Here is an 81,729-nt window from a genome sequence, read left to right on the forward strand (position 1 = left end):
GAAGTCCCACAAGCACCACAGCAAGAAGCACGCTGCCAAGAAAGAAGCTTCCGCCGCTCAAAAGGCTCAAGCCGCCAAGGCCGACGCTTCCGCTCCGAAGGCCAAGAAGGCTCACAAGCACGCTGCCAAGAAAGAAGCTTCCGCTCAGAAGGCTCAAGCCGCTAAGGCCGACGCTTCCGCTCCGGTAGCCAAGAAGTCCCACAAGCACCACAGCAAGAAGCACGCTGCCAAGAAAGAAGCTTCCGCCGCTCAAAAGGCTCAAGCCGCCAAAGCCGACGCTTCCGCTCCGGCCAAGAAGGCTCACAAGCCGGCTGCCAAGAAAGCCGCTGCTTCCGCTGCCAAGTAATCATGGCGCGAATGCCGCGGCTTCTCGCTTAGCGGCATAGCAAGATACGGGGCGCGCTGCGCCCCGTTTTTATTTCTGGTGCCCCGCGCGATGAAACTCCCCCGCCTTTTCCTCTGCCTCGTCCTGATCCCCGCGGTGTCGCATGCCGCGCCGCTGAGCCGCGAACACAAGATTCTGTTTTTCGGCAAAGACGACCGCGTGTTGACCAAGCCAAACAAGATGCCATGGCAGGCCGTCGGCCAGCTGGAAACCCGCTCGCAGAATATCTGCACCGGCACGCTGGTGGCGCCGGATGTGGTGTTGACCGCCGGGCACTGCTTCCTGGACGACAAGGGCCGGATGGATAAGGCGATCAGTTTCACCGTCGGCTTATGGGGCGACGAATACGAAGAGCAGAGCCGCATCACCGATGTCTACGTGGACAAGGCTTTTCTGAAAGGGCTGATCCGCCGCAAGGATGGCGTCTACATCCCGCCTGCCATCGCCCCGCGCGATTTCGCCTTCGTCCGCCTGGCCAAGGCGCTGGGCGTGCAGCAGGGCGCGATTCCGGTCTTCGCCGGCAACAGCGCGCAACTGAAGCAGCTGCTGGACGAACGCAAATGGACCATCACCCAGGGCGGCTATCCGGTGGACGACCAACGCCACCTGCGCGTCCACAATCACTGCCAGGCCACCGCGCTGCGGGCCGATGGGCGGCTGACCCATCGCTGCGACACGCTGGAAGGCAATAGCGGCTCGCCCATCTTCGCCATCGACGGCCGGGGCCGCGCCACCATCGTCGCCGTGCAAAGCTCGGCGCCGCCGGCCTCGCGCCGCAAGCTGGAAGACAATATGAGCGTGTCGGCGCCGGTTTTCAGCCAGGCCTTGCGCGATTTCATCGCCCGCAAGACGCCGCAGTCCGCCAAATGAACAAAGCCGCCCACAGGCGGCTTTTCTGATCAAACAGCCGACGCTCAGCCGGCCAGCGCGTCGCGCTGCAGCTGCAGCAACTCATTGATGCCCTTGCGCGCCAGCGCCAGCATCGCCGCCATTTCCTCCTCGCTGAACGGCTCGCCCTCGGCCGTGCCCTGCACTTCGACAAAGCGCCCGCTGCCGGTCATCACCACATTCATGTCGGTTTCGCAGCCGGAATCTTCCTGATAATCCAGGTCCAGCACCGGCCTGCCTTGAAACACCCCCACCGACACCGCGGCCACCTGGTCGCGCAGCGGATTGACCGCCAGCTTGCCGTTTTCCAGCAGGCCGCGAATCGCATCGGCCAAGGCGACATAAGCGCCGGTGATGCTGGCCGTGCGCGTGCCGCCGTCGGCCTGGATCACGTCGCAATCGATGACGATCTGACGCTCGCCCAGCTTGGCAAGATCAATCACCGCGCGCAGAGAGCGGCCGATCAGCCGCTGGATTTCCTGGGTGCGGCCGGACTGCTTGCCGGCGGCTGATTCGCGGCGCATGCGGCTGCCGGTGGAGCGCGGCAGCATGCCGTATTCCGCCGTCACCCAGCCCTGGCCCTTGCCTTTGAGGAATGACGGCACCGTCTCTTCCACGCTGGCGGTGCAGATGACTTTGGTGTCGCCAAACTCCACCAGCACCGAACCTTCGGCATGTTTGGTGTAGGAACGGGTCAGACGGACGACGCGCATGGCGTCGGCGCTACGTTGGGAGGGTCGCATGAAGCTGTCCGGTAAAATCGATATGAACGCAATTATAACCGCTCAAGCGCTCTTTCCCACTTGGCTGGCCAGAATCTCTCTATGCATGGTTTCCAGATTGGATTCCAGAATCAGCCGGCCGCCGATGCGCGGCGGATTCTTTTCCGTGTCCAGCGCATCGTCGCGCTCGCCCAGCTCCACCGCATCGTCCAGCACGGTCACGGCTATCGCCGACAGATTATCCCCGCCAGCGCCGGCGCGACGCTCCGCCACATTGATCAGCGCCGGCAGCACCTGATTGACGCCGCGGCCGGCGAAGACGCGCTCCAGCTCCGCGTCCTGCACCTGGGACCACAGGCCGTCCGTGCATAGCAGCACCGAACAGCCGGGGCCTATCGGTTGGCGCTCGCCGATATCGATGCTCGGATCGCTGGAGGCGCCCAGACAGTTGTAGATCTTGTTGCGATCCGGATGCGTCTTGGCCGCTTCCTCGGTCAACAGCCCCTGGTCGATCAAGCGCTGCACCTGGGAATGATCGCGCGAGCGCAGCCGCATGCCTTTTTGATCGATCAGATACAAGCGCGAATCTCCGACATGGCACCAGAACAACTGGTCCTGCTGCAGGATGGCCGCCACCACGGTGGTGCTGGGCACGTCCGGCAGCCGGTGGTCGGCGGCATACTCCAGAATCACCTGATGAACCGAACTGATGGCATTCACCAGAAAACGATTGGGATGGTTCAGCGTGGGCGACGCCTGCTGATAGAACAGCTCGCACAGCAGATCCACGGTGATCTGCGCCGCCACTTCGCCGCGCATATGGCCGCCCATGCCGTCCGCTACCACCAACAGCACCGACTCCGGGGTATGGGCAATGGCCAAACGGTCTTGGTTGTAACTGCGGCCGCCGATGCGGCTCTCCTGGAAGACCGATAATTTCATTCCGTTCCCTTTCCATGCCGGCCGCCAGTCAAGCCCTTGATCCAGCCGACCAGTCGATTGCCCTCGCCTGCCGTTTCGCGCAGCGGATCGCTATACGCCTCCTGCTGCAGGGATTTTTGCACCTCCAGCACCGTTGTCGGCCGGTCATCGGGACGCAGCGCCAAACAGCGGTCGCACAGCTCGGTCAACTCGCGCGAATACTGATGACGAAAGGCCTTGGCGGCCGGCACCAGCGTATCGCCGGCCAAGCGCGCCTTGGCGCCGGGCGGCACATCCCCCCCCATGCAGACATACAGGCAGGCGCCGATGGCATAGATATCGGTCCACGGGCCCAAGGGCTGGTCTTTGTCGTACTGTTCCGGCGCGGCGAAACCCGGCGTATACATGGCGGCGAAATGCTTGGCGGTGCGCGACAGCGTCTGCCGCGCGGCGCCGAAATCCAGCAGCAAGGGCACGCCGTTGCGGCGCAGATAGATATTGGCGGGTTTGATGTCCAGATGCAGCAGACGCTGGCTGTGCACCTCGCGCAAACCGGACAGCAGCGCGGCAAACCATTTGCGGACCTGCCGCTCCTGCATCTGGCCGCCCACCAGCTCCAGCTCACGCGCCAGCGAGCGGCCTTCGGCATACTCCATCACCATATACACCGTATGGTTGGCGCGAAAGAAGTTGCTGACGCGCACGACCGTGGGATGGGCGATGGCGGACAGCACCCGGCCTTCCTCGAAGAAGCATTTCAGCCCCAGATTGAAGGCATCTCGGTCCAGCTCAAGCGGAACGGTCACCTCGCCGTTGGGATTGCGCGCGGCCAGGTTGCGCGGCAGGTATTCCTTGATGGCGAACTTGCGATCGTCGTCGTCCAGCGCCAAATAGACAATGCTGAAGCCGCCTACGGACAGCTGGCGCACAATGGTGTACTCCGCCAGACGGTAGCCAGGCGGCAACGGGGTTTGCTTGCTGGATTGAGTCATGGGATCGCAGTTGATATAGTGTCCTCTGGCCCAGGATTGATCTTAGCAAAGCAATTCGGGCCCGGCCGTTGGAAATCTTTTCAATAATCAGGAGCCCCGCATGATATTGAGCATGACTGGCTTTGCCGCCGCCACCCGGGAATTCCCTGGTGGGATGTTGAGCCTAGAGGTTCGCGCCGTCAATCATCGCTATCTCGATGTGCAAATGCGTTTGCCGGAGGAGTTGCGCATCATCGAGCCGCAACTGCGCGAACAAATCGCCGCCCGCGTCACCCGCGGCAAACTGGAATGCCGCGTCGGCCTGAACCAAGTCGATAGCGCCGCCCCGACGCTGGAGCTGAACCAGGCTTTCCTGGGCCGGCTGCTGGAAGTCTCCCGTGAAGTGCAGCAACAATGCGCCGACAACAAAGGCTTGTCCGTCGGCGAGCTGCTGCGCTGGCCCGGCGTGCTGAAGAGCAACGAACTGGCGCCGGAAGTGCTGCACCAGCTGTGCCTGGATGCGCTGCAAACCGCGCTGGCCGACTTCAACGCCTCGCGCGGGCGCGAAGGCGAAAAACTGAAGGCGGTGCTGATCGAGCGCATCGAAGCCATGGAAGGCATCGTCGCCGCCATCAAGCCCAAGCTGCCGCAAATCCTGGAAGGCTATATGACCAAGCTGGCAGGCCGCCTGCAGGAAGCGCTGGGCAATGTCGATGACGACCGTCTGAAACAGGAGTTTGCGCTGTTCGCGCAAAAGATAGACGTAGACGAAGAGCTGTCGCGCCTGACCACCCACCTGACCGAAGTGCGCCGCATCCTCAAAACCGGCGGTCAATCCGGCAAGCGGCTGGACTTCCTGATGCAGGAGCTGAACCGCGAAGCCAACACCCTGGGCTCCAAGTCCGTCTCCACCGACACCACGCAGGCTTCTGTCGAACTGAAGGTGCTGATCGAGCAGATGCGGGAGCAGATACAAAACATCGAGTAAACTTTCACGCCGTGTCATGGCGTGTCAGCAAAACCACAAAAGCCCCGCCAGACGGTAATGCCGTTCATTTAACGGATCGAACCTGTTTGGTCGGGTAACGTGACGGTAACTTCTTCACGACGCGGGGGCATTCGCGCCCCCGCCGTTGTTTTGGAAGCAGCAATTCTCCAAGGCGCTCTCGTAGGCGCTGTAAGCGCACCGGCAAGGTGCCGGGACTACTGATCGCCATCCAGCTCCATTCATAGCGCAAATAATGCAGCGCCGTCGTGAAGCTTAGCTCTGTCGGCATGACGCCTGCTTCTCGCGCCATCTCGGCCATTTCCAGCCGGACTAGGTTGTAGGCTAGCAGCGCCCCCCATACTTCTTGTCGCACGGTCTCCGGTGTACCGCTGCGTAACGTCAGCTCGCTCCCAAGCAATTCCTGCTTTAGTTCGCGGTAACTAGTTTCGACTCGCCACCGTTCCAGATATTGCGCTTCGACTTCCTTGGCAGGCCATGCCTTGGCATCCAGTAACGACGTCAGCAAGATGCGCCGTTTCCCACCTCTAGATGCCGTTTCGATAACGCGGGCCACCCAGTGTGTCGGCAGGGCCGGATTGTGTTCGCGCGCTTGCGGGGAGACTTTCATCCGCACCCGATAATCGGTCGGATGTGGGTCCAGACGCTCCCATTTGCTGTTGCTCTTGGCCGGGATCAGCCAATGCCGACTCATGCCGGACTGCTGAACCTGCAGGAGCAAATCAGCACTGAGAAATCCCTTGTCGAAGATGGTCAACGAGTGGTCCGGAATCGATGGCAGCAAGTCACGGGCGTAGCGCATTTCATTCTTGTCGTACAGACCAAACACGGCATCCCGGACCAGATGGGTGTTCAGAGAGGTCAAGGTCAAGAGCCGCAGTTGGGGGTAGCTCGCCACAACACCAGAGGAATAGACCTGGGCACCGAAGTGCTGGCGATTTTCTGGGGTGTCAGGAGTTCGTAATGTGCTGCCATCAATAGCATACCGGGTGAGCCCGCGCCAAGTTTGTCTGTGCCGATGCCGTTCATCCCAAGCCACTGAGCTCAGCGCAAATAGCTGCGCCAGCGGCTCCTCTCCGAGCCGCTGTCGCGCTTGCGTTAAGGCGCTTTTGGCGATGCCCGGATTGATCTCGTCAGGCAGTGCCAAATCGAGGTGAGCCACGACCTCCGGAATGGATTGATGCCGGTACATGGCGAGCGCAATGACCAGCCAGACGGCTTGTTCTGCCGGCAATTTACGCCGTCGGACGCTGGCCTTGCCGGTGACAGCTAAGGCATGAGAGACCCCGTTGGGGTCAATCTGCTGAGAAAGTGCAGTGAAATCAGGGTATTTGTAGGACTTGCCAACCATCGGAACCGGGGTATGAGAATAAACTTAGCCGAGATATGAGCAAGATTCGCGCCATGAAAAATGCCGTTCACACTCTTAAGTGAACGGCATTACCCGCCAGACGGGGCTTTTTCAATTCATGCCGTGTCATGAAGAGTCAGCAAAACCACATAAGCCTCGCCTGTCGGCGAATTTACTCCCTTGCATCTCAATAAAACGCCGCCAGCCCAACCAGGCATGGCGGCATCTGGAAATTGCCTTGTAAGTAATTAATACTCTGGTATACGCAAGTCATGATCAATAAAGTACTTCTTCCAAAATGCGCTCCCTTCGAGCATTTCATCGAGCTTTTTCGACAGTATTTCTTTATCCTCATCCATTCCAAGATGAGATCGACATTCAATCACTTTATACATTGCTAACGCATGGTCATTTCTTAACTGCAGCACGTTATTGAACGTTTCAAGAGCTCGCTCATACCGTCCATATTTCATATCGGAATTTCTCAAGAAATTCATTTCTAGGTTTATGTCGTAGGCAATAGACTCAATTTGAGAAGGTGTAAAATCCTTTGTTTGCACTACGCACTTCTTATATCCAGCCATTCGAATGTCGCCTTTAATTTCGCCATTCTTGACTGCCTTGATATACATCTCACTCCCTGCCAATGGTGTCGCAACATTGATTCGATACCAGTTGGCGTCCAAGGTTTTTAGATATTCTCTGGTATCATCAATATCACTCAAGGTCTCGCCAGGCATGCCTATGATGATATTGCAGTCAGTATAAATACCCAGCTCGCGACAATCTTGCACTACTCGGTTAGTGATGGAAAGCTTCAGCGGCTTTTTCATAACCTCCTTCAGAACACGGGCGCTACCGGACTCGACCGCAAGCGTCAGCTGCCTCACGCCGGTCTTATAAAGCTCCTCCAACATGGGCCTATCCAAAGCGTACAAGGCCAAAGCATTTGGGAAAAAGCAGACAAGATTCAGCTTTTGCGCGATTTTCAGTACGCTAGCGGCCCACTCCTTATCCCATAAAAACATATCATCTTCAATGACCAAGGTATTAGGGGAATATTTATTGCACAGATCTGTTAATTCCCGCTCAATCCTCTCAATTGTAAAGGCTCTCATTTTACGCCCGTGTACCGTATGAGCGGCACAGAATGTACAATGAAACGGGCAGCCTCGACTCCCCATATACGTAATGTAATTAGTTCTATCGCCTATCGAGGTATAGGCTTTAATAGTTGGATTGAGATGATAATCCTTCAAGTCAATACAATCATAATCCAAATCAGGAATCTCATCCAAATTAGAAATAAAATTGTGTTGATAGACCCCACCCAAGACCAAGTTCTTCTTGGTAATCCACTGCATAGAGCTATCGCAATAAGATTTTTTATCCTTTGCAGCCATCAATTCGGAGATGGGTAGCTCCCCTTCTCCAAAGCAGAGAGCATCAAATGCATCTGCCGCATCGGAAAAAACCTCACGATACATTGTAGTAGGCAAATTGCCGCCGCAAATTCGAAATGCCTTTGGAAATATTCGCTTCGACGCCTCAGCCAAAGACAGTAAATTTTCATACCCCGTTATGAACAACGATGAAAAACCAATTACATCTGGATCAAACCCGGAGTCTCTAACTGACGTCAACACCCTGTCAAACCAATCATGGAATGAATCCGCATCAGGATCATCCCATGTTTTATGTACTTCCGTATTAAAATCGATTACTTTTACATCAGTATCGCACTTACTCTTCAACCAAGCGCTGATAGTCAACACCCCCAGCGGCACATCCGTAATCAATACACCATATTTTCTCCCATTGCGATGGGTCCAATATTTACTATTCGCAGATGGGTTGACGAATGCGTCAAAGGTAATATTTGGAGGAATAATCAACAAACAATTAGAAGACATTTTTACCTCGCTTATTTTCTATTCCACACGAATAGTGATCACATAACTAAATTGTCTCAGTCCAAAGCAACTCTGTAAGCCTTGTATGCACCCGATCCCTGTATTGCTATCGGCCACCATTGGCTTTGCTTAAGGCCAGCCGATGTCTCCCCCAGCCCTCAGCGCTTCGCGCTCTGGCAATGCTACTATCTCATCTGACCGGGCTGGCAAGCAGCAACTTCGATGGAAATCGACAAACTGATGGATGATTTAACACCATCGCAACAAAACTGTGGATGATTGGATCTTGTTGCTTTGCCAGACGGCACCTTCCGCAACCGCTTCCGTCTATCCAACACATGATGAGGCCATCAGCACCAAACTGGTGCTTGAAAGGATACACTTTCCAAGCAGCCCGCGTTGTCAACATAGGCTTTGGGTCGAAACGCGAAAATGCTATATATATATTTTGAAAAGCAGTATTTGGCCACCCATGTATTGAATTTATTCTGCGCCAACAATGCTTCCTCATGTAGATTCAGCCAACCCGCCAGGGGATGAACGAACAGGTCGCTCTTCGCACGCCCTTGCCATGCCAGTTGGCCCTGTGCTAGGAAGAATCTGTACTGTACGGATCTGGGTGCAATGGGTCTTGGCACGCTCTTGTAGGTAGAGTGCAAGCTCAGAGCACCAAAAGTATAGTCATCCAACAAGGCTTCAAAAACAGGCAGATTCGCGCGGAGCGCAAATCTTGGCTAAAGGAAAAGCTGCCCCCTTTGATGTACCCGAGCGCATCGCTCGTTAACGCTCTTGAAATTCTCTTCCAGACACACGGGCTGAGGCGGGCACGCCACGTAAACGCTCATACTCAGTCGATTTGTAAGCGAAATATGCCAGATATGCTTTATTCCCTACGCGAAATCACGGAAAATGAATCTTTAAGCTGATACCTGAAAGAAATGCACCATGACCAAAGCCGAACTGATTGCCCTGCTCGCCGACAAGTCCGGCCAGACCAAAGCCGACGTACTGCGCGTATTGGCCGCTTTTGACGAAGTGCTGCTGGACACCCTGGCCAACAATGGCGAGCTCAGCATCGTGGCCGGCAAGTTCAAGGTGAAGGAAAGCGCCGCCCGCACCGGCCGCAATCCGAAGACCGGCGAAACCATCCAGATTCCGGCCAAACGCAAGGTGGCGTTCGTCGCCAGCAAGCAATTGAAGGATCGTATCGGCTAAGCGCCCGATCCCGCCTCCATCATTGAAAACGGGCCGCGCAAACTGCGCGGCCCGTTTTGCATGCCCACAAGCTTAGTTTTGTTGCCAGATCAGCCTGGCAATCGCCGCCGAATCCAGCTCGCCATCGCCCTGCTCGACCAATTGGTCGATCAAACGCATTGTGCGCTCAGCCGCCGGCAGGCTGATGCCCTGCTCACGCGCGGTATCCAGCACAATGTGCATATCCTTGGCGTGCAGCTTGGCCTTGAAGCCGGGCGCGTAGTTGTCGTCTATCATGCGCTGGCCATGCACATCCAACACACGGCTTTGCGCGAAACCGCCCAGCAGCGCGGCCCGTACCGGCGCGGGATCGACATCGCAGGCGCGCGCCAGTTTGACGATTTCGGCCACCGCCGCCACCCCCACTGCGACTGCGATCTGGTTGCACGCCTTGGCCACCTGGCCGGCGCCGCTGGCGCCTATGTGGGTAATGGTCTGCCCCATGGCTTGCAAGGCTGGACGAGCCTTGTCCAAGGCCTCAGCTTTGCCGCCCACCATGATAGTCAGGGTGCCATTGATGGCCCCCACCTCGCCGCCGGACACCGGACAATCCAGGAAATCAATCCCCTTTTGCGCCAAGGCTGCAGCGATGCGGCGCGCGCCATTCGGCGCGATGGTGCTCATATCCACGCAAACCAGTCCCGGCTTGCCGCCATGGACTGCGCCGCGCTCACCCAGCAATACCTGCTCGACATCGGCCGTATCGGACACATTGGTGACCAGCACGTCGACCTGCGCGGCCAACTCCGCTGGACTGGATGCCCATTCCGCGCCGGCATCCAGCAAAGCCTGGGCACTCTCGCGCTTGCGCGCCCAGACGTGGACCGGATGGCCCGCCTTCAACAGATTGAGGACACAGGGACGCCCCATGATGCCAAGACCGATATAACCAATTTGCATGCCATTCTCCCTGCGCGGAAACATAATCGGCTGAGCATAGGCGATTGCGCCGAACGGCGCTAGGGGCTTAACGGTTGCTGACTGGCGCGCGCCGGTCGTTGATCCAGTCTTCGAATTCGGTTTGCGCCGAACCCGCCTGCTTTTCCAAGTAGTAGACGAATGCCAGGATTTCAGCGACGGCTCGATACAGTTCCGGAGGGATATGCTTGTCCAGATCAACCTGCATCAACAGCGAAACCAGCTCGGGCGAATCGTGGACGAAAACGCCGGCATCCTGCGCGCATTCGATGATGCGTTGCGCCATCTGACCATATCCCTTGGCCACCACCAGCGGCGAACGATGGCCATCCTGATATGACAGCGCCACCGCGGAGCGGCGCTTGTCGTCATTCTGCTGCCGATTCATTCTGACTCACCGCCAGGCCAGCCAAGGTCAGGCCGGCGGCCTCCATGCCATCGCGCAAACGCGCGGCATGCTGCCTGATCAGCTGGCTCGTATCCTCGTCTTCGGCCTTGAAAGACACTTGTACCGACTGTCCAACCAAGCGCACCCTCACCCCCATGCCGCCCAGCGCCGGCAAAGCCAGCGATAGACTGGTATTCCACACTGGAATGTCCTCCTGCCCATCCCCCTGGCGCTCGTTTTCCATGGGTTCCTGCTGGATTTGCATCTCCATCAACTGGCCAGGCCAGGCCAGGCCCTGAAACTGCACGGTACGCTGTTCCAAGCCATCCAATTGCCGCTGCACCAAGTGGCCCAGTTCCTGCAATTGCGGCTTGACCGCATTGTTATTCTTTTGCCCCTCATCCAAGGCCTGCATGGTCAGCGTCAACTTAGCCTGCGGCTCCTGTTTCAACTGCTCCAGAGGATGCAAGCCATTGCTGAAATCCTTGAGATGGGACTCATAGAACAGGCCGCTCTGTTTGACGTTCAACTGCAGCTGCTTGGCCAGTTGCTCCGGCGGATGCTCGCCGGCATCCAGCTGCAAGGGCAAATGCTTTGCCGTTGCGCCGGCTTCCGCAGCATTCGCACCCTCTTTCGGCGTGCTGAGCAAGGTAGTCAGGTAACGGGATGCAGTGCTGAGCTTGACGGCGACCGAGCTGTCCTGCGGCGGCGGCGTTTCCTTGCCGCCATCCTGCAATTGGAAGGTCAGCGTCGGAGACAGCGACACCACTTTCAGATTCAGGGTATCGCTGGGCAAATGGGTGCCTTGGGGCAGGTTCAACGTGAACAGCGCGTTCTTGATCAGAACGGCCAACTGATTATTGCCTAGTTGGTCTGCCACCTTGGCCGTCAGCAATTCGCCCACCATCAAGGATGGCGGGCTATCCGGCTGGCTGAGCGCCTCCAGCAGCCGGCTGGTATCCACCGAGGTGCGCAGCTGGTTAAGCGTCTGCGCCGCGCCTTGCGAGGCGGTGGAAACAGCGTTCGGTAACGATGGGATCATGAGGTGGGGCTATTACGGTAAAGCGATACGATCAGCTCGGCTTCACTGCGTGAAATACCACAGCGAGAAGCCACCTCGGAGGCGGTCAAACCCTGGCGTATCATTTCTATGGCTTGATTGTAAGGACTCAATCCGGCATCGCCGGTCGCCTGGTGCTCCAGCTTGGACTGCAAGCGCGCCACATCCCGCTGCAGGGCGCTGATTTGCTGCTGTTGCTGGTCCAGATACAGCGAGGTGAGGCTGTCCCGCTTGCTTTCCAGCCGCTGCAATCGGCCGAACAGGTAAACAATGGCCACCGCCAGCACAAGCCACAGCGCAACCATCAGGTACGGGAAGAAGGCGCCGGTCATGGAGAATCCCCTTGGGTGAGCATCCACATTGACTTTAAGTGTATGGCGAAAAATAGCGCAACCCAAGTCAAAACCGGCTCATTCCTCATCCAAGACGTCGCCCCGCCAAGCGGGCCGACATATAGCAACGCAATATCATGATTTGTACTGACGATTGAGCTTGGAACTCTGGCTCAAAGCCCTCAACTCATGCTTGACCTGATCCGCCCAGGAGGCGATCTGCGTCTGCACCTCAAGACGCAAGACCAACACGCGCTTCAAGGCGTCGCGCTGTTCAGGGCTGAGTTTGTCTCGCTCGCCGGCCTCCAGCCGTTGCAATAGCTGGTGAGTATAGCCTTCATGCAAGGTGAACAATTCAACAAAACGCGGCCGCTCGCGTTGATTGGCCGCTTCCAGCAACTGTTTCGTCAAAGGCTCCAGCTGGTCTATTAAATTAGCCAAGCCCTTAGGGGTGGAAGCGAATTGCGCGGGCATGCCTGTCATCACGCTCCAGAACTGGAATTGGCCTCGGCCTGCGTGGCAGCATTGGCGCGGTCAACCTGTTGCCAGGCAGGCAGAATCGTTTCCATCAAGCCTTTGACTTCGGCCAGGATTTCCTTGTCGTTCTTCAGGCTGGCTTTGGCCAGGCGCATCTTCATGTAAATGTAAAGGTCATTCAGATTGACCGCGGCTTCGGAGCCTTGTTCCAGGTCCAGCGCGATGCGAAGCCCTTCCAAAATGTCGACGGCCTTGTTGATCATCCGAGCCTTTTCATCGAAACGGCCCGCATCAATCGCGATGCTGGCGGAGCTCAACGCCTTGATCACGCCTTCGTAAAGCATCACCACGATGCCAATCGGACTCGCGCCGTATATCGCCGCTTTCAGCGCGTCGTTGGCATAGGCCTGATTGAACTGCTTGAGCATTCGTGAATTCAGCATGAGTCACCATCAATTCTGGGGCATCAGGCAGCCTACGCCGCCTTCTGCGATTCTACTTGGAAATCAGGTTGAACAGGCTATTCGAACCTGCCTGCATCTCAGCCAACGTTTTGTTCAGCCCTGTATACTGCTGCAACAACTGACGTTGCTTGTTGTCCAGCCTCGCTTGCAGCGAGCTTTGCAGCTGAGACTCCTGATCCACGCGGCTCTTGATCGAGGCCTTGCTGGTTTCGATCAGGCCGGTCGGGCCCAGCATGCTGTTGATAGCCTGATTGAAGCGCTGGGCAAAGCCCGTATTGTCGGCATTGCCAAACAAGTTGGCAACGGCTTGCTTGTCCTTTTTCAGCGCATCATTGAATGCGTTCTGATCAACTTTCAGCGTGCCATCTTTCTGCAGAGCAATGCCGACTTGCGACAGGAAGGCGTAGGAATTAAGCGGGTCCGCGCCATTCACGCCGACCGATAGCACTTGTTGCAGCTGACCCTGAATATCCAGTATCGAGGCATTGCCCTTCAGAGCGCCTTTACGCGCATCCTTTACATCGTTGACGATCTGGTTGTAAGCATCAACAAACGATTGCAGGTTCTTATTGATGCCGGCGTTGTCTGACGCAAGCGAGACCGTGAAACTGCCCGGCTTGTACAAGTCGATTTCCACGCCGGCCACAGCCGATGATATGCGATTGCTGCCCGCGCTCACCGCCACGCCATTGACGGTCAGGCTGGCGTTCTGGGCATTTTGCGACTCTTTGGCCGCGGCGTCGCTCTGAGTCAGCCCCGCCAGCGTAGAACCGGCCGTATTGCCGGAATCATGGTCGCTGCCGCCGATGGTGAACTGGTTGTCGGTGCCGGAACTGGCCGCGGTCAGCACCAGTTTGAACTGCTTGTTGTTCTCCACCAAGCTGGCATTCACGCCGATGCTGGCCGCGTTGATCTTGTCATTGATGGTTTGCAAGGACACCGGATCACCGGGCTTGTCGCGCAGTTTGATGGTCTGCGTTTTGCCATTGATCTGGAACGTCAGCTGGTCCGGCGCGTTATTGATTGCGGCCTTGCTGTCGGTGATGGTCAGCCCGCCCGCCTGATCAAAAACCAACTGTCGGTTGCTCGCCAGATTCTGCACTGATATCTGGAAAGTGCCGGCATTGCCGCCACTGGTCGTGGATACGGCGGCCATCGAAGCATCGCTGACCGATGCTTTGAAAACCTGCAGGAAACGGCCGGACGACAGCGAAGTCATCGCCGTCTGCAGCGCAGACAAGGACGAACTCAGTCTGCCAACGGTACTCAACTGAGTATTGTACTGGTCAGTCTTTCCCAAACTGGCATTTAGCGGCTGTCTTTCAATCATCATCAGCTGGCTGACAATGCCCTGCACATCCAAAACGCCCACGGAACTGGTAATGGCTGCCATTTTTTTGTGTCCTTATGTTCGCACCGCATCGCATCAGGACAGTTGGATCAGGCTTTGTCCTTCAGCAAGAGTCCTTTGAAGTCACCGATCGCCTTGGCGATGCGCAGCGCTTCTTCAGACGGAATCTGACGAATCACCTTGTTGTTTTCCTTGTCGACGACTTTCACCACCGTTGCGCCGGTGTCCTTGTCGACTGAAAACTGCAAGGAGCTATTGTATAACGTTGCCGCATTATTCAACTGGTTCACCGATTCCTGCAGTTGCTTGGGATCGGTAAGCTGTTTTTTTTGCGCATCCGCAGAAGACTGTTGCTGCTGGCTCTGCCCAGCCGCTGCAACGGCCTGTGAGGAATCGGCCAAAACGGGCTGACTCTGATCACCCGTGGGTGCCTGGGCCAACTCCACCAACTGTTGACGTTGCACCGGCGCCGCCGGCGCAGGGGCGGCAGGCGATAAAATGGACGGGATTTGCATGATCATACTCCTCATGAACGCAGCTCCGGCTGCCCAACCGGAGCTGCACTCTGGCTATACCATCAGATTACGCTTTATTGCAGCAGCGTCAAAGCGGCTTGAGGTATGGTATTAGCTTGCTTCAGAATCGAGGCGCCGGCCTGTTGCAGAATCTGGTTTTTCGTCAGATTAGCCGTTTCATGAGCAAAGTCTACATCCACGATACGGCTGTTGGCTGCGGTCAGGTTTTGTACGTAGTTCTGCAGGTTGGCCACCACCGCGTCAAACCGGTTCTGCACCGCACCCCAGTTGGACCGTACAGTGGAGATTTCGGCGATGTCGCTGTCCAGCGTGGACAGCAGGGCCGACGCGCCGGACTGCGTGGTGATGTTGATGGTGCCCGTTGCCGTCAGCGAGGAGTTGTAGCTGCACAACACGCTGGCCGAAGTCAAATCCACGGACGAAATCGATACCTGGTTACTGCTGGCGCCGGACGAGCCGACTTGGAAGGTCAGCACCGCGCTACCAGACAACAACTGCGTGCCGTTGAACTGGGTCGTTTGCACGATACGCGAAATTTCCTGGGTCAACTGGTCCACTTCGCTTTGCAGCTGCGAACGGTTGGTATTGCTGACGGACGAGTTGGCAGACTGCACCGCGATTTCGCGGATACGCTGTATATTGTTGGCGATCTGACCCAACGCGCCTTCGGCGGTTTGACCGACCGAAGTGCCGTCGTTGGCGTTCTTGATCGCCTGGTTGTTACCACGGATGGCGGAAGTCAGGGTCTGCGAAATCGCCAGGCCAGCCGCGTCATCCTTGGCGCTGTTGACGCGCAGGCCGGAAGACAGGCGTTGCAGCGATTGCGACAGCGACATCTGCGAATTATTCAGGTTCAGCTGGGCTTGCAGCGACGTAATGTTGGTATTGACGGTAATGGCCATGATGACTCTCCTGGTGCTCTGTGTGTGGGCAAAGTGGCTTGCTTACATCACTTATCGACCAGGTCGAACCGAACTTTACGGTGAAAATGTGAATTTTCACACTTGACCTTCCATCAACACCACCAGCGTATCATCTCATCTGCTTTCCTCCAGCCTACACCTATTTTCTTGTCACTCCGCGGCGGCAAGCCGCCACGGAGTCCAAGCTATCAAGCTTTACTGCAGCAGCGTCAGCGCGGACTGAGGCAGCGAGTTAGCTTGCTTCAAGATAGAACTACCGGCTTGCTGCAGAATCTGATTCCTGGTCAGATTAGCGGTTTCAGAGGCGAAGTCCACATCCATGATCCGGCTCTTGGCAGCCGTCAAGTTTTGCGTGTAGTTCTGCAAGTTTGCCACCACCGCATCAAAACGGTTCTGCACCGCGCCCCAGTTCGAACGCACCGTGGATATCTGGGCGATATCCTTATCCAGAGCCGACAGGATGGCCGAAGCACCCGATTGAGTCGTGATATTGATCGTGCCAGTATTGGTCAGAGAGGAGTTAAAGCTGTTCAAGGAAGCAGATGTAGCCAGATCCACCGAGGAAATCGAAACCTGGTTGCTGGCATCGCCGGATGAGCCAATCTGGAACATCAGCACCGCACTGCCAGACAACAGCTGGGTGCCATTGAACTGAGTCGTCTGCACGGTACGCGAGATTTCCTGGGTCAGTTGATCCACTTCTGATTGCAGCTGCGAGCGGTTAGTGTTGCTGACCGAGCCGTTGGCGGACTGCACCGCGATTTCACGAATGCGCTGCAGGTTGTTGGCAATCTGGCCCAACGCGCCTTCCGCGGTCTGGCCGACGGAGATGCCGTCATTGGCATTGTTGATCGCTTGGTTATTGCCGCGGATGGCCGAGGTCAGCGTCTGTGAAATTGCCAGACCAGCAGCATCATCCTTGGCGCTGTTGATGCGCAAACCGGAAGACAAACGAGCCAAGGACTGAGACAACGAGGCCTGTGAGCCGTTGAGGTTATGCTGGGCTTGCAGCGACGTAATATTGGTATTGACGGTAATTGCCATTTCATTCCCCTTATCAGCCCAGTGGGCTCACCAAGATAATTGCCTGATGGTGAGTTGATCGGCTGCCCATGAGGAACTTTGACGAAACCGGTAAAATTACCAAAATAAAGCCATTTTCCCTTTAAAAATAAAAACCCTCGGGTTTGCACCCCGAGGGTTTTGACGCTTGCAAAAAATTAGCCGTGCAGAATCTGGAACCAGTCCTCGTAGTGATCCTCCAGCCAATAGTGCTGATTGAACCACGCTCGCAGCGTATCGCCTTCCTTCGCCAGCGCATCCAGATCATGGACGCGTGAACGTATCGCCTCGATCCAGGCGTCCGCCCGGTTCGGCACTCGGCATACCGGCGCATGATTGGTCTGGTACGGGTAAATGTCGGTGCATACCACCGGCCAGCCCAGCACGCCGTACTCCAGCAAGCGCAAGTTGCTCTTGGCCTCGTTGAACGGGTTCAGCTCCAGAGGCGCGACGGCGAGGTCAAGATTCAAGCTGGCAACTTTTTCCGCGTAGTCGGCGAAAGTCACCGCATGGTGCATCTCGGCCACATACGGGCGGAATTGCGGCAGGCACATGCCCATGAATATCCAGTCCACCTCCTGATAGGTGGCCAGGATCACTTCATGGATCAACTCCAGGTCGCCACGGTGCTGGCCGGCGCCTACCCAGCCGACGCGGGGTTTCTTGCCTGTGCGCCGCTCTGATTTCAAATCGCCCCAGATGGTTTTACGCAGCCGGTTTGGCACCACAGCGACATCGCCAACCATTTTCTGGATGAAGTCAGCCAAGGGTTGGGTCGACACCACGGCGGCGTCGCACAGCTTCAGTACGCGGCGCAGACGTTGTTTGGCATCCGGGTAATGGCGGGACCAATGGTCATACAAGCTGCTCTTTTCCGGCACGCCGCCCACCAAGTCGTCCAGGCCGAATACCACCCGCACTTCCGGCGTGTATTTACGATACGCATCCAAAGACTCGTAGATGTAATCACTGATGCCGGTATGCAGCAGGATGGTATCTGGCGACTGACGAGCCAGTTCCACCGCCGTGGGCAACCCGGCGGATGGTTGGTGAATCTCGCCATCCAGCTTGCCCATTTCCTGCAGCACGGATAAGGGCTGGCTCAAGCGATATTCGCCGCTGCCGCCGGGTACCGGAATGCCTAGCACCCGTTTGCGGCCAGGCAACTTTGGATCCCAAGCCACAATGCGGTCCGGGTCCAGCGCCACGCGCTTGGTACGCAGCGACAAGTGCCGGCTGAAGCCAGGATCGTTTCTCATCACCGGCATCCAACGCGCCAGCATCGCCTCCATCTCGTCCCGCTCACGCACCGCGGCGCGCAGAGCTGGACGCGGATCAGTGGTGACACGACCGATGCTCTTGGCGTGATGGTGGTACAAAACGACAAAGGGGTTGTAAACATTGCGCAAACCGGCTGCCTGTATCTTCAGACAAAAGTCGACGTCGTTAAAGCAGACTTGAAACGTCTCCGCATCCATGCCGCCCACCGCATCGTAAATCTGCTTTTCCACCAGCAGGCAAGCCGCCGTCACCGCGGAGTAATTCTGCATGGTCAGGCTGCGGTTCAAGTAACCGGCAAACAAATAATCCATGTCCTCGAACACATGATCCGCCACCGAATACATGCCGCCCGGCATGCCCAACACAATGCCGGCGTGCTGTACACGGCCAATCTCCGGATACAGCAGACGGGCGCCCACCGCTCCGACGCCCGGTTGCTGCGCCGTGGCCAACATCCGCTCCAGCCAATTGGCGAAGATCACTTCGGTATCGTTGTTCAGCAACAACAGATATTCGCCCCGCGCTTCAGTCGCGCCAAGATTGCATTGCGCCGAGAAATTGAATGGCGCGTCATAGCGGAGCACCCGAATCCGGCCCGGATAGTGCGCTTGCGCTTTTTCGTAATATTCGAAGGTTTCCGGATCTTCCGAGCCATTATCGACCAGCAACACTTCAAAATTCTGGTAGCCAGTAATGCCGAACAGACTGGCCAGACATGGCTCCAGACATTCCAGCTTGTCCTTGGTGGGAATGATGATCGACACCAGCGGCGTAGCCAACAACTTGTAGTCGAAATGGAAAGTGCCGGGCACCAGGCCTTCGGACACCGTTACCGGCAAGCCGCAACGTTGGCTATGGCTTTCCAGCGCCACGCGGCGCGAGGCGTTACCCAGATTGTCGAGCTTGGGATCCACCCAAGGCAGCGACACCAACACATCGTCGATGTGGCGAATGCCCTCCACTCCCCAGGCTTCGAACACGCGCAGTAAAGCATCATAGCAATGCGCGCGCGGATAAGGCTGGAATCCGCCGATCTTGGCGATGGCCTCGGTATTGAATGCCACCGCATAGCCGACGTAGTCCATCGAACGCAAGTACTCAGGCGAGAAGTCCGGCAGAAATGAGGGACGGAATCGCTTGCCCATCGGCGAGACGATATCGTGATCGCTGTAGATGGCGGCGCTCCCCGGATGCGCATGGATCTCCTCGCCGATTCTCGCCAGCGAATGAGGCTGCAAACGGGCCCCGGCGGGCAACAACATGATCCAATCTGACGGCACATCGGCAATGACGCCGTTGACGACTTGCGTTACCTGAGAGTCATCATCCAGATTATCCAGCTGCAGCCAGGCAAGTTGTGGATTGTTGCTGAAAATCGGGTCAGGTTGCGGCGCATCGGACACCACGATCAAACGCCACTGGCGATAAAGCACGCTCTCCATGGCGGTGAAGGTTTCCGATAGCCTGGCCAAACGATTCGATGGCGCCAGTACGATCAAATTGAACATCGGCACCTGCTTCCACGCCAGGCACATGCGCTCAGCCAGCTGTTCCGCGTGCACTTCCCGCAAAGCGCGGCGCTTGACCCATTTGCGATAGTCCTTCAAGCCATCGACGTCGCTCTCGGCCAAGGCATAGGTGACGATACGCCCAAGCTGCCGCAAGGGCTGCGGTTTCAGATGTGTGGGCAGCAGCTCGGCATAGCGGGCCAACAGCTCCTGCAGCCGCCCTTCCAGCAGACGGTTTTCCAGCACATGGCGGCGCGCGGCCGCGGCCTGGCTGACGCGCAGCTCGGCGTCGTCGATCAGCTTGCTGATCCCCGTCACCCAGCCATCTTCGGTATTTTCCACTACCGTTGCCAGGCCGCTGTCCTTCAGCGCCGCATAGGATGTCACATCAGACACCACAGAAGCCGCGCCAACCACCGAATACTCCAGCCATTTCAGGTCGGACTTGTAGTCGTTGAATTCGCTCTGCACCAGCGGCACCACGCCGATGTCGATCTTGAGCTTGGCCAGTTCCGGCAGATACTCGTTGTAGGTGACGAACTCCGGCACCTTGCGCACGTCCTTGATGCCGACGAAGCTGGAAGGCACATCGCCCCAGAAGACGAACTTCACCTGGCCGGCATACTCGTGATAAATCCGCTTCAGCGCGGCGGACACCATTTCCACGTCTTTGGCGTGGGTGCTGGTGCCGGCAAAGCCTATCGTCACATGGCCGCTGTGCGGCAAGGGTTCGACCAGGCGCTCGCTGGCAAGCAGGTTAGGAAACACAAACACCTTGTCGGTATAGCGCCTGACCTTTTCCGCCAACGCCTCGGTCGACACGGTGACCAGCGCGCACTGCGGCAGCAGCCACTCGATGCCCTCAAACGAAGGCTGGCACATGCCATACATGACATGCTCTTCCGGCATGTCCAGCAACCAGTCGTCAATCTCATAAATGATAGGCTTGCCGGACGCCACCATCTCTTCAAGCAAAGGGCGGAACTCATAGGAAGGAAACAAGCGCTGCACGATGAACATATCCATCGCAGCGACAAAGTCACTGTCTTCTTTGAAGGGATACACGCCTTCGTAACTGTGATCGGCCTGATTCTTGAAATGGTAGGACTCGAGCACCGGCGACATTAAACTCAGAGGATCTCCCAGCCTCAGCTTGTAGCAGGCGGCATCCTGCAGGTCTCGAGTCAGAACGCCGACGCGCGGCTTACGAGGTTTTAATGATTCCACGTTATTTTCCTGAGATTTCATGGCTGCTGCTCGCTTGGTCAGATCATGAATGCTACAAATCGGCGCCAGCCTATCAACTGGCCGACAACGGCATGCTTTAAACGGCACATAATTAGGACGGCTACGGATCGGCCAGCTGAAACCATACGCATTTTTCTCGACAACGGCCATGCCAGACAAACATAAGGTATGGAATCCTACGCCGGCCCCACTCGCCTGCAAACGGCATGTTGACAAGGCCATCCCGACCGGACATTCAAAATGCGATCGGTCCAGACTGCGCCACTATAGCAGTGTCACGTTCCAAAATGCCATGACGCAGTAAACTGTAAATAAAAACGGGCCTCGATCAACATAAAGGCCCAAAACTGTTCTACATAGCACTGTAAGGGTACTTCCAGAAACCTCACGCTGCGGCATGATTGGCCATGAGAACGGGACAGGCCAGTGAAAGCATGTTTAGCGCCGGCAAACTATCTAAGCCAGGCGACCCGTCCGAATCTCTTGGCCAGCATGTTTCCTCTCCTGCTGACGACCAACATTGACCATGCACAGCCCAGCCGCAATGCTGTGCTGACTTTCCGCGGACGGCTGTCACAGGCCGGACTCGACACAGCCGTGTTAGAGGAATTGAACTGCCTATTGCAAGCCGAGGCCTATCTCGACCGCGGTTGTCGGACTCTTGAATCTACCATGGTGCCGTTTCCAAACTGGATTTATGCCCCCTTGACAACGCTTTCAAGTCTGGGTGGCCATAGGCTCATCTTCAAGTGCTGCCACTGGCTGCAGTATGTCGGCCAGCAGGCCATAATGCTCGGCGGACCAGTCTGCCGGATTGATGCCTTCCAGCCCGAATATCCAGGCCCATCGTCCCCAAAATGGCGTCTTGATCGCTTCAAGATACTGAAGGTAATGCTGGTCAGCCAGAGCTGTCTGCCCCATTCCCCTATAGCACTTTGCCAAGCAGTAGTGCGCAAACGCATGATCGCTTTTCAAACGCAGCACATTCTTCAGTCCACGCTCAGCCCAAGCGTAGTTTCCACAGCGCAAATCGTAATTGTGCACAAAGTTGAGATCCAGATTCATGAAATACTGGTATTCCTGAATGAACTCCGCTGTGAAATCCTCGGTATTGATCACCGCGGTGCGGTAGTCCGACCCTAGGTCATTGATCTTGATATACCCCTTAGCCTTGGATATATCGTGAATCTCACTGCCAACGATGGGGCTCGCACAGGCGATGTTGAACCAATTGGAAGCAATTTCGCGCAAATTATGCCGCGCCTCCTCTAGGTCCTCCTTGGTTTCGCCCGGCATGCCAATCAAGATATTGGTATTGGTGTAGATGCCCAGCTCGCGGCAGTCCCGCGCCACCCGCTCCGAGATTTTCATCTTCAAGGGCTTGCGCATCTGTTTCTTCAGCACTTTCTCGCTGCCGCTTTCCACCGGCAGCACCAGATGGCGGACGCCTGCATCCCAGAAAGCCTTAAGCATAGGCATATCCAGCGCGTACAAGGTCAGGCCGTTCTGGTACACCGAGTTAAGATTCAAGGATTTGACGATGTCTAGGATCTTGTACACCCGATCGGAGTCGGCCATCAGGTGGTCATCCTGGAAAATCACTGTCTGCGCGCCGTATTTTTCGACCAGCCGAGTGAAATCCTCGCGCACCCGCTCCAGCGAGTGATAACGCATCGAACGGCCATGCGTACGGTGCGAAGCGCAAAAGGTGCATAGAAAAGGGCAGCCACGCGACGTCATCACATGAAAACCGCGGTTTTTGTCCAAATTGTGGTAGGACGCCACCACTTGGTTGATTTCATGCTTGTCGATATCGCATAGGTCATAGTCGAAGAACGGAATCTCGTCCAAGTCATCGATGAAGTCGTGCTTGGGCGCGAACAGCGCTTCTCCCATCACTTTCTGGCGGGTAATCCAGGAGTCCGATGCCGCCAGATAGGCCTCGGCATCGTCGGCTTGCAACAGATGCAGCATCGGCTTCTCGCCCTCGCCGAAACACAGCGCGTCGAAGAAGGTGCAGCCCATGTCGCGGTAAATCTGCTCGTAGCTGTTGGTGGGGATGTTGCCACCGCCAACGACCAGGCTATCCGGCCACACTTCCTTGGCCATGCGTCCGCAATCCATGAAATTGGGAAACGAGGGACTAAATAGCGACGAGACGCCGACAAAGTCAGGCATGAAATCTTGCGCCTGCATAAAGAAATGCCGGCACAAAGCCTCGAAGTTCTCGAAGGGTACGGCGTCCAGCGCATTGACCTCGGCGTTGAAGTCGATCAGTTTGACCTCGACGTCGACGAATTTCTTCAGATACGCCGAAATCGATAGCGGTCCCAGCGGCAAATCGGTGCGCGGGATGTTGTATGCCTTCCCGTCCGCCTTGGTCAACTGCACATTGTAATACTCGGGCTTGGTGAACGAATCCCAGGAAATGTGCATCGGCACGACCAGCAAAAGTTTCTTCATTCTACCCCTCCTCGAGTCATGAGCGGACACAGCGCAGGCAACCGTCGCCACGCCGCCATGCAACTTCGTATTTAGCTTGTCGATTGCGCGGAATAGCCGGCCACGCCGCGCCGCAACACTGATTCTTTATCGGCTGATTGCCTGCAACCATGAGGGCAAATGCTGGCTTAACAAACGATTCGCTTTCACCCAGCGACTCAAGGCGTCGCCTGCCTGGGATGCAGCCTCCGCATCGCGTGCGAAATCCAACACAGCGCGGCCCCAATCAGCCAGCTCGCGGCCCACTCGCGTAATCGGCTCATCGCCTTCGCGCAATTCGCCCATCGCTGTGGCGATCACAGGAATACCCAGGATGCCGAATTGCAGCATCCGCAAAACGCGAACAACGTCATCCCCCCCCTCCTCTATCTTAGGCAGAACCGCCAGATCCAGCCCCAGGCTAGCCAATTTTCGCGGGAAACCTTCACTATCCAGATCATAAGGATGGCATTCCGCCAAATAGGGCTTGATCACATCGGGACAATCGCCCAACACCACCCAGTCGACTTCTGCCACCGTCGCCAGCATCACGCCGCTAAGTAGCAACAAATCCTCTGCTTCGAGCGCTGTCCCGACCCAGCCCAGTCGGGGCCGGCGACCGGTGCGCCGCAAGGAAACCAGGCCCTCCCACTCGGCCTCGTCCAAAGCGACAGGAATCAGCCTCACATCCAACGCATCATCCTCGAATTTCCGTCTGAGCATCTCTGTGGGGACAAGAACTCTATCTATCTCACGCGCCAAGGCGTGCAGATACGCCATGCCATAACGCGCGCTCATCCCCAACCCGCTTTCCAGCCCGTCCACCAGCAACACCGACAGCAAATCCGGCTGGCTTTGCTTGCAGTTCCGCAGCCAATCCAGCTGCGCCGGTTCGAACCGAGCTGACATCAGCACGGTATCCGGCGCCAAGCGTTCGAATTCGACCTCGCGCGGCAGCCGCTGACCAGCAGATGCCTGCGTAAGCTGACACTGGCTTTCTTCTGCCAGTTTGCGCAGGGGGGCGGAGATTCTGCTGGCCACGCCCGCTGATGCACCCGGCAGCGCCAACACCCTATTGCGCTCATGAAACGCACCATTCCACCCTGCCGGAAAGGCATCGTCGATCTGGAAGGCTTGCCGACTGTCGAGGCTCAAATGCCGGTTGTAAGCCGGGTCGCGGCCCAGCCAGCCTTGCCAACGCAAAGGCAAGGCTGCGGCATTGCCCAGCTCTGCATCCCCGCCATGACGCAATGCAGAGGCGAAAGGCGTCCACAACGGCAACAAGCCCGCCGCGCGCAGTTTGAGGCTGAAATCCGCCGCCGCGCTGAGCTCATCGGGCCAGCTGGCATCCACGCCGCCAATCTGTTGATAAACGGCACGTTTCACCAGCAGGCAATCCAGCAAGACGGCACCAGGACTATGCTCGACCTGCATACGCAGCAAATAACCTGGCTCTTGCGCATCACAACCGTCAAAGAGCGTCGCCGCGCCCTCATCCGAACCCAGCAAGATCGGGCCGCGCCAGATGGTCTTGCCGTCGGGGCGCAACAAGCGCGGCGCGGCGCTGCCGACGCCGGGCCTATCCGCCAAACTCAACAGCGTAATCACCGCCTCCGGCTCTGCCAGCTCAATCCGACTATCGAGGAAAAGCAGGAAATCGCCCTTGGCCGCAGTCGCGCCCAACGCATAGCGCTCGCGGCGAGTGGCTTCGGCCCCGCAGGCTACTCGCGTGGCGAGGGCAGGAATCGCGTCCCGCGCCGTGATCGCCAGAATTTCCGCATCGACGCCATCCCAAGCCGCGGACAAGGCCTCGATACAGGCTGACAGATGGAAAAACTCGCCTTCGTCGGCGACGATGATGGATAGCCGCGCGCCCTGAGGCGCGGGGTAATGGATGCGGCGAACCCCATCAGCTTGGCTGAACTCCACGCGCCCAGGCACGCCCAGCCGGCCCAGATGCTCGATCAGAACCCTTTCCTGAGCCGTCGCCCCCCCGCTCTTCACGCCTAGCGGCAGATGCAACAAGACATCGTCGATATGGCCGATTGCCCCCGCGCCGCAGCGATCATGGATGCGTAACACGGCATCGAACCCATCCGCTCCCGCGCTGCCGGAAAACGCGCCCACCTCCAGCAAGGCGTCTCTGCGGAACCAAGCGCTAGGGCCGATATAGTCGCTGCCGCGCAGCCAATCGAGATTGAAATCCGGACGGAAAACCGGATCGATGAGCTTGCTACCCTGCGCCATCGTATCGCTGTCCGAATAGATCACCTGCCACTCCGGATGCATGGCGGAATAATCTGCCACCAACAGCAAAGCGTCGCCGGCCAGCTCCGCTCCCGGCGGCAGAATGGCCATCCAGTCGCAAGGCAAGGCGTCGAGCACGGCGGCGTAAGCCTGGCTGAGCTGCACCGGATCGCCGGCGTCGTCTATCCGCAACCAGCCCAACACTTCGGAATTCTGAAACGCCGCGCTGGGTTCGTCGAAATCAGCGACAAAGATTAGCTGCCATTCCTTGTACAGCTGCTGCGACAACGCATTGACGGTGTTGATCGCAACCGCCAAATCCTCCTCCGTCAACGGCATCATGATGATGAAGCGTGGCTGACCGGTCCAGCTTCTGGCCATCCGTTCGGCATGCAGTTGCGCATCGGCGGGCTTGAGCGCACGCCCCTTCAGCCAGCCCTCATAACGTAGCGTCTCCAGGGAGGCTTCAACAGGCTGGAGCTTGAACGAAGGCAACACCAAATCGCTGGTCATGCCATTGGGCAGCAGTTGGGACTGTTCGATAAAGCCTTCCAACTGCTCCAGCAGCTCAAGCTGGTACTGATGGTAAACCTGCTGATAATCGACTGTTTTACTATGCGCGGTGGCGATACCCTCAGGCGTATCCACAAAGGTCGCGCCGGGCAAGGCCAGGCCGAGCGCCACGCCAGCCCGCTCCTCTGGCTTTTTGGAATACACGGTTTCCTTGATCACTACCGGGCAGCCGCACAGCAGGGCCTCGGAAATGATGGCCGAATTGGCGAAGGTATACAGCACCTTGCCTTGTCTGAGCAGCGCGGCCAATTCCTCATGGCTCTGCGGCCAGTCGTAAGTGATGACTATCGAATCACGGAACAGCTCGGGGTAGTCCTGCTGCGCCTGCTTATAGCGACCGGGATACACCAGCACCTTATCCCGTTTTTCATCATGGGCATTGTCGTCATTGTTGAAAATGCTGGTATCGATGGAGGGGATAAAAATGAAGGATGGGTCGGGGTATTTTGCGCTATCGACATAATCCTGGTGCCAGAACACCAACATGTCCGACTCGGGATAATCTTTTGGACCTCCCAACAAGCCAGGGTGGTTGAGAATGTAACGGACCACCGCCGCGGCATTGAGCGGATTGCCGTGCACCACTTCCGGATACACCACGATAGGCGAGCGCTGGGTCGCCTTGTGTCTATCGACAATGTCCTGAGTCAGATAGGGCGTTCTGAGCTTGGGATCGGTCTCAGGCGAAAACACGTAAGCTTCTTCGCCCAGCTTGTTCAGATAATGGCACAGCAAATGCATGGCCCGGACGCCATTGGATACCCGGGTGAAGCCTGGCGCGCAGATGTAATAAGGCCGGTGCTTTTCGTTGTAGAATCTTTTTTCTATCTGCATATTGGCTTGCTTTCATTTTGTCCAACCCTGCCCAGGGCAGAAACGCAAAGCGTGGCGCGACGTCAAGCGGGCAAGGTCATGAAGAGATAAACGCATCGGCCGAGAATTCGATGGCATCGGCCAGCGAAGTCCACGGCGCCAAGCCCAACTCCACGCGCGCCCGGCTGATATCAGGCACATACAGATTGCGCGCGGGGTTGCCGACATTGGCGTCTGATCGGCCAAGAATCCTCACCTCCCCCTCGGGATGCAAGCGATCTCGCACCAAATGGGCGAGATCGGAGATGGAAACCGCCTCGTCCGAACCAACGTTGAACAGAGCTGCATCGCCCTTGCGCAGCAACAAAGCCATCAACCAGGCCGCCAGATCGCCCATATATAGATAAGAGCGCAATGGCGAACCATCCCCTTGAATGATGATAGGCTCTCGCCGCAGCGCGCACTGGATGAAATTGCCGATAGCATAATGGATACCCAGCGGCATGAAAGGGCCTACAAACGCGAAGCAACGGGCAACGCTCAGATGCCAGCCGTGCTGCGTGGCATAAGCTGCGCACAGAAATTCCGCCGCTCGCTTTGCCTGCCCCAGCGCCGTGACCGGGTCCATGGTGTCAGGGGCGACCAGATCCTCCTCCCGCAAAGGCATGCCGCGCGGCGAAGGTCCGTAGGCCGCGCCGGAGCTGGTAAACAGGAAATGCTCGGGCCTCGCCTGCGCTGCGAAGTCCAGCACCCTGCGGGTGCCGGTCACCAGCGTGTCGAACTTGCCCAAGGGCGTTTCGCCCTGGAAGGTCTCATGCGCCGAGGTAGTGGCCGCATGAAGGAAATGGCTGAAGTCGCCGCGTGGGAAATCGAAATTGCGCACATCGCCACGATGGAAGCGAATGGCCGGATCGGCGGCCAGATGCGGCGCGCGGCGCGCGAAGGCTTGCGGGTCGCGGCTGAGCGCCAGCACGCGGATGTCTGCGCTCAAACGGGCATTCGCATGGACGATGGTCTCCAGCAGCCAACGGCCGAACCAACCGGTGCCGCCGCTGATGAACAGCGAAGCGCCGCGCAGGCTCTCCCACACTTCAGGCTGTCGCTCGAGAACGGCATCCAGGTCCTGCTCCAGCGTTCTTTTCGGCGTCGTAGACAAGCTGTCTGGGCGCATCCGCTCTATTCCGCAAGTACCACCAGGGCGCTGGCCCAATACTCAGCCGCCATGTTCTGATGGACACGCCGGTTGAAAGTCAGGTCATAGCCATACGCCTCGAAATGATAGCCGCAACCTTCTTTTTCTGCGTCCAGCCCCGATAGCCAAAGCAAGGGCGGATAACCGTTCTTGCGCAGCAGCAGGTCGGGCGCGGCGAGGAAGGCGGCGCAGCTGTCATAGCCGCCGGCGAGCAAAAATGATTCCGGTAGCGTGGCGATCTGCTCGATGGCCGCCGGTATCGAATACTCCAGTAGACAGGGGAAGTAGACGCCCACCACTGGACCACGGCGCATCGCCTCGATCAAACGCTCATGACGAGCGCCCGCAGCCGGCGTCAGTTTGCCGGCCAGGCCTGCCTTGTGGTGGTTGGTGAAGCAATACTCCGGCAGCGCCTCGGCAAAGCCGCGCCCGACCGCCGGCAGATAGCGGTTTTCCAGCGCCTCGCCGATATCGTCGTGACTGGCTTGCGGCAGCAGGAAAGGCACAGCCGGACCGTTGAGGATGTGGCTCGCGTCAGGGTCGGCGGCCAACTGCGCGAGGATGCCGCGCGCGCGGCGCTCGAACTCGGCAGCGTCCACGCCCGCCGTTTCGCCCAGCTGGGCGACCGTGCGCCGATAAACGGCGGCGTAGTCTATGGCTGGCTGTTCGGCCAGAAAGTAGCGTCGCGTCTGGCGATGGCAGGCTGCCTGAGTGCCGTCATGCGGCAGGCAGCGGCCATGGGCGTCGAAACGCGGCGCGGTTTGAATCATGTCAGGTGCGTTCATCTAGGTTGCCTTTACCGTGTTCTGGTATGCGCGCCGCGCATCAATCGTACAACGTATCTTCGTCGGAGAAGCCCTGACCCCATGGCAGCGGCAGGAATTTGGCGCCAGCGGTCTTTTCCGTGTGGATCTTGATGAACTTCGGGTCTTCGCCGATCAGGCAGTCGGGCCGATGCGGCCCCAGCCACGGGTTGCGCATGCCGCGCGCCAGCACTTCCTTCAGCGGGGTTTCGCGCAGGTTGCCGATGGAAAAATCGATGTACGGGCACGGCGTCACTTCCATGGTGGACGTGACGGTGATGATGCCCTTGACCGTGATGCAACCCTTGTGCGAGCCGTAAGAAGGCGTCATGTGGGTGAAGACGTTGTACTCCTTCTCCATCTGCCGCAGGATATCGGCGTCTTCCTTGTCGATGACGAATTCCGGGTGCTCGGTGCACGAGCCGGTGGGCTTGGCGTACGATACATACAGACCGATATTGCGGGAGGTGGCGTACTCGCACATCTCGCGGAATTCCTCAGTCTTGGCGCGTCCCTTGACCAGCACCGTTGACAGAATCAGGTTGAGTCCGGCGTCCAGACAGGCATCCACCGCGCGCATCACCCGCTTGTAGGAGCCGGGCTTGTTGCGGAAGTTGTCATGGTCCTGCTCGACGAAGCTGTCCAGCGACATCTGGATCTTTTCCACGCCGATGGACTTCAGATGCTTGGCGCGTTCCAGGTCGAGAAACCAGCCGTTGCTGTCGACAATCACATAGTGCTTGTCGGGATCGATGGCAGCGACGACATCGTCCAGATCCTTCATCACCAGCGGTTCGCCGCCTGTAATCACGAAGCGCGCCAAGCCCAGTTCGTCGGCTTGGCGCGATAGATTGCGGATATCTTCGTAATCCATCTTGCTGCGGGTATCCACCACCTTGATCACGTTCTTCAGGTGGCGGTCCATATAGTATTCGGCCGAGCAGTGGGTGCATTTGAAATTGCACAGATAGCTCTTTTCCAGCCGGATGATGGGACTGATCTCCCCGCGCTCTTCCATTTCCGCAATACGCGCCAGCTTGGCCGCGATGTACGGCTTGCGCTGTGCGAGGTCATTGCGTTTTGCCTGCTCTGCCTGGCTCAAGGCTAGGTTCGCGGTTTCCAAGGGAGCATTCATGTGGGTGTCTCCAGGTCTTTCCATCCCGTTCTGGGCGCAAGCGCCCAAGGCGGGTGTTTCAGGTGTTCGAGTGTATCAGAGAGGCTATGCCAGATTAATTCTTCCTCTGGCTTTATATGTGAGCGTTTCTTACATGATCTTCGGCATTCCCGTGCGAAACTTGAGCCGAGGGCAGCGGGCTGCCTGTCTGTCGGCCATCAAGAAAAGGCCGATAGATCTCGTGTACCCGAATCAGATTATCCGGAGCGCTGCCATGCCAAGCCCAGTCGCCATTGCGGGGGGCGGCCGGGTCGAAGCGCCGCGCCTCGTCCAACGGCGTCAGCAAGCGGCACGCATGCAGCAGCGAAATGAAATGCCCACGCACATCGCGGCTGTAATTGACGATCTCGTGCTGGCACAGCGGACGCGAGTCGAAGCCAACCTCGGCGCCGAGCTCCTTGGCCGCCACCGCGGCGATGCGCTCGGCCGAGCTCTCCTTGAAGCGTATGATGCCGCCGGGAATATGCCAGCCCGGCCCGTAGAAACGATCATGCCGCCAGGTCAGCAGTGTGCGGCCCTGCTCGTCGCGGATCAGCAGGTCGACGTTGACCATGGGCGTCAGGCTGCTGACGAACAGGAAGACCTCTTCCGGCAGGCCTTCGCGCGCCGACCCCACCGCCTCGCGCAGGGTTTCGATCGCCTGCAGCACCGCCTCGTGGGAAACCGATGGTTGAAACGACATGATCAGGCCTCCGAAGGCGGGGTTCGCAACGCATCGCCGTCCAGCACGGCGATGGCGAAGCGCTCGCCGTGGCGGGCGCGGATCTGCCGTACCACCTCCGCGCTGTAGCTGGCCGCCAGCACGATGACGGCGTCCACCTCACCGTCGTCCAGCCGCGCCGGCGCCACGATGGGCAGGTGAGTCGCGGGTGTGTAACGGCCCTGCTTGAACGACGCGGAATCCAGCACGTAGCGGATGCGGCCGGCGATGCCCATCAGGCTGATCAGCGCCAGCGACTGATGGCCCGCGCCCCAGATCGCCACCCTGCCGGGCTCGAAGCGGTCCAGAAAGCCCTCGAACGACGCGCGCAGCGCGCCCTGGCAGGCGGCCAGCGCCGACAGGTCCTGCGGGCAGCGCTTCCTGACCGTGGCCGACAGCACGTAGTCGTGCCAGGCGGCGCGGCAATCCAGCACTTCGAAGCCGTTGGCCTCCAGCAGGCGCGCCAGCGTGCGCTCGGTGAAGTAGAACAGGTGGTCCGGGATGAACTCGGCGAACAGGCCTTTTGCTATGATCATGTCGAAATTCGGCACTTCCACCATGCCGACGGCGCCGTCGGCCAGATTGGCGGCGATCCCCTGCAGCGTCAGCTGCGCGGTCGGGATGTGCTCGAGGAAGTTCAGGATCATGAAGCCATCGAACGGACCCGCGGCCAGCCGAGAATCCGGGCCGCCAACAAAGCCCTGCTCCACCCTCAGCCCTGCCTGGCGGCAGGCGTCCACCGACGCCGGCAGATGCTCGATGCCGTAGGCGTCGGCGCCGGCCTCGGCCAGCAGCGACAGATACTCGCCGCGGCCGCAGCCGACTTCCAGCACCTTGCGGCCTGTCAGGCCATACTCGACCAGCCAGCCGCCGAATTGCTCCAGCCGGAAAGCGCGCATCTCCGGCGAGATGCCGGCGGCGCGGATCACGTCGCGCCAGTACGGCACCGGCTCGGCGTCCAGCTGGACCAGGCCGCAGCCGCGACATTGGCGCAGCGCCAGCCTGACGCCGTGGTCGGCGGGCAGCTGCTCGGCGGTCGGCAGCCCCTGGGCGGCGGCGGGCATGTCGTCCTGCACCAACAAGGGCTGATCAAACAGCGGCTGCGCGCAGATGCGGCAGTAGTCGATCGCAGCGGCCATCGCTCAGACGTCCCGTTTGGCGGCTTCCGACGCCGGCAGCAGCGGAATCAGCATTTCCGCGCGCAGCTGCTCCAGCGGCAGCAGCGGCGACATGTCTTCCAGCGGCATCGACAACATGGAGCCGTCCGGCTGCGGCAGCGCGGCGGCCTTGGGCTGCAGCGTTTCGTTCTCGTTCAGCCTCACGTCGCACAGGATCGGTCCCGGATGGGCCATCACCTTGGCCAAACCCTCGGCCAGCTCCTCGACGCGTTCGATGCGCACCGCCGGCAGGCCGTAAGCTTCGGCCAAATCCAACACATCTGGGATCAGCACGCCGGCTTCCGGCCCGGTGCCGACGTAGCGGCTGTCGAAATAATTGCGCTGGGTGTTGCGGATCGAGGCGTAGCCGTTGTTGTTCATGATGAACAGACGGATGGGTAGTCTCAGCGCCTTCAACGTCGCCAGTTCCTGCAGGTTCAGTTGCAGGCTGCCGTCACTCTCGATAGCGATCATCGGCTGGGAACCGTTGCCGAGGCAGGCGCCTATCGCCGCCGGCAGGCCGTAGCCCATCGAGCCGAGGCCCGAAGTCAGGAACACGCGCTGTCCCGGCTTGTTGCGGAACACGGTGTAGAACACCTCGACCGCGAGGCCGGAGCTGCCGGTGGAAATCAGCGTGTTTTCCGGCGCGGCGTCGGACAGCGCGTCGACGAAGTGATAGTGGCTGATCTGGCCGGAGGTCGGGAACGGCGCGCCGTCCTGCACCGGGTAGCGGCGCTTCCAGTCGGCGCAGCGGTCCAGCCATGGCTGCCACTTGGCCTTGGGCAGGCGCTCGCCGGCCACCAGCAGGCCCTCCAGGCAGGCTTTGGCGTCCATCGCCAGCGGCAGGTCGATCTCCATGTCCAGCTTGGCGATCTCGGCGGCGTCGACGTCCACCACCACCTTGCGCGCGGCGCGGGCGAAGCCCTTGGGGTTATAGGCGGTGAGGATGTTGTCGAGGCGGGTGCCGATGGCGATCAACAGATCGCAGTTCTGCACCGCGAAGTTGCCCGGGCGCAGCGCCACCACGCCGGGACGGCCGGCGCACAGCGGGCTGTCCCATGGCATCAGGTCCATCGCGTTCCAGGTAGCGGCCACCGGCACTTGCAGCTTCTCGCTCAACTGGCGCAGCGCGTCGGCTCCACCGGCGATGCGCACGCCGTGGCCGGCCAGGATCAGCGGCCGCTCGGCCTGCTTCAGCAGATCGGCGATGGCGGCGACATAATCTTGCGCGGCCGGCGCGACGTCCGCCTCCGGCTGCCAGCCGGGCAGGCTGGAAGGATCGATGGGCGCGGCCTGCACATCCAACGGAATGTCCAGCCACACCGGGCCGGGACGACCGCTGTGCGCCAGATAAAGTGCCTGCTCCAAGTGCCGGCGGATCGCCTGCGGGTCGGTGACGGTGACAGCGTACTTGGTGACCGGTTTGGCCATCGCCACCACGTCCACCTCCTGCACGCCCTTCTGGCGCAGGCCGCTGCCTTGCAGCAGGTCGGCGCGCTTCACCTGGCCGGAAATCACCAGCATGGGCAAAGATTCGATCCAGGCGCCGGCCACCGGCGTCAGGATATTGGTGGCGCCGGGGCCGGTAGTCACCATGGCCACGCCGGTGCGTTCGGCCAGCCGGCCGTAGGCCTCGGCGGCGATGCCGCAGGCCTGCTCGTGGTGGCAATGCACGGCCCGGATGTCGGGCTGTTTAGCCAGGGCGTCGTTCAGATGCATGGCGCCGCCACCGGGCAGCAGAAACACGTGGCGCACGCCGCGCGCTGCCAGGAAATCCATGACGTAGTCCGCTAGGCGGACGAGTTTTGCGCTCATGCTTACATCCAGTAGGTGAGGCGGGTCTTACGGTTCGGGTTGGCGCTGATCCGCTCGTCGGTGTAGTAGGAATCGTCGACGAAATGGGTGGACGAGATTTCCTCGAACACCACGCCATTGCGCGTATGGAAGCGGTGGCGCACGCCGCGCTGCACGGTGATCACGTCGCCGGCCTGCGCCAGGCGCTCCTCGTCGTCCAGCCAAATGGTCATTTCTCCATACAGCACAATGAAGGTTTCTTCCTTCTTGTGGTGGTACTGCTCCGGATGGGTCTGGCCCGGCAGCATCACGATCAGCTTCTTGCAGTACTCGCGGTTGACCACGGTCACCATGGTCAGGCCGTATTCGTGGAAATGCTCCATGCCGTAATGGTGGGAGATTTCCAGCTCGGAGCGGCCCGGCACCACGATCTTGCCGCGCTTGAACAGCGCCTTCACCGCCTCCACCGCCTTCTGCACCTTGTCGCGCAGGTTCACCGGCTCCAGATCGGCAGCCATGATGGGCGCGTTGGCGGCGATCGGCGTCTTGGCGGTGTAGCGGACATACTTGGACCATTCGTTGGCGGTCAGCTGTCCTTCCGCCGGCGGGAAGGCAAAGCTGACATTGTCGGCGGTCAGCGCCTCGCCGGCGGCCACGGGGCGAGTGGCGAACACGCCGCGGCGCAGCGAGCGCAGGCTGGCCTGCTCGATCTCCGACACCGCGTCGTCCTCGCCTTCGCCCAGCATCGCCAGCGCGCGCGCGGCGGCGGCCAACCAGCGGCGCACTTGCTCCGGATTGGCCGAGTAGTTGTTGATGCCGTACTGGTCGGTGGGCAGGCCCACATGCTTCTCGAACACCGTCGCGCCCAAGGCGACCGCCAGCATGATGGGTTCCATCAAGTCCGGGCCTTCGTGAGTGGAGTAGCCGATGCGCACGCCGGCGTACTGCTGGCGCAGCGCCTTGATCCGCGCCAGGTGCAGATGGTCGTCCGGCGTCGGGTACTCGGCCACGCAGTGCATGATGGTCAGATCCTTGCCGCGATGCAGCATGAAGCTGACCACCTTGTCGATGTCCTCGCGCCGCGCGCCGGCGGTGGACGCCACCACCGGCTTGTCGCTGCGAGCGATGCGCTCCAGCAGCGGCCAGTCGGTGAACGAACAGCTGGCGATCTTGATGATCTCGATGCCGTGCGCTTCGATCAGGTCCACCGACTCCTCGTCGAACGGCGTGCAGATCGCCTTGAAGCCGTTGGCCTTCATCTCGGCCACCAGCTTTTGCATCTGCTCTGGCTGCAGCCGGGTCTCCTCGAAGCGCTTCACGTACTTGACGTCGTCGCGGCCCTTGAAGCTGGAATGGATGAAGGTGTCCAGGTTGCGGTACTGCAGCTTGAAGCCGAAGTCGAAATCGAAGCCCTGGCAGGATTGGCGGATGGCGCGGATCAGCGCGACGCCGTGCTCGACGTTGCCCATGTGGTTGTTGGCCATCTCGAAGATGAATAGCGGCTTGTTCATGATGGGCCTCTCTAGTCGAAGTTGGCGCCGAGGAAGGTTTCCAGCTTCTCGACGGTGAAATCCAGCATGTCCCGGCTCAGCCCCGGATAGAGGCCGATCCAGAAGGTATCGTTCATGATGCGGTCGGTCACCGGCAGCGGCGTCGCGCAGCGGTAGTTCCGGCCCTGCATATAGGGCTGCCGGGTCAGGTTGCCGGCGAACAGCAGCCGGGTGCCGATGCGGTGCTGATCCAGGTAGTGCAGCAGGTCGACCCGGCTGAGCTGCGCCTCCGGCTTCAGCGTCAGCGGGAAGCCGAACCAGGACGGGTCGGAGCCCGGCGTCGCCTGCGGCAGCACCAGGAATTCGGCGCAGCTTTGCAGCCGCTCGCTCAAGTAGGCGAAGTTCTGCTTGCGCGCAGCGATGAAGCCTTCCAGCCGATCCAGCTGGGCCAAGCCGCAGGCCGCCTGCATGTCGCTGATCTTCAGGTTGTATCCCATGTGGGAATAGGTGTACTTGTGGTCGTAGCCGCAGGGCAGTTGGCCCTGCTGCCAGGAAAAGCGCTTGCCGCAGGTATTGTCCTTGCCCGGCGCGCAGTAGCAGTCGCGGCCCCAGTCGCGCACCGACTCCATGATCAAGCGCAGTTGCGGATCGCGGGTGAACACCGCGCCGCCCTCGCCCATGGTGATGTGGTGGGCCGGGTAGAAGCTGAGCGTGCCGATGTCGCCGAAGGTGCCAACCTTCTGGCCGTTGAAGGTGGAGCCCAGCGCGTCGCAGCAATCCTCCACCAGCCATAAGCCGTGCTGGCGGGCGAAGGCGGCCACCTTGTCCAGATCGAAGGGGTTGCCCAGGGTATGGGCGATCATGATGGCCTTGGTGCGCGGCGACAGCGCCGCTTCCAGTAGACTGGCGTCGATGTTGTAGGTCGGCAGCTGCACATCGACGAACACCGGCACCGCGCCGTTCTGGATGATGGGGTTGACCGTGGTGGGGAAGCCCGCCGCCACGGTGATCACTTCGTCGCCCGGCTGGATCGCGCGCTCGCCAAGCCTAGGCGAGGTCAGCGCGGTGAAGGCCACCAGGTTGGCCGACGAGCCGGAATTGACGGTCAGCACGTGCGGCAGGCCGATGAAGTCGCCCAGCCGGGCTTCGAAGGACGCGTTGAAGCGGCCGGTGGTCAGCCAGGCATCCAGCGCGGCGTCCACCATATTCGCCACTTCGGCCGCGCCGACCACCTTGCCGGACGGCGGCACGGCGGTCTGTCCCGGGATGAATTCGGCCTGGGCCAGGCGCGCTTCAGCGTATTGACGCACCAGGGCGAGAATGGCCTCTCGGCTTGTGTCAGTCATGTCTTGCTCTCTCTGCTCAGCCGCGCGTATAGGCTGAGATTTGCTTTAAGGTGAAGGCCTGCATGTCCTCGCCGCGTAGCCAGGCGCGATGCCAGACCAGTGTGGCCGACAAGGCCTGCTCCAGGCTCCAGCGCGGCGACCAGCCCAGCCGCTGGCGGGATTTGGCGCTGTCCAGCCGCAGGGTCTGCGCCTCGTGCGGATGGTCGCCGCCGTCGCGGTGCCAGCGGGCGTCGCCGCCCCATTGCCGGGCCAGCGTGTCGGCGATCCAGGACACCGGGCGATTGCTGTCGTCGACGGGGCCGAAATTCCAGGCCGACGCGGCGTCACTCTGCCCCTGCGCCAGGCACTCGGCCAGCCGTAGGTAACCGGCCAAGGATTCCAGCACGTGCTGCCAGGGACGGACGGCGTCGGGGCTGCGTATCGCCAGCGAGCGGTTCTCGGAGAAGGCTTGCAGCAGGTCGGGCACCAGCCGGTTGGCCGACCAGTCGCCGCCGCCTATCACATTGCCGGCGCGGGCGGTGGCGATGGGGGCCATGCCGGGATAGGAGCGCCGGTAAGCGGCGCACAGCAGCTCGGCGCAGGCCTTGCTGCTGCTGTACGGATCATGCCCGCCCAGCGCATCGCTCTCGCGGTAGGCCCACGGCCATTCATGGTTTTCGTAGCACTTGTCGGTGGTGACGGCCACGACAGCCTCGACGCCTGGACAATGACGCACCGCGTCCAGCAGGTTGGCGGTGCCCATCACATTGGTCGAGAAAGTGCCCAGCGGATCGGCGTAGCTGTGTCGCACCAAGGGCTGGGCCGCGAGATGGAATACGATGGAGGGTCGACAGGAACGGACCGCGTCGGCCAAAGCCGCCGCGTCGCGGATATCGGCCAGCGTCGTCGTGGTCCTGCGGCCGACTCCTGCGGCATCGAACAGCGCTGGCGACTGCTCCGGCTCCAGCGAGTAACCATGCACCTCGGTGCCCATTTCAGCCAGCCACAGGCTGAGCCAACCGCCCTTGAAGCCGGTATGCCCGGTCAGGAATACCTTGCGCCCGCGCCAAAAGGCCGGATTCACCACCGCTTCCACGGTGCCTCCCCGCTCTGCCACAACTCCTCGAGCAAGGTCTTGTCGCGCAGCGTGTCCATGGGCTGCCAGAAACCATTGTGCTCGTAGGCCGCCAGTTGCCCCCTCGCCGCCAGCGTTTCCAGCGGTTCGGATTCCCACACGCAGTCGTCGCTGTCTATCAGGTCCAGCACCGACGGCTTCAATACAAAGAAGCCGCCGTTGATCATGCCGCCGTCGCCGCGCGGCTTCTCCTTGAAAAACTCGACGCGCTCGTTGCGGATTTCCAGCGCGCCAAAGCGGCCAGGCGGATGCACTGCTGTGACGGTGGCTTCGACATTCTGACTGCGGTGGTAAGCGATGGCGGAGGTAATATCGATATCGCTGACGCCATCGCCATAGGTGAAGCAGAAGTCTTGTTCGTTCTCCAGATGCCGGCGCACCCGTCCTAGCCGGCCGCCGGTCTGCGTGCTTTCCCCCGTATCGACCAGGGTGACGCGCCAAGGCTCAGCGTGGCGCTCGTGGACAAACATCTGGTTATTGCTCAAATCCAGCGTGACGTCGGAGGTGTGGAGGAAATAGTTGGCGAAGTATTCCTTGATCACATACCCCTTGTACCCCAGGCAGATGATGAAATCATTGATGCCATGCGCGGAGTAGATTTTCAGGATATGCCATATGATAGGCTTGCCGCCGATCTCAATCATCGGTTTGGGACGAAGATGGGATTCTTCGCTGATGCGCGTACCAAGACCACCGGCCAAAATCACGGCTTTCATACATCGTCTCTCTTATTGCGCCTGGGGTATCTTAAATGAATTCAATAATCCATTCCAATGCCAAGCAGGCTCTTCGTCACTACGGCGCGCATCGTCCGCTTCCCGTCTTTAATACGTCAGCTCCACACCCACTCCGGGATTTTGCTCAAAACCTCAGCAGACAAAACCACTGGGGGCGCTGAAAACCTGTTGATTTCTTATCGGCGAAAAGCCGCCGGCACTTGAGAGATGGTTTAAAGTCTTTTCCCCGCGGCAACAATATCCGCCAAATGCATAACCGGGAAAACAAGCAGCCTGACAGAACCACCTACAACGGGCATGGTAAACCGACGGCTGGAGACACAGACAATCGGCGGGTTGCGCCATGAGCAAAACTGCCGAGCCTCGTCTCAATCTCCAAAAAAGGCCTGCAAGGTGTTCATCAGATCCTGCACGCTCTTGGCCGCCACCGCCGGATCGAACTCCACCTGCGCCTGGCGGCCCTTGCCTGCCGCCCAGTTGCTGACCAGGCATAGATGGGCATATGGCAGATCCAGCTCACGCGCCAACGCCGCTTCCGGCATGCCCGTCATGCCTACCATATCGGCGCCGCAACGCTCCAGCTTGAGTATCTCGGCGGCGGTTTCCAGCCGCGGCCCCTGAGTGCAGGCATAGACGCCGTCACGCACACCGCTGATGCCGGTGGCCTTGATCGCCTCAAGCAGTCGGCGGCGCAGGGCATGATCATATGGCGAGGTGAACTCGGTATGCACCACCGGCCGTTCCGGCCCCTCGAAATAGGTATGTTTGCGGCCCCAGGTGTAATCGATGATGTCGTGCGGCACCACTAAACGCCCCGGCGCCATGTCAGGCCGAATGCCGCCGACGGTGCCGATGGCGATGACGCCCTTGGCGCCCTGATTGTGCAAAGCCCAAAGATTGGCCCGGTAATTGATTTCGTGCGGCGCCAGCGAATGGCCATAGCCGTGGCGGGCGATGAACACCACGTTCTGTCCGGCCAGCTTGCCATAGGTCAAGGCGCACGATGGGTCGCCATACGGGGTGCGCACCACTTGGCGGTGCGTCACTTCCAGTATCGGCAGTTGGGCCAGTCCGCTTCCCCCGATGATTGCCAACATATCCGTCCCCCCTTTTTGTCATTTTGAGCGGTCCCACCATGGGCTGCGCCACCCGTCTATCGGACGGACCGACGCTATCCAGCCGCTTTTTCTGATTATGTCCGAATCCGCGTCACAAAGGACAACAAATCAGCAGGAAAATCCACCCTCTGATTGGCCCCGTCGCATGGGTCTGTGGCCCGGAATCCAGGCCAGAAAGCCGCTGGCAGAGCAGGGATAGCCGACGGTTGCCATGATCTTGCTCAATTAAACGATAATGGTTATCATTAACAAATGAACGCCACCCACGACAAAGCCCCCACTCGCAACGGCCCCGCTCCGGCGACGCCGCTGCTGCACAGCCGCCTGCTGTTTGGAGGCGGACGTGAAATCCTGATCGAGCATCAGGGCGAGCTGTACCGCTTGCAGCTCACCCGCAACGGCAAACTGATACTGATCAAATAGCAACCCGCAAGCCAGCCGACAGCCAGCCAGCGGAAACGACGAAAATATTGGAGTTTCCATGGCCCTGTTCCGTGCCACCCCTTTGATGCTGAGCCTGGCCGCCGCCTGGCCGGCTTTCGCGGAAGAGCTTCCGCAATCGCTGGAAACCGTCCAGGTGACGGCCCATCGCACCGAGAAGCCGCTGGCGGAAACCGCGCCCAACGCCAGCGTGATTTCGCGCCACAAGCTGGACGACAGGCTGATCCGCGACATCTCCGACGCCGCCAAGTACGAGCCGGGCGTGGAAGTCGCCTCCGATCCCAACCGCCGCGGCAACGCCGGCTGGACCATACGCGGCATCGACGGCAACCGCATCCTGATGCTGATCGACGGCGAACGCCTGCCGGAAGCCTATGCCGGCGGCGGCAACGGCAACGGCGCGATCTCCGGCCGCGACTTCGTCGAACTGGAAACGCTGCGCGCCATCGACATCGTCAAGGGCCCCACTTCCAGCCTGTACGGCTCGGATGCCATAGGCGGCGTCATCGGCTACCGCACCAAGGCTGTGGACGACTTTGTGCCGGAGGAAGCCGGCGTCGGCGGCAGCGTCAAAACGTTCGGCTCGACGGCCGACAACAGCTGGGGCGGCAGCGCTGCCGTGGGCGTCAAGGGCGAGCGCGCCGACGCAATGCTGATCTACACCCACCGCAACGGCCACGAGATCGACAATCAAGGCGGTAACGACAGCAGCAGCACCGCCCGCACCACGCCCAATCCGCAGAGCTGGCACAGCGACAACGTGCTGGCCAAGCTCGGCTACCAGCTGGCCCCGCAGCAAAGGCTGGAGCTGACGCTGGAGCATTTCCGCCGCGATACCGATACCAATCTGCTGAACACGCTGTACCCGGCCTCCATCGACCGCCGCTCCGGCCGCCTCAAGCCGGCGCTGCAAGCGCAAACCGCCGCCGACCGCATCCAGCGCGACCGCGTGTCGCTGGGTTGGGAAGGCAAGTCGCTGGGGCCGTTCGAGCGTCTGTCGGCCAAGGTATACCAACAGAAACTCGACAACGCCGACGACAGCCTGGAGCAATACGGCAACGGCAGCCGCATCGCCTCCAACTACGGCTTTGACCAGAAGATTCTGGGCCTGAGCCTGGAAGCGGAACAACGCTTCGCCGCGCTGTCGGCCGAGCATCAGCTGCTGTGGGGCGCCGACCTGTCGCGCACCGACACCAGCCGGCCGCGGATGAAGACGCAATACCTGGCCAACGGCTCGAGCAACAACGTCATCGGCGGCGAAACCTTCCCCAGCAAGACCTTCCCAGACAGCACGTCCGACCGCATCGGCCTGTTCATCCAGGACGAAATGAAGTTCGCCAATGGCATCGCCCTGTCGCCATCGCTGCGCTGGGACCACTACAAGATGACCACCCAGCCGGACCAGGCCTATGCCAATAGCGGCGGCCAGCAGGTGCCATCGTTCCAGGACGGCGCCTTCTCGCCCAAGCTGGGCCTGAGCATCCCGTTCGCCGAGCATTACACCGGCTTCGCCCAGCTGTCGTCCGGCTTCCGCGCGCCGCCGTTCGACGATGCGAATATGGCCTTCGTCAATCGCACTTATGGCTATCAGGTGATCGCCAATCCCAACCTGAAATCCGAAACCAGCCGCGGCGTTGAACTCGGCCTCAAGGGCAAGTGGGACAGTTTCGACTTCGGCCTGACCGCCTATGCCAACCGCTACCGCGATTTCATCGAGCAGCAAAGCCTGGGCATGCAGGGCGGCCTGCTGACCTTCCAGTATCAGAACATCGGCCGCGTCGACATCAAGGGCGCCGAAGCCCGCGCCGGCTGGCGCTTCGCCCCAGGCTGGCAGACCAACGCCGCCATCGCCTACGCCCATGGCGAGAACCTGGACGACAACACGCCGCTGGCCTCTGTTTCCCCGCTCTCCGCCGTGCTGGGCCTGCGCTACGACCAGGCGCACTTCGGCGGCGAAGCGCTGCTGCGCGCCGCCGTGCGCAATAGCCGCGTGCCAGCCGTGTCCTCGCTGCAGAACCCGTCAGCCCAGAGCCAAGCGTTCGAAGCGCCTGGTTACGCCACGCTGGATCTGACCGCTTACTGGAAGCCCGCCAAGCAGACCGTGGTGCGCGCCGGCGTGTTCAACGTCTTCGACCGCAAGTACTGGAAAGCCGCCGACGTGCGCGGCCTGGCCGCAGACGACGCCACGCTGGACCGCTACACCCAGCCGGGCCGCAATGTCGGCGCCAGCGTCGAATACCAGTTCTGACCCTTACCACACCATTCCAAGGAGAATTTCATGAGCCAGCTATGGGAACGCTACCAGTCGCTCAAAGCCAGCCAACCGCGCCTGCGCGCGCGCGACGCCGCCATCGCCCTGCAGGTCAGCGAATGCGAACTGGTGGCCGCCGACCCGGCCGCCACGCCGCTCAAACCCGAATGGCCGCAGATCCTGGGCGAACTGCACGCCCTGGGCCGCGTGATGGCGCTGACCCGCAATCACGCCTGCGTCCACGAGACCAAGGGCGACTACGCCAATGTGTCGTTTGAAGGCAAGGTGGGCCTGGCGCTGAACCCGGTGATCGACCTGCGCATGTTCCTGTTCCACTGGCGCCACGGCTTCGCCGTGGTGAGCGAAAGCCCGCGCGGCATCCAGCGCAGCCTGCAGTTCTTCGACCGCCACGGCGAAGCGGTGCACAAGGTCTATCTGACCGAAGACAGCGATGTCGCTGCCTTCGACGCGCTGGTGGCGCGCTTCGCCGCGCCGGCGGCCGAGCTGGCGCTGGAACCCGTCGCGCCGGCCGAGCCGGAGCAGGCCGACGAAGCCATAGACCAGGCCGCCTTCCAGGCCGAGTGGCTGGCGCTGAACGACGTGCATCACTTCCACGCTTTCCTGCGCCGCTGGCAGGTCTCGCGCCGCCAGGGCTTCCGTCTGGCGCCACCGGGCCAGGCCTGGCGCGTGCGGGAAGACGCGGTGGAACAGCTGCTGCGCCGCGCCGCCGCCACCGAAACGCCCATCATGGTGTTCGCCGGCAACCGCGGCATGATCCAGATCCATACCGGCGCCGTGCGCAATGTGCAGGTGGTGGGCGACTGGCTGAATGTGCTGGACCCGCACTTCAATCTGCATTTGCGCACCGACCTGATCGCCGAAGCCTGGATCACCCGCAAGCCGGGCGACACGGGCGTGGTGACATCGCTGGAGCTGTTCGACGAGGCCGGCGAATCGCTGGCCACCTTCTTCGGCGAACGCAAGCCGGGCCGCGCCGAGCGCGCCGAATGGGTGAAGCTCCTGGGCGAACTGCCGACGCTGGAGCAAGCCGATGTCGCGTAAATCCTGGTTTGCCGGCTTGTTGTTGGCCGCGTCCGCCCTGCATGCCCTGGCAGCGGAGCGGCTGGTGGTGGTGACGCCGGACATCGCCGAAATCGTCGTCGCGCTGGGCGCGGCCGGCCAGGTGGTGGGCCGCGACCGCAGCAGCAAGGAGCCGGAGCTGGCCCATGCCCAGGTGGTGGGTTTTTCGCGCGCGCTGAACGCCGAAACCATCGCCGGCCTGAAACCAACCCTGGTGCTGGGCAGCGCCGCCGCCCAGCCGCCGACGCTGTGGCCGCAGCTGAAACAGCTGAAGCTGCGCGCCGAGGAAGTCAGCCCGCGCGAGGATGGCCGAGACTTTGCCGAGGCCATCCGCAAGGTGGGCAAGCTGCTGGGCCGCGACGCCGCCGGCGACAAGCTGGCCGCCGACTGGCAGCGCGCGATGCAGCCGCGCACGGGCCGAGCCGTGCGCTACCTGGTCAGCTACGACGGCACGCTGGCGGCCGGCCGCGACACCGCGCCGGACACGCTGATCCGCGCCGCCGGCGGCGTCAACGCGGCGGCCGGCCTGTCGGGCTTCAAACCGCTGAACCGCGACGCCTGGCTGGCGCTGAAGCCAGACGTGATCATTCTGGGCAGCCATACCGCGGCGGCTTACGGCGGCAAGGAGACTTTCGCCAAGCGGCCGGAAATCGCCGCCACGCCGGCCGGCAAGCAGGGCCGCATCTATCAGCTGCCGCCGCAGCAAGGCATGCTGGTTGGCTTGGGCAGCCCGGCCGTGGTCGAACAAATGGTGAAAATGTGAACGCGTCCCACCTCTGGCTGTGGGCCGGTCTGATTGCCGCCAGCCTGGGCCTGCCCTGGCTGGCTTTGTCGAGTTCCGCTGGCCATTTGGCCTGGCCGGATCTGGCCGATCCGCTAGTCACCCAGTTGCGCCTGCCCCGCATCGCCGCCGCCCTGGGCGTCGGCGCGGCCCTGGCCGCCAGTGGCGCGGCCCTGCAGGCGTTGTTCCGCAATCCGCTGGCCGATCCCGGCCTGATCGGCACCTCAGGCGGCGCCGCTCTGGCGGTCATCGCCGTGCTGGCGCTGGGCTTGGCCGGCCTGTCGCTGCCGCTGGCGGCCTTCGGCGGCGGCCTGGCCGCCACCTGGCTGATCCTGCTGCTGGCGCGGCTGGCCAAGGGCGGCCTGGCCGGACTGTTGCTGATGGGGCTGGTGGTCGGCGCGTTTTGCGGCGCCGTCTCCAGCCTGATCCTGTTCCTGTCCGACGACCTGACGCTGCGCGCGGCCAGCAGTTGGCTGGCCGGCAATCTGGGCGCGGCCCAGCCCGACCGGCTGTGGCCTTGTCTGCTGATCGCCGGACTGGGCGTGGCCTTGCTGTGCGCGATAGGCCGCGATCTGGACTGCCTGCTGCTGGGCGAGGAAGCCGCCCGCTCCTTGGGCATCAACACCGTCCGCACCCGCCGTCTGGCCGCGGCCGGCGCCGCGCTGGCGACAGGCGGCGCGGTGGCGCTGTCCGGCGTCATTGGCTTTGTCGGCATGATGATTCCCAATGCGCTGGCCCTGCTGGTGGGCGGCTGCCGCCGCAAGCTGATCCTGCTGTCGGCCTGGGCTGGCGCGCTGTTTCTGCTGGCGGTGGACACGCTGGCGCGCAATATCGCCTGGCCGCTGGATATGCCCGTCGGCCTGATGGCGGCCTTCGCCGGCCCGCCTTTCTTCATCTGGCTATTCCGCCGCCAACAAGGGAGCGCCAACCATGCCTGAAGCCCTAAGCCTGAAAGTGCGCGAGCTAGGCTACACGGTCCCCGGCCGCGAACTGCTGCGCGACATCCGGCTCGACTTGCCTGCCGGCCGCGTCTGCGCCCTGCTCGGCCCGAACGGCGCCGGCAAAACCACGCTGTTGCGCCTGCTGGCCGGTTTGGCGGCGCCCACGCATGGCGCAGTGCGCTTGAACGGCCAATGCGTATCCCGGATGGACGCGCTGCAACGCGCGCGCCGCATCGCCTGGGTGCCGCAGCATCTGCCCGCCGATATTCCGTTGACGCTGAACGAATTCGTCGCGCTGGGCCGCATGCCCTATCTCGGCGCCTTCACCCGCCCTGCCGCGGCGGACCGTCAGGCCGTCGAGCAGGCGCTGGCGACGGTGGAGCTGGAAACGCGCGGCGGGGCGCGGCTGGATTCATTGTCCGGCGGCGAGCGGCAACGCGCGGCCATCGCCCGCGCGCTGGCGCAGCAAGCGCCGGTGATGCTGCTGGACGAACCGACCAACCATCTGGACCTGCGCCATCAGCACAAGCTGCAACTCTTGCTGCGCGAGCTGGCTGCGCAAGGCAAGACTGTGGTGCAGGTGCTGCACGATCTGGCGCTGGCCGCCGAATACGCGGACCGGGTGGCTCTGCTCGACAACGGCAGGCTGGTGGCGGAAGGCGAACCCCATGCGGCGCTGACGCCGGAGCGGCTGCTGGCGGTATACCGCTGGCCGGTGCGGCTGCAGCATCACGCGCCGCAACAGGCCGCCTGAAACGCAAGAAATCCGACGCCATCGCCGCCGAGTCATTATCCTTTCCAAGGCGAAGATAGGTTTCGATCATTGGCAGAAAGAAAGATGCCCCTCAGCATGAAAAAAGGCCGCCCCGGTTATCCGGAGCGGCCTGTTGCCTGAATGGCTCAGTATTACTTCAGGGCATGAATCGCCGGCAGATTGCGCCAGGCGCCGCGCACGTCCATGCCGTAGCCGAACACATAGCGGTCCGGCACGTCCAGGCCTACGAAATCGGCCTTCAGCGGCTTGGCCTTGCTGATCAGCTTGTTGGCGAACACGCCGCTATAGAATGCCTTGGCGCCCATGCCCATCACCTTGTCGCGGATCGCCGCCATGGTGTGGCCTTCGTCCAGGATGTCGTCCAGCACCAGCACCACGCGGTCGCGCACGTCTTCCTTGGGCGCCTGCTTCCACACCAGCTCGCCGCCGTGGGTCTTGTCGCCGTAACGCGATACATGGACGTAGTCGAAATCCAGCGGGAAGGCCAGACGCGGCAGCAACTGGCCGGTGAACACCACGGCGCCGCCCATCACCGACAATACCAGCGGGTATTCCTCGCCGAGTTTTTCGGTGATTTCCACCGCCATGCGGTCGACGGCGGCGCTGACTTCTTCGGCGCTGAACAGCACATCCGAGCTGTTGATCAGACCACGGGCTTCGGCAATATTAGGCATGATGACTCCTTAACAGAACAGGCGGCGCCGCCGTTGGCGGCGCAATGGAAAAACTGTCAGTCGATTTTCAGCTCGCGCAGGAAGGCGGCAAACTCGCCCGCCACCTCGTGATGCTTCAAACCATAGTTGACCGTGGCTTTCAGGTAACCCAGCTTGGAGCCGCAATCGTAGCGCGTGCCCTTGAACGGCAGCGCCAGCACGGCCTCGTCCTTCATCAAGGCGGCGATGCCGTCGGTCAGTTGGATCTCGCCGCCGGCCCCCGCGCCAGTATTGACCAGCTTGTCGAAAATGCGCGGCGTCAGAATGTAGCGCCCCACCACCGCCAGGTTGGACGGCGCCTGTTCCGGCTTCGGCTTCTCCACGATGTGCTCGACGCGCTGATGGCCGTGGGCGTCTGCCGCCGTCTTGACGATGCCGTAGGAGCCGGTGTCTTCCGGCGCCACGGTCTCCACGCCCAGTATGGACGAGTGGGTCTCATCAAACAGGCGCACCATCTGCTCCATCGCGCCCGGCGCCCCCTCGATCAAGTCGTCGGCCAGGATCACCGCGAACGGCTCGTCGCCGACCACAGGCCGCGCGCACAGCACGGCGTGGCCCAGGCCCAGCGCCTCGGTCTGGCGGATATAGATGCAGCTGACCGCGGGTGGGATGATTTCCTGCACCAGTTGCAGCAGCTTTTGCTTGTTCTTGTATTCGAGCTCGGTCTCCAGCTCGTAAGCCTTGTCGAAATGGTCTTCGATCGAACGCTTATTGCGGCCGGTGATGAAGATCAGCTCGGTCATGCCGGCGGCGATGGCCTCCTCCACCGCATACTGGATCAACGGCTTGTCGACGACGGGCAGCATTTCCTTGGGGCTGGCCTTGGTCGCCGGCAGAAAACGGGTGCCCAGACCGGCAACCGGAAACACGGCTTTGGTGATCTTTTTCATCTCGATTCCGCTATTTCAATTGGCGTTTTGCAATATAGACAGCGCCGCATTCTAGCCCTTCTTCGCTCGAGGTCAAAATGTCTGTTGAGCCGACAAGGCCTCGGCCAGCTCGCGGACCACCGGCAGCCAGTCACCCGGCGCCGTCTGTCGCCACAGCCGCACCGACGGGTACCACGGCGCGACGGCAGCGTCCGCAAGGAAGAACGGCGCGCTTTCGGCCCGCAGCAGCGCCCAGGTAGGCTTACCCATCGCCCCGGCCAGATGCAGGATGGCGGTATCGACGCAGACCACCAGATCCATCTGTTCCAGCAGCGCGGCGGTGTCGGCAAAATCGCCTATCGCCGGCTGCGTCACCAGCCCTTGCAATTCGGCGGGCAGCTCACCCGGCTGCAAGGCGACGAAATCGATGCCGGGCACCCGGCAAATTTCGGCAAACCAGGCTGGCGGCACCGACTTATGCTGACGCCACGCATCGGCAATGCCCACGCCCCAGCGGCCGCTCTCCCATACCACGCCGACTTTCAGCTTGCCATTGCCCGCCAGCGTTGGCTGCACGCCTTGCACCGGCTGCAGATAGGCAGCTGTCGGCAAATTGTCCAGCGTCACGCCCAGCACGCCGGGCAGCGACATCAAGGGCAGCTGGCAGTCATACGCCGGCGCCGCGTCGGGCGGCAGCAACTCGATGCCGTCAAATTGCGCGAACAGGCGGTGAAACGTCTGCGGGCAGGCCAGCAACAAGCGGGCGTCCGGATGCTCGGCGCGGATGCGCGGCAGAAAACGCGCCATCTGCAGGCTGTCGCCCAAGCCCTGCTCCGCCCACAGCAACAGCGTCCGCTGGCCCAAGGCGCGGCCATCCCAGCGCGCGCCCTCATGCCGCGGCGTAAGGATGCTGCGCCAACGGGCCTCGTACAAGGGCCAGGCCTCGGCGTAGCGGCCCGCCAGCAGCAAAGCGATAGACAGGCTGAACTGCAGATTGGCATCCTGCGGCGCCAGCGCCAAGCCGCCCTGCAGCACGGAAATGGCGTCGTCCAGCAGCAGCGCGCTGGTGCAGACGTTGCCGAGATTGTTGCAGCGGGCCGCGGTGACGCCGCCAAGCTCTATCGCCTTCAGGAAGCAGGCGATGGCGTCGTGATAGCGCAACTGGTGCTGCCGTACCACGCCCAGATTGCTCCAGGCATCCACGTGCGCAGGCTCCGCCGCCAGGGCTTCTTCCAGCAGCTGGCCGGCCAGTTGCAGTTCGCCCAGCTCCTTCAGCAGCACCGCCAGATTGCTCTTGATATTGGCCGACGCCGGGTTCAACGCCGACGCGGCCATATAGTCGTCCAAGGCGCGCGCGTTGTCGCCCAACTGCTGCCGCGCGTTCGCCCGGTTGGCCAGCGCCTGCCAGTCCTGCGGGTTTTGCGCCAGGCAACGATCGAACACCGCGATCGCGCCCTGCCAGTCCCCCGCCGCCGCGCGGCGGTTGCCTTCGTCGAAATCCGCCTTCACCACCGCCTTCAGCGCCATAGGGCCTCCGTCAGTTTCCGGCCAGCAAGGCTTGCAGGCCGGCTTCGTCCAGAATTGCGACGCCCAGCTCCTGCGCCTTGGCCAACTTGCTGCCCGCTTCCTCGCCGGCCACCACGTAATGCGTCTTCTTGGACACGCTGCCGGAGACCTTGCCGCCGGCAGCCTCGATCAAGGCCTTGGCTTGGTCGCGGCTCAGCGTGGGCAGAGTGCCGGTCAGCACCAGCGTCTTGCCGTCCAGCGGCAGCGCCGCCTGCTCGGCAGCGGCCGGCAGGCTGGACACGATCTCGTCCCGCAGGCCGGCCAAGCGGCCCAGCGCCGCGCGGCGGTCCGGCTCGTCCAGCCAGTCGGCCAGCGCGTTCACCACTTCGGCCGGCAAGTCCAGATCCAGCAGCGCGCGCCGTTCGCTTTGCGCCAGCCAGGCCAGGCTGCACTGCGCGGCCAGTTGCTGGCTGCGCACCTCGGTCAGCCGCGGAATGGCCAACCGCGCCAGCAGCGCCGCGTCGTCCAGCCGCTCGCGCAGCTTGGGCGACGGCGCATGCTCGTCGGCCGGTTTCACTTCGGCCAGCAAGGCGTCCAGCGCTTTTTCATTGTTGTCCTCGGCGAAAAAATCGGCCAGCGAATCGGCCACCACGCCGCCGATGTCCGGCAGCGCGGCGAACAGCGCCGCCGGGCAACGGCGGATCAGCGCCATGGTGCCCAGCCAGTCGGCCAGCGTCTTGGCGGTGGATTCGCCGACATGGCGGATGCCCAGCGCGAACAGGAGCCGCGCCAAGGGCGGGGTGCGGCTGGCGTCTATCGCCGCGATCAGGTTTTCCGCCCACTTGCTGGCCACCTTGCCGGCCTTGACCGTCTCCGGCGTCGCGCCCTCGTCCTCGTCGGCGCGGCGCTTCATTTCCAGCAAGTCGTCCAGCCTCAGTCGGTACAGGTCGGCCACGCTCTTGACGTAGCCGTACTCGACCAGCTTGTCGATATAGCGCTCGCCCAGGCCGTCGATGTCCATCATGCGGCGGCCGGCGAAGTGCTGGATCGCCTGGCTGCGCTGGGCGCGGCAGGACAGCCCGCCGGAGCAGCGCGCCACCGCCTCGCCTTCCTCGCGCACCACGTGGCTGCCGCACACCGGACAAGCCGTGGGCAGGCGGTAAGCCGGGTATTGCGGCTCCTCGCCCGCGCTGAACAGGTCGCCGCCGGCGGCCGGCCGTATCGGCCGGCGCTCCAGCACCACGGACACCACCTCGGGGATCACGTCGCCGGCGCGGCGCACGATCACCGTGTCGCCGACTCTCACATCCTTGCGCCGCACTTCGTCCTCGTTGTGCAGCGTGGCGTTGGTGACGGTGACGCCGCCGACGAAGACCGGCTTGAGCCGCGCCACCGGCGTGATGGCGCCGGTGCGGCCCACCTGCTCCTCGATGGCCTCGACCGTGGTTTTCGCCTCTTCAGCTTGAAACTTATGTGCAATAGCCCATCTAGGTGCACGAGAAACAAACCCAAGTGTTTCTTGGGAACTACGGGAATTTACCTTATACACAACGCCATCAATGTCATATGGTAAATCACCACGCAAAGTAAGCACTTTTTCATAGTATGCGATAAGGCCTGCCACTCCGGGCACGACTGGCCTTAGCTCCCCTTGAGCGATGGGGAAACCAAGCTCTTTCAACCATACCATTTCACCATAATGAGTCTCTGGCCAAATAGCTCCTTCAACCTGAGCAATCGAATACGCAAAGAATGACAATCGCCGCTTCGCAGTTACTTTTGAGTCTAATTGACGCAAGCTACCTGCAGCCGCATTACGCGGATTCGCAAATGGCTTATGCCCTAACGAGAGCTGAGTTTCATTGAGTTTTAAAAAATCATTCTTTTTCATCAAAACTTCGCCCCTAACTTCAAGGAGCGTAGGCAGCGCTTCCATAGCAAGAAAACCTTGTGGCTCCTGCCTTTTCAACCGCAACGGAATAGACCTTATCGTCCTGACATTATCAGTGACTACTTCACCAGATACTCCATCTCCACGAGTAACTGCCCGTATTAGCACCCCGTTCTCATAGATCAAAGAGATTGCCAAGCCATCAAACTTAGGCTCAGTTGCATATTCAACTTGATTAACGCCTAAACTCTTCCTAACCCGATCATCAAACTGATAAATCTCAGCATGACGGTCCAAAGAGTTATTTTCATTCATGTTCGAAAAAGCATTATTCAGTGACAGCATTGGCACTAAATGAGTAGCGCTCTCAAATGCATCCAGCGGCGCGCCGCCGACTCGCTTCGTCGGCGAATCGGCCACCGCCAGTTCCGGATGCGCCTCTTCCAGCGCCTGCAATTCGCGGAACAGGCGGTCGTATTCGGCGTCGGGCACGGTCGGCGCGTCCAGCACGTAGTATTCATGGCCGTAACGGTTCAGCAGCTCGCGCAGCTCGGCTGCGCGCAGTTCATGTGCGGTCATCGGAAACTCTCGAACGGCAAAAGGGCCGGCATGGCCGGCCCCGGGTATCGTCAAATCATCGTTCAGGCGAACAAGCGCAGCGCGGCCACGCTGCCCGGCGCGATGCCGCGGTCGTCCATGCTGCCGTAGATGTGCAGCAACTGATCGCGGATGCGGCCCAGGCCGGCATCGGTCAGCACCCGGCGGTTGTCGTCCACCAATTGGGCATCGAACTCGTGGGCCAGTTGGCGGGCAAAATAGACGGCGCGGTCGAACACCTCCACCCCGCCGGCCACTCGCGGCACGTCGAACAGCAGCGTCAGCGCCGGGAAAGTCTTGTCCAGCAGCGTGTGGAAGGTGAACGGCATCTGATCCGCCGCCACCAGCGAGTAAAGGGTATTGCCGGAGTCCGCCAGATAGTGGAAGGCGCCATCCGGCTCCAGCTGCAGCCCGGCGGCTTCGGCGAAGCTGCGCAGGCGCGCGCCTTCGATCGGCGCCTTGGGCACGATGTTGATGCCGATCAGCACGTCCACATCGGCGCAGAAGCGATCCAGTTCGCGCGCCGCCACCAGCTTTTGCTGGCGCTGCGGGAAACTGACCGCCGCGTCGTGGTCCTCGGCGAAGCGCGATACCTGCTGGCAGAACGCGGCCAATTCCTGTTCGGTCACCGCGCCGGAGCGGTCCACCATTTGCATGCTGATGTTGATCTGCTTGTAGCGGGTGCCCGGCAGCGCCTCGGCTACTTTCCATAGCCCGCGCTCGGTGCGACCGATCAGCTGGGTGCGCTTGCCGACGTTGAAGCGCGGCATGGCCGCCAGCTCGTGCGGCTCGTGGAACAGCACCTCGGCGATGAAGTCCAGCGACGGGTCCAGCATGGCCACCACCAGCGCCTGATGATCGGCGGAGTCCATCGCCAGCTCGGCGTCGTCCTCCTCGTCTATCACCGGCACCTCAGCCGCCGCGGCCACAGGCTCCATGCGCTGAGCGGCATGGCGAGGCGGCTCCGGCGCGATGGCGGCCGCTTCCGGCAACTGCGGCTCGAACGGTTCCGCGTCGTCGTCGCGGTCGTCGAAATCGGCATCGACCAGCACCGGCTCCATGCGGTCGCTGCGGCCGTCGCGCACATTATTCTTCGGCACGTCCAGCAACACGTCATCCTGCGGACGGGCGAAAGCCTGCTGCGTCCGCCTGCGGAAACGCCATTCCTGAAACATGTTGAAGCCGAAAACCAGGGCGATCACGCCGCCGCCCAATATCAACACACCAATCTGCAATTCGCTCATCAGCCAGTCCGCTATTAAGGCGAATAATTCGAAGCCGCACCCTGTCCCCATGGACGCTATCGCTGGTCGGCCTCCCGCTATTATCCTGTCGCCGCCATTGCTGCAAAAGCCGGCAGCCACCCGTCCAAGACGGGCATTCCACGCTCATTATAACGAAAGCCCGCCTCGGCGCACCATTTGGCAGTACATAAACGCTTGACAAACGCCCTTGTCAATCCGATGTCATGCCAAACGGCCCGCGATGGCGGCTGCGGAACCCGGCAGCCTGGTATCAACTCAAACCGAATGAACATGACATTTCTGACAGGAGAATTTATTCATAGCGCGTGCAAGAATAACTCTGCTATTGGACCGTACTAGCCTGTACAACATTGCTTAGAACAGCACGGGGACTCTTTACGATGAAAAAATCCGATCAAGCCAGTTTCCTGCCTGTCGTTCGCGAATTGTCGCGCACCTATCAGGCTTTTGAACAATTCGCCAGCTACAACATCCGCCGGCTTGGGCTGACGCCGCCGCAATTCGATGTCGTCACCACCCTGGGCAACAGCCAGGGCATGAACTGCAAGGAGCTATCCGATCACACCCTGATCACCAAAGGCACCCTGACCGGCGTGCTGGATCGTCTGGAAGACAAGGGCATCGTCGCCCGCAGCATGCAGCCCAACGACCGGCGCAGCGTGTTCGTGGCGCTGACGCCGTATGGCCAGGAACTGTTCAGCCAAGCCTTTCCGGCGCATCTGGACTATATGCACAACGCCTTCCAGCAATTTGGCGAACAAGACCTGTCCGGCTTCTGCAATGAGCTGGGCCGGCTGCGCGCCAGCTTCAGCCAGGCGCTGGAACAACAGGAGAGCGAGCCGGCCTGAGCCCGGCATCGCCATCGGGCCGGTTAGCCGCCGGCCTGAAAGCGTATCGGCACCGTCAAGGTAGACTCAATGGCGGCGCCGTTGCGCACAGCCGGCGCGAAACGCCAGCGCGATACCGTTTCCAGCGCCGACTGGTCCAAGCGGCGGAAACCGCTGCTGCGCGCCAGCTCCACTGCCAGCGCGCGGCCGTTTATCCCTACGCGCACCTTGAGCAACACCACGCCCTCCTCCCCCTGCAGACGCGATCGCTCCGGGTAGGAGGGCTGAGGATTTTCCAGATAAGCCGGCGCATACAGCGCCTCGCGGTCGCCCTCGGCGCCCGTCTTGCCGCTTGCGCCCGGCGATTTGGCCTGACCACCATCCTTTGCTTCGTCATGCCCAATCGCCCGAGACTCGCCAGGCGCCGCTATGGTCGAGGAGCGGCTCGATTGCGCAGGCGCGGATGGACTCGGCTTTGCCGCAGCGCTTTGAGTCGGCGCTGCAGGACGCATCGGTTTTTCCATGTCCGGAGAGGAAAGGGCCTGGGATGGCTGCGGACTGCGCTGCATCATGGAGGGCGGCTCCTGCGGAGCGCCGCCTCGGCGGCGCATCGCCGCTGCCGAATCGCCAGCGCGCCCAAGCCTGCCGGCGACGCCACCCTCCGCTTGCCCCGCCTCTACCCCGCGCAAGGCCACCACCAGCTGCACCGCCGGTCTATTCGGTTCGAACTGCCACGGCAGCCATAGCAGCCACAACAGCAAGCCATGCGCCAGCAGCGACAGCGGCAGGGCCCAACGCATCATCGCCTCAGCATCGCATTGCCGCGCGCGGACGGCTGTAATGCCACCATGCGATCACCATGCATAAGAGATAGAACAGGAAAAACATCGCGAACGCCGGCAAGAAACTGCCGAACCAATCCAAAGCCGAGCCGAAGGCCTTCGGAATGACGAAGCCGCCGAACGCCGCCATCACCGAGCTGACATTCATCGCCGACGCGCCGCGCCGGCCGCCGCGCAGATAGGCCTGCTGCAGGCTTTCGCCATGCTGTTGGGCATCGCGCCCGGCCAGGATCAGAAACACTTTGGGCGCCAGCTGATAAGACGAACCGTTGCCGACGCCTGCGGCAAAGAAAAGCAACTGGAACGTCGCCAGAAACAGCCAGAACGAACCGCCGCTGCCGGCGGACGGCATGCCCAGGTAAACGCCGATAGTGCCTGCCGCCATCAACAGATTGGCCGCGACGGTGGCGATGCCGCCGCCCACCTTGTCGCCCATCCAGCCGCCCAGCGGGCGCGACAAGGCGCACACCATGGGACCGACGAATAGATACGGGCTGGCGTCGATATGCGGGAACATCGCCCGCGCCAGCAAAGGAAACGCCGCGGAAAAACCCAGAAAAGTCCCGTAGCTGCCCATGTACAACAGGCAGATATACCAGGTGTGGGGGTCTTTCATCGCGTCCAATTGATCGTGCGGCGTGATGCGCAGCTTGGGCAGATCATGCGCGTACAGCAGGCAAGCCAGGGCGATCAGCACGATCAGGGGCAGCCAGATGTAGGCGGCGTTCTGCAGCCAGACGAAATGCACCTCGCCGCCGCGCCCCCACACTTGCGGCTCGCCGGCCGCGTATCCGAACAAGGGATAGAGAATGCACAGCGGAATCAGCAACTGCGCGACCGACACCCCTAGATTGCCGAGTCCTGCATTCAGCCCCATCGCCAGGCCCTTCTCGGACTTGGGAAAGAAGAAACTGGTATTCGACAGATGCGAGGCGCTGGCGCCGCCGCCTATGCCGCACAAGGCGGCCACCAGCAGCAACTGCCAGAACGGCGAGGCTATATCCTGCACCACCCGGCCGACGCCCCAAGCCGGCAGCAACAGGAACAGCGTGGACAGCCCCAGCCATAGTCCGCCGCCCACCCAGCTCCAGGCCCAGGAATAGATCAGGCGCATCAAGGCGCCCACCAGCGGCGGAATCGACACCAGCAGAAATTGCTGCTGGCCGGAAATCAGGAAACCCACCGCCGGCAGGTTGACCACCACCATGCTCCACATCATCCAGATGTTGAAGTTCAGGTGCAGCGAGAAAATGGACAGCCACAGATTGCGCCGAGCGATGCCGCGGCCGCGGCTCAGCCAGAAAATGACGTTTTCCGGCTCCCAACGTTTGATGCTTACGGTCATGAACGGATTCCACGATGGCGACACAACGCAGCCGGACAGTTACGACTCGTCCCAACAGCCGGCGGCGCAGTATGCCATCCTGCCGCCGGGCCGAACCTTGCGCCGCGTCAAGCCGACTATCAGGCTGTCTCGCGCATCTTCAGCGCCTCGACGATATCCACCGCCACGATGCGGCTGACGCCTTGCTCCTGCATCGTCACGCCCACCAGCTGCTCGGCCATCTCCATGGTCAGCCGGTTGTGTGAAATATAGAGGAACTGGGTGCGCTCGGACATCTGTTTGACCAAGTCGCAGAAGCGGCTGGTATTGGCATCGTCCAGCGGCGCGTCCACCTCGTCCAAGAGGCAGAACGGCGCCGGGTTCAGGCTGAACAGCGAGAACACCAGGCTCATCGCGGTCAGCGCCTTCTCGCCGCCGGACAACAGGTGAATCGTGCTGTTCTTCTTGCCCGGCGGCTGGGCGATGATCTGCACGCCGGCGTCCAGCAGGTCTTCGCCGGTCAAGACCAGCTCGGCGCGGCCGCCGCCGAACAGCGTGGGGAAAAACTCGCGCATCTTGGCGTTGACCGCGTCATAGGTGGCTTGCAGCATGTCGCGGGTTTCGCCGTCTATCTTGCCGATGGCCTCGACCAGCGTTTCCATCGCCTGGTTCAGGTCGTCGGACTGGTTCTGCAGGTATTCGCCGCGCTTCTTCGCCTCGTCCAGTTCCTGCAGCGCCGCCAGGTTGACCGCGCCCAGCCCCTCCAGCGCGCGCGCCAGGCGAGCGATCTCGGCGGCCAGGGCGTTTGGCTTGACGCCTTCGTTGAGGTCGGCCAGCAGCGCGGTTTCGTCGGCCTCGGCCTGAGCCAGCTCCTCGGCGAAACGCTCCATCGCCAAGCGGGCTTCCTGATGCTTGAGCAGCCAATCCGAGCGCGCCTCGCGCAAGGCTGGCAGCGCGGCATTGGCCTCGTGCTGACGCTGGCCGATCTCGCGCATCCGCTCGGTCAGCTGGTTCAGCCTGTCGCGCGCGGCGGACAGTTCGCCCTCGCGCGTTTCGCGCTCGGCCAGCGCCAGTTGCAGCGCCTCTTCCGGCACCGCCTCGTCTACCGTTTCCGATTCGCCGGCCAGCGCCTCCAGCCGCTCCTGCAATTGCTCGTCGCGGTCGGCGAGTTCGCGGCCTCGGCGCGACAACTCGGCCACTCTCTGCTCGGCGCTATGCAAGGCCAGCTTGATCTCGTGCAGCACGCGCTCCGCGTCGCGGGCCTTGTTGCGCGCCAGCTCCAGCCGGGTTTCCGCGTTCAGCCGCGCCAGCCGGACGTCCTCCAGCTGCAGCGCCAGCTCCTCCAGCGTCAGCGCCGCCTCCTCGCCCATCAGCTCGGCCTCGGCGATGCCCTCCGCCGCCAGCCGCCGCTCCTCGGCGATGCGGCCGCGCTCGGCCTCGATGGCTGAAAGACGCGCCGCGCCCTGGCGCGCCGCCTGGTCCAGCTTGACGTGCTCCAGCGTGGCGGCGTTAAGCTCGGCCTCCAGCCGGGTCAGCGAACCCTTCTGGCCGCGCACGGCCTCGGCCAGCATATTGCCCATGCTCAAGAGGCTGTCGCGCTTCTTCTGCAAGGCGTCGATTTCCGGCCGCAAAGCCTCGGCGCGGGCGGCGGCCTGATCCAATTGCTGCTTGCGCGCCATCAGGCCGTCGCCGCTGGCTTCGGCGTGGAAGCGCACGCTGACGGCATCCACGCGATGGCCTTCCGGCGTCAGCCAGCATTCGCCGGCCGCCAGCTCGCCGCGGCGCGCCAAAGCGGCGTCCAGCGTCTCGGCCAGATAGACGCCAGCCAGCCAGTCGCCCAAGGCCGCATCGAAAGGCGCTTGCGCCTTCGCTTCTGCCAGCAGCGACGGCCAGGCGCGCGCAGGCAGTCCGGCCGCAGCGGCGCGCTTGCCGTCCACCAGCGCCAGCGCGGCGGGCGGCGGCGTGCCGGGCAAGGCCGTGGCGCGGGCGGACAAACGCTCGCCCAGCACCGCTTCCAGCGCTTGTTGCCAGCGCGCGTCCAACTGCAGCGATTGCCATAGCTGCGGCGCGTCGGCCAAGCCATGCTTGTCCAGCCAGCCGGCCAATTGCTCGTCGGCCGCTTCGCGCTGCAGCAAGGCCGCCAGCGCGGCGGCCTCGGCCTCGGCGCGCGCCAATTCCGTGCGTTTGGCGGACAACTGCTGGTCCAGCTTTTCGCGCTCGGCGGCCAAATCCGCCTGCTTGGCCTCGTCCGCCACCAGCCTGGCGCGCACGGCGTCCAGCGCGGCCTTGGCCTTGTCGACCTCCTGTTTCGCCGCTTCCAGCGCGCCGTGCTCCGGCAGATTCAGGTCGGACAGTTCGCGCGTCAGCGCGGCGTCGCGCCCATCCAGCTGCTGCTGGCCGCGCTGCCAGTGTTCGATTTGCTGCCGCGACAAATCGCGTTCGCGCGTCAGATTGGCCTGCTGCGCGGTCAGCTGCGCTTGTTGCTGGTCCAGTTGGCGGAAAGCCGCCTCGGCGGTCGGCAGTTCGTCTGCGCCGTCCTCCAGCGCCATCTGCGCTTCTTCCTGCCGCAACTGCGCCTCTTCCAGCCGCGGCAGCCAGTCGTCCAATTCGGCCTCCACCTGCTGCCGGTTGTCCGCCAGTTGCTGGCGCTCGCTGCGCGCGGCGGCCAGATCGCGCTCCAGCCGCTGCCGGCTCTGCTCGCGGTGGCGCTGCGCCTCTTCCAGACGCGCCAGCTGGGCATTGGCCTCGAACAGCCGCTGCTGCGCCTCATGCACGGCGTCGCTGGCGGCGAAGTGCTGTTCGCGCACCGTTTCCTGCTCGGTTTCCAGGTGGGTGACCGCCGCTTCCAGCGCGGCTTCTTCGGTTTCGATGCGCGCCAGCTCGCCGCGGGCATGCGCCTCGTTGCGCGCCGCCTCCTCGCGCCGCGCCAGGGCCAGCAGGTTCTGCTTGTGGGTCAGCGCGCCGCGCATGTCGTGGTATTGCGCGGCCACTTCGGCTTGTTCGGACAGCCTCTCCACCTGGCGTTCCAGCTCCTGCCGCAGGTCGGCGATGCGCTCCAGGTTGGCGCGGGTGTCGGACAGGCGGTTTTCCGTTTCGCGGCGGCGCTCCTTGTACTTGGACACGCCGGCCGCCTCTTCCAGATAGGCGCGCAGCTCCTCCGGCCGCGCCTCGATGATGCGCGAAATCATGCCCTGCTCGATCACGGCGTAGCCGCGCGCGCCGACGCCGGTGCCGAGGAACAGATCGGTGATGTCGCGCCGCCGCACCTGCTGGCTATTGATGTAGTAGCTGGATTCGCCCTGGCGGGTCAGCACCCGCTTGATGGCCACTTCGGCGTACTGGCCCCAGGGACCGGTAAGCTGGCCGTCGGCGTTGTCGAACACCAGCTCGACCGAAGCGCGCGACACCGGCTTGCGGCTGGACGAACCGTTGAAGATCACGTCCTGCATGGATTCGCCGCGCAGCTGTTTGGCGGACGACTCGCCCAGCACCCAGCGCACGGCGTCGATCACGTTCGACTTGCCGCAGCCGTTGGGGCCGATGACCGCCACCAGTTGGCCCGGCACCGCGATGCTGGTGGGGTCGACGAATGACTTGAAACCGGCGAGCTTGATATGGGTCAGGCGCAAAACGTCCTCGCTGCGAAAGGGAGCAAACTGTTTATTTTATCAGGCTGCGACAGACTGCGGGTCGATGGACTATTTCGACCGAAAATTGTCGTGAAACGGGCTAGCCAGCGGCAAGGACACTTGTGCCATAATGCCCGTATGGAATCCTTATCGCTGTCCAATCACTTCCTGATCGCCATGCCCGGCATGGCGGATCCCCTGTTCGCCAAGTCTCTGGTCTATCTGTGCGAGCACGGTGAGCACGGCGCCATGGGGCTGATCATCAACAAGCCATCCGGCATCGCCATGGCCCAGTTGTTCGATCAGATCGATCTGCCGCTGGATGACGAAGACACCCGCACCGGCGTGGTGTACTTCGGCGGTCCGGTGCAGCCGGACCGCGGCTTCGTGCTGCATCAACCGGCCGGCAACTGGCAATCCAGCCTGATGGTGACCGACGATGTGGCGCTGACCACGTCCAAGGATGTGCTGACGGCGGTGTCTCAGGGCAAGAAGCCGGAGAGGCTGCTGATCTCGCTCGGCTACGCCGGCTGGTCGGCCGGCCAACTGGAGCAGGAAATCGCCGACAACGGCTGGCTGACGGTGCCGGCAGACCCGGCCATCGTGTTCGACCTGCCCTGCGAAGACCGCTACGACGCCGCCATGGCGCTGCTCGGCTTCGATCCCTCGCTGCTGTCCTCGGATGTCGGCCATGCCTGAGGGTTGCGCGCTGGCTTTCGATTTTGGCGAACGCCGCATCGGCGTCGCCGTCGGCGATACCCTGCTGGGCATCCCGCATCCCTTGGCCACCATTGACACGCCCGTCACCGACGAGCGCTTCGCCGCCATCGCCAAGCTGATCGCGGAATGGCAGCCCAAACAGCTGGTGGTGGGCCTGCCCATGCACCCGGATGGCGTCGAGCATGAGATGTCCGCGCTGTCGCGCCGCTTCGCCAACCGGCTGAAGGGACGCTTCGGCCTGCCGGTATGGCTGGTGGACGAGCGCTACACCTCGGTCATCGCCGAGCAGCTGCTGGAAGAGGCCGGCGTCAAGAAAGGCCGCAAGCAGAAACCGGCGCTGGACCAAGTGGCGGCGCAAGCCATCCTGGCCGGCTGGTTCGAGCAGCCCGGCACCGCCGTTTGATGCTGGCCAAGTTTCCGGCGCTGCTGTTGATCGCCATCGGCGTCGCCGGTTTTGGCTGGCTGTGGCGCCAGGCGCAGTTGGCCAATGCCGCGCAGGATTGGCCATCCACGATGGGCACCGTCGAACGCAGCGAGGTGGAATGGCGCGTGCGCCGCGGCGCCGACAACCACGATCAGCGCGAATACCGCGCCGCTGTCTCCTACCGTTATCAAGTCAACGGCCAAACCTACTCATCCAGCGCCATCCGCATCCCCGATATCGGCTTCGGCGGCAGCCAGACGCTGGCGGAAGACTTCGCGCGCCGTTACCCGGCGAGCGCTTCCATACCCGTTCGCTACAATCCGGCCAAGCCGGAACAGGCCTGCCTGGAAACCGGCGCGCACTGGAGCGTGCGGGCCGGACAACTGCTGATGCTGCTGTTAGCCGCGGCTGGCGTTTTTCTGCTGACCCGCAACTGAAAGCGCCTTTGGCAGTAGAGGCGGCGGACCGCGCCCAGCGCAACTGCGCCGCCCAAACGACAACAGGCCCGATTCCCGGGCCTGTTTGCTTTCCATCATGCCGACGGATCAGCGGCTGCCTTGCTTGCGGCCTTCCTTTTCCTTCAGCTTTTCTTCGCGCAGGATGGCGCGCTCGGCGGCGATCGCCTTGGCGCGCTTCTCCCACACCGCCCACTCGTCCGGGCGCTCCAGCGTGATGCGGCCGGTCTGGCCATCGCGAAAATCGGTCAGCACGATCTCGGCCGCTTTCTGCATATTGATGCGGCCGCCGGACAGCACCGCGCCGCGCCGCTTGCCGATCAGTTCCAGCGCCTGCCAGTCCTGCATGCCTTCCAGCGTTTCCTCATCCAGCTTGTAGCGGGCGGCCAGATCGGCGCGGTAATGGACCAGCAGGTATTTCAGCAGCTCCAGCGCCACTTCCTCCTCGTCCATCGCGTTGCGGCCGACCGCGCCGCTGGCGGCCAGATTGTAGCCGCCCTCTTCCACCTCGATCTTCGGCCATAGCATGCCGGGGGTGTCGTACAGCTCGAAATCGTCTTCCAGAATGATGCGCTGCTCGTTCTTGGTCACGCCCGGCATATTGCCGGTCTTGGCGATCTTGCGGCTGGACATGCTGTTGATCAGCGTGGACTTGCCGACATTGGGGATGCCGCAGATCAGCACGCGCAGCGGCTTTTCCAGGCCGCTGCGGGTCGGCGCCAGCGCGCGGCAGGCGGCGATCAGCCGCTGCGCCGGGGCGCGTTCGCCGGCATCCATGCCCAGCGCCTCGGTTTGCGTCTTGGCGCGGTACCAGGTCAGCCATTGTTCGGTGATGGCCGGATCGGCCAGATCCTGCTTGTTCAGGATCATCAGCCGCGGCTTGCCCTTGGCCATGCGCGCCAGCATGGGGTTGGCGCTGGAAGCCGGCAGACGCGCGTCCAGCAGCTCGATGACGACATCAATATCTTTGAGGCGCTCGGCGACATCCTTGCGCGCCTTGTTCATATGGCCGGGAAACCATTGGATTGCCATTGTTCAACGCTTTCTAATCGGGTCCAGCAGATAAGTCAGACCATTGTGGTCCAGTTCATGCATCAGTTGCAGCAGGCGGCCGATCTCGCCGGGCGGAAAGCCCTCGCGGGCGAACCAATTCAGGTAATTGCCCGGCAGCTCGCAAATCAGCGCGCCCTTGTGCTTGCCGAAGGGCATGGCGCGGGTGGTCAGGTTCAGCAGATCTTCGGCTTGCATGATGGCAGGTATAGATGGCGGTTGCGCATTGTGCCAAAGCCGGCGGCTTGCTGCCAGGCTTGACGTGGGACAAGCCGGCGGCGGGTTTCGCGGCGGCCCGGGCGTGAGCGGTTTAGCATGGCGTCACAGCAATCCGGGCCGGAAACTCGCCGGCCGCGTTTTACCGGTTCGCGCAGAGCCGTTTGCGGGCGCCACGGCGCCCGCCTTTTCATTGCAGCGGCAGCGGCTTGCGGTCGTTGAAATACAGAAAACCCTTCACCACGCGGTAGATGTACCACACCCACACCGCGAACAGCACCACGCCGCCGACCAACAGCCACAACGTGGCAAAGCCGATGACGTAGCCGAGCAGAGCCAGCCAGAAAGTGCGGATCTGCCACTCGAAATGGCTTTCATACAGCGTGCCGCGCACCTCGTCGCGCTTCACGTAGTTGATGATGACCGCGACGATGCCGGTCACGCCCACCAGCAGGCTCACCGCCTGCAGAATGTAGACGGTCAGCGTCAGATTGTTCAGCCTGCGTTCGTTCTCGTCGAGCAGTTCCAGCTCCATCGCATCTCCTTGGTGGTTAACGGGCAAACAAGGCGGCAAAGCGCGCCGCCACGGTGCGGCGAAACGCCAGGCTGGCCGGCACGGCCTGTTCGCCCTGCGCCGACGCCGGCGCGGCGCTCCAGCCCTGCAGCACGCCCTCGGTCCGGCCAGCCGGCAGCAACAACGGCAGCGTGGGCGTCCATTCCCAACCGGCGGCCTCGGCAAACTGCCGCGCGCGGAGGTTGGCTTCGTCCAGCAAGGACAGTTCGTCCAGGCCCACTGCCAGTTGCCGCCATTCCAGCAACAACATGCGCGCCGCCAGCCAATCGGCCGCCTCGGCGATGCGAGATGGCGTCCTGCCCCGCGGGAGGCCGCGGCGCAGCGCCAGATGCAGCGCCAATTGGCGGATTTCCGGCAGCAGCGACTCCAGCAGACACGCCGCTTGCGGCGGAAACTGAGGCGAGCCCGGACGATACGCCAGCCACTCGCCATCAGTCGCCAAGGCAACCGGATACCCTGTCAGCGGCGCGTGAGGCTGCTGGGCATGGGTGGCGAGAATGAGGGCGTCGCTGATTTCGTTCATGGCTCTGTCTCCTGGAGCGTGAAATCCGCCTGACCGGAGACCATGTGCTGCGTTGGAGCTTCAAACACAAATGCCGCCGGTGATCGGCGGCATGGTCGGGTAGTGCGCTCAGTCCTGATGACTGCCGAGCCTATCCCTGGCGCCGCCGGGAGGGGCGGTACCAATAATAGGCGTGGGCGAAAAATACATTTGGGGCGAGCATTCGACCATGCTGCCAACGATGGCGGCCGCCGTCAAGCCATTGTTTCGCAAGACTTGATCTGCAGCCATGCAAAAAGGCCGGGTTTTCCGACGGAAAGCCCGGCCTGGCGCGGCGACAAACCGCCCGATCACATATTCGGGTAGTTCGGCCCGCCGCCGCCTTCCGGCGTCACCCAATTGATGTTCTGGGTCGGATCCTTGATGTCGCAGGTCTTGCAGTGCACGCAGTTCTGCGCGTTGATCTGCAGCCGCGGCTTGCCCTCCTCCGCGCCCACGATCTCGTACACGCCGGCCGGGCAGTAGCGCTGCTCCGGCGCGTCGTACTTGGCCAGATTGATGGCGATCGGCACCGCCGCGTCCTTCAGCTTCAGGTGCGGCGGCTGGTCCTCGCTGTGATTGACATTGGCGATGAACACCGACGACAGGCGGTCGAAGGTCAACACGCCGTCCGGCTTGGGGTATTGAATGCGGTTGAACTCATAAGCCGGCCGCAGCGCCTCGTTGTCGGCGTGCTTGTGGCGCAGCGTCCACGGCGCGCGGCCGCGGAACAGGAAGGTGTCGATGGCCGAATAGATCATCGCCGGCCACAGCCCCCAGCGGAACGACGGCCGGATATTGCGCACCTTGTACAGCTCGTCATGGACCCAGCTTTGCTTGAACTTGGCGGAATAGCCCTTGGCTTCGCCGCCTTGCGCCTTTGCCTCGTCGCCCAGCAGCTCGTACACGGCTTCCGCCGCCAGCATGGCCGACTTCATCGCGGTATGGGTGCCCTTGATCTTGGGCACGTTGAGGAAGCCGGCGGTGTCGCCGACCAGCACGCCTCCGGGGAAGGTCAGCTTGGGCAGGCTCTGGATGCCGCCCTCGGTCAGCGCGCGCGCGCCATAGGACACGCGGCGGCCGCCCTCGAAGACTTTCTTGATCGCCGGATGGGTCTTGAAGCGCTGGAATTCCTCGAACGGCGACAGATACGGGTTCTGGTAATCCAGGCCCACCACGAAGCCGACCGCCACCAGATTGTCTTCCAAGTGGTACAGGAAGGAGCCGCCATAGGTGGCGGTATCCATCGGCCAACCCACGGTGTGGGTGATATGGCCGGGCTGATGGTTTTCCGGCAGCACTTCCCACAGCTCCTTGATGCCGATGCCGAAAGTTTGCGGATCGGAACCATCGGTCAGGTGGAAGCGCGACAGCAGCGTCTTGGTCAGCGAGCCGCGGCAGCCTTCGGCGAAGATGGTCTGCTTGGCCCACAGCTCCATGCCCGGCTCGCCGTCCAGATCGCCGTTCTTGCCGGTGCCGACGGCGCCGGTGGCCACGCCCTTGACCGATCCGTCCTCGTGGTACAGCACCTCGGCCGCGGCGAAGCCCGGGTAGATTTCCACCCCCAGGTTCTCCGCCTGCTGGCCCAGCCAGCGACAGAAGTTGCCCAGGCTGACGATATAGTTGCCCTTGTTGTGCATCTGCGGCGGCGTCGGCAGCTGGATGGACTCGGTTTCCGTCAGATAGAGGAAGCGGTCGGCTTGGGCCGGCGTGTTCAGCGGCGCGTCCAATTCTTTCCAGTTGGGCAGCAGCTCGGTCAGCGCGCCGGTTTCGATCACCGCGCCGGACAGGATGTGGGCGCCGATCTCGGAGCCTTTCTCCAGCAGACAGACGCTGATGTCGCGGCCTTGCTCGGCCGCCAGCTGTTTCAGACGGATCGCGGCGGACAGCCCGGCTGGGCCGCCGCCGACGATCACTACGTCGTATTCCATGTATTCGCGTTGCACCGTTTCTCCTTTGCGCCCGCTGGGACTTATTGATTTGATTGACATCATGCTATGAAGACGGCAAGACGTCAAAATCAAACAAGCGTTTAAACGGTGCCATTGTTGCGCAATGCGACAATGTCCGAATCCACGTAACCCAACGCGCGCAAGATCTGCTCAGTATGTTCGCCCAGATCGGGCGGGGCTAGATTGTACTCGACCGGCGTGCCGGATAGTTTGATCGGACACCCTACCATGGGAACTTGCCGCCCCTCGGCGTCGGTCATCGTCAGTTCCATGCCGCGCGCCTGCGTTTGCGGATCCTCAAACGCCTCGGCCACATCGTTGATCGGCCCGCACGGCACGCCGGCCTTGTCCAGCCGCTCCAGCCAGTAATCGCGCCCGTGATGACGGAAGGCCATCGCCAGCAGCGACACCAGATGCAAGCGGTTGGCGACGCGCTGCGGGTTGGTGACGAAGCGCGCGTCGCGCGCCCACTGCGGCTGGCCGATGATGCGGCATACATCGACGAACTGTTTGTCGTTGCCGCAGGCCAGGATGAAATGGCCGTCGGACGCGGAGAACACCTGATACGGCACGATATTGGCGTGGGCATTGCCCAGCCGCGGCGGCACCGTCCGTCCCACCAGCCAATTGGACGCCACATTGGCCAGCATGGCCAGCGAGCAGTCGAACAGCGCCATGTCGATATGCTGGCCCGCGCCGGTGCGCTCGCGGGCGATCAGCGCGGCCTGCACCGCGTTGGCGGCATACAGGCCGGTGAACAGATCGGACACCGCCACGCCCACCTTGTGCGGCTCGCCATCGGCCGGGCCGGTGATGCTCATCAGGCCGGACATGCCCTGCACGATGTAGTCGTAGCCGGCATAACTGGCATAAGGGCCGGTTTGGCCGAAGCCGGTGATCGAGCAATACACCAGCTTGGGATTGATCGCCTTCAAGCTGTCATAGTCCAGGCCGTACTTCTTCAAACCACCCACTTTGTAGTTTTCCAGCACCACATCGGCGTCCGCCGCCAGCCGGCGGATGATCTCCTGCCCGTCCGGCTGCGTGATGTCCACCGTCAGCGAACGCTTGCCGCGATTGGCGCACAGATAATAGGCTGCTCGCCCGTCCGGCAGGCTGGGCGGCGACCATTGCCGCGTGTCATCGCCGCTGCCCGGCTTTTCGATCTTGATTACCTCCGCGCCCAGGTCCGCCAGCAGTTGGCTGGCCCATGGCCCCGCCAGCACCCGGCTCAGATCCACCACCTTGATACCCGCCAACGCTCCAGCCATCGCGACTTCCTCCCCATTTCAGGATTTCGATGATGCCACCCGCTTGCGACCTATTTATGTCGCTCGGGCAATTCAGTGTAGCAAGCGCAGTTATTCCAGACAGTGTTTCTGACCCATTGCGCAATGCCCAGTAGAAAAAAAGCGGCCCGGCAAGCCGGGCCCACAAAGGACAGACAGGAATCAACGGCGCGGCCGGCCATCCGGCCGCGCCGGCTTATCAGGCAAATGCCTGAATACCGGTCTGGGCTCGGCCCAGAATCAGGGCATGCACATCGTGCGTGCCCTCATAAGTGTTGACCGCCTCCAGATTCATCACATGGCGGATCACATGGAATTCGTCGCAGATGCCGTTGCCGCCGTGCATGTCGCGGGCGACGCGGGCGATGTCGAGCGCCTTGCCGCAATTATTGCGCTTGATCAGCGAGATCATTTCCGGCGCGGCCCGGCCTTCGTCCATCAGCCTTCCCACGCGCAGCGCGGCCTGCAGGCCCAGCGCGATCTCGGTCTGCATATTGGCCAGCTTCAGCTGGATCAGCTGGTTGGCGGCCAGCGGCCGGCCGAACTGCTGGCGGTCCAATGTGTACTGGCGCGCGGCGTGCCAACAGAATTCGGCGGCGCCCATCGCGCCCCAGGCGATGCCGTAGCGCGCCTTGTTCAGGCAGCCGAACGGCCCCTTCAGGCCCTTGACGCCCGGCAGCAGCTGTTCGTCCGCCACCAGCACGTCGTCCATCACGATCTCGCCAGTGATCGATGCCCTGAGCGAGAACTTGCCGTGTATCTTGGGCGCGGACAGGCCCTTCATGTCCTTCTCCAGGATGAAGCCGCGGATTTCGCCTTCGTCATCCTTGGCCCACACCACGAACACATCGGCTTCAGGACTGTTGGTGATCCACATTTTGCTGCCGGACAGCAGATAGCCGCCATGCACCTTGCGGGCGCGGGTCTTCATGCTGGCCGGGTCGGAGCCGGAATCGGGCTCGGTCAGGCCGAAACACCCCAGCCACTCGCCGCTGGCGAGCTTGGGCAGATATTTGTCTTTCTGCGCGTCGGAGCCGTAAGCCCAGATCGGATGCATCACCAGCGACGACTGCACGCTCATCGCCGAACGGTAGCCGGAATCCACCCGCTCCACTTCGCGCGCCACCAGGCCGTAGGCCACATGCGACAGGCCGGCGCAGCCGTAACCCTCTATGGTGCAGCCCAGCAAGCCCAGCTCGCCCATCTCGTTGATGATTTCGCGGTCGAAGCGCTCCTCGCGGTTGGCCGTCAAGACGCGCGGCAGCAGCCGCTCCTGGCAATACTCGTGCGCGCTCTGCTGCACCAGTCTTTCCTCATCGCTCAACTGTTCCTGCAACAGCAGGGGATCTTCCCAACTGAACGCTGCGCGCTGCGTGGATGCTGCCATTTGACGTCTCCCACATGTTCCGCATTGCGGAATTAAATTTCACCATGCAAAATAGATTAAACACTCTGCCACGGGCTTGTAAAGCGATTTATCCGTCATGTGGCAAAACCGTTGCCATGATGAGGAACAAGATGCAACAGCAAGCAGACCGGCAATTCGTCACCGCCCTGGCGCGCGGACTGGAAGTGCTGGCGGCGTTTCGCCCCGGCGAAGGCGCGCTGTCCAATCAGGAGCTGGCGCGCCGCACCGGCCTGCCCAAGTCCACGGTATCGCGGCTCAGCTACACGCTGACGCGGCTGGGCTACCTGCAGCCGGAGGGCGATGGCGGACCGTATCGGCTAGGATTGGCGTTATTGGCGCTGGGGACGACGGCATTGGCCGGCTACGACTTGCGCTCGGCCGCCGCGCCTTTGATGCGCGAGTTCGCCTTGCACAACAATGTATCGATCAGCCTGGCGCTGCGCGACGGCAGCGACATGGTGTATCTGGAAACCTGCCGCAGCCAGGCGCGGGTATCGGTGCAGCTCAGCGCCGGCTCACGGGTGCCGCTGGCCACCACCGCCATCGGCCGCGCGTATTTCGCCGGCCTGCCCCAACACGAGCGGCAGGCGGTGCTGCCGCTGCTGGCCGAAAGATACGGGGCCGGCTGGCCGCTGCTGGAGACGCGGCTGCGCCAGGCCTGCGCCGACTACCAGGCCTTGGGTTATTCGGCGTCATTTGGAGAATACGAACCGGACGTGATGGCGGTGGGGGTGCATTTGCCGGCCCTGCTGCCGGGTCAGCCGGCCATGGCGCTGAATGCCAGCGGCCCCGCCTTCGCCTTCGACGAAGCCGCCATGCGGCAACGGGTGGCCCCGGCGCTGCTGGCGTTGCGCCAGCGTCTGTCCCCGGTTCAGGCGTAGAAAAACATCGGCCCGCAGCGGGCGGGCCGTCGGCATGGCGTAAGCGGGATCATTCAGGCGGACTGGATGTAATGGACCAGATGATTGATCACCTGCTCCTGCTCTTCTATGGTGGCCCGCACCAAGTCGCCGATGGACAGGATGCCCAGCACCGTTTGGTCTTCCATCACCGGCAGGTGGCGGATGCGTTTTTCCGTCATCAACGCCATGCACTGGTCCAGCGTTTGCTGCGGCGTGACGTAGACCACGCGGCTGGTCATGATGTCGCGCACCTTGGTGCCGGCAGAGGTGCGGCCTTGCAGTACGATGCGCCGGGCGTAATCGCGCTCGGAAAAAATGCCGACGATGTCGCCGGACTCCATCACCAGCACCGCGCCGATATCGCTTTCGGCCATCACCTGCAGCGCCTGGAACACGGTGCTGTCCGGATTGACGTACACCAGCGACCGACTCGGTTTGCTGTCCAGCAGTTGTCTTACGGTTTGCATGCTGCCTCCCCTTGTGCGCTGTGGAGCCATGGCGCGCCGCATGACGGCATGCGCCGTGGCATGCCGTCAATATAGCTCACTGTGGGTCGCCGCGACAAAACGCCATCAGGCGCGGATCATCGTGCCCACGCCGGCGGCGGTGAGGATTTCCAACAGCAAGGCGTGCTTGACGCGGCCATCGATGATGTGGACGGTGTTGACGCCGCTCCTGGCGGCATCCAGCGCCGAGCTGATTTTGGGCAGCATGCCGCCGGAGATGGTGCCGTCGGCGAACAGCTCGTCGATGCGCTGCGCGGTCAGGCCGGTCAGCAAATGGCCGCTCTTGTCCAGCACGCCCGGCGTATTGGTCATCAGCACCAGCTTTTCCGCTTTCAAGGTTTCGGCCAGCTTGCCGGCCACCAGGTCGGCATTGATGTTGTAGGCTTCGCCGTCCATGCCGACGCCGATGGGCGCCACCACCGGGATGAAGTCCTGGCTGTCCAGCAGCGACACCAGCGATGGATCGATGGACTCGATCTCGCCCACCTGGCCGATATCGATCGCCTCCTCGCCCTCCGCCTTCAGGAACAGCTTGCGGGCGCGGATGAAATGGCCATCCTTGCCGGTGACGCCGACGGCCTTGCCGCCGTGCTTGTTGATCAGCGACACGATTTCCTTGTTGACCAGGCCGCCCAGCACCATTTCCACCACTTCCATGGTTTCGGCGTCGGTGACGCGCATGCCCTGGATGAACTCGCCCTGCTTGCCGACGCGCGCCAGCAGATCATTGATCTGCGGGCCGCCGCCATGCACCACCACAGGATTCATGCCGACCAGCTTCAGCAGCACCACGTCCTTGGCGAAGCCTTCTTTCAACGCGTCGTCCGTCATGGCGTTGCCGCCGTACTTGATCACGATGGTCTTGCCGGCGAACTGACGGATGTACGGCAGGGCCTCGGCCAGGATGTTCGCCTTGTCGGCTGCGTCGATTGCCACTTTCTCTCTCCTTGTAGCGGGGCGTGTTTCTCCAGCAGTTAACGGCTGACTGGCGATTTGGATTACGGTGTTGCATTTTAATCACGTCAATTGCTGAATTGTAATTTATTAATTTACAGACAATCCGGTTCGCGCCTACAGTGCCGCCATTACTGAACCAAAATTCAGAAAGAAGACAATGGGAGAATCCGGCAACAGCCGCTGGCAGCGCAAGAAGGACGCGCGGCCCAGCGAAATCCTCGATGCCGCGCTGACGCTATTCGTCGACAAGGGCTACCGCGCCACCAAGATGGAAGACATCGCCCAGGCCGCGGGGGTGACCAAGGGCACGCCGTATCTGTACTTCCAGAACAAGGAAGACATCTTCAAGGCGGTGGTGCGCGAAACCATCGTCGCCCGGATGCAGGCGATGAGCGCGCAGCTGGAGCAATTGCAGGACGCCAGCGGCAGCCAGCTGCTGCACGCGGCGCTGGAAGACTGGTGGACCCATATCGGCGCCACCCGCTCGGCCGGGCTGTGCAAGCTGATGGCCGCGGAGGCCACCAATTTCCCTGAGCTGGCCCAGTTCTATTACGAAGAAGTCATCAAACCGGCCCGCCAGCTGCTGGGCTACATCGTGCAGCGCGGCATAGATAGAGGCGAGTTCCGGCCCGCGAATCTCGAACACGTCATCGACATGCTGACGGCGCCGATGCTGATGACGATGATTATGAGCCACTCCTTCGGCCTAGTGCCGGGCTGTTGCGAGAACATCACCCGCGATCCATTGGCCTTCCTGCAGGGCGCGCTGCGGCTCACTTTGCATGGCCTGCAATACCCCGTTTCCCAGGACTTGCCATCATGAAGAAATCCATCACCATCAGCCTGGCGCTGCTCGGCGCGCTCGCGCTTTCCGCCTGCCAGGAAAAAGCCAGCGCGCCGGAAGACATCCGCCCGGTGCGCTACATCGTGGCCGGCGACGCCGCCGCCTTGAGCGGCAGCAGCTATGCCGGCGAAATCCGCGCCCGCAATGAAACCCAGCTGGCCTTCCGCGTGGCCGGCAAAGTGGTGGCCAAACTGGTCAACAGCGGCGAGCGCGTCAAAAAAGGCCAGCCGCTGGCGCGGCTGGATCCCAGCGACTACCAGCTCGATCTGGCGGCCAAGCAGGCGCAATTGGCCGCGGCCGAATCCGACCTCGCCCAGCAACAGCTGAATCTGAAACGCTACCGCGAACTGCTGGCCAAGCAATTCATCAGCCAGGCCCAGGTGGACGCGCAGAGCAACGGCGTCAACGCCGCCCAGGCCAAGGTCAATCAGGCGCGCGCCGCGCTGTCGGCCAGCCGCAACCAGACCATCTACGCCACGCTGACGGCCGACGCCGACGGCGTGGTCAGCCAGATGCAGGCCGAGCCGGGCCTGGTGGTGGCCGCCGGCCAGCCGGTGGCCAAGCTGTCGCAGGACGGCTCGCGCGAAGTGGCGATCCAGGTGCCGGAAAACGCGCTGGAAGCGGTGCGCAAGGCCGGCAGCTTCCGCGTGACGCTGTGGAAGGGAGGCGCGCCGCTGGAAGGCAAGCTGCGCGAACTGGCGGCCGACGCCGACCCGGTGACCCGCACCTATCCGGCGCGGATCGCCCTGTCCGGCGACAGCCACGGCCTGCAGCTGGGCATGACCGCCGACGTAGCCCTGCCGGCGCAGGCCAGCCATCAGCTGCGGCTGCCGCTGAGCGCGCTGCTGGACCTGCAAGGCAAGCATTACGTGTGGACGATAGACGACAAGACCCTGCGCGTGAGCCGCAAGCCGGTTGAGGTTGCGGCCATCGACAGCGACAACGCCGTGATCGCCTCCGGCGTGCGCGCCGGCGACAAGGTCGTCACCGCCGGCGTGCATCTCCTGCACGAGCAGCAGCGCATCAAGCTGCTGGACCGATGAGGACATGGCGATGAAAAAACTCAACCTGTCCGAATGGGCGCTGCGCCACCAGCCGCTGGTGCGCTACCTGATGGTGATCCTGATGCTGGCCGGCGCCTGGGCCTACACCCAGCTGGGCCAGAAGGAAGACCCGGAATTCACCTTCAAGGCCATGCTGGTGCAGGCCAACTGGCCCGGCGCCAGCACGGAGGAGATGGAGCAGCAGGTCACCGACAAGCTGGAGGAAAAACTGCAGGAAATGGGCGAGATCGACTACGTGCAAAGCTACACCAAGCCCGGCGAGACCGTGCTGGTGGTGTCGCTGCGCGAGGATGTGCCGCCCAAGAACGTGCCGCAGCTGTGGTATCAGGTGCGCAAGAAGCTGGGCGACATCGCCTACACCCTGCCCGCCGGCGCCCAGGGGCCGTTCTTCAATGACGAGTTCGGCGACACCTTCGGCAATATCTACGCCTTCAGCGGCGACGGCTTCAGCTACGAGGAGCTGCGCCGCTATGTCGAATCGGCCAAGCAGGAACTGCTGCGCGTGCCGGACGTGGCCAAGGTGCAAGTGCTGGGCCGGCAGGACCAGCAAATCCATGTCGATCTATCCAGCGCCAAGCTGGCCAGCCTGGGCCTGGACAGCCGGACCATCTGGCAGGCTTTGCAGCAACAGAACGCGATGACGCCGGCCGGCACCTACGAAACCGCCAGCGACCGCATCTGGGTGCGCCCCACCGGCAAGTTCGATTCGGTGGCGGCCGTCGCCGCCACGCCGGTCAGTGCCGGCGGCAAGACCTTCCGCCTGGGCGACATCGCCACCGTCTCGCGTGGCTACATCGACCCGCCGACCAGCAGCGTGCGCTTCAATGGCAAGCCGGTGCTGGCGCTGGCCATCAGCATGAAGAGCGGCGGCGACGTGCTGAAGCTGGGCGGCAACCTGGACCAGACCATCGCCCATATCAAGGGCAAGCTGCCGCTGGGTGTGGAAATCCACGCCGTGTCGGACCAGCCCAAAGTGGTGCACGACGCCGTCGGCGAATTCATGCGCTCGCTGGTGGAGGCGGTGGTGATCGTGCTGGCGGTCAGTTTCTTCAGCCTGGGCCTGCGCACCGGCGTGGTGGTGGCGCTGTCCATCCCGCTGGTGCTGGCGATGACCTTCCTCGCCATGTACTTCTTCAATATCGATCTGCAGCGGATCTCGCTGGGTTCGCTGATCATCGCGCTGGGCCTGTTGGTGGACGACGCCATCATCGCGGTGGAGATGATGGCGCTGAAACTGGAACAAGGCTGGAGCAAGTTCCAGGCCGCCACCTTCGCCTACACCAGCACCGCCTTCCCCATGCTGACCGGCACGCTGATCACCGCCGCCACCTTCCTGCCGGTGGGCCTGGCCAAGTCCATGGCCGGCGAGTACGTGTTCAGCCTGTTCGCGGTGGTGGGCATCGCCCTGGTGCTGTCGTGGATCGTCGCCGTGGTGTTCACGCCGTATCTGGGCTATATGCTGCTGCCGGCTCATCCGCATCACGACGGCGAGCATGACGTCTACCAGAAGCCGTTCTACCAACGCTTCCGCCGCACGGTGGAATGGTGCCTGGACCACCGCAAGACAGTGATCGCCGCCACGCTGGCCGCCTTCGTCGTCTCGCTGCTGGCCTTCAAGCTGTTTGTCGCCCAGCAGTTCTTCCCCTCATCGAACCGCCCGGAGCTGATGGTGGACATGTGGCTGCCGCGCGGCGCCAGCTACCAGGCCACACTGGCGCAGGTGCAGAAGATGGAGAAACTGGCCAAGGCCGATCCCAATGTCGTCAGCGTCACCAGCTATGTCGGCAGCGGCAGCCCGCGCTTCTATCTGCCGCTGGACCAACAGCAACAGCACATCAACTATGCCCAGCTGATGGTGATGACGCGCGACGAGCATTTGCGCGAGGAAGTCAAACAACGCCTGGAGAAGATTTTCGACAACGACTTCCCCTTGGTGCGCGGCCGCGTCACCCGGCTGGAAAATGGCCCGCCGGTGGGCTACCCGGTGCAATTCCGCGTGATGGGTCCGGACCATGAGCAAGTGCGCCAGATCGCCGACCGCGTGGAGGCGCTGGTGCGCAAGCACCCGGCCGCGTTGCGCGTCAACCAGAACTGGGGCGAACAGGTGAAGGCGCTGCGCATAGCCATCGACCAGGACAAGGCCGCCGCGCTCGGCCTCAGCTCGCAGCAGCTGTCGCAGCAACTGCAGATGCTGATCTCCGGCTCAGCCGTCAGCGCCTATCGCGAAGGCAATCAGAGCATCGCCATCGTGGCGCGGCTAAATCCGGGCGAACAGAAAGATGTCGCCGCGCTGGGCAATTTGATGATCCAGACCGGCAGCGGCCGCTTCGTGCCAGTGTCGCAGATCGGCCATATCCATTACGAGCCGGAAGAAGGCATCATCTGGCGCCGCAATCGGCTGCCGGCCATCACCGTCAACGCCGATGTGGTGGACGGCGCGCAGGGCGCGGACGTATCCACTCAGCTGCAGCCGCAGATACAGGCGCTGGAACGCACGCTGCCGCTGGGCTACCACATCGAAACCGGCGGGGTGCTGGAATCGAGCGGCAAATCCCAACGCGCCATCGCCGCCGTCGCGCCGCTGATGATTGTTGTAGTTCTGACACTCCTGATGCTGCAGCTGCACAGCTTCCAGCGCACGCTGATGGTGGTGCTGACCGCGCCGCTGGGCATGATAGGCGTCACCCTCACGCTGATCTTGTTCCACGCGCCTTTCGGCTTTGTGGCCATGCTGGGCGTCATCGCCCTGTCCGGCATGATCATGCGCAATTCGGTGATCCTGGTGGATCAAATCGAACATGACATCCGCGACGGCATAGGCCGCTTCGAGGCCATCATCGGTTCCACCGTGCGTCGTTTTAGGCCCATAATGCTGACAGCATTGGCCGCCATCCTGGCCATGGTCCCACTGACTCGCAGCACCTTCTGGGGCCCCATGGCGGTCGCCATCATGGGAGGCCTGCTGGTCGCCACCGTGTTGACGCTGCTGTTCCTGCCGGCCCTCTACGCTCAATGGTTCCGCGTGTCGCGAGATGAAGAACGACCTGCCGCCGCGCAGTCGGAATAACGAACAAAAAAATGAGCAATCTGATGAAGAAGAACAACTTGACCCTGCCCGCCGCCCTGCTGCTGCTGGGCGCCTCTCTCCCCAGCCAGGCCTTTGATCTGGTCGGCGCCTGGCAAGCCGCCCGCGACTACAACGCCGATTTCGCCGTTTCGCGCGCCCAGCGCGACGCTGGGCAGGAAAAGCTGGTGCAGGGACGCAGCCAGCTGCTGCCGCAAGTCAGCGCCACCGGCACCTATGGCTACAACAATCCGCTGCAGCCTTCCAGCACCCCGACCTTAACCGGCGGCGCCCAAGCGTTGGGCCGCTATGAAAATCATGGCTACACGGTCGGCATGCAGCAAACGCTGTTCGATGTCGGCAAGTACACCGGCTACAAGAAGGGCAAACTCGGCACCGAACTGGCCGACACCACCTTCGACGCCGCCGAGCAGCAGCTGATTCTGGACATCGCCCAGGCCTACTTCGACGTGCTGCGCGCCCAGGACACGCTGGCCGCCACCCGCGCCAGCAAGAAAACCTATCTGAACCTGCTGCAGCAGGCCAAGACCGCGTTCGAAGTCGGCACCGCCACCATCACCGACACCAATGAAGCGCAAGCCGGCTACGATGGCGCCGTGGCGCAGGAAATCAGCGACGCCAACAATCTGGAACTGGCGCAAAACAATCTGAAACGGCTGACCGGACTGGACCCTGCCGGCATCCAGACCGTGCGCGACCAGCTGCCGCTGGACCCGCCCAAGCCGGCCGGCCTGGAAGCCTGGATCGACATGGCCTTGCGGAACAGCCTGAAGATCAAGACCGCGCAACAGAACCTGGACCTGGCTCACCAAAGCGCGATCGAGAAAAAAGGCAACCACCTGCCGACCGTCACGCTCAATGCCGGCTACAGCGATCAGATCAGCAACCAGTACGGCAACTACCCGCATACCCGCGGCAGCAATATCGGCGTCACCGTCAATGTGCCTTTGTTTGCAGGCGGCGGCATCAACTCCCAGGTGCGCGAGGCGTTGGCGCAGGAGGAGGCCGCGCGCGACCAACTGGAATCGACACGCCGCCAGGTGAAGGAAGACGTGCGCAAAGCCTTCCTCGGCGTGACCAATGGCGCGGCGCTGGTGCGCGCGCAGCAACAACTGCTGGTCTCGGCCAAGAGCAAGGTGGAATCCACCCGCATGGGCAAGGAAGTGGGCATCCGCACCAACATCGACCTGCTGCAGGCCGAACAGTCCTACTACACTGCGCTGACCAGCCTGGCCAACGCCAAATACAGCTACCTGACCGCGCGCCTGGCTCTGGCCCAGGCCGCCGGCCAACTGGAGCCGCAAGTACTGGCCGACGTCAACCGGCTGATCGTCCGCTGATCCCGGCGCTGGTTTGCCGACGCCTGTGCCGTCCGCGCCACAGGCGTTTAATTTTTTATACTCCGCGTAGCTTTTTGCTAAACACACTCATAGAATGACTCGTTGCCGCGCCGGCTTTCGCCAGCGCCATATCGACCCGCCGCGGCGGCGCCACGATCGCCCGGCCCCGAGGAGACTTCCATGAGCCAGCAGCAACTGATGCAACGCAAGGCCGACGCCACCCCGCGCGGCGTGGGTGTGATGTGCAGTTTCATCGCCGAACGGGCCAAAAACGCGGAAATCTGGGATAGCGAAGGCCGACGCTACATCGACTTCGCCGGCGGCATCGGCGTGCTGAATACCGGCCACCTTCATCCCAAAGTGGAAGCCGCCGTGGCGGAGCAGCTGTCGCGCTTCAGCCATACCTGCTATCAGGTGGTGCCGTACGAATCCTACATCAGCCTGGCGGAAAAACTGAACGCGCTGACGCCTGGCAGCTACGCCAAAAAAACTGCCTTATTCACCACCGGCGCGGAAGCCGTGGAAAACGCGGTGAAGATCGCCCGCGCCCACACCGGCCGCCCCGGCATCCTCGCCTTTGGCGGTGCCTTCCATGGCCGCACCCTGATGGGCATGGCCCTGACCGGCAAGGTGGCGCCGTACAAGCTGGGCTTCGGCCCCTTCCCCAGCGATGTCTACCACGCGCCGTATCCGAACGCGCTGCATGGCGTCTCGGTGCAGGACTCGCTGACCGCCATCGAAAAGCTGTTCAAGTACGATATCGATCCGGCCCGCGTCGCCGCCATCATCTATGAACCAGTCCAGGGCGAAGGCGGCTTTTACGCCGCGCCGGCCGAATGGGTGAAGGCGCTGCGCGAGCTGTGCGACCGCCATGGCATCCTCTTGATCGCCGACGAAGTGCAATCCGGCTTCGCCCGCACCGGCAAGCTGTTGGCCAGCGAGCACTTCGGCGTGGTGCCGGACCTGATCACCATGGCCAAATCGCTGGCAGGCGGCTTCCCGCTATCGGCCGTCACCGGCCGCGCCGACATCATGGACGCGCCGGCCCCCGGCGGCCTGGGCGGCACCTATGCCGGCAACCCACTGGCGGTAGCCGCCGCCCTGGCGGTGCTGGACGTGATCGAAAGCGAAAAGCTGGCCGAGCGCGCCCAGCGCCTGGGCGATGCGCTGAAGGAAAAGCTGAACAGCCTGAAGTCTGCCGTGCCGCACATCGCCGAAGTGCGCGGCCTGGGCGCGATGGTGGCCGTGGAATTCAATCAGCCCGGCAGCCACGCCCCGGATGCCGACTTCGCCAAGAAGGTGCAACAGCACGCGCTGGCCAACGGCCTGATTCTGCTGACCTGCGGCATCTACGCCAATGTGGTGCGCTTCCTGTTCCCGCTGACGATCGAAGATGAAGTCTTCGCCGAGGCGCTGGGCAAGCTGGAAGCGGCGCTGAAAGCCTGATCCCAACCGATTCGCGATGCGGCCCTCCCCCAGGACACGTGAGGGCCAGCGGGCCACAGCCCCGCATCCGCACAAGGACAACACCATGTTGAATCTGCAAGACCCGACGCTGCTGCGCCAGCAATGCTATTTGGGCGGCAAATGGCTGGATGCCGATGGCGGCCAGCACATCGCTGTGCATAACCCCGCCACCGGCGAACAGATCGCCAAGGTGCCCAAGATGGGTGCGGCCGAAGCCGAGCGCGCGGTAGCTGCCGCCGCGCGCGCCTTCCCGGCCTGGAAGGCCAAGAGCGCCAAGGAGCGCGCCGCCATCCTGCGCCGCTGGTTCGACCTGATCATGGCCCACCAGCAAGACCTGGCAATAATCCTGACCTCCGAGCAAGGCAAGCCGCTGGCCGAGGCCAAGGGCGAGATCGCCTACGGCGCCAGCTATATCGAGTGGTACGCCGAGGAGGCCAAGCGCATCTACGGCGACATCGTGCCGGGACCAGCCCTTGACCGCCGCGTGCTGGTGACCAAGGAGCCGATAGGCGTCACCGCCGCCATCACGCCGTGGAACTTCCCCAGCGCCATGATCACCCGCAAAGCCGCCCCGGCCCTGGCCGCCGGCTGCACCATGGTGGTCCGCCCAGCCAGCCAGACGCCGCTATCGGCGCTGGCATTGGCCGAGCTGGCCGAGCGCGCCGGCATCCCGCCCGGCGTGTTCTCCGTCATCACCGGCGGCTCCAGCGAAATCGGCGCGGTGCTGACCGGCAGCGATACGGTGAAGAAGTTCTCGTTCACCGGCTCCACCGAAGTGGGCCGCAAACTGATCGCCCAGTGCGCCGGCACGGTGAAGAAGGTATCGATGGAATTGGGCGGCAACGCGCCCTTCATCGTGTTCGACGACGCCGATCTGGACGCCGCGGTGGAAGGCGCGCTGATCTCCAAGTACCGCAACGCGGGCCAAACCTGCGTCTGCGCCAACCGCATCTACGTGCAGGACGGCGTCTACGACGCCTTCGCCGAGAAATTCGCCGCCGCCGTCGCCACGCTGAAGGTCGGCAACGGCCTGGAAGCCGGCGTCACCCAGGGACCGCTGATCGACCACAATGCGGTAGCCAAGGTGGAGGAGCACATCGCCGACGCGCTGGCCAAAGGCGGCACCCTGATCGCCGGCGGCAAGCGCCATGCGCTGGGCCACACCTTCTTCGAGCCGACGCTGATCGGCAACGTCAGCAGCCATATGAAAGTGGCGCGCGAGGAAACCTTCGGCCCGCTGGCGCCGCTGTTCCGCTTCAAGACCGAAGAAGAAGCCATCCGCCTGGCCAACGACACCGAGTTCGGCCTGGCCAGCTATTTCTACGCCCGCGACATCGGCCGCATCTTCCGCGTGTCCGAAGGCTTGGAATACGGCATGGTAGCGGTCAACAGCGGCCTGCTGTCCAATGAGGCGGCGCCGTTTGGCGGCGTCAAGCAATCCGGCCTGGGCCGCGAAGGCTCCAAGTACGGCATCGAGGACTATCTCGAAATCAAGTACGTGCTGCTGGGCGGGCTGGATCGCTAAGCTGCCGACACTGCCGCCGTTCCCAAGGCCATCCTCGCGATGGCCTTTTCACATTTCGCCGCAGACTGGCACACAAGCGACACACAAGGCCGGCCACTCGTCATGCGAGCAGGCATAGAATGACGTTTTGACCGAAACCCCAATACGCTCATGCCTCACCTTCTCGTCCATGGCGGCGCGCCATTGCGCGGCCGCATCACCCCGTCTTCCAACAAGAACGCCGTCCTGCCGATTCTGTGCGCCACGCTGCTGACCACGGAGCCGGTCACCCTGCGCGGCGTGCCGGACATCACCGACGTGCGCAAGATCCTGGCGCTATTCCGCTCGCTGGGCAGCCGCATCGACGGCGAACTGGCCAGCGGCACCTTGACCCTTTGCCACGCCGGCGCCCGCTTTGACGCCGAGCGCGACCATCTGCCGGAAGAGATGCGCTCCTCCATCATGCTGGTGCCGCCGCTGCTGGCCCGCTTCGGCGAGGCCAGGATAGAAAACGACGTGCAGGGCTGCACCTTGGGCGTGCGCGAGATCGACCCGCATATCGACGTCTTCAGCGGCTTTGGCGCGACGGTCAGCCGCCTGCCTGGCCGCATCCGCGTCAATGCCGTATCAGGACTCAAAGCCTTTGATCACTGGCTCGACTACGCCTCGGTCACCACCACGGAAAACTTCGTGATGTGCGCGGCCTTGGCTAACGGCAGCGCCACCTTGACCAATGCCGCATCCGAGCCGCATGTGCAGGAGTTCTGCCGCTTCATGACGGCAATGGGCGCGCGCATAGAAGGCATAGGCACCTCGCGCTTGACCATCCATGGCGTGGAACAATTAAGCGGCGTGGATTTCAGCTTTGTCGAAGACTTCCATGAAGTCGTGACTTTCCTGGCGCTGTCCGCCATCACCGGCGGCGATATTCAGGTCAAGAATGGGGCGCCGGAATTCTTCCCGCTGATCGACCGCACCTTCGCCAAGTTCGGCATCCATATCGAGCATGCCGACGGCTGGTCACGCGCCCGTTTCGACAAGCTGAAAGTCGTCGAACCGTTCACCCCGAACATTCTGCCCAAGATCGAAGCCGCGCCCTGGCCCTATCTGCCGGTGGACCTGTTGCCTATCTTCATCGCGCTGGGCGTGAAGGCCGAAGGCAATATGCTGTTCTGGAACAAAGTATATGACGGCGCGCTGGGCTGGACCTCGGAGCTGGGCAAGTTCGGCGCCCACGCCTTCCAGTCGGACCCGCACCGCGTGGTGATCTTCGGCGGCAAGCCGCTGACGCCGGCCGAAGTGGACAGCCCCTACATCATCCGCGTCGCCATCGCGCTATTGATGATCGCATCCAGCATTCCCGGCAGTTCGCGCATTCTCAATGCCACGCCCATCCGCCGCGCGCATCCGCGCTTCGTCGAAAACCTGGTCAGCCTGGGCGCGCGTATCGAATGGCAGAATGAGGACGACTGACCCCTAGCAGCGCTAAAGCCCTGCGCCGCAGCGCTGAACTTCCGCTGCCATCCGCAAACCTTTTCCTTCCCCGCGGTCTAAACAGCGGGGATTTTTATGGATTCGCTATCGAGGACAGGCATGAAATACAACCACATCGGGATACCCACAACGGAGAGGTTCGACAATGAAATCGACTTGCCGCATCTGAAAATGACCGTCAGCGACCATACAGACAATGCCTTCGGCATTCAATGGCAGCGCTACTGGGAAGATGCGCCTTACCCGGAACGGGTAAAACAGCTCCCGCACATCGCATTTGAAGTCGATGACCTGGCCAAGGCGCTGGAAGGACAGAAGATACTGATCGCCCCTAACAGCCCAAGCGAAGGACTCACCGTCGCCTTCATCGAGGTCAACGGCGCGCCGGTCGAGCTGATGCAATACTGCTGAAACGCCAACGCCCCGACAAGGACTGTCGGGGCGAGTTGGGGCGGCGTTTCGCCGGCGCAAAGCACAAAGCCCAGCTCGGTTGAGCTGGGCTTTGTC

Annotated in this window: 69 protein-coding genes; 23 read left to right on the forward strand and 46 right to left on the reverse strand. The window is 62.1% G+C overall.

Annotated features, from left to right (window positions below; genetic code table 11):
- Together QUG01_RS07040 and QUG01_RS07045 are read left to right on the forward strand one after the other, a co-directional pair.
- Positions 1 to 346: hypothetical protein (locus tag QUG01_RS07040; protein WP_500829500.1), on the forward strand; the 346-nt coding region annotated here is incomplete at its 5' end.
- Between the two features lie 90 nt (positions 347 to 436).
- On the forward strand, positions 437 to 1,255 hold the full coding sequence (locus tag QUG01_RS07045) for a trypsin-like serine peptidase (protein ID WP_500829501.1): 819 nt from the start codon (positions 437 to 439) through the stop codon (positions 1,253 to 1,255).
- A gap of 44 nt (positions 1,256 to 1,299) precedes the next feature.
- Here the strand turns inward: QUG01_RS07045 and rph are convergent, their stop codons facing one another.
- From rph to QUG01_RS07060, 3 genes are read right to left on the reverse strand one after another with little or no spacing between them, the layout of a single operon-like run.
- Positions 1,300 to 2,016, reverse strand: a complete 717-nt coding sequence (gene rph, locus QUG01_RS07050) for a ribonuclease PH (RefSeq protein WP_500829502.1) — start codon at positions 2,014 to 2,016, stop codon at positions 1,300 to 1,302.
- Between the two features lie 42 nt (positions 2,017 to 2,058).
- Complete coding sequence (locus tag QUG01_RS07055) at positions 2,059 to 2,937, reverse strand: PP2C family protein-serine/threonine phosphatase (protein ID WP_500829503.1); 879 nt, start codon at positions 2,935 to 2,937, stop codon at positions 2,059 to 2,061.
- A complete protein-coding gene (locus tag QUG01_RS07060) occupies positions 2,934 to 3,908 on the reverse strand; it encodes a serine/threonine-protein kinase (protein ID WP_500829504.1) in 975 nt (324 codons plus the stop codon). Before QUG01_RS07060 ends, QUG01_RS07055 begins: the two co-directional genes overlap by 4 nt.
- A gap of 100 nt (positions 3,909 to 4,008) precedes the next feature.
- On the opposite strand from QUG01_RS07060, the gene QUG01_RS07065 reads away from it, so the two are divergent.
- Complete coding sequence (locus tag QUG01_RS07065; protein WP_103317855.1) at positions 4,009 to 4,875, forward strand: YicC/YloC family endoribonuclease; 867 nt, start codon at positions 4,009 to 4,011, stop codon at positions 4,873 to 4,875.
- Positions 4,876 to 4,939: 64 nt separating this feature from the next.
- Here the strand turns inward: QUG01_RS07065 and QUG01_RS07070 are convergent, their stop codons facing one another.
- Both QUG01_RS07070 and QUG01_RS07075 read right to left on the reverse strand, forming a co-directional pair.
- On the reverse strand, positions 4,940 to 6,244 hold the full coding sequence (locus tag QUG01_RS07070) for an IS4 family transposase (RefSeq protein WP_500829505.1): 1,305 nt from the start codon (positions 6,242 to 6,244) through the stop codon (positions 4,940 to 4,942).
- A gap of 248 nt (positions 6,245 to 6,492) precedes the next feature.
- Positions 6,493 to 8,157, reverse strand: a complete 1,665-nt coding sequence (locus QUG01_RS07075; protein ID WP_500829506.1) for a B12-binding domain-containing radical SAM protein — start codon at positions 8,155 to 8,157, stop codon at positions 6,493 to 6,495.
- Positions 8,158 to 9,102: 945 nt separating this feature from the next.
- Here QUG01_RS07075 and QUG01_RS07080 point away from each other — a divergent pair.
- Positions 9,103 to 9,372, forward strand: a complete 270-nt coding sequence (locus tag QUG01_RS07080; RefSeq protein WP_103317883.1) for an HU family DNA-binding protein — start codon at positions 9,103 to 9,105, stop codon at positions 9,370 to 9,372.
- Positions 9,373 to 9,444: 72 nt separating this feature from the next.
- On the opposite strand, the gene QUG01_RS07085 is transcribed toward QUG01_RS07080, so the two are convergent.
- The 24 genes from QUG01_RS07085 to QUG01_RS07200 all read right to left on the reverse strand — a co-directional run bounded on the left by QUG01_RS07085 (position 9,445) and on the right by QUG01_RS07200 (position 39,677).
- A complete protein-coding gene (locus QUG01_RS07085) occupies positions 9,445 to 10,311 on the reverse strand; it encodes an NAD(P)-dependent oxidoreductase (RefSeq protein ID WP_500829507.1) in 867 nt (288 codons plus the stop codon).
- Positions 10,312 to 10,378: 67 nt separating this feature from the next.
- Positions 10,379 to 10,717, reverse strand: coding sequence for an EscU/YscU/HrcU family type III secretion system export apparatus switch protein (locus QUG01_RS07090; RefSeq protein WP_500829508.1), 339 nt, complete (start codon positions 10,715 to 10,717; stop codon positions 10,379 to 10,381).
- Positions 10,698 to 11,759, reverse strand: coding sequence for a flagellar hook-length control protein FliK (gene fliK, locus QUG01_RS07095; RefSeq protein WP_500829509.1), 1,062 nt, complete (start codon positions 11,757 to 11,759; stop codon positions 10,698 to 10,700). The genes QUG01_RS07090 and fliK overlap by 20 nt, the downstream gene beginning before the upstream one ends.
- Positions 11,756 to 12,109, reverse strand: a complete 354-nt coding sequence (locus tag QUG01_RS07100) for a DUF2802 domain-containing protein (RefSeq protein ID WP_500829510.1) — start codon at positions 12,107 to 12,109, stop codon at positions 11,756 to 11,758. The genes fliK and QUG01_RS07100 overlap by 4 nt, the downstream gene beginning before the upstream one ends.
- A 135-nt stretch (positions 12,110 to 12,244) precedes the next feature.
- Positions 12,245 to 12,592 (reverse strand): flagellar protein FliT, encoded by a 348-nt coding sequence (locus QUG01_RS07105; protein WP_500829511.1) that lies wholly within the window; start codon positions 12,590 to 12,592, stop codon positions 12,245 to 12,247.
- A complete protein-coding gene (gene fliS, locus QUG01_RS07110; protein ID WP_500829512.1) occupies positions 12,592 to 13,029 on the reverse strand; it encodes a flagellar export chaperone FliS in 438 nt (145 codons plus the stop codon). Before fliS ends, QUG01_RS07105 begins: the two co-directional genes overlap by 1 nt.
- Positions 13,030 to 13,081: 52 nt before the next feature.
- On the reverse strand, positions 13,082 to 14,443 hold the full coding sequence (gene fliD, locus QUG01_RS07115) for a flagellar filament capping protein FliD (RefSeq protein ID WP_500829513.1): 1,362 nt from the start codon (positions 14,441 to 14,443) through the stop codon (positions 13,082 to 13,084).
- Positions 14,444 to 14,490: 47 nt separating this feature from the next.
- Positions 14,491 to 14,916 (reverse strand): flagellar protein FlaG, encoded by a 426-nt coding sequence (locus QUG01_RS07120; RefSeq protein WP_500829514.1) that lies wholly within the window; start codon positions 14,914 to 14,916, stop codon positions 14,491 to 14,493.
- 74 nt (positions 14,917 to 14,990) lie between these two features.
- Entirely contained in the window at positions 14,991 to 15,839 is an 849-nt protein-coding gene (locus tag QUG01_RS07125) for a flagellin N-terminal helical domain-containing protein (RefSeq protein WP_106077659.1), read from the reverse strand.
- A 216-nt stretch (positions 15,840 to 16,055) separates the two neighbouring features.
- Positions 16,056 to 16,904 (reverse strand): flagellin N-terminal helical domain-containing protein, encoded by an 849-nt coding sequence (locus QUG01_RS07130; protein WP_500829515.1) that lies wholly within the window; start codon positions 16,902 to 16,904, stop codon positions 16,056 to 16,058.
- A gap of 176 nt (positions 16,905 to 17,080) precedes the next feature.
- Complete coding sequence (locus QUG01_RS07135) at positions 17,081 to 20,836, reverse strand: glycosyltransferase (protein WP_500829516.1); 3,756 nt, start codon at positions 20,834 to 20,836, stop codon at positions 17,081 to 17,083.
- Between the two features lie 840 nt (positions 20,837 to 21,676).
- A complete protein-coding gene (locus QUG01_RS07140) occupies positions 21,677 to 23,422 on the reverse strand; it encodes a B12-binding domain-containing radical SAM protein (protein ID WP_500829517.1) in 1,746 nt (581 codons plus the stop codon).
- A 126-nt stretch (positions 23,423 to 23,548) separates the two neighbouring features.
- A complete protein-coding gene (locus tag QUG01_RS07145; protein ID WP_500829518.1) occupies positions 23,549 to 27,094 on the reverse strand; it encodes a glycosyltransferase in 3,546 nt (1,181 codons plus the stop codon).
- Positions 27,095 to 27,170: 76 nt separating this feature from the next.
- Positions 27,171 to 28,283, reverse strand: a complete 1,113-nt coding sequence (locus QUG01_RS07150) for an NAD-dependent epimerase/dehydratase family protein (protein WP_500829519.1) — start codon at positions 28,281 to 28,283, stop codon at positions 27,171 to 27,173.
- Entirely contained in the window at positions 28,250 to 29,050 is an 801-nt protein-coding gene (locus tag QUG01_RS07155; protein WP_500829520.1) for a hypothetical protein, read from the reverse strand. The genes QUG01_RS07150 and QUG01_RS07155 overlap by 34 nt, the downstream gene beginning before the upstream one ends.
- Positions 29,051 to 29,090: 40 nt before the next feature.
- Positions 29,091 to 30,203, reverse strand: coding sequence for a radical SAM/SPASM domain-containing protein (locus tag QUG01_RS07160; RefSeq protein WP_103317905.1), 1,113 nt, complete (start codon positions 30,201 to 30,203; stop codon positions 29,091 to 29,093).
- Positions 30,204 to 30,315: 112 nt separating this feature from the next.
- The gene (locus QUG01_RS07165) at positions 30,316 to 30,924 is read right to left on the reverse strand and encodes an NUDIX domain-containing protein (RefSeq protein WP_500829521.1); all 609 of its coding nucleotides are present in this window, start codon (positions 30,922 to 30,924) and stop codon (positions 30,316 to 30,318) included.
- 2 nt (positions 30,925 to 30,926) lie between these two features.
- Entirely contained in the window at positions 30,927 to 32,081 is a 1,155-nt protein-coding gene (locus QUG01_RS07170) for a methyltransferase domain-containing protein (protein WP_500829522.1), read from the reverse strand.
- Between the two features lie 3 nt (positions 32,082 to 32,084).
- A complete protein-coding gene (locus tag QUG01_RS07175) occupies positions 32,085 to 33,914 on the reverse strand; it encodes a thiamine pyrophosphate-binding protein (protein WP_500829523.1) in 1,830 nt (609 codons plus the stop codon).
- Positions 33,915 to 33,916: 2 nt separating this feature from the next.
- A complete protein-coding gene (locus QUG01_RS07180) occupies positions 33,917 to 35,404 on the reverse strand; it encodes an N-acetylneuraminate synthase family protein (protein WP_500829524.1) in 1,488 nt (495 codons plus the stop codon).
- An 11-nt stretch (positions 35,405 to 35,415) separates the two neighbouring features.
- Positions 35,416 to 36,729, reverse strand: coding sequence for a lipopolysaccharide biosynthesis protein RfbH (gene rfbH / locus QUG01_RS07185; RefSeq protein WP_500829525.1), 1,314 nt, complete (start codon positions 36,727 to 36,729; stop codon positions 35,416 to 35,418).
- Positions 36,730 to 36,745: 16 nt separating this feature from the next.
- Entirely contained in the window at positions 36,746 to 37,825 is a 1,080-nt protein-coding gene (gene rfbG / locus QUG01_RS07190) for a CDP-glucose 4,6-dehydratase (RefSeq protein WP_500829526.1), read from the reverse strand.
- Entirely contained in the window at positions 37,789 to 38,559 is a 771-nt protein-coding gene (rfbF, locus tag QUG01_RS07195) for a glucose-1-phosphate cytidylyltransferase (protein WP_500829527.1), read from the reverse strand. Before rfbF ends, rfbG begins: the two co-directional genes overlap by 37 nt.
- 389 nt (positions 38,560 to 38,948) lie before the next feature.
- A complete protein-coding gene (locus QUG01_RS07200; protein WP_500829528.1) occupies positions 38,949 to 39,677 on the reverse strand; it encodes an S-methyl-5'-thioinosine phosphorylase in 729 nt (242 codons plus the stop codon).
- Positions 39,678 to 39,950: 273 nt separating this feature from the next.
- Between QUG01_RS07200 and hemP the strand changes: the two genes are divergently transcribed.
- Genes hemP through QUG01_RS07230 form a run of 6 tightly spaced genes read left to right on the forward strand, consistent with a single transcriptional unit; the run spans position 39,951 to position 45,946 of the window.
- Entirely contained in the window at positions 39,951 to 40,121 is a 171-nt protein-coding gene (gene hemP, locus QUG01_RS07205) for a hemin uptake protein HemP (protein ID WP_500829529.1), read from the forward strand.
- Positions 40,122 to 40,179: 58 nt separating this feature from the next.
- Positions 40,180 to 42,387 (forward strand): TonB-dependent hemoglobin/transferrin/lactoferrin family receptor, encoded by a 2,208-nt coding sequence (locus tag QUG01_RS07210; protein WP_500829530.1) that lies wholly within the window; start codon positions 40,180 to 40,182, stop codon positions 42,385 to 42,387.
- 30 nt (positions 42,388 to 42,417) lie between these two features.
- Positions 42,418 to 43,452: a hemin-degrading factor gene (locus tag QUG01_RS07215; protein WP_500829531.1), complete on the forward strand. Its 1,035-nt coding sequence runs from the start codon at positions 42,418 to 42,420 to the stop codon at positions 43,450 to 43,452.
- A complete protein-coding gene (locus QUG01_RS07220) occupies positions 43,442 to 44,233 on the forward strand; it encodes a heme/hemin ABC transporter substrate-binding protein (RefSeq protein WP_500829532.1) in 792 nt (263 codons plus the stop codon). The genes QUG01_RS07215 and QUG01_RS07220 overlap by 11 nt, the downstream gene beginning before the upstream one ends.
- Positions 44,230 to 45,189, forward strand: a complete 960-nt coding sequence (locus QUG01_RS07225) for a FecCD family ABC transporter permease (protein WP_500829533.1) — start codon at positions 44,230 to 44,232, stop codon at positions 45,187 to 45,189. The genes QUG01_RS07220 and QUG01_RS07225 overlap by 4 nt, the downstream gene beginning before the upstream one ends.
- Positions 45,182 to 45,946 (forward strand): ABC transporter ATP-binding protein, encoded by a 765-nt coding sequence (locus tag QUG01_RS07230; RefSeq protein WP_500829534.1) that lies wholly within the window; start codon positions 45,182 to 45,184, stop codon positions 45,944 to 45,946. Before QUG01_RS07225 ends, QUG01_RS07230 begins: the two co-directional genes overlap by 8 nt.
- 152 nt (positions 45,947 to 46,098) lie before the next feature.
- On the opposite strand, the gene QUG01_RS07235 is transcribed toward QUG01_RS07230, so the two are convergent.
- From QUG01_RS07235 to QUG01_RS07255, 5 genes are all read right to left on the reverse strand, one after another.
- Positions 46,099 to 46,641 (reverse strand): hypoxanthine-guanine phosphoribosyltransferase, encoded by a 543-nt coding sequence (locus QUG01_RS07235; protein WP_103317927.1) that lies wholly within the window; start codon positions 46,639 to 46,641, stop codon positions 46,099 to 46,101.
- A gap of 56 nt (positions 46,642 to 46,697) precedes the next feature.
- Positions 46,698 to 47,570 carry a UTP--glucose-1-phosphate uridylyltransferase GalU gene (gene galU, locus QUG01_RS07240; protein WP_500829535.1) on the reverse strand — a complete coding sequence of 291 codons (873 nt, stop codon included), beginning with the start codon at positions 47,568 to 47,570 and terminating at the stop codon, positions 46,698 to 46,700.
- 72 nt (positions 47,571 to 47,642) lie between these two features.
- Complete coding sequence (locus tag QUG01_RS07245) at positions 47,643 to 49,076, reverse strand: tetratricopeptide repeat protein (protein WP_500829536.1); 1,434 nt, start codon at positions 49,074 to 49,076, stop codon at positions 47,643 to 47,645.
- Positions 49,077 to 49,086: 10 nt separating this feature from the next.
- Entirely contained in the window at positions 49,087 to 51,525 is a 2,439-nt protein-coding gene (gene ligA, locus QUG01_RS07250; RefSeq protein WP_500829537.1) for an NAD-dependent DNA ligase LigA, read from the reverse strand.
- A gap of 62 nt (positions 51,526 to 51,587) precedes the next feature.
- Positions 51,588 to 52,787 carry a cell division protein ZipA C-terminal FtsZ-binding domain-containing protein gene (locus QUG01_RS07255; RefSeq protein ID WP_500829538.1) on the reverse strand — a complete coding sequence of 400 codons (1,200 nt, stop codon included), beginning with the start codon at positions 52,785 to 52,787 and terminating at the stop codon, positions 51,588 to 51,590.
- Between the two features lie 401 nt (positions 52,788 to 53,188).
- Between QUG01_RS07255 and QUG01_RS07260 the strand changes: the two genes are divergently transcribed.
- Positions 53,189 to 53,656 carry a MarR family winged helix-turn-helix transcriptional regulator gene (locus QUG01_RS07260; RefSeq protein ID WP_103317936.1) on the forward strand — a complete coding sequence of 156 codons (468 nt, stop codon included), beginning with the start codon at positions 53,189 to 53,191 and terminating at the stop codon, positions 53,654 to 53,656.
- Positions 53,657 to 53,679: 23 nt separating this feature from the next.
- Here the strand turns inward: QUG01_RS07260 and QUG01_RS07265 are convergent, their stop codons facing one another.
- The 3 genes from QUG01_RS07265 to smc all read right to left on the reverse strand — a co-directional run bounded on the left by QUG01_RS07265 (position 53,680) and on the right by smc (position 59,430).
- Complete coding sequence (locus QUG01_RS07265; protein WP_500829539.1) at positions 53,680 to 54,438, reverse strand: energy transducer TonB; 759 nt, start codon at positions 54,436 to 54,438, stop codon at positions 53,680 to 53,682.
- A 4-nt stretch (positions 54,439 to 54,442) separates the two neighbouring features.
- Entirely contained in the window at positions 54,443 to 55,822 is a 1,380-nt protein-coding gene (locus QUG01_RS07270) for an MFS transporter (RefSeq protein WP_500829540.1), read from the reverse strand.
- A 119-nt stretch (positions 55,823 to 55,941) separates the two neighbouring features.
- Positions 55,942 to 59,430, reverse strand: coding sequence for a chromosome segregation protein SMC (gene smc / locus QUG01_RS07275; RefSeq protein ID WP_500829541.1), 3,489 nt, complete (start codon positions 59,428 to 59,430; stop codon positions 55,942 to 55,944).
- A gap of 138 nt (positions 59,431 to 59,568) precedes the next feature.
- Between smc and QUG01_RS07280 the strand changes: the two genes are divergently transcribed.
- The 3 genes from QUG01_RS07280 to QUG01_RS07290 are packed head-to-tail and all read left to right on the forward strand — an operon-like array spanning position 59,569 to position 61,011.
- Positions 59,569 to 60,129 carry a YqgE/AlgH family protein gene (locus QUG01_RS07280; protein WP_071110619.1) on the forward strand — a complete coding sequence of 187 codons (561 nt, stop codon included), beginning with the start codon at positions 59,569 to 59,571 and terminating at the stop codon, positions 60,127 to 60,129.
- Positions 60,113 to 60,553, forward strand: coding sequence for a Holliday junction resolvase RuvX (gene ruvX, locus QUG01_RS07285; protein WP_274771182.1), 441 nt, complete (start codon positions 60,113 to 60,115; stop codon positions 60,551 to 60,553). Before QUG01_RS07280 ends, ruvX begins: the two co-directional genes overlap by 17 nt.
- On the forward strand, positions 60,553 to 61,011 hold the full coding sequence (locus QUG01_RS07290) for a DUF3592 domain-containing protein (protein ID WP_500829542.1): 459 nt from the start codon (positions 60,553 to 60,555) through the stop codon (positions 61,009 to 61,011). The genes ruvX and QUG01_RS07290 overlap by 1 nt, the downstream gene beginning before the upstream one ends.
- 108 nt (positions 61,012 to 61,119) lie before the next feature.
- On the opposite strand, the gene ylqF is transcribed toward QUG01_RS07290, so the two are convergent.
- From ylqF to QUG01_RS07325, 7 genes are all read right to left on the reverse strand, one after another.
- On the reverse strand, positions 61,120 to 62,061 hold the full coding sequence (ylqF, locus tag QUG01_RS07295) for a ribosome biogenesis GTPase YlqF (RefSeq protein ID WP_500829543.1): 942 nt from the start codon (positions 62,059 to 62,061) through the stop codon (positions 61,120 to 61,122).
- A gap of 3 nt (positions 62,062 to 62,064) precedes the next feature.
- Entirely contained in the window at positions 62,065 to 62,277 is a 213-nt protein-coding gene (locus QUG01_RS07300) for a DUF3820 family protein (protein ID WP_500829544.1), read from the reverse strand.
- Positions 62,278 to 62,485: 208 nt separating this feature from the next.
- Positions 62,486 to 62,830, reverse strand: a complete 345-nt coding sequence (locus QUG01_RS07305; protein WP_500829545.1) for a DUF4870 family protein — start codon at positions 62,828 to 62,830, stop codon at positions 62,486 to 62,488.
- A 16-nt stretch (positions 62,831 to 62,846) separates the two neighbouring features.
- Complete coding sequence (locus QUG01_RS07310) at positions 62,847 to 63,392, reverse strand: hypothetical protein (protein ID WP_500829546.1); 546 nt, start codon at positions 63,390 to 63,392, stop codon at positions 62,847 to 62,849.
- A 329-nt stretch (positions 63,393 to 63,721) separates the two neighbouring features.
- Positions 63,722 to 65,341 (reverse strand): electron transfer flavoprotein-ubiquinone oxidoreductase, encoded by a 1,620-nt coding sequence (locus tag QUG01_RS07315; protein WP_500829559.1) that lies wholly within the window; start codon positions 65,339 to 65,341, stop codon positions 63,722 to 63,724.
- Between the two features lie 101 nt (positions 65,342 to 65,442).
- Positions 65,443 to 66,633: a CaiB/BaiF CoA transferase family protein gene (locus tag QUG01_RS07320; RefSeq protein ID WP_261174211.1), complete on the reverse strand. Its 1,191-nt coding sequence runs from the start codon at positions 66,631 to 66,633 to the stop codon at positions 65,443 to 65,445.
- Between the two features lie 217 nt (positions 66,634 to 66,850).
- Entirely contained in the window at positions 66,851 to 68,038 is a 1,188-nt protein-coding gene (locus QUG01_RS07325; RefSeq protein WP_500829547.1) for an acyl-CoA dehydrogenase, read from the reverse strand.
- A 131-nt stretch (positions 68,039 to 68,169) separates the two neighbouring features.
- Between QUG01_RS07325 and QUG01_RS07330 the strand changes: the two genes are divergently transcribed.
- Positions 68,170 to 68,940 carry an IclR family transcriptional regulator gene (locus tag QUG01_RS07330; protein WP_500829548.1) on the forward strand — a complete coding sequence of 257 codons (771 nt, stop codon included), beginning with the start codon at positions 68,170 to 68,172 and terminating at the stop codon, positions 68,938 to 68,940.
- Positions 68,941 to 68,993: 53 nt separating this feature from the next.
- On the opposite strand, the gene QUG01_RS07335 is transcribed toward QUG01_RS07330, so the two are convergent.
- Together QUG01_RS07335 and argB are read right to left on the reverse strand one after the other, a co-directional pair.
- Positions 68,994 to 69,428: a CBS domain-containing protein gene (locus tag QUG01_RS07335; protein ID WP_043627880.1), complete on the reverse strand. Its 435-nt coding sequence runs from the start codon at positions 69,426 to 69,428 to the stop codon at positions 68,994 to 68,996.
- Between the two features lie 105 nt (positions 69,429 to 69,533).
- On the reverse strand, positions 69,534 to 70,403 hold the full coding sequence (gene argB / locus QUG01_RS07340) for an acetylglutamate kinase (protein WP_500829549.1): 870 nt from the start codon (positions 70,401 to 70,403) through the stop codon (positions 69,534 to 69,536).
- Between the two features lie 178 nt (positions 70,404 to 70,581).
- On the opposite strand from argB, the gene QUG01_RS07345 reads away from it, so the two are divergent.
- From QUG01_RS07345 to QUG01_RS07380, 8 genes are all read left to right on the forward strand, one after another.
- The gene (locus QUG01_RS07345) at positions 70,582 to 71,247 is read left to right on the forward strand and encodes a TetR/AcrR family transcriptional regulator (RefSeq protein ID WP_500829550.1); all 666 of its coding nucleotides are present in this window, start codon (positions 70,582 to 70,584) and stop codon (positions 71,245 to 71,247) included.
- Positions 71,244 to 72,311, forward strand: coding sequence for an efflux RND transporter periplasmic adaptor subunit (locus tag QUG01_RS07350; protein ID WP_500829551.1), 1,068 nt, complete (start codon positions 71,244 to 71,246; stop codon positions 72,309 to 72,311). Before QUG01_RS07345 ends, QUG01_RS07350 begins: the two co-directional genes overlap by 4 nt.
- A gap of 10 nt (positions 72,312 to 72,321) precedes the next feature.
- Positions 72,322 to 75,399 carry an efflux RND transporter permease subunit gene (locus tag QUG01_RS07355; protein ID WP_500829552.1) on the forward strand — a complete coding sequence of 1,026 codons (3,078 nt, stop codon included), beginning with the start codon at positions 72,322 to 72,324 and terminating at the stop codon, positions 75,397 to 75,399.
- An 11-nt stretch (positions 75,400 to 75,410) separates the two neighbouring features.
- Positions 75,411 to 76,757, forward strand: coding sequence for a TolC family outer membrane protein (locus QUG01_RS07360; RefSeq protein WP_500829553.1), 1,347 nt, complete (start codon positions 75,411 to 75,413; stop codon positions 76,755 to 76,757).
- Between the two features lie 180 nt (positions 76,758 to 76,937).
- Positions 76,938 to 78,203, forward strand: coding sequence for a 4-aminobutyrate--2-oxoglutarate transaminase (gene gabT, locus QUG01_RS07365; RefSeq protein ID WP_500829554.1), 1,266 nt, complete (start codon positions 76,938 to 76,940; stop codon positions 78,201 to 78,203).
- Positions 78,204 to 78,288: 85 nt separating this feature from the next.
- Positions 78,289 to 79,749: an NADP-dependent succinate-semialdehyde dehydrogenase gene (gene gabD, locus QUG01_RS07370; RefSeq protein ID WP_500829555.1), complete on the forward strand. Its 1,461-nt coding sequence runs from the start codon at positions 78,289 to 78,291 to the stop codon at positions 79,747 to 79,749.
- Between the two features lie 150 nt (positions 79,750 to 79,899).
- Positions 79,900 to 81,201 carry a UDP-N-acetylglucosamine 1-carboxyvinyltransferase gene (locus QUG01_RS07375; RefSeq protein WP_500829556.1) on the forward strand — a complete coding sequence of 434 codons (1,302 nt, stop codon included), beginning with the start codon at positions 79,900 to 79,902 and terminating at the stop codon, positions 81,199 to 81,201.
- Positions 81,202 to 81,321: 120 nt separating this feature from the next.
- Positions 81,322 to 81,633: a VOC family protein gene (locus QUG01_RS07380; RefSeq protein ID WP_500829557.1), complete on the forward strand. Its 312-nt coding sequence runs from the start codon at positions 81,322 to 81,324 to the stop codon at positions 81,631 to 81,633.
- Positions 81,634 to 81,729: the final 96 nt, after the last annotated feature.

Source organism: Chromobacterium sp. CCUG 76385 (assembly GCF_059916625.1).

Excerpts from the sequence above, each read along its gene's own strand:
- QUG01_RS07045 (WP_500829501.1), top strand. The coding sequence starts at position 437 with ATGAAACTCCCCCGCCTTTTCCTCTGCCTCGTCCTGATCCCCGCGGTG.
- rph (WP_500829502.1), bottom strand. The coding sequence starts at position 2,016 with ATGCGACCCTCCCAACGTAGCGCCGACGCCATGCGCGTCGTCCGTCTG.
- QUG01_RS07055 (WP_500829503.1), bottom strand. The coding sequence starts at position 2,937 with ATGAAATTATCGGTCTTCCAGGAGAGCCGCATCGGCGGCCGCAGTTAC.
- QUG01_RS07060 (WP_500829504.1), bottom strand. The coding sequence starts at position 3,908 with ATGACTCAATCCAGCAAGCAAACCCCGTTGCCGCCTGGCTACCGTCTG.
- QUG01_RS07065 (WP_103317855.1), top strand. The coding sequence starts at position 4,009 with ATGATATTGAGCATGACTGGCTTTGCCGCCGCCACCCGGGAATTCCCT.
- QUG01_RS07070 (WP_500829505.1), bottom strand. The coding sequence starts at position 6,244 with ATGGTTGGCAAGTCCTACAAATACCCTGATTTCACTGCACTTTCTCAG.
- QUG01_RS07075 (WP_500829506.1), bottom strand. The coding sequence starts at position 8,157 with ATGTCTTCTAATTGTTTGTTGATTATTCCTCCAAATATTACCTTTGAC.
- QUG01_RS07080 (WP_103317883.1), top strand. The coding sequence starts at position 9,103 with ATGACCAAAGCCGAACTGATTGCCCTGCTCGCCGACAAGTCCGGCCAG.
- QUG01_RS07085 (WP_500829507.1), bottom strand. The coding sequence starts at position 10,311 with ATGCAAATTGGTTATATCGGTCTTGGCATCATGGGGCGTCCCTGTGTC.
- QUG01_RS07090 (WP_500829508.1), bottom strand. The coding sequence starts at position 10,717 with ATGAATCGGCAGCAGAATGACGACAAGCGCCGCTCCGCGGTGGCGCTG.
- fliK (WP_500829509.1), bottom strand. The coding sequence starts at position 11,759 with ATGATCCCATCGTTACCGAACGCTGTTTCCACCGCCTCGCAAGGCGCG.
- QUG01_RS07100 (WP_500829510.1), bottom strand. The coding sequence starts at position 12,109 with ATGACCGGCGCCTTCTTCCCGTACCTGATGGTTGCGCTGTGGCTTGTG.
- QUG01_RS07105 (WP_500829511.1), bottom strand. The coding sequence starts at position 12,592 with ATGACAGGCATGCCCGCGCAATTCGCTTCCACCCCTAAGGGCTTGGCT.
- fliS (WP_500829512.1), bottom strand. The coding sequence starts at position 13,029 with ATGCTGAATTCACGAATGCTCAAGCAGTTCAATCAGGCCTATGCCAAC.
- fliD (WP_500829513.1), bottom strand. The coding sequence starts at position 14,443 with ATGGCAGCCATTACCAGTTCCGTGGGCGTTTTGGATGTGCAGGGCATT.
- QUG01_RS07120 (WP_500829514.1), bottom strand. The coding sequence starts at position 14,916 with ATGCAAATCCCGTCCATTTTATCGCCTGCCGCCCCTGCGCCGGCGGCG.
- QUG01_RS07125 (WP_106077659.1), bottom strand. The coding sequence starts at position 15,839 with ATGGCCATTACCGTCAATACCAACATTACGTCGCTGCAAGCCCAGCTG.
- QUG01_RS07130 (WP_500829515.1), bottom strand. The coding sequence starts at position 16,904 with ATGGCAATTACCGTCAATACCAATATTACGTCGCTGCAAGCCCAGCAT.
- QUG01_RS07135 (WP_500829516.1), bottom strand. The coding sequence starts at position 20,836 with ATGTCGCCGGTGCTCGAGTCCTACCATTTCAAGAATCAGGCCGATCAC.
- QUG01_RS07140 (WP_500829517.1), bottom strand. The coding sequence starts at position 23,422 with ATGAAGAAACTTTTGCTGGTCGTGCCGATGCACATTTCCTGGGATTCG.
- QUG01_RS07145 (WP_500829518.1), bottom strand. The coding sequence starts at position 27,094 with ATGCAGATAGAAAAAAGATTCTACAACGAAAAGCACCGGCCTTATTAC.
- QUG01_RS07155 (WP_500829520.1), bottom strand. The coding sequence starts at position 29,050 with ATGAACGCACCTGACATGATTCAAACCGCGCCGCGTTTCGACGCCCAT.
- QUG01_RS07160 (WP_103317905.1), bottom strand. The coding sequence starts at position 30,203 with ATGAATGCTCCCTTGGAAACCGCGAACCTAGCCTTGAGCCAGGCAGAG.
- QUG01_RS07165 (WP_500829521.1), bottom strand. The coding sequence starts at position 30,924 with ATGTCGTTTCAACCATCGGTTTCCCACGAGGCGGTGCTGCAGGCGATC.
- QUG01_RS07170 (WP_500829522.1), bottom strand. The coding sequence starts at position 32,081 with ATGGCCGCTGCGATCGACTACTGCCGCATCTGCGCGCAGCCGCTGTTT.
- QUG01_RS07175 (WP_500829523.1), bottom strand. The coding sequence starts at position 33,914 with ATGAGCGCAAAACTCGTCCGCCTAGCGGACTACGTCATGGATTTCCTG.
- QUG01_RS07180 (WP_500829524.1), bottom strand. The coding sequence starts at position 35,404 with ATGAACAAGCCGCTATTCATCTTCGAGATGGCCAACAACCACATGGGC.
- rfbH (WP_500829525.1), bottom strand. The coding sequence starts at position 36,729 with ATGACTGACACAAGCCGAGAGGCCATTCTCGCCCTGGTGCGTCAATAC.
- rfbF (WP_500829527.1), bottom strand. The coding sequence starts at position 38,559 with ATGAAAGCCGTGATTTTGGCCGGTGGTCTTGGTACGCGCATCAGCGAA.
- QUG01_RS07200 (WP_500829528.1), bottom strand. The coding sequence starts at position 39,677 with ATGTTGGCAATCATCGGGGGAAGCGGACTGGCCCAACTGCCGATACTG.
- hemP (WP_500829529.1), top strand. The coding sequence starts at position 39,951 with ATGAACGCCACCCACGACAAAGCCCCCACTCGCAACGGCCCCGCTCCG.
- QUG01_RS07210 (WP_500829530.1), top strand. The coding sequence starts at position 40,180 with ATGGCCCTGTTCCGTGCCACCCCTTTGATGCTGAGCCTGGCCGCCGCC.
- QUG01_RS07215 (WP_500829531.1), top strand. The coding sequence starts at position 42,418 with ATGAGCCAGCTATGGGAACGCTACCAGTCGCTCAAAGCCAGCCAACCG.
- QUG01_RS07220 (WP_500829532.1), top strand. The coding sequence starts at position 43,442 with ATGTCGCGTAAATCCTGGTTTGCCGGCTTGTTGTTGGCCGCGTCCGCC.
- QUG01_RS07230 (WP_500829534.1), top strand. The coding sequence starts at position 45,182 with ATGCCTGAAGCCCTAAGCCTGAAAGTGCGCGAGCTAGGCTACACGGTC.
- QUG01_RS07235 (WP_103317927.1), bottom strand. The coding sequence starts at position 46,641 with ATGCCTAATATTGCCGAAGCCCGTGGTCTGATCAACAGCTCGGATGTG.
- galU (WP_500829535.1), bottom strand. The coding sequence starts at position 47,570 with ATGAAAAAGATCACCAAAGCCGTGTTTCCGGTTGCCGGTCTGGGCACC.
- QUG01_RS07245 (WP_500829536.1), bottom strand. The coding sequence starts at position 49,076 with ATGGCGCTGAAGGCGGTGGTGAAGGCGGATTTCGACGAAGGCAACCGC.
- ligA (WP_500829537.1), bottom strand. The coding sequence starts at position 51,525 with ATGACCGCACATGAACTGCGCGCAGCCGAGCTGCGCGAGCTGCTGAAC.
- QUG01_RS07255 (WP_500829538.1), bottom strand. The coding sequence starts at position 52,787 with ATGAGCGAATTGCAGATTGGTGTGTTGATATTGGGCGGCGGCGTGATC.
- QUG01_RS07260 (WP_103317936.1), top strand. The coding sequence starts at position 53,189 with ATGAAAAAATCCGATCAAGCCAGTTTCCTGCCTGTCGTTCGCGAATTG.
- QUG01_RS07265 (WP_500829539.1), bottom strand. The coding sequence starts at position 54,438 with ATGATGCGTTGGGCCCTGCCGCTGTCGCTGCTGGCGCATGGCTTGCTG.
- QUG01_RS07270 (WP_500829540.1), bottom strand. The coding sequence starts at position 55,822 with ATGACCGTAAGCATCAAACGTTGGGAGCCGGAAAACGTCATTTTCTGG.
- QUG01_RS07280 (WP_071110619.1), top strand. The coding sequence starts at position 59,569 with ATGGAATCCTTATCGCTGTCCAATCACTTCCTGATCGCCATGCCCGGC.
- ruvX (WP_274771182.1), top strand. The coding sequence starts at position 60,113 with ATGTCGGCCATGCCTGAGGGTTGCGCGCTGGCTTTCGATTTTGGCGAA.
- QUG01_RS07290 (WP_500829542.1), top strand. The coding sequence starts at position 60,553 with ATGCTGGCCAAGTTTCCGGCGCTGCTGTTGATCGCCATCGGCGTCGCC.
- ylqF (WP_500829543.1), bottom strand. The coding sequence starts at position 62,061 with ATGGCAATCCAATGGTTTCCCGGCCATATGAACAAGGCGCGCAAGGAT.
- QUG01_RS07300 (WP_500829544.1), bottom strand. The coding sequence starts at position 62,277 with ATGCAAGCCGAAGATCTGCTGAACCTGACCACCCGCGCCATGCCCTTC.
- QUG01_RS07305 (WP_500829545.1), bottom strand. The coding sequence starts at position 62,830 with ATGGAGCTGGAACTGCTCGACGAGAACGAACGCAGGCTGAACAATCTG.
- QUG01_RS07310 (WP_500829546.1), bottom strand. The coding sequence starts at position 63,392 with ATGAACGAAATCAGCGACGCCCTCATTCTCGCCACCCATGCCCAGCAG.
- QUG01_RS07315 (WP_500829559.1), bottom strand. The coding sequence starts at position 65,341 with ATGGAATACGACGTAGTGATCGTCGGCGGCGGCCCAGCCGGGCTGTCC.
- QUG01_RS07320 (WP_261174211.1), bottom strand. The coding sequence starts at position 66,633 with ATGGCTGGAGCGTTGGCGGGTATCAAGGTGGTGGATCTGAGCCGGGTG.
- QUG01_RS07325 (WP_500829547.1), bottom strand. The coding sequence starts at position 68,038 with ATGGCAGCATCCACGCAGCGCGCAGCGTTCAGTTGGGAAGATCCCCTG.
- QUG01_RS07330 (WP_500829548.1), top strand. The coding sequence starts at position 68,170 with ATGCAACAGCAAGCAGACCGGCAATTCGTCACCGCCCTGGCGCGCGGA.
- QUG01_RS07335 (WP_043627880.1), bottom strand. The coding sequence starts at position 69,428 with ATGCAAACCGTAAGACAACTGCTGGACAGCAAACCGAGTCGGTCGCTG.
- QUG01_RS07345 (WP_500829550.1), top strand. The coding sequence starts at position 70,582 with ATGGGAGAATCCGGCAACAGCCGCTGGCAGCGCAAGAAGGACGCGCGG.
- QUG01_RS07350 (WP_500829551.1), top strand. The coding sequence starts at position 71,244 with ATGAAGAAATCCATCACCATCAGCCTGGCGCTGCTCGGCGCGCTCGCG.
- QUG01_RS07355 (WP_500829552.1), top strand. The coding sequence starts at position 72,322 with ATGAAAAAACTCAACCTGTCCGAATGGGCGCTGCGCCACCAGCCGCTG.
- QUG01_RS07360 (WP_500829553.1), top strand. The coding sequence starts at position 75,411 with ATGAGCAATCTGATGAAGAAGAACAACTTGACCCTGCCCGCCGCCCTG.
- gabT (WP_500829554.1), top strand. The coding sequence starts at position 76,938 with ATGAGCCAGCAGCAACTGATGCAACGCAAGGCCGACGCCACCCCGCGC.
- gabD (WP_500829555.1), top strand. The coding sequence starts at position 78,289 with ATGTTGAATCTGCAAGACCCGACGCTGCTGCGCCAGCAATGCTATTTG.
- QUG01_RS07375 (WP_500829556.1), top strand. The coding sequence starts at position 79,900 with ATGCCTCACCTTCTCGTCCATGGCGGCGCGCCATTGCGCGGCCGCATC.
- QUG01_RS07380 (WP_500829557.1), top strand. The coding sequence starts at position 81,322 with ATGAAATACAACCACATCGGGATACCCACAACGGAGAGGTTCGACAAT.